Origin of the sequence: Winogradskya consettensis, assembly GCF_018332715.1 — a bacterium.
Classification (GTDB): Bacteria; Actinomycetota; Actinomycetes; order Mycobacteriales; family Micromonosporaceae; genus Actinoplanes; species Actinoplanes consettensis.
Genome location: NZ_BOQP01000035.1, coordinates 110,647 through 208,365 on the forward strand (window position 1 = coordinate 110,647; position 97,719 = coordinate 208,365).

At 69.1% G+C, this 97,719-nt stretch carries 93 protein-coding genes and 1 pseudogene (1 of these 94 only partly in view); 57 read left to right on the top strand and 37 right to left on the bottom strand.

Translation table 11 applies throughout. From position 1 onward, the window contains the following. From dapC to Aco04nite_RS30750, 4 genes are all read left to right on the top strand, one after another. On the top strand, positions 1-1,009 hold the 3' portion of the coding sequence (gene dapC, locus Aco04nite_RS30735; RefSeq protein WP_280519392.1) for a succinyldiaminopimelate transaminase. It extends 80 nt beyond the left edge of the window; only the last 1,009 of its 1,089 coding nucleotides appear in the window; its start codon lies beyond the left edge, outside the window; the stop codon is at positions 1,007-1,009. 139 nt (positions 1,010-1,148) lie between these two features. Continuing rightward, positions 1,149-1,532 carry a hypothetical protein gene (locus tag Aco04nite_RS30740; RefSeq protein ID WP_213000727.1) on the top strand — a complete coding sequence of 128 codons (384 nt, stop codon included), beginning with the start codon at positions 1,149-1,151 and terminating at the stop codon, positions 1,530-1,532. After that, positions 1,529-3,097: a hypothetical protein gene (locus Aco04nite_RS30745; RefSeq protein ID WP_213000728.1), complete on the top strand. Its 1,569-nt coding sequence runs from the start codon at positions 1,529-1,531 to the stop codon at positions 3,095-3,097. Before Aco04nite_RS30740 ends, Aco04nite_RS30745 begins: the two co-directional genes overlap by 4 nt. 5 nt (positions 3,098-3,102) lie before the next feature. Next, the gene (locus Aco04nite_RS30750) at positions 3,103-4,236 is read left to right on the top strand and encodes a S8 family peptidase (protein WP_213000729.1); all 1,134 of its coding nucleotides are present in this window, start codon (positions 3,103-3,105) and stop codon (positions 4,234-4,236) included. Positions 4,237-4,245: 9 nt separating this feature from the next. Here Aco04nite_RS30750 and Aco04nite_RS30755 read toward each other — a convergent pair whose 3' ends face one another. Continuing rightward, on the bottom strand, positions 4,246-5,028 hold the full coding sequence (locus Aco04nite_RS30755) for an SDR family NAD(P)-dependent oxidoreductase (RefSeq protein ID WP_213000730.1): 783 nt from the start codon (positions 5,026-5,028) through the stop codon (positions 4,246-4,248). Between the two features lie 94 nt (positions 5,029-5,122). Here Aco04nite_RS30755 and Aco04nite_RS30760 point away from each other — a divergent pair, with 94 nt between their 5' ends. Both Aco04nite_RS30760 and Aco04nite_RS30765 read left to right on the top strand, forming a co-directional pair. Further along, entirely contained in the window at positions 5,123-5,737 is a 615-nt protein-coding gene (locus tag Aco04nite_RS30760; RefSeq protein WP_213000731.1) for a TetR/AcrR family transcriptional regulator, read from the top strand. A 170-nt stretch (positions 5,738-5,907) separates the two neighbouring features. Further along, a complete protein-coding gene (locus Aco04nite_RS30765; protein WP_213000732.1) occupies positions 5,908-7,740 on the top strand; it encodes a LamG domain-containing protein in 1,833 nt (610 codons plus the stop codon). A 55-nt stretch (positions 7,741-7,795) separates the two neighbouring features. Here Aco04nite_RS30765 and Aco04nite_RS30770 read toward each other — a convergent pair whose 3' ends face one another. Then, the gene (locus Aco04nite_RS30770; protein ID WP_213000733.1) at positions 7,796-8,440 is read right to left on the bottom strand and encodes a hypothetical protein; all 645 of its coding nucleotides are present in this window, start codon (positions 8,438-8,440) and stop codon (positions 7,796-7,798) included. A gap of 79 nt (positions 8,441-8,519) precedes the next feature. Here Aco04nite_RS30770 and Aco04nite_RS30775 point away from each other — a divergent pair, with 79 nt between their 5' ends. Both Aco04nite_RS30775 and Aco04nite_RS30780 read left to right on the top strand, forming a co-directional pair. After that, positions 8,520-9,119, top strand: a complete 600-nt coding sequence (locus Aco04nite_RS30775; protein WP_213000734.1) for a DUF4352 domain-containing protein — start codon at positions 8,520-8,522, stop codon at positions 9,117-9,119. Next, a complete protein-coding gene (locus Aco04nite_RS30780) occupies positions 9,112-9,762 on the top strand; it encodes an SIMPL domain-containing protein (RefSeq protein WP_213000735.1) in 651 nt (216 codons plus the stop codon). The genes Aco04nite_RS30775 and Aco04nite_RS30780 overlap by 8 nt, the downstream gene beginning before the upstream one ends. On the opposite strand, the gene Aco04nite_RS30785 is transcribed toward Aco04nite_RS30780, so the two are convergent. Beyond that, the gene (locus Aco04nite_RS30785; protein WP_213000736.1) at positions 9,755-10,609 is read right to left on the bottom strand and encodes an aldo/keto reductase; all 855 of its coding nucleotides are present in this window, start codon (positions 10,607-10,609) and stop codon (positions 9,755-9,757) included. The genes Aco04nite_RS30780 and Aco04nite_RS30785 overlap by 8 nt on opposite strands. A gap of 67 nt (positions 10,610-10,676) precedes the next feature. Between Aco04nite_RS30785 and Aco04nite_RS30790 the strand changes: the two genes are divergently transcribed. Then, positions 10,677-11,966, top strand: coding sequence for a DUF4407 domain-containing protein (locus Aco04nite_RS30790; protein WP_213000737.1), 1,290 nt, complete (start codon positions 10,677-10,679; stop codon positions 11,964-11,966). Here the strand turns inward: Aco04nite_RS30790 and Aco04nite_RS30795 are convergent. The 7 genes from Aco04nite_RS30795 to Aco04nite_RS30825 all read right to left on the bottom strand — a co-directional run bounded on the left by Aco04nite_RS30795 (position 11,931) and on the right by Aco04nite_RS30825 (position 15,998). After that, positions 11,931-12,656: an RNA polymerase sigma factor SigF gene (locus tag Aco04nite_RS30795; protein ID WP_244876423.1), complete on the bottom strand. Its 726-nt coding sequence runs from the start codon at positions 12,654-12,656 to the stop codon at positions 11,931-11,933. The genes Aco04nite_RS30790 and Aco04nite_RS30795 overlap by 36 nt on opposite strands. 158 nt (positions 12,657-12,814) lie before the next feature. Continuing rightward, entirely contained in the window at positions 12,815-13,354 is a 540-nt protein-coding gene (locus tag Aco04nite_RS30800) for a hypothetical protein (RefSeq protein WP_213000738.1), read from the bottom strand. A gap of 113 nt (positions 13,355-13,467) precedes the next feature. Beyond that, positions 13,468-13,815 carry a hypothetical protein gene (locus Aco04nite_RS30805; RefSeq protein WP_213000739.1) on the bottom strand — a complete coding sequence of 116 codons (348 nt, stop codon included), beginning with the start codon at positions 13,813-13,815 and terminating at the stop codon, positions 13,468-13,470. Positions 13,816-13,851: 36 nt separating this feature from the next. Then, on the bottom strand, positions 13,852-14,214 hold the full coding sequence (locus Aco04nite_RS30810; RefSeq protein ID WP_203838448.1) for a hypothetical protein: 363 nt from the start codon (positions 14,212-14,214) through the stop codon (positions 13,852-13,854). A 149-nt stretch (positions 14,215-14,363) separates the two neighbouring features. Then, positions 14,364-14,948: a hypothetical protein gene (locus Aco04nite_RS30815; protein WP_213000740.1), complete on the bottom strand. Its 585-nt coding sequence runs from the start codon at positions 14,946-14,948 to the stop codon at positions 14,364-14,366. A 4-nt stretch (positions 14,949-14,952) separates the two neighbouring features. Then, positions 14,953-15,447: a COG1361 family protein gene (locus Aco04nite_RS30820; RefSeq protein ID WP_213000741.1), complete on the bottom strand. Its 495-nt coding sequence runs from the start codon at positions 15,445-15,447 to the stop codon at positions 14,953-14,955. Between the two features lie 50 nt (positions 15,448-15,497). Then, positions 15,498-15,998, bottom strand: coding sequence for a hypothetical protein (locus tag Aco04nite_RS30825; protein ID WP_213000742.1), 501 nt, complete (start codon positions 15,996-15,998; stop codon positions 15,498-15,500). A 909-nt stretch (positions 15,999-16,907) separates the two neighbouring features. Here Aco04nite_RS30825 and Aco04nite_RS30830 point away from each other — a divergent pair. From Aco04nite_RS30830 to Aco04nite_RS30870, 9 genes and pseudogenes are all read left to right on the top strand, one after another. Then, entirely contained in the window at positions 16,908-17,765 is an 858-nt protein-coding gene (locus Aco04nite_RS30830) for a helix-turn-helix domain-containing protein (protein ID WP_213000743.1), read from the top strand. Positions 17,766-17,782: 17 nt separating this feature from the next. Continuing rightward, entirely contained in the window at positions 17,783-17,989 is a 207-nt protein-coding gene (locus Aco04nite_RS30835) for a DUF397 domain-containing protein (RefSeq protein WP_203838453.1), read from the top strand. A gap of 659 nt (positions 17,990-18,648) precedes the next feature. Next, entirely contained in the window at positions 18,649-20,307 is a 1,659-nt protein-coding gene (locus tag Aco04nite_RS30840; protein WP_213000744.1) for a glycosyltransferase family 2 protein, read from the top strand. Continuing rightward, positions 20,304-22,487, top strand: a complete 2,184-nt coding sequence (locus Aco04nite_RS30845) for an acyltransferase family protein (RefSeq protein ID WP_213000745.1) — start codon at positions 20,304-20,306, stop codon at positions 22,485-22,487. The genes Aco04nite_RS30840 and Aco04nite_RS30845 overlap by 4 nt, the downstream gene beginning before the upstream one ends. Positions 22,488-22,524: 37 nt before the next feature. Continuing rightward, the gene (locus tag Aco04nite_RS30850) at positions 22,525-24,078 is read left to right on the top strand and encodes a glycosyltransferase family 39 protein (RefSeq protein ID WP_213000746.1); all 1,554 of its coding nucleotides are present in this window, start codon (positions 22,525-22,527) and stop codon (positions 24,076-24,078) included. After that, a complete protein-coding gene (locus Aco04nite_RS30855) occupies positions 24,075-25,187 on the top strand; it encodes a glycoside hydrolase family 26 protein (RefSeq protein WP_213000747.1) in 1,113 nt (370 codons plus the stop codon). The genes Aco04nite_RS30850 and Aco04nite_RS30855 overlap by 4 nt, the downstream gene beginning before the upstream one ends. After that, positions 25,184-26,605, top strand: a pseudogene (locus Aco04nite_RS30860) (UDP-glucose dehydrogenase family protein); the annotation flags it as partial. The gene Aco04nite_RS30855 and the pseudogene Aco04nite_RS30860, both read left to right, overlap by 4 nt. A 157-nt stretch (positions 26,606-26,762) precedes the next feature. After that, the gene (locus Aco04nite_RS30865) at positions 26,763-28,319 is read left to right on the top strand and encodes a DUF1800 domain-containing protein (protein ID WP_244876415.1); all 1,557 of its coding nucleotides are present in this window, start codon (positions 26,763-26,765) and stop codon (positions 28,317-28,319) included. A gap of 5 nt (positions 28,320-28,324) precedes the next feature. After that, positions 28,325-29,584 carry a DUF1501 domain-containing protein gene (locus Aco04nite_RS30870; RefSeq protein WP_213000749.1) on the top strand — a complete coding sequence of 420 codons (1,260 nt, stop codon included), beginning with the start codon at positions 28,325-28,327 and terminating at the stop codon, positions 29,582-29,584. A gap of 78 nt (positions 29,585-29,662) precedes the next feature. Here the strand turns inward: Aco04nite_RS30870 and Aco04nite_RS30875 are convergent, their stop codons facing one another. Beyond that, complete coding sequence (locus tag Aco04nite_RS30875; protein WP_213000750.1) at positions 29,663-30,553, bottom strand: glycoside hydrolase family 16 protein; 891 nt, start codon at positions 30,551-30,553, stop codon at positions 29,663-29,665. A 365-nt stretch (positions 30,554-30,918) separates the two neighbouring features. Between Aco04nite_RS30875 and Aco04nite_RS30880 the strand changes: the two genes are divergently transcribed. Next, positions 30,919-31,236, top strand: coding sequence for a helix-turn-helix domain-containing protein (locus tag Aco04nite_RS30880; protein ID WP_213000751.1), 318 nt, complete (start codon positions 30,919-30,921; stop codon positions 31,234-31,236). Positions 31,237-31,419: 183 nt separating this feature from the next. Here the strand turns inward: Aco04nite_RS30880 and Aco04nite_RS30885 are convergent, their stop codons facing one another. Further along, positions 31,420-31,704 carry a hypothetical protein gene (locus Aco04nite_RS30885; protein ID WP_213000752.1) on the bottom strand — a complete coding sequence of 95 codons (285 nt, stop codon included), beginning with the start codon at positions 31,702-31,704 and terminating at the stop codon, positions 31,420-31,422. Positions 31,705-31,825: 121 nt separating this feature from the next. On the opposite strand from Aco04nite_RS30885, the gene Aco04nite_RS30890 reads away from it, so the two are divergent. The 3 genes from Aco04nite_RS30890 to Aco04nite_RS30900 are packed head-to-tail and all read left to right on the top strand — an operon-like array spanning position 31,826 to position 33,588. Further along, positions 31,826-32,143: a hypothetical protein gene (locus Aco04nite_RS30890; RefSeq protein WP_213000753.1), complete on the top strand. Its 318-nt coding sequence runs from the start codon at positions 31,826-31,828 to the stop codon at positions 32,141-32,143. Between the two features lie 13 nt (positions 32,144-32,156). Further along, positions 32,157-33,242: a WXG100 family type VII secretion target gene (locus Aco04nite_RS30895; protein ID WP_213000754.1), complete on the top strand. Its 1,086-nt coding sequence runs from the start codon at positions 32,157-32,159 to the stop codon at positions 33,240-33,242. Between the two features lie 13 nt (positions 33,243-33,255). Next, positions 33,256-33,588: a hypothetical protein gene (locus Aco04nite_RS30900; RefSeq protein WP_213000755.1), complete on the top strand. Its 333-nt coding sequence runs from the start codon at positions 33,256-33,258 to the stop codon at positions 33,586-33,588. A 53-nt stretch (positions 33,589-33,641) separates the two neighbouring features. Here the strand turns inward: Aco04nite_RS30900 and Aco04nite_RS30905 are convergent, their stop codons facing one another. From Aco04nite_RS30905 to Aco04nite_RS30920, 4 genes are all read right to left on the bottom strand, one after another. Beyond that, positions 33,642-34,364, bottom strand: coding sequence for an L-type lectin-domain containing protein (locus Aco04nite_RS30905; protein ID WP_213000756.1), 723 nt, complete (start codon positions 34,362-34,364; stop codon positions 33,642-33,644). A 129-nt stretch (positions 34,365-34,493) separates the two neighbouring features. After that, entirely contained in the window at positions 34,494-35,459 is a 966-nt protein-coding gene (locus Aco04nite_RS30910; RefSeq protein ID WP_213000757.1) for an NAD-dependent epimerase/dehydratase family protein, read from the bottom strand. 9 nt (positions 35,460-35,468) lie between these two features. Then, positions 35,469-37,217, bottom strand: coding sequence for a GT4 family glycosyltransferase PelF (gene pelF, locus Aco04nite_RS30915; RefSeq protein WP_213000758.1), 1,749 nt, complete (start codon positions 37,215-37,217; stop codon positions 35,469-35,471). Positions 37,218-37,256: 39 nt separating this feature from the next. Then, positions 37,257-38,690 carry a hypothetical protein gene (locus tag Aco04nite_RS30920; RefSeq protein WP_213000759.1) on the bottom strand — a complete coding sequence of 478 codons (1,434 nt, stop codon included), beginning with the start codon at positions 38,688-38,690 and terminating at the stop codon, positions 37,257-37,259. Positions 38,691-38,888: 198 nt separating this feature from the next. Here Aco04nite_RS30920 and Aco04nite_RS30925 point away from each other — a divergent pair, with 198 nt between their 5' ends. Both Aco04nite_RS30925 and Aco04nite_RS30930 read left to right on the top strand, forming a co-directional pair. Further along, entirely contained in the window at positions 38,889-39,974 is a 1,086-nt protein-coding gene (locus Aco04nite_RS30925) for a putative glycoside hydrolase (protein ID WP_244876424.1), read from the top strand. A gap of 74 nt (positions 39,975-40,048) precedes the next feature. Beyond that, entirely contained in the window at positions 40,049-41,455 is a 1,407-nt protein-coding gene (locus Aco04nite_RS30930; protein ID WP_213000761.1) for a DUF4832 domain-containing protein, read from the top strand. On the opposite strand, the gene Aco04nite_RS30935 is transcribed toward Aco04nite_RS30930, so the two are convergent. Next, the gene (locus tag Aco04nite_RS30935; RefSeq protein WP_213000762.1) at positions 41,445-41,780 is read right to left on the bottom strand and encodes a hypothetical protein; all 336 of its coding nucleotides are present in this window, start codon (positions 41,778-41,780) and stop codon (positions 41,445-41,447) included. The two genes, Aco04nite_RS30930 and Aco04nite_RS30935, sit on opposite strands and share 11 nt — an antisense overlap. Positions 41,781-41,989: 209 nt before the next feature. On the opposite strand from Aco04nite_RS30935, the gene Aco04nite_RS30940 reads away from it, so the two are divergent. The 8 genes from Aco04nite_RS30940 (at position 41,990) to Aco04nite_RS30975 (ending at position 50,465) form a co-directional block, all read left to right on the top strand. Beyond that, a complete protein-coding gene (locus tag Aco04nite_RS30940; RefSeq protein WP_213000763.1) occupies positions 41,990-42,586 on the top strand; it encodes a glycosyltransferase family protein in 597 nt (198 codons plus the stop codon). Positions 42,587-42,590: 4 nt separating this feature from the next. Continuing rightward, the gene (locus tag Aco04nite_RS30945; RefSeq protein ID WP_213000764.1) at positions 42,591-44,090 is read left to right on the top strand and encodes a glycosyltransferase family 4 protein; all 1,500 of its coding nucleotides are present in this window, start codon (positions 42,591-42,593) and stop codon (positions 44,088-44,090) included. Beyond that, entirely contained in the window at positions 44,087-44,797 is a 711-nt protein-coding gene (locus Aco04nite_RS30950) for an SGNH/GDSL hydrolase family protein (protein WP_213000765.1), read from the top strand. The genes Aco04nite_RS30945 and Aco04nite_RS30950 overlap by 4 nt, the downstream gene beginning before the upstream one ends. Beyond that, a complete protein-coding gene (locus Aco04nite_RS30955; RefSeq protein ID WP_213000766.1) occupies positions 44,794-46,440 on the top strand; it encodes an ArnT family glycosyltransferase in 1,647 nt (548 codons plus the stop codon). The genes Aco04nite_RS30950 and Aco04nite_RS30955 overlap by 4 nt, the downstream gene beginning before the upstream one ends. Continuing rightward, positions 46,437-47,783, top strand: coding sequence for an MATE family efflux transporter (locus Aco04nite_RS30960; protein ID WP_213000767.1), 1,347 nt, complete (start codon positions 46,437-46,439; stop codon positions 47,781-47,783). Before Aco04nite_RS30955 ends, Aco04nite_RS30960 begins: the two co-directional genes overlap by 4 nt. Positions 47,784-47,873: 90 nt before the next feature. Beyond that, positions 47,874-48,491: an alpha/beta fold hydrolase gene (locus tag Aco04nite_RS30965; protein ID WP_213000768.1), complete on the top strand. Its 618-nt coding sequence runs from the start codon at positions 47,874-47,876 to the stop codon at positions 48,489-48,491. A gap of 73 nt (positions 48,492-48,564) precedes the next feature. Then, positions 48,565-49,248, top strand: coding sequence for a type IV toxin-antitoxin system AbiEi family antitoxin domain-containing protein (locus Aco04nite_RS30970; RefSeq protein WP_213000769.1), 684 nt, complete (start codon positions 48,565-48,567; stop codon positions 49,246-49,248). Further along, positions 49,245-50,465 carry a nucleotidyl transferase AbiEii/AbiGii toxin family protein gene (locus Aco04nite_RS30975; protein WP_213000770.1) on the top strand — a complete coding sequence of 407 codons (1,221 nt, stop codon included), beginning with the start codon at positions 49,245-49,247 and terminating at the stop codon, positions 50,463-50,465. The genes Aco04nite_RS30970 and Aco04nite_RS30975 overlap by 4 nt, the downstream gene beginning before the upstream one ends. Positions 50,466-50,776: 311 nt before the next feature. On the opposite strand, the gene Aco04nite_RS30980 is transcribed toward Aco04nite_RS30975, so the two are convergent. After that, positions 50,777-51,127, bottom strand: a complete 351-nt coding sequence (locus Aco04nite_RS30980; protein WP_213000771.1) for a DoxX family protein — start codon at positions 51,125-51,127, stop codon at positions 50,777-50,779. 106 nt (positions 51,128-51,233) lie between these two features. Between Aco04nite_RS30980 and Aco04nite_RS49760 the strand changes: the two genes are divergently transcribed. Further along, positions 51,234-52,343, top strand: a complete 1,110-nt coding sequence (locus Aco04nite_RS49760) for a glycosyltransferase family 4 protein (RefSeq protein ID WP_280519393.1) — start codon at positions 51,234-51,236, stop codon at positions 52,341-52,343. Here the strand turns inward: Aco04nite_RS49760 and Aco04nite_RS30990 are convergent. Continuing rightward, positions 52,319-53,449 carry a beta-galactosidase gene (locus tag Aco04nite_RS30990; protein WP_213000772.1) on the bottom strand — a complete coding sequence of 377 codons (1,131 nt, stop codon included), beginning with the start codon at positions 53,447-53,449 and terminating at the stop codon, positions 52,319-52,321. The two genes, Aco04nite_RS49760 and Aco04nite_RS30990, sit on opposite strands and share 25 nt — an antisense overlap. A gap of 327 nt (positions 53,450-53,776) precedes the next feature. On the opposite strand from Aco04nite_RS30990, the gene Aco04nite_RS30995 reads away from it, so the two are divergent. From Aco04nite_RS30995 to Aco04nite_RS31005, 3 genes are all read left to right on the top strand, one after another. Continuing rightward, positions 53,777-55,069, top strand: coding sequence for a methyl-accepting chemotaxis protein (locus Aco04nite_RS30995; RefSeq protein ID WP_213000773.1), 1,293 nt, complete (start codon positions 53,777-53,779; stop codon positions 55,067-55,069). A 60-nt stretch (positions 55,070-55,129) separates the two neighbouring features. After that, a complete protein-coding gene (locus Aco04nite_RS31000) occupies positions 55,130-56,263 on the top strand; it encodes an EAL domain-containing protein (RefSeq protein WP_244876416.1) in 1,134 nt (377 codons plus the stop codon). Positions 56,264-56,513: 250 nt separating this feature from the next. Continuing rightward, positions 56,514-57,278, top strand: a complete 765-nt coding sequence (locus Aco04nite_RS31005) for an SDR family NAD(P)-dependent oxidoreductase (RefSeq protein ID WP_213000774.1) — start codon at positions 56,514-56,516, stop codon at positions 57,276-57,278. On the opposite strand, the gene Aco04nite_RS31010 is transcribed toward Aco04nite_RS31005, so the two are convergent. Then, positions 57,268-57,963, bottom strand: coding sequence for a carbon-nitrogen hydrolase family protein (locus Aco04nite_RS31010; protein WP_213000775.1), 696 nt, complete (start codon positions 57,961-57,963; stop codon positions 57,268-57,270). The two genes, Aco04nite_RS31005 and Aco04nite_RS31010, sit on opposite strands and share 11 nt — an antisense overlap. Further along, the gene (locus tag Aco04nite_RS31015) at positions 57,957-58,697 is read right to left on the bottom strand and encodes a class I SAM-dependent methyltransferase (RefSeq protein ID WP_203839713.1); all 741 of its coding nucleotides are present in this window, start codon (positions 58,695-58,697) and stop codon (positions 57,957-57,959) included. The genes Aco04nite_RS31010 and Aco04nite_RS31015 overlap by 7 nt, the downstream gene beginning before the upstream one ends. A gap of 252 nt (positions 58,698-58,949) precedes the next feature. On the opposite strand from Aco04nite_RS31015, the gene Aco04nite_RS31020 reads away from it, so the two are divergent. Next, entirely contained in the window at positions 58,950-59,888 is a 939-nt protein-coding gene (locus Aco04nite_RS31020) for a hypothetical protein (RefSeq protein ID WP_213000776.1), read from the top strand. A gap of 202 nt (positions 59,889-60,090) precedes the next feature. On the opposite strand, the gene Aco04nite_RS31025 is transcribed toward Aco04nite_RS31020, so the two are convergent. Beyond that, positions 60,091-61,155, bottom strand: coding sequence for a threonine aldolase family protein (locus Aco04nite_RS31025; protein WP_213000777.1), 1,065 nt, complete (start codon positions 61,153-61,155; stop codon positions 60,091-60,093). Positions 61,156-61,577: 422 nt separating this feature from the next. Continuing rightward, positions 61,578-62,636, bottom strand: coding sequence for a DNA polymerase III subunit beta family protein (locus Aco04nite_RS31030; RefSeq protein ID WP_213000778.1), 1,059 nt, complete (start codon positions 62,634-62,636; stop codon positions 61,578-61,580). A gap of 58 nt (positions 62,637-62,694) precedes the next feature. Here Aco04nite_RS31030 and Aco04nite_RS31035 point away from each other — a divergent pair, with 58 nt between their 5' ends. Further along, positions 62,695-63,213 (top strand): P-loop nucleotide/nucleoside kinase family protein, encoded by a 519-nt coding sequence (locus Aco04nite_RS31035; RefSeq protein WP_213000779.1) that lies wholly within the window; start codon positions 62,695-62,697, stop codon positions 63,211-63,213. A 54-nt stretch (positions 63,214-63,267) separates the two neighbouring features. On the opposite strand, the gene Aco04nite_RS31040 is transcribed toward Aco04nite_RS31035, so the two are convergent. Next, positions 63,268-63,861: a LysE/ArgO family amino acid transporter gene (locus tag Aco04nite_RS31040; protein WP_213000780.1), complete on the bottom strand. Its 594-nt coding sequence runs from the start codon at positions 63,859-63,861 to the stop codon at positions 63,268-63,270. A 69-nt stretch (positions 63,862-63,930) separates the two neighbouring features. Here Aco04nite_RS31040 and Aco04nite_RS31045 point away from each other — a divergent pair, with 69 nt between their 5' ends. Continuing rightward, positions 63,931-64,761 (top strand): LysR family transcriptional regulator ArgP, encoded by an 831-nt coding sequence (locus Aco04nite_RS31045; RefSeq protein WP_213000781.1) that lies wholly within the window; start codon positions 63,931-63,933, stop codon positions 64,759-64,761. Here Aco04nite_RS31045 and Aco04nite_RS31050 read toward each other — a convergent pair. Together Aco04nite_RS31050 and Aco04nite_RS31055 are read right to left on the bottom strand one after the other, a co-directional pair. Then, the gene (locus tag Aco04nite_RS31050; protein WP_213000782.1) at positions 64,758-65,303 is read right to left on the bottom strand and encodes an LOG family protein; all 546 of its coding nucleotides are present in this window, start codon (positions 65,301-65,303) and stop codon (positions 64,758-64,760) included. The genes Aco04nite_RS31045 and Aco04nite_RS31050 overlap by 4 nt on opposite strands. Before the next feature lies 1 nt (position 65,304). Beyond that, positions 65,305-66,081: an LOG family protein gene (locus tag Aco04nite_RS31055; RefSeq protein WP_213000783.1), complete on the bottom strand. Its 777-nt coding sequence runs from the start codon at positions 66,079-66,081 to the stop codon at positions 65,305-65,307. Positions 66,082-66,279: 198 nt separating this feature from the next. Here Aco04nite_RS31055 and Aco04nite_RS31060 point away from each other — a divergent pair, with 198 nt between their 5' ends. Then, entirely contained in the window at positions 66,280-66,447 is a 168-nt protein-coding gene (locus Aco04nite_RS31060) for a hypothetical protein (RefSeq protein WP_213000784.1), read from the top strand. Positions 66,448-66,474: 27 nt separating this feature from the next. Here Aco04nite_RS31060 and dapE read toward each other — a convergent pair whose 3' ends face one another. After that, complete coding sequence (dapE, locus tag Aco04nite_RS31065) at positions 66,475-67,551, bottom strand: succinyl-diaminopimelate desuccinylase (RefSeq protein ID WP_213000785.1); 1,077 nt, start codon at positions 67,549-67,551, stop codon at positions 66,475-66,477. Positions 67,552-67,641: 90 nt separating this feature from the next. On the opposite strand from dapE, the gene Aco04nite_RS31070 reads away from it, so the two are divergent. From Aco04nite_RS31070 to dapD, 3 genes are read left to right on the top strand one after another with little or no spacing between them, the layout of a single operon-like run. Further along, a complete protein-coding gene (locus Aco04nite_RS31070) occupies positions 67,642-67,935 on the top strand; it encodes a hypothetical protein (protein WP_213000786.1) in 294 nt (97 codons plus the stop codon). Next, the gene (locus Aco04nite_RS31075; protein WP_213000787.1) at positions 67,932-69,215 is read left to right on the top strand and encodes a hypothetical protein; all 1,284 of its coding nucleotides are present in this window, start codon (positions 67,932-67,934) and stop codon (positions 69,213-69,215) included. The genes Aco04nite_RS31070 and Aco04nite_RS31075 overlap by 4 nt, the downstream gene beginning before the upstream one ends. A gap of 10 nt (positions 69,216-69,225) precedes the next feature. After that, positions 69,226-70,167 (top strand): 2,3,4,5-tetrahydropyridine-2,6-dicarboxylate N-succinyltransferase, encoded by a 942-nt coding sequence (dapD, locus tag Aco04nite_RS31080; protein ID WP_213000788.1) that lies wholly within the window; start codon positions 69,226-69,228, stop codon positions 70,165-70,167. On the opposite strand, the gene Aco04nite_RS31085 is transcribed toward dapD, so the two are convergent. Beyond that, positions 70,156-71,103 carry an ArsR/SmtB family transcription factor gene (locus Aco04nite_RS31085; RefSeq protein ID WP_213000789.1) on the bottom strand — a complete coding sequence of 316 codons (948 nt, stop codon included), beginning with the start codon at positions 71,101-71,103 and terminating at the stop codon, positions 70,156-70,158. The two genes, dapD and Aco04nite_RS31085, sit on opposite strands and share 12 nt — an antisense overlap. Positions 71,104-71,160: 57 nt before the next feature. Here Aco04nite_RS31085 and Aco04nite_RS31090 point away from each other — a divergent pair, with 57 nt between their 5' ends. The 4 genes from Aco04nite_RS31090 (at position 71,161) to Aco04nite_RS31105 (ending at position 80,787) form a co-directional block, all read left to right on the top strand. Beyond that, positions 71,161-72,363, top strand: coding sequence for an MFS transporter (locus Aco04nite_RS31090; protein ID WP_244876417.1), 1,203 nt, complete (start codon positions 71,161-71,163; stop codon positions 72,361-72,363). 73 nt (positions 72,364-72,436) lie between these two features. Then, the gene (locus tag Aco04nite_RS31095; RefSeq protein WP_213000790.1) at positions 72,437-73,465 is read left to right on the top strand and encodes a LacI family DNA-binding transcriptional regulator; all 1,029 of its coding nucleotides are present in this window, start codon (positions 72,437-72,439) and stop codon (positions 73,463-73,465) included. A 21-nt stretch (positions 73,466-73,486) separates the two neighbouring features. Beyond that, positions 73,487-77,332, top strand: coding sequence for an ATP-dependent helicase (locus tag Aco04nite_RS31100; RefSeq protein WP_213000791.1), 3,846 nt, complete (start codon positions 73,487-73,489; stop codon positions 77,330-77,332). Continuing rightward, positions 77,329-80,787, top strand: a complete 3,459-nt coding sequence (locus Aco04nite_RS31105; protein ID WP_213000792.1) for an ATP-dependent helicase — start codon at positions 77,329-77,331, stop codon at positions 80,785-80,787. The genes Aco04nite_RS31100 and Aco04nite_RS31105 overlap by 4 nt, the downstream gene beginning before the upstream one ends. Here the strand turns inward: Aco04nite_RS31105 and Aco04nite_RS31110 are convergent. After that, a complete protein-coding gene (locus Aco04nite_RS31110) occupies positions 80,758-81,147 on the bottom strand; it encodes a pilus assembly protein CpaE (RefSeq protein WP_244876427.1) in 390 nt (129 codons plus the stop codon). The two genes, Aco04nite_RS31105 and Aco04nite_RS31110, sit on opposite strands and share 30 nt — an antisense overlap. Positions 81,148-81,389: 242 nt before the next feature. Between Aco04nite_RS31110 and cspE the strand changes: the two genes are divergently transcribed. Further along, positions 81,390-81,593 (top strand): transcription antiterminator/RNA stability regulator CspE, encoded by a 204-nt coding sequence (gene cspE, locus Aco04nite_RS31115; protein WP_015625344.1) that lies wholly within the window; start codon positions 81,390-81,392, stop codon positions 81,591-81,593. Positions 81,594-81,666: 73 nt separating this feature from the next. On the opposite strand, the gene Aco04nite_RS31120 is transcribed toward cspE, so the two are convergent. Then, positions 81,667-82,398 (bottom strand): lysophospholipid acyltransferase family protein, encoded by a 732-nt coding sequence (locus Aco04nite_RS31120; RefSeq protein WP_213000794.1) that lies wholly within the window; start codon positions 82,396-82,398, stop codon positions 81,667-81,669. 149 nt (positions 82,399-82,547) lie between these two features. On the opposite strand from Aco04nite_RS31120, the gene Aco04nite_RS31125 reads away from it, so the two are divergent. Both Aco04nite_RS31125 and Aco04nite_RS31130 read left to right on the top strand, forming a co-directional pair. Beyond that, positions 82,548-82,709, top strand: coding sequence for a hypothetical protein (locus Aco04nite_RS31125; RefSeq protein WP_213000795.1), 162 nt, complete (start codon positions 82,548-82,550; stop codon positions 82,707-82,709). Positions 82,710-82,851: 142 nt separating this feature from the next. Beyond that, complete coding sequence (locus Aco04nite_RS31130; RefSeq protein WP_244876418.1) at positions 82,852-83,679, top strand: hypothetical protein; 828 nt, start codon at positions 82,852-82,854, stop codon at positions 83,677-83,679. A gap of 12 nt (positions 83,680-83,691) precedes the next feature. Here the strand turns inward: Aco04nite_RS31130 and Aco04nite_RS31135 are convergent, their stop codons facing one another. Genes Aco04nite_RS31135 through Aco04nite_RS31155 form a run of 5 tightly spaced genes read right to left on the bottom strand, consistent with a single transcriptional unit; the run spans position 83,692 to position 87,512 of the window. Next, positions 83,692-84,306, bottom strand: coding sequence for a hypothetical protein (locus Aco04nite_RS31135; protein WP_213000797.1), 615 nt, complete (start codon positions 84,304-84,306; stop codon positions 83,692-83,694). Further along, positions 84,303-85,229, bottom strand: coding sequence for an ABC transporter permease (locus Aco04nite_RS31140; protein WP_213000798.1), 927 nt, complete (start codon positions 85,227-85,229; stop codon positions 84,303-84,305). Before Aco04nite_RS31140 ends, Aco04nite_RS31135 begins: the two co-directional genes overlap by 4 nt. After that, complete coding sequence (locus Aco04nite_RS31145) at positions 85,219-85,998, bottom strand: ABC transporter ATP-binding protein (RefSeq protein WP_213000799.1); 780 nt, start codon at positions 85,996-85,998, stop codon at positions 85,219-85,221. The genes Aco04nite_RS31140 and Aco04nite_RS31145 overlap by 11 nt, the downstream gene beginning before the upstream one ends. A gap of 27 nt (positions 85,999-86,025) precedes the next feature. Next, positions 86,026-87,087, bottom strand: coding sequence for an ABC transporter substrate-binding protein (locus Aco04nite_RS31150; protein WP_213000800.1), 1,062 nt, complete (start codon positions 87,085-87,087; stop codon positions 86,026-86,028). 17 nt (positions 87,088-87,104) lie between these two features. After that, positions 87,105-87,512 (bottom strand): RrF2 family transcriptional regulator, encoded by a 408-nt coding sequence (locus tag Aco04nite_RS31155; protein WP_213000801.1) that lies wholly within the window; start codon positions 87,510-87,512, stop codon positions 87,105-87,107. A 135-nt stretch (positions 87,513-87,647) separates the two neighbouring features. Between Aco04nite_RS31155 and Aco04nite_RS31160 the strand changes: the two genes are divergently transcribed. The 4 genes from Aco04nite_RS31160 (at position 87,648) to nudC (ending at position 91,864) form a co-directional block, all read left to right on the top strand. Beyond that, positions 87,648-88,139: a hypothetical protein gene (locus Aco04nite_RS31160; RefSeq protein ID WP_213000802.1), complete on the top strand. Its 492-nt coding sequence runs from the start codon at positions 87,648-87,650 to the stop codon at positions 88,137-88,139. 70 nt (positions 88,140-88,209) lie between these two features. Next, the gene (locus Aco04nite_RS31165; RefSeq protein ID WP_213000803.1) at positions 88,210-89,517 is read left to right on the top strand and encodes a M16 family metallopeptidase; all 1,308 of its coding nucleotides are present in this window, start codon (positions 88,210-88,212) and stop codon (positions 89,515-89,517) included. 41 nt (positions 89,518-89,558) lie between these two features. Continuing rightward, a complete protein-coding gene (locus Aco04nite_RS31170; RefSeq protein ID WP_213000804.1) occupies positions 89,559-90,878 on the top strand; it encodes a M16 family metallopeptidase in 1,320 nt (439 codons plus the stop codon). A 14-nt stretch (positions 90,879-90,892) separates the two neighbouring features. Continuing rightward, complete coding sequence (gene nudC / locus Aco04nite_RS31175) at positions 90,893-91,864, top strand: NAD(+) diphosphatase (RefSeq protein WP_213000820.1); 972 nt, start codon at positions 90,893-90,895, stop codon at positions 91,862-91,864. 50 nt (positions 91,865-91,914) lie between these two features. Here nudC and Aco04nite_RS31180 read toward each other — a convergent pair whose 3' ends face one another. Further along, positions 91,915-92,157, bottom strand: coding sequence for a mycoredoxin (locus tag Aco04nite_RS31180; protein WP_203839748.1), 243 nt, complete (start codon positions 92,155-92,157; stop codon positions 91,915-91,917). 81 nt (positions 92,158-92,238) lie between these two features. Here Aco04nite_RS31180 and Aco04nite_RS31185 point away from each other — a divergent pair, with 81 nt between their 5' ends. From Aco04nite_RS31185 to Aco04nite_RS31195, 3 genes are all read left to right on the top strand, one after another. Next, positions 92,239-94,386 carry an ATP-dependent DNA helicase UvrD2 gene (locus Aco04nite_RS31185; protein ID WP_213000805.1) on the top strand — a complete coding sequence of 716 codons (2,148 nt, stop codon included), beginning with the start codon at positions 92,239-92,241 and terminating at the stop codon, positions 94,384-94,386. A 116-nt stretch (positions 94,387-94,502) separates the two neighbouring features. Further along, on the top strand, positions 94,503-94,829 hold the full coding sequence (locus Aco04nite_RS31190; RefSeq protein WP_244876419.1) for a hypothetical protein: 327 nt from the start codon (positions 94,503-94,505) through the stop codon (positions 94,827-94,829). Between the two features lie 142 nt (positions 94,830-94,971). Next, a complete protein-coding gene (locus Aco04nite_RS31195; protein WP_203839750.1) occupies positions 94,972-95,334 on the top strand; it encodes a WhiB family transcriptional regulator in 363 nt (120 codons plus the stop codon). Positions 95,335-96,001: 667 nt separating this feature from the next. Here Aco04nite_RS31195 and Aco04nite_RS31200 read toward each other — a convergent pair. Continuing rightward, positions 96,002-97,348 (bottom strand): ABC1 kinase family protein, encoded by a 1,347-nt coding sequence (locus Aco04nite_RS31200; RefSeq protein WP_213000822.1) that lies wholly within the window; start codon positions 97,346-97,348, stop codon positions 96,002-96,004. Positions 97,349-97,719 lie beyond the last annotated feature (371 nt).

Below are 97,719 nucleotides of genomic sequence, written 5' to 3' on the forward strand. Positions count from 1 at the left end.
CCTCGTCGACCTCTCGGTCGGCACGCCCGTCGACCCGGTGCCGGCGGCGGTCCGGGCCGCTCTCACTGCCGCTTCCGACGCGCCGGGCTATCCGCTGACCGCGGGGACCCCGGCGCTGCGTGCGGCGATAGCCGGCTGGCTGGCCCGTTCCTGTGCCATCTCGGGAACTCCCGGGGTGCTGCCCACGATCGGCTCGAAGGAACTCGTCGCCTGGCTGCCCACCCTGCTCGGCGTCGGCCCCGGTGACGTGGTCGTCATCCCCCAGGTGTGCTACCCGACGTACGAGGTCGGCGTGAAACTGGCCGGTGCCGAGGTGGTCCGCTCCGACTCGCTGACCGCGCTGGGCCCGGACCCGCGGGTGAAGCTCGTCTGGATCAACTCGCCGTCCAACCCGACCGGCAAGGTCCTGCCCGCGGCCCACCTGCGCAAGGTGGTCGACTGGGCCCGCGAGCGCAACGCCGTCGTGGTCAGCGACGAGTGTTACCTCTCCCTGGGCTGGGACGAGTCCCCGGTCTCCGTGCTCTCCGACGAGGTCTGCGGCGGCGACTACACCGGTGTCATCGCGGTGCACTCGCTCTCCAAGCGCTCCAACCTCGCCGGTTACCGGGCCGGGTTCGTGGCGGGCGACCTGGCCGTGATCAAGGAGTTGCTGGCGGTTCGCAAGCACGCCGGGATGATCGTGCCGGCGCCGGTGCAGGCCGCGATGATCGCCGCGCTCGACGACGAGGATCACGTTGTTGAGCAGCGCAAACGCTATGCGGCACGGCGTGAGTCGCTGCGTGCGGCGTTGACGGCCGCCGGCTTCACGATCGAGTTCTCGACTGCCGGGCTCTATCTGTGGTCGACCCGCGGCGAGGACTGCTGGAAGACCGTCGACTGGCTCGCCGAGCGCGGGATCCTCGCGGCGCCGGGTGCCTTCTACGGTCCGTCCGCGGCCCAGCACGTACGGATCGCGTTGACGGCCACCGATGAAAGAGTCGCCGCGGCTGTTGCCCGTCTCACTGCCTGATCAGGAGATCTACGTCCCTGACCGGCCGAACGGGGTACCCGGAAATCGCTTCCTGTCGCTACCCTGGTTGGTGCAGCTGTGACGGCGTGAGAACGGGGAGGCTGTCGTGGGCGACGGGATGAATGTCGAGACTGGTGGGTTGACCGACTTCTCGAGGGCGGTGCACGCGGATACTGATGTCTTCCTGGGGCCGGCTACCGACCGGGCTCAGGTGCAGTTCCGCGAGGGTGTCCTCTTCGGGCAGGGCAATGCCAGCGACGCTGTGAAGCTGGCCAAGGAGAACTACGCGACGGCTCTGGGCATCTCGCTGCAGAACCTCGAGCAGTACGTCAAGGCGGCCAGGCTGATGGCGAACGCCGCCGAGAAGGCAGCCGCCGCGTTCGAGGAGTCGGACGCGCGCTCGGCCGACGGTGTGAGCCTGGCGCAGCAGGCGCTGTGGGACGCCGCGGAAGAAGCCCGTCGCATCGACGAAGCAGCAGCTCAGGCGTACCGCCGCCATGGTGGACAGGCGGTGATGATGTGACTGACTGGAATTCCTACAACACGCCTCGCCTGTGGTCGATGGTCGCCAACGAGGACAACAGCGAGGCCTGGCGTCAGGTCGCGGCCTGGGGCGACATGTCCGACTCGGTCAAGGACCAGCGCGGCCTGCTCATCAACGCCCGCGAGAAGCTCATCGCGATCTGGCCCCCGGAGGAGAACGCCTCGTCCGAGGCCTTCGTGAAGAAGCTCAACAGCCTGCTCGACCGCATGGACGTCGCCAAGGCCGAGGCCATGGACACGGCCGTCGGGATGGGCAACATCCTCGACGCGCTGCGCCATGCGAAAGAGAACATCGAGCCGCTCTACGAGCAGCACTACGACAAGAGCCACGACATCGTGCCGGCCTGGTGGGACAGCGCCGAGGACGAGATCGACCAGCAGGCGCGATCCCACATGATGGTCGCTGAGGCGATCGTCCAGGAAAACGTCGGCAAGATCCGCATCCCCGAGCCCTACTCGATGGACATCCAGGCGCCCCGGGGCGGTGAGACGGAGACCGAGACGAGTAACGGCGGCGACAGCAGCAGCACCGGCACCTCGACCCGGATCGGCACTCCTACCTCGATCAAGGTGCCGCACAACCCGCCGCCGCCGACCCCCGGCGGCCCGGGTGACGACCCGTCCCAGCCGACCGACGGCACCGGCCCCGGCAGCAACCCGCCGACCAGCGGAAATCCCCCCGGCTCGAGCAACCCTCCCGGCAGCACCACGCCGATCGACAGCGGCAACGGCGGCCCCGGCGGTGGTGGAGGCGGCGGGACGGTGCCGACCACCGGGCCCGGGCTGTCCGGTGTCATCACACCGCCCGCGGCCACGAACCCGGGTGTCGCCCCGCCCGGCGGCACCCTGCCGCCCAGCACGGGCGTCATCGGCGGTGGCGGTGGCATCGGTGGTGGCGGCGTGATCACGCCGGGTGTCCTGCCCGGCGCAGGCCCGGTCACCGGTGGCACCGGCGGCAGGGGGACCCCGATCCGTGGTGGTGGCACGATCGGCGGTTCCGGCCTGACCGGCGAAGGTGTCGGCGGCGCCGGACGCGTCGGTGGGGTAGGAGCAGGTGGAGTCGGTGGCGTGGGCCGTGGCGGTGTCCGCCCCGGCGGAGCGCGTGCGATGCCCTCGGGAGCGGTCATCGGCGAGTCCGTCGGCGGCTCAGGCCGTGGTGTCGCGGGTGGTGCCCGTGGTGGTGTCGGCGGTGCCGCCGGTCGTGGCGTTGCCGGCGAACGTGCCGGTGGTGTCGGCGGCCGTGGCGGTGCCGGCGGGGTGAACGGCCGCGCTGGTGCCCGTGGTGCCGGCGGCATGACCCCCGAGCAGGTCCGCAACGCCCGCCCGGCGCGGCCGTCCTGGCTCCCGCCGGACCCGGAGGGCAAGTCGTCGTCCATGATGTCCGGTGGGCGTGGCGCAGGCCGTCGCTCCAACGGTGACAGCTCGGAGCAGCCGTTCGACCCCGACAACCCGTGGCAGGTGGCCGAGGGCGTGGATCCGGTCATCGCGCCCGGCTCCGACGGTGGTTACCACGACCCCGGCCCCAACGTGATCGGCTGGCGTTAGTGTCCGTGAAACACCTGCCGCGCCTCGCATGGCTGCGCGGCGCGGCCGCGCTCGTCACACTTCTTGCGGTGACGTTGACGGCCGCGCCCGCGCACGCCGCTGAGAGTGTGCGTGAGCAGCAGTGGTTCTGGGAGCCGATGAAGCTCGACCAGGCCCACCGGATCAGCCAGGGTTCCGGCGTTGTCGTCGGCGTGCTGGACACGGGCCTCGATCGCACCAACATCGATCTCAAAGGTGCGACGTTGCCCGGCCAGGACACGGTCTCGGACAAGGCGCCCGACAACTTCGACGAGGTGCACCACGGCACGGCCATGGCCGGCATCATCGCCGGCCGTGGCCACGGCGCCGACGGCCTGGACGGGGTGGTGGGCATCGCCCCCCAGGCCAAGGTCATGCCGCTGAACCCGATCGACGACCCGCTCTACACCGGTCAGGCCATCCGCTGGGCAACGGCTCACGGCGCCAAGATCATCAACATGTCGTTCGCGATCCGCCCCTCCGACTCCCTGCATGCGGCCATCCGCGACGCCCGCGCCGCCGGTGTGCTTCTCGTGGCGTCGGCCGGTAACGGAGCCAACGGCAACGTCGCCGAATATCCGGCCGCGTACCCCGAAGTGCTCGCCGTCGCCTCGCTCGGCCGTGACAACAAGGTCCTGGGCAACTCGACCTACGGCCCGCAGGTCGACCTGTCCGCCCCCGGCGACAAGATCCCCGGCCCGATCCCCGGCAACAAGTACGGCCTCGAAACCGGAACCAGCTCCGCGTCCGCCATCGTCTCCGGTGCGGCCGCCCTGATCTGGTCCGAATACCCGGACCTGACCGTCGACGAGGTCGAAGCCCGCCTCCTCGGCACCGTGACCGACCGTGGCGCCAAAGGTCGTGACGACCACTACGGTCTTGGCCAGCTGAACCTGATGGCAGCCCTGACCGGCGCGCAGCCCCCGGTAACCGCCGAGCCGGTCAAGCCCTCCGCCTCCGCGCAGCATTCCGCCTTCGCTGCCCCGACACCCTTGAAACCGGTCGACCGGGGCCTGCCCGGCTGGCTTTTCCTGGTCGCGGTGGCCGTCGTGCTCCTCATCATCGTCGCCCTGATCGTCTCGGTGGTCCTGCTCGCCCGCCGACGCCGTCGAACCGCTTGAGGTAAGGGCTCAGATCTGGTTCTCGCCGCCGTCGACGTGCAGGTTGGCGCCGAGCATGAAGCTGCTGTCCGCGGAGGCGAGGAAGGCCACGGCGGCGGCGACCTCGTCGGGGCGGCCCATCCGGCCGATGGCGATCCGGGCTGCCTCGCCGGCCTTGAAGGCGTCGGCGTTGTCCTCGCCGACGAGTTCGGTGATGCCGGAGGTGTCGATCGGCCCCGGTGAGATCGCGTTGACCCGGATGCCCCGGCCGGTGAGTTCGTGGGCCCAGGTCCGGGCGAAGGATCGGATGGCAGCCTTGGACGCGGAGTAGGCCCCGAAGCCGGCCGTGCCGTTCTCGGCGGCGGTGGACGCGTTCAGGATCACCGAAGCACCATCGTTGAGCAGCGGCAACGCCTTCTGCACGGTGAACAGCGTGCCCTTGACGTTGACGTCGAAGACGCGGTCGTAGTCCTCGGCGGTGATCTGCTCGACCGTCGCGAACGAGGCTGTGGCCGCGTTCGCGAACAGCACGTCCAGCCCTCGGCCGTAGGCGCGGACCGTCTCATAGAGCCGATCGAGGTCAGCCGGGTCGGTGATGTCCCCGGGCACCGCAGTGACCCCGGCGCCACTGTCCCCGGACACCGCAGTGCCCCCGGCGCCGATGATCTCCACGGCCTCGTCCAGTTCGGCCTTGCGCCGCCCGGTGATGAAGACGCGCGCGCCCTCGGCGACCAGCCGCGCCGCAGTGGCCCGGCCGATTCCCCTGGTGCCGCCACCGGTGATGACTGCGACCTTGCCCTCGAGCCTGTTCACGAATCGATCTCCCTAACAGTTTAGTTCCGGTCCGAACGGAACAGAACGCTAGCACTTCAGGTCCGTGCGGTACAGAACGGGTACGATGGTGAGCATGGAAGCCATCCGGAAGGCGCCGATCGGTCGGCCGCGCGGGTTCGACGCCGACAAGGCGCTCGAGCGGGCCATGGTCGTCTTCTGGGAGCAGGGCTACGACGGTGTCAGCCTGACCGACCTGACCGCCGCCATGGGCATCACGAAGACGAGCATGTACGCCGCCTTCGGCAACAAGGAGGACCTGTTCCGTAAGGCCCTCGTCCGCTACGCCGAAGGCCCCGCCGCCTACGTCGCCAAGGCGCTGGCGGAGCCGACCGCCCGCGAGGTGGCGACGGCCTTTCTCGCCGGCTCGGTCCAGGCCAGCACCCAGCCCGACTGCCCCGCCGGTTGCCTGGGTGTGCAGGGCGCGCTGACAGCCGGGGATTCCAGCCGGATCGCCCGCGACATCCTGGCCGACTGGCGCAACGAGGGCCAGGCCTACCTCCGCGACCGGTTCCAGCGGGCCGTCGAAGACGGTGACCTGCCCGGGGATGCGGATCCGGCGATGCTCGCGCGCTACATCATGACCGTGGCGAACGGCATCGCGGTCCAGGCGTCCGGCGGCGCGACCCGGGAAGATCTCCGGCAGGTAGCGAACGCCGCGCTGGGTAATTGGCCCCTAAATGCCACATAAGACCCTTAGTATATAAATACTCCTGAAGCGCATAGGGAAGTCGAGCTGTGCGCCCGATGGCCGTCCGCCAACGGATGAGTCGCCGCCGCACAACGTGCCGGCAAGGCCGAGCCGACCTGCTGAACGGCGGAGTGCGACGCGAACCCCGGCACCGCTTAGCGTGACATTCCATGCTGAAAATTCGGAAAGGTCGGACATCGGCATGGCGTACGGGCCTCCTGTCCGTCGTCAGTGCCGCGATGATCGGCGCTGCGGGGGTCGCCATCGCGGGGGTCGTCGACAGCGCTCCCGCCGCCGCCCCCTCGTTCGACGGCGCGGTCTACGCCGTGGCCTACCGGGGTAGCACAATCTACGTAGGAGGGGCGTTCACCAGGGCGGTCGTGGCCGGCAAGAGCGTCGCGCGAAACCGGCTCGCAGCGTTCGACGCGTCCACGGGCGCACTGCTCGACTGGAATCCCGGGGCGGATGCCGCCGTGAAGGCGCTGGCCGTCGACGGGACCGCGGTCTACGCGGCCGGCGACTTCGCCAACGCGGGTGGCATGAAGCGGGACTCGCTGGTGCAGCTGGACGCCACCACGGGCGCGGTGGGCGCCTTCAAGCACAGCCTCATCGGGGAGCCTCGGACGCTCGCCGTCGGGAACGGGCTCCTCTACGTGGGTGGCCGCATCACCGGGGTGGACAGTGCCGCGCGTGCGAACCTGGCGGCCTTCACGCTGTCGACCGGGGCACTCGCGAGCTGGGCGCCCACCACCGATGCGCCGGTCAACGCGCTGGCCGTCGCCGGGACGCGGGTCTATCTCGGCGGGAGTTTCCACAAGACGAACGGCGCGAGTACCACGCTGCGGCTGACCGCTGTCAACGCCACGGACGGCAAACTGGACAAGGGATTTGCTCCGAAGCCGGTATCGCAGGTCTTCGCGCTCGCCGTCGACGCGCAGGGCGTGTACGCGGCCCTCGGCGGCCAGGGCGGCCGGGCGATCGCCTACACGACGACCGGCGCGACCCGCTGGACCCGGGTCTTCGACGGCGACGCCCAGGCGATCACGGTGCTGGACGGCGTGACGTACGTCGGCGGGCACTTCGACAAGGCGTGCACCACCACCTCGAACGGCGCGCAGGGCACGTGCACCGACGGTTCGGTGTCGCGGATCAAGCTCGCGGCCGTCGACCCGGTGGGCAGCCTGTTGCCGTGGGCGCCGCAGGCGAACGGTGTCGCGGGTGTGTGGACGCTGGCCGCGAACCCGGCACTGGGTCAGGTCTCGACGGGCGGTGCGTTCACCACGATCGGCGGCCGGACGCAGAAGCGGTTCGCGATGTTCAAGCCGGTCGCCGTTACACCGTCCTCGCCACCGGTTCCCGCGGGTCCGGTGCCGGTGGTCTCCTACAACTTCGATTCGACCGTGCAGGACGGGGTCTTCGACGACGGTTCCGGCAACGGGCACGTGCTGCGGGCCTCGGCGAGCAAGGGCGGCTTTCTGCGTACGGCACCGCACGGCACCGGCCAGGCGATCGTCTTCCCGGACCCGTGCGACGCCATCGGCTGTCCCAGGCTCGTGTTGCAGACCCCGGGCACCGCGAAGCTGAACCCGGCGAACAAGCCGGTCCGCTTCGGTGCGTCGGTGAACTTGTCCTCGGACCACACCAGCGACGGCCAGAACGTGCTGCAGAAGGGCTATTCGTCGAGCGGTGGCCAGTACAAGCTGCAGATCGACAAGAAGCCGGGCCGCCCGAGCTGCGCGCTGACCGATGCGCAGAGCTCCCGGATCTACCTGGCGCAGAGCAAGGTCTCGGTCGCGGACGGGAAGTGGCACAGCCTGGAGTGCCGGCGTACGCAGACCGAGCTGAGCATCGTGGTCGACAACGTGGTGCAGAGGTCGATCGGCGTCCCCGCAGCCCTGTCGGTGACCAACGCCGCGCCGCTGGTGCTGGGCGGTAAGGGTCTGGCCGAGAACGCCGACCAGTTCCAGGGCGCTCTCGACGACGTCTGGGTGACCATCGGATAAGGGAACACAAAACGGGGGTGGCGCTGGGAAAGCGCCACCCCCGTCGCCCGTCGCGTCACTCCTTGAGCGGCCCGCCGGACTGGACTTCCACCAGCGCGTGCTCGCCCACCGAGGGCTCGTCCACCCACAGTGCCCGCAACTGTGTCTGCATGAAGGACGCCAGCCGCGTCCGGTATTCGCGATCGAAGACCTCGAGGCTCTCGATCTGCGCCTGCAACGCCTCGCGCTTGGTGCCGAGGCTGCCGACCACGTCGTCGTAGCGCTGCTGGGCCTGGACCTTGAGCTGGCCGGCCTGGTCGCGGGCGTCCCCGGTGATGGTCCGGGCCTGCGCTCGCGCCTCCGCCACGATCTTGTCGGCGGTGCGGCGGGCCTCCTCGGTCTTCTCGCGCGCCTCGCGGGTCGTTTTCTCGGCGGCCTTGCGGGCGTCGGCGAGCACCTTGTCGGCCTGGCTGCGTACGTTGCGGGAATGCTCCTGGGCGTCCTCGCCGATCTTCTCCGCGGTGGCCTGGGCGTCCGTGCGGATCTTGTCCGCCTGCCGGTTGGCGATGCCGATGTGTTCCTCGGCCGTGCGCTGGGCCAGGGTGAGGACCTGCAGTGCCTGGTTCGGCGGCAGGATCACCGGCTGTTCCGTCGTCGCGCTGTCCGGGGAACGGCCCTGCATGATGATCTTGAGTCGTTCCGCCGCCTGGTTCTCGCCCACGGTGACCTCCATCTGATAACGCGCCGGGATTGACGGATTCAGGTAGATAACGGTCCGGGACAGTTCAGCGGTATGGGCGATGGACAATGTCAATAATAAGTCCCTTTTGTGGCATTTCTCGATCAATAGTCGCGCAGTTGATCCCCACGTGAAGCTCTGGATCGGGTGGGGCCTGCTGATGTTGTCGCTGCTGATGGGCACCGTAATGATCGATCTGATCCGCACGGGCGCCGAACTGCTGACCACCATTCATCCGGTGCCCGCCCGGCTCAACGAGGCGGTGGACGACGGCGACCTGCGTTTTGTCGTGCGGGGTGCGCATTGCGGAATCGATCAGGTCGGCACCGCGAACCTGGGTCAGCGGGCCCGCGGCGAATTCTGTTTCGTTGAGCTCTCGATCCTGAATTCCGGGACCGCCGCGCGGCTGTTCGACGCGACCGGGCAGAAAGCGTTCGACGCCGCGGGCGCCACATTCCTGGCGGACGGGGCGGCGGGACTCTATGCCGACGACCGCAACCGGTCGTTATTGGAGACCATCGGACCGGGACGGCGCGTACGCGGAACGCTCGTCTTCGACGTCCCCGACGCCTCCCACCTCGACGCCGTCGTCCTGCACGGCTCGGCCGGCAGCCCCGGGGTGCGGATCGCGCTGGGGTGGGTAGCGTCGGGGGATGGCTGAGCAACCGATGGTCGTCGTCCGCGGCGAGGCAGTGCGCGAGGTTCCTCCCGAGATCGCGCTCTTCTCCGTCACCGTGTCCGCACGCGACAAGGATCGCGAGGTCGCAATCACCCGGCTCGCCGAACGGACCGCCGAGCTGCGGTCCGCTCTCGACGAATACCCGGACGCCATCGAGCGCCGCGAGACCGGCGGGGTGCAGATCCGGCCCGAGCTCAAGAAGGGCGGCGAGCGCGTCTCGGCGTACGTCGGGAGTGTCAGCGTCACGGTGACCGTGACCGATTTCGCCGGCCTGGGGGACATGCTGCTGCGCCTGGCGAATCAGGACCTGACGTCGATCTCCGGGCCGTGGTGGCAGCTGCGACCGGGTAGCAAGGCCGGTGCCGAGGTGCGCAGGGCCGCGATCGCCGACGCGCTCGGCCGTGCCCACGAGTACGCCGAGGCCGTCGGAGCCCAGGTCGACCGGCTCGTGGAGATCGGTGACGAGGGCACCGGCGGCGGGGGCGGCGCCATGATGCGCGCGATGGCGTTCAAGGGCGACATGGCCGAGCCTGAGCTGGAGGTCGACCCTCAGCCACAGACGGTGCACGCCTCGGTGACCGTCCGGGTGACGATCACCGAGCCGCAGTCACTGAAGATCACTTAGCGGGGACCCAGGCCATCGTCTCCGGGTGCGCGCCGGTGCGCCCCTTCTCACCGCGGTCGAGGGCGCTGATCGAGGCCACATCGCCGCCGGAGAGCTCGAAGTCGAAGATCGCGAAGTTCTCGCGTACGCGCTCAGGTGTCTTGGACTTCGGGAAGACGATGTCGCCGCGCTGGATGTGCCAGCGGAGCACCACCTGAGCCGGGGTCTTCCCGGCCCGCTCGGCGATCTCGGTGATCACCGGGTCGCCGAGCACCGCGCCCTGCGCGATCGGTGACCACGCCTCGGTCGCGATCTCGTTCTCCCGGTCGTAGGAGCGGATCTCCTCGTTCGTGAGGTACGGGTGGATCTCGACCTGGTTGACCGCCGGCCGGACCTCGGTCTCGGCGCGCAGCCGGCGCAGGTGGTGCGGCGTGAAGTTGGAGACGCCGATCGAGCGGGCCCGCCCCTGGTGGTAGAACTCCTCGAGCGCACGCCAGGTCTGCACGAAGTCGCCGCCGTAGAGCGTCGGCAGCGGCCAGTGGATCAGGAAGAGGTCCACGTAGTCGGTGTCCAGCTCCTTGAGCGTGGCGTCGAAGGCCAGCCGGGCGTCGTTGAGCAGGTGGTCGCCGTTGTTCAGCTTGCTCGTGATGAAGAAGTCCTCGCGCGGCAGCCCGGAGGCGGCGATCGCCTCGCCGACGCCCTTCTCGTTGCGGTACATCTCGGCCGTGTCGATGTGCCGGTAACCGACCTCGATCGCGGTCTCGACGGCTGCTCGGGTGTCCTCCGGCGGCACCTGGAACACCCCGAAGCCGAGCTGGGGAATGGTACGGCCGTCATTCAGCGTGATGGCGGGGATCTCTGTAGTCATGGTTCGGGTGTACCCCGATCCCGTCGTTTCCCCCGCGTCCCACGCTGTGATGGGCGAGACTCGCCTCATGCGTCGTTTGTTGCTCCGGATCGCCAACGTGAACCCGGACAGCGTGACCACGCACTCCGACCGGGTGCTCTACGGGTCCATCGGGGTCTTCATCCTGCTCTATTTCGTGTACGCCACAGCCGGCGGCGCCGCGTTCGTCGACGCCAGCGCCAACTACACCCACCCGTGGTGGCAGTGGCTGATCGGCCCGCTGGTGGCGTTCGGTGTCATCGCGTACGACCGAGCGGTCGTCGGCCGGGTCGCGATCAACTACAACCGCCTCGAGTCCGCGGACCCGGACGACCTGCTGCGCCACCCCACGCTCGGCCTCTACGCGGGCCGGGTCTGCATGGCCCTGCTCTTCGCGGTGATCATCACCGAGCCGCTGATGCTGGCCCGCTATCAGGGCGAGATCGACGCGCGGCTCAACGAGGTGCACAACCAGCAGATCAGCCAGATCGAGGAGAACGGTGCGATCGCCACGTACGACGCCCGCCTGCAGGAGTTGAAGAAGCAGTCCGAGTCCGAGGACGGCGCGGTCCAGGCCCTCAACAGGCGGGCCGCGGAGAAGCGCTCCGATGCCCGCAAGCTCTACGCGCAGGCGCTCGCCGACTCGGAGGGTGACGGCGTGTCCCGCAAGGCCGGCTGCCCGGCGGGCGGTTTCTGCGACACGCTGGTCAAGCGTTCCCGTGGGCTCGACGTCGAGGCCGCCCGGCTGGACAAGCAGGCCGCGGCGCTGCAGAAGACACAGGAAGCGGCCCGCACGGCACGCACGGCGGAGGAGACGGACCTCACCGCCAAGATCAATGAGCAACGTACGGCGAACGCGAACGCGATCCGCGCGGACGCCGGTTTCGGAGCCCGCACGAAGGCCATGTGGTACCTCGTGAGCACCGACTTCTGGGGGATCGGCGTCTTCTACGTCGGGATCGCGTTGCTGCTCGTAGCCCTGGACTGTGCCGCTGTCGGGTTGAAGGTGGTGTCGCACGGGAACGCGTACGAGCGCACCGAGGCCCGCATCGCCCGCGGTCACGAGCACGAGGCCACCATCGGTTACGAGCAGGGCCTGCGCGACGCCCGCCGATTCGTGGAGGCGACGTCGCGGGTGATGGCCGAGAGCATCGGGAAGGCCTCCCGCGATCACGACCTCAATGACATCGCCCTGGAGCGTGCCCGGACCCGGCTGTTCGAAACGGTGACGCACGCGCCCCTGCCGCCCCTGCCGCCGATTCCGCTGATCGAACGGCACCCGGCCGCCACGCGTCGCGACACGTTACGCGCAGAGGTGGGCTCGCAGCGCTTCGAGTGACCGGGTGATCAGGCGCGAGACGTGCATCTGGGAGATGCCGACCCGCTCGGCGATCTGCGTCTGGGTGAGGTTGCCGAAGAACCGCAGGACCAGGATCGTACGTTCGCGCTCGCCCAGGGCGGCCAGCGCCGGCCCGAGCGACATCCGGGCCTCGACCAGCGCGAACCCCTCGTCCTCGGCGCCCAGCATGTCGCTGAGCTCGGTGGTGTCCCCGGCGCCCACCGGTGTCGAGAGCGAGGTCGCGCGGTAGGCGCGGGCCCCTTCGAGCCCTTCGATCACGTCTTCCTCGCTGACCCCGAGGTGCTCGGCGACGTCCGCCAGCGTCGGGGAGCGGCCGAGAATGTGGGTCAGCGTGCCGGTCGCGCCGCTGATCGCCTGTCTCAGCTCCTGCAGGCGGCGCGGCACGCGTACCGACCAGGTCCGGTCCCGGAAGTGCCGTTTGATCTCCCCGATGATCGTCGGGATGGCGAACGCGCTGAACTCGGCGCCGCGCTGGGGTTCGTAGCGGTCCATGGCCTTGATCAACCCGACCACCGCGACCTGGACGAGGTCGTCGAGGGGCTCGCCGCGGCCGGCGTAGCGGCGGGCCAGGTGGCGGGTCATGGGCAGCCAGGCCTCGATGGCACGCTGCCGGGCCGCTGGGTCGGTGCGGGCGTCGTGAGCCTCGTCGAGCCGGGTCCTGTCGAGCATTTCCATCGTGCTGGGTGCCACGAATGCCTCCCCTGCCTCTGGCGATCCGGTCTTTCGACGGTAGATGTCCGTCGTCGCGAAACGCCAGGGCACGGTCACGCCATTAGTTCGTCAGGGTGACGTGTCGCAGGTCATGGTTTACCGTTCGCCGATCAATGTCAGCCGATCTCACCGCTGACCTGCACGGGAATGATGAATACCGTATTCACGCATTTCTGTCCGGCTCCGGGAGTCATTCGCACACCGTCCTGAACGGTGAAGGCCGCGACGTTGTTGTGGTCCACCTCCCAGTTCACCGAGGTGGATCTGCTGGTCAGGCCCACACCGGCGGCGCTGCAGCCGCTGTCCTGGCTCTCCTCGTCGGGCACGATGCTGCCGTTTCCCAGCCGGAGCGAGGTCAGCCGAATGGGAAAGTTGTTCTCGTTCGTGACGGTCACGATGAGGTCGCCGGTCGTACCGGGACGCAATGGCACATTGAGGCTCGACTGCGCGCGTAGCGTCATCTGAACAAATGCGCCGGTGTCGGTTATTTTCCAGTACGCCCAGACCGCACACGCGTTCACGATGACGGTGGCTGCCGAGGCGGCGATGAGAATTGTCCGCGTCCGCCCACTGGGAGAACGTCGTCGTGGCCCGGCGGGCTCGGGTTCCGCCGGTGCCACATCCACGAATTTCTCACTGATCACCGCCCGCTGCATGCGTCAAGCGTGCCGGATGTCCCCGGCAACTGAGATCGGCGATACGTACGCCATCGGCTCGCGAACGACCGTGCGCATTTACCTTTCCGGCCTAATTCCTCCGGAGTACACAATCAATCCTGATCCCTGGCCCGCCGCCGCCGCCGGCCACTGCCGCCCTGCGCGGGATCGGCGAAGATCTGTCGTCGCGCATGCCCGACGAGATGCGAGCGTCTCGACTTGACCGGCGGTTCGACCGGTGGCGTGTCCTCGGCGGGGGCGGCACCGGGGTTCTGCCGCCGTTTCCGGATCGCCATGTCGAACATGGAGTGCGACGCCCGGTCGTATCCGGTGCGGTAGGCCCGATCGCGGTCGAGGCCCTGCTTGTACCACTGGTGTATGCGGCCGGCCGCGTACCCGCTGGCGATGACGAAGGCGAGCGCGAAGACGGCCTGGATGAGGTTGTTACCGGGCACGGTCATGAGGAGCGGACCTTTCCGTGGTGCCTGGTTCCAGGCCTACTGCCGCATGAGGCGGATGTGGTCGAACTCGGCCGACCCGGCCCGCGCCGCGGCGGTGGGCGGGTCGTTGCGGTGCCGCGTGGGTGCCACCGAGCGGACGTGGTTCTCCACCTCCGGGCTGGGCGGCAGCGCCGGGTGGCCCCGCAGCGCCGGCTCGGTGCCGGTGGGCAGCGCCGGGTGGGTGCGCACGGCCAGCTGGAAGAGCGTCTGCGAGGCCTGGTCGTAACCCTCGCGGTACGCGACGTCGCGCTCGAAACCGTGCCGGTACCACTGATGCACGCGGCCCGCGACGTACGACGTGAAAATGACCATGACAACGGAGAGCGCGAGCTGAAGGGCGATGGAGCCGGACGGTGTCATGCCTCTGATCCTAAGTTTTGCCGCACGACAAATAACCCATCCGTGACGGCGGTTGTGACAAACGCACGTCGTTCGCGAATTGGCTGTTTGTTCACGGAGTTTCTACTCGACAAAAAGTTATTCAAATCCCGGTTTCGGCAATCGGGGTCTCACGTCGTGCCGGCACCGCCCGATTCCGTCGGCGTGGGTGCCGGTGGTGAAGCGCTGGGCCCGCTCGGCGGCGGGGTGGGCGCCGACGCCGTGAGAGCAGGCTCGATCGGGAGAGCCGAGGGCGGCGGTGGCGGCTGAGGCGTACTGCCGGGAGCCGTAGTCGCCGGCGTCCGCCCCGGAGGGGGCAGCGGCACCGGGACACTCGGTTCGCTCGGCGTACCGACCCAGTGCCTGCCGAAGGCCGTCGCGACCGTGTAGCTGACCGGATATCCCTTCGGCGCCCGTAGATCCATACAGGTGCGCAGCCCGGCCGCCACGGTGCAGGCGACCTCGCTACGTCCTCCGGCGTGCCGGGTCACGACGTAGCCGGAGGCGGGTTCGACCGGTGTCCAGCGGATGCGCAGCCCCGCGCGGGTCACCTCGGCGACCGGCCGCGGCACCCGGGGGAGCTGAACGGCGTGCACCCTGAAGGTCGGTGAGGTCGCCGTGACGTTCCAGCTCGCGTACGCGGCGACTCCGCTGCCCACGGTCAGGGCGGCAGCCGTGCCGGCCAGCAGGACCTGCCATCGATACAGGGCGGGCACGGCGTCAGGATTCGCTGCTCTGGCCGTCGGCACGGACCGGGATCGTGAAGGTCGCGCCCTGACAGGCGCTGTCGGAATCGTTCGTCATCCGTAGCCCGTTCGGCACGGTGAATACACCGATCGTGTTCTTCGGCACCTGCCAGGACACATTGAGCACGTCTGCACTAACGACGACACCCGTCGTCAGACACCCGTTCTTCCGGTGATCCGTATCGGCCGTGATCTCCGCGGGCCCCGGACTGATCGCGGTGATCCTGATCGGGAAGTCGTTCTGGTTGGCCACGGTGACCGTCAGGTTCGCCGTCCCGCCCGGATAGAGCGGCCTGCTGTCGTCGGAGTGCGCCTCCAGCTTGAGCGCCACCGCGGACCCGGCCACGACCACCCCGCTGCCCGCGCCCTCCAGCGACCAGTACGCCCAGGCGACGCCCGCGTTGGCGAGCACAGCGGCGGCAGCGGCGACACCGAGGATCACCTTGCCGCGACGGTCGAGCTTGCGCATGCCCATCCTTTTCGGTTTGCAGTCGGTCGGCGCTGGTGAGGAGAGAACGCTCATGAGGCCGCACTCACGGCGTCGAGGTGGACGCTGAAGGTGAACGCCGCGCCCTGGCACGCATCTGCCGGGTCCGCCACCATCCGCAGCGGGCCGTCCCATGCGATCCGCGCGCTGACCGGTCGTTCCGCGCTGCCCGCCGGCACGGTCACGGCGTCGGCGCCGGTGGGCAGGGGTGCCGCGTTCAGCACTTCCACATTGGCCGCGGCGTCACAGCCGGGTGCGGGCGAGTCCAGCCCTGTCAGTTCGATATCGGTGACTCGTACGGGAAACGCGTTGCTGTTCTCCACGGTCAGCAGCACGGTGCTCGCATTCCCGGGCGTCAGGCCGCCCCCGCCCAGCCCCGCCTCGGTGATCGTGAGCATCACCACGGTGCCGGCCCTCGCCTCGGCGTTCCCGGAGCCGGTGAGATGCCAGGCCGCCCAGGCCGCTCCACCGGCCCCGAGCACGACGAGTCCGGTGACGCCGACGGCAGCCGACCGCTTGCTGAGCATGCGCACGCGGATTTCCTCCTGAGAATGGCGAAAAGGGGACAGCTCCACATTCCCTGACCGGGCGCGGGGGCGTGATCGGATGTCCGTGCGGCAATACCACCGGATGAAGGCCCGGGTCCGCGCCCGCCGGACTACCCCGGCAGGGGGATCGCCGGAGGCATGCTGCATCGCCCATCGATGCCCGCCCGGGCCGCAGCGTGCAGGACACCGCCATCCACCAGGCAAAACATTCGTTTAGCACCTTCCTAGCGCAAAACCCAAACCAGCACTGCGGGGTTCCCGCTGCCGGGGAGGGCAGCGGGAACCCCGAGCCCGCCGATCACCACGGCGGACCCACCGCGCGCCGCACCCGGGGGCAGGAGGGAGGCGGCAGCGGCGGCGAGGTCGGTATCCCGTGAAGAGAAACGCGCCGCGGCGGCCCGCGGAGATCGGGTGTCCGTTCGGCGATTCCGCGTTTTGATCATCAAGCGGCATCCGACCGGATGAGCCCGGAAGAGTGAGCGGGCGCTCACGATCTCGGCAGCCAGCCCATGAACCGGGTCCACAGATCCGGTGGCAACGCCTCCAGGCTCGGCGAATCATGCAACGCCTGGCTGTAGCAGTGCGCCATGTAGATCGCGAATGACGTCGGGAAGCGTACGAAGTCCGCGGTGAGCTCGCGTCTCGCATACTCGCAGGGCCACTCGAGCCCGCACTCCCGGCAATTCCACTTCGGTCGAACCGGCTCGTGACCGCTCTGCACCGCTCGCCCCTTCCGATCTCTGTCATGTACCTGTCTTGCGCAAATCGATGTCGGTAGCGATACTCTCTAGAGGGTAGTCATGAGTCAACCCCCAAAAAGCAAAAGATGCAAACGCCCAGCAGGCACCTGCAAGGTGCACGCCGCGCCGGGAAGAAAGAGGGGAGTCGAACATCTTGTCGGGACGCAAACAGGCTCCGACCGCTCGCCTGCGCCGATTGGCCGCAGAGCTTCGGCAGTTGCGGGCCGCGTCCGGACTGACCCGCGAGACGATCGAGGAGAAAACTGGCGTCAACACGGCCACCCTCTACCGTCTGGAAAGCGCCAGGGCGCGTCCGCAGAAACGGACGCTCATCACTTTGCTGAACCTTTACGGCGTGGCTGACAAGACAGACCGTGCGCGGCTTCTGGAGCTGACCCGCGACGTGGGGCAGCTGGACTGGCTCCAGCCTTACGGGCCGGGGCTTTCGGTGGGCTACCAGTCGTACATCAGCTTCGAATCGGAGGCCGACCGCCTGCGGAATTTCGAATGCCTGTACGTGCCGGGCCTGCTTCAGGTCGAGGCCTACGCGAGGGCCGTCATCCACGGCGTGCTGCCGGCGCTGAGCGACGACGAGGTCGAGCAGCGGGTGCGAGTGCGGATGCAGCGCCAGAACGCGCTGCTGAGAGAGAGGAGGACCGAACTCTGGGTCGTCATGGACGAACCCGCCCTCCGGCGGGCGATCGGCACCGCTGAGGTGATGCGTGAGCAGCTGCTCTTCCTCGGCAGGGCCGGCGAGTCCCCCAACATCACCATCCAGGTCCTGCCCTACAGCGCGGGTGCGCACCCGGGGATGCAGGGCTCCTTCATGGTCATGGAGTTTCCCAACGACGACCCCGCTCTGATCTACACCGAAACCATCGGCGGCGGTCTCATTCTCGAGGCCGAGACGGATCTCATCCGCCACAGCGGCATCTACCGGCACCTGGTGGCGCAGGCGCTGAGTCCGGCCGAAACCCTCCGATTCATTCATGCGGCGGCGCAGGCCGCCTGACGAAAGGAGCAGGTCCCATGGACCTCACCCGTGCGATCTGGAAGAAGAGCACCCGCAGCGGACCCGAGGGCAATTGTGTGGAGGTGGCCACCAACCTCCTGCCCGAAGGAATCGCGGTCCGCGACTCCAAGAACCCGGCCGGCCCGGCCCTGACCTTCACCCGCGCCGAGTGGGACGCGTTCATCGCCGGTGCCAAGGACTGCGAGTTCGACCTGACCGCCTGACGAATCCCGTCGACGGATAACCGCCGGCCCGTGGCTTCGCAAACTCGCGAGACCGCGGGCCGGTCGGGTAAAAGCCAATAATCGGCCGACGTCATTGATGCCGGCCCGCCGTCCCGTGCTTTCGGCTTAATCCGTGGGAGTGAACGGCGGCGAACGCGTCGTGAAACCTGGCCGTGACGACACCGGCCCAGATATTCGCGAGTGATCTTCGCGTCCTATCGCGTTCCAGCGCCGAATAGGGTCACCAGCTGCCGCATTCATCGACCGAGAGTCGACGCCCCGCCGTTCCGGTTGTGCCGGTGTGATGATCATCACGCGAATGCATTCTGTTTCGATTTCGTTTCCAGTTCGGCTGCGCAATTGCCGTGCCGGACCGTAGATGGCTGCCCTGTCTCCGTATTTGGACCCGTGCAGGGTCTGCCGGGGCCGTCCTCGCGCGGTGTGGTTACGCGATTGCCGGCGAAATGGCACGGTGGCCCCGGCTGCTTTGCCGGGTTGCGGCCGGGGGTTGCGAAACGGTGCTTTGTTTCCACCCGATCGGTGGAACCCGCACGTGGCTAGCGGCCTGTCGCGCCTCGACGCTAGCGTTCCGCCCGATACCCGCCATATGCAATCAATTGGGTGGTTTGCCCCAGTCGTTCTTCCCGGAAGGCTCTTCGGTGGCACTTGCAGAGATTCAGCGCGGCGGCGTTGCTCGCCTCGGGCCGGGGACGTCCGGTGCCGTCGACTATGTGCCACTTCCGCCGACCGATGAGGAGAAGTACCTGTACTACGGGCGGCAGGGACGCTGGATCTTCGTCGTCTTCCTGCTCGCCTTTGTCGGCGTGATGTACGGGATGATGCGCATGGCGCTCAACTCGATGTGGACGAGCCTGCTGTACGAGCTCATCGCGCTGCAGATCGCCGCGGTCTTCATCAGCCTGATGTCGAGCACCCGTCGCCGCCGCAGCAGCCGGGTCCAGCACGACCTGAAGGTACGCGCCTACGCCCCCGCCCGGTATCCGTCCGTGGACGTGTTCCTGCCGTCCGCCGGTGAGCCGCTCTCCATCCTGGAGAACACCTACCGCCACGTCGCCCAACTCGACTGGCCCGGCCGGCTCACGGTCCACGTGCTCGACGACTCCGCCCGCGAGTCGGTGGAGGGCCTGGCCCATCACTTCGGCTTCGAGTATCGCAGCCGGCCCAACCGGGGAGAGCTGAAGAAGGCCGGCAACCTGCGGTACGGATACGAGAACTCGGACGGCGACCTCATCCACGTCTTCGACGCCGACTTCGCACCGCGCCCCGACATGACGAGGGAACTGGCGCCCTACTTCGACGACCCGGGGATCGGGATCGTGCAGTCGCCGCAGTTCTTCGACATCCAGCAGGACCACTTCAACTGGCTGCAACGCGCGGCGGGCGCGACCCAGGAGATGTTCTACCGCTGGATCCAGCCGGCCCGGGACGCGGTCGACGCCGCGATCTGCGTGGGGACGAACGCCATGTACCGCCGCACGGCGCTGGTCAAGGCCGGGGGGTTCGCGCAGATCGGGCACAGCGAGGACGTCCACACCGGAGTGAACCTGGCGAAGGTCGGCTTCCGGACCCGCTACGTCCCGGTCAACCTGGCCAAAGGGGTGTGCCCGGACAACTTCGACGGCTTCGCGAACCAGCAGTACCGCTGGTGCACCGGCAGCATGAGCCTGCTGGCCGACAACACCTTCCACCGCTCGACGCTGACCATCAGGCAGAAACTGTGCTTCTGGACCGGTTTTCTCTACTACATCACCACGGCGATCGCGGCGTTCGCCGGTCCCGTGCCGGGCATCCTGATGCTCTGGTTCTTCCCCGACCAGATCCGGCCGATGAACTACGTGCCGCTGATCGGGACCATCTTCGTGTGGTCGACCCTGATGCCCCGGGTCACCGACTACCGGTGGTCCCCGATCGTCGTACGCGTCCAGATGCTGATCGGTTTCTGCCACGCGCTGGCGCTGTTCGACTTCCTCCGCGGGCGTACGGCGGCGTGGGTGCCCACCGGCGCCGCCAAGCGCACCCCGACGGCGAAGCGGGTGCTGCGGGTCCTGCGGGTCTGGCTCATCTCGGCCCAGCTCCTCACCTGGACGGGCATCGTGCTCGGCGTCATGCGCTTCGGTCCCGAGCTCTTCTGGGCCACGGTCATGTTCGCGCTCCCCATGCTGTATTTCGTCTTCCCCCTGCTCATGGGCAATCGTTCGACACCGGAGCGGCGCCCGGCCGGTCCCGCGCTCCCCGCCGTGCTGCCGACGATCCCGGGCTCGCGTAACGCGACAACGACCGCGGCCGCACTGTCATGATCAAGCTGAAGACCTACGAGGCCCCGGTCAGCATTCCCGCACAGGCCGTCGAGGTCACCAAGGCCCCGGCACCGAAACGGCGCAGACGGCGCGGGCGGCGCCCGTCGCCGCGGCCCGTCGTGCGGGCCACCGGGTTCCGGGCCGATATCCAGGGTCTGCGGGCCGTCGCCGTCGTGCTGGTCGTCGGTTACCACGCCGGCATCGGGGCGATCGGTGGCGGCTACGTCGGCGTCGACATCTTCTTCGTGATCTCCGGGTTCCTGATCACCGGCCTGCTGTTCCGCGAGCTCGAGACCACCGGGCGCATCTCGCTGAGCCGGTTCTACTCCCGGCGGATGACCCGGCTGCTCCCCGCCTCGACCGTCGTGGTGCTGGGCACCCTCGCGGCCGCCTGGCACTGGATGCCGCCGCTGAGCCTGCGGGCGATCGCGGAGGACGCGCTGTCCTCGGCGACCTACTCGTTGAACTACCGGCTGGCCATCCAGAACACCGACTACCTGGGCGCGCTGCGGGAGCCGTCACCGTTGCAGCACTTCTGGTCGCTCGCGGTGGAGGAGCAGTTCTACCTCGTCTGGCCGCTGCTGCTGATCGTGTTCTCGCTGGCGTGGGCCCGCCGCGGCAAGCCGAGCATCGCGGCCGCCGTGACGAGCCTGGTGCTGCTCAGCGGGGTCTCGCTCGCGCTGTGCATCTGGCAGTCGACCCGGAACCTGCCCTGGGCCTATTTCGGCATCCACACCCGCGCGTGGGAACTCGGCGTCGGGGCACTCATCGCGCTGGGCGGGCACGGACTGGCCCGGCTCGGGAAGTCGTTCGCGGCGACCCTGACCTGGGCGGGCCTTGCCGGGATCGCCGTGGCCGCGCTGCTGTACACCGACAACACCGTGTTCCCGGGGTACGCGGCGCTGCTGCCGGTCGCCGCCGCCGGCCTGGTGATCGCCGGTGGCTGCGCACATCCGTCCTGGGGCGCGCAGCGGCTGCTCGGTCTCAAGCCGATGCAGGAGCTGGGCCGGCTCTCCTACAGCTGGTACCTGTGGCACTGGCCGGTCCTGATCATCGCGCCGTACGTGCTCGGTCACCAGCCGAATGTGCTGACCAGGCTGGGGCTCATGGTCGCGACCCTGGTGCCGGCGTCGATGTCGCTGGCGGCGGTGGAGAACCAGATCCGCTTCCACCGGGTCTTCCGGGTACGCCCGAGCCTCGGTCTCGCGCTCGGCTTCTCGCTGACCGCCGGCGCGGTGATCATCACGCTGGTCGCCCAGGTGATGCCGCTGCCCGTGGTCAAGGGAGTCCGGACCGCGACGGTCACCTCGACCGTGCTCGAGTCACGCACCGTTTCCGCGAACCAGCTCGTCCGGCTCGTGCGCACCAGCGCGGCCGCCACGAAACTCCCGTCCAATCTGGAGCCGTCCCTCACCGCCTCGGAGTCCGACTTCCCGAACGACGGCAACTGCATCGCCGAGTCCGAGGTCCGGTCGATCTCCTACAACATCGGCGCCGGCTGCGAGAAGCGCGGGTTCGCCGCGGGCACGACCCAGGTGGTGCTGTTCGGCGACTCGCACGCCCAGCACTGGTACGACGCGCTGAACGTCGTCGCACAGGCACGTCATTGGCGACTCGTCGTCTACACCAAGGCGGGCTGCACCCCGGCCCAGGCCGAGTTCATGAAGGGCGACAGCCGCACGCCGTACGCCGAGTGCGAGCAATGGCGTGCGGACGCGCTACGCCGGATCAGGAAGCTCCGCCCGGAAATGGTGGTGATGTCGACGATCCAGCGCTCGGACAACCCGCTGGGGGCCCCCGGGGATCCGGAGACAGCCTGGGCGAACGCGTGGCTCAGCACCGCGAAGAAGCTCAAGCGCTCCGGTGCCGTCCCGGTCATCATCCAGGACACCCCGGTGCCGAAGGACAACGTGCCCGAGTGCCTCTCCGGGCATCCCGCTCGTATCCGCCTGTGCAACCTGAAACCGGCCGACGCGTTGAGCGTCACCAGGCAACGGGCCATCCGGTCGATGGCAAAACGCAACGGTGTACGGGTCGTGGAGACCACGCCGTGGTTCTGCACCGCGACCGTCTGCCCGGCGATCATCGGGAACACCGTCGTCTATCGCGACAAGAGCCACATCACCGCCACCTATTCGACGCTGCTCGGTGGCTTGCTCGGCAAATCGCTGGCCGGCTGAGGCCGGGCCTCGCCGCCCGCGTACGTAGGAGGAAGTGATGGCAGAAATCCAAGTATTGTCGCCGCCGTTGGACGTGGACGAGCCGCGCAGCGTCGCCGCCGTTCCCATTGACAGCCTGGGCGGCGGCCGGCTGCCCCGCTGGCCGGCCGTGCTCGTCGCGGTGCCGGCAGCGCTGCTGACGCTGGTGATGACACTGCTGGGGATCGGCTCCCGGGCGATGTGGAACGACGAGTACGCGACCTGGTACGCCTCGACGCTCAGCTTCGGCGATCTCGGCCGGCTCCTGCAGCACGTCGACACCGTCGTGGCGCCGTACTACCTGTTCATGCACGGCTGGATCGCGCTGTTCGGCGACTCCGAGCTGTCCCTGCGGCTCCCGTCGGCGCTGTTCATGGCGGCGGCGGCGGCCCTGGTCGCGCTGCTGGGCCGGCGGATGTTCGACACCGGGGCCGGCGTCGTGGCCGGGCTGCTGTTCGCCGGCATCCCCTCGGTCACGCGGTACGGCCAGGAGGCCCGCCCGTACGCCTTCGCGATCACGTTCGCCGTACTGTCCACGCTGCTGATGCTGCGGGCCGTGGACCGGCCGTCCTGGCTGCGGTGGATCGGCTACGGCCTGGTCCTCGTCGGGGCCGCCATGGTGCACATCGTGACCCTGACGATCCTGCTGGCGCACGCCGTCTACATGTGGCGGGTCCTCCGCGCGAAGGACGACTTCCGTCAGCTGCGCTGGATCGTCGGCGTGGTCATCGGGATCACCGGCGGGCTGCCGCTCGCGGCGAAGGGTTCGCAGCAGTCGGGCGCCATCGCGTGGATCAGGGCGGACGGCTCGGCGGTCGCCAACATGCCGGACAAGGTGTTCGGGTCGTGGCAGGTGGCGTCGCTGATGGCCGGCGTCGCGGTGCTCGCCGCCGCGTTCCTGTGGAAACGGCACCGGAGCCTGGTCCTGCTGCTGCTGACCTGGGCGATCGCGCCGCCGGTGTTCTGCTACCTGACCTTCCCGATCCTGCACCTCTTCCTGCACCGCTATCTGCTGTTCACCCTGCCGGCCTGGGCGTTGCTGGCCGGCGCCGCCGGGTACGCCCTGGTCCGCCTCACCCGCGACGGCACCTCGATCGCCCTCTCGCTCAGCGCCCTGACCGTCGTAGCCGGCGTCTTCTACGTCGGGCTGCCCGCCCTGCAGGAAGCCCGCCGCAGTCCCGTACTGGGTGAACCCGACTTCCGTGGTGCCGCAGCAGCAGTCCTGGCCCGGACCCATCCCGGCGACGGCGTCGTCTACACGGGCACCGGGCGCAACGGCCGCCGCGCCTTCGGCTTCGAGGGGCGTGACGCGAAGCTGCCGAAGGACGTTCTGGTGCTGAAGACGTCGCAGCAGCTCGGCGGGTTCGGCGCGCAGGAGTGCACCGAACCGGTCACCTGCGTCGGCACGACCCGGCGGCTGTGGCTGGTCTCCGCCACCGAGTTCTACATGGACCCGATGATCGGCCTGCCCGAAACCACGCAGGCGTTCCTGACCTCGGCCTACACCCTCACCGAATTCAAGAACTTCGAACACGTCCGGGTCTTCGTTCTCAATCGCAAGGATCAACTGTGAAGTACGAACGCGTGACCCGCCGGGTGACCGGGCTCAAGCGGTACTCCGTCCGCATCGTCGCGGCGACCCTGGCGGTCGTGGTGGCCGGGGTCGCGGTGTTCAACGCCGTTACCGCTTTGCCGTACAAGCGTGGTCTGACGGCGGTGGCCCTGCCCTCGTCCGACGCGGTGTTCGGCGCCTACCTGGGTCCTGCAGCCAAGGGTGCGAACGGCCTGCTCGCATGGCAGCAGTTCTCGCTGACGGCGGCGCCCTACGCGCTCGACTTCTCCGCCGGTGACTCGTGGGAGAGCATCACCGGCCCGGAATGGATGCTGAAGCCGTGGCAGCGTTCGGGCCGGCGGCTCATCTATTCGCTGGCGATGTTCCCGCACCAGCCCGCGGACGCGCCGGCGGTGTCCGAGCTGCGGCTGTCGCAGTGCGCGACCGGGGCGTTCGACCTGCGCTGGGTCGAGCTGGGACGCAACCTCATGGGCCGGGGGATGTCCCGCACGATTCTGCGGCCGGGCTGGGAGTTCGACGGCTCGTGGTACCCGTGGGCGGCGCACGGACGCAAGCAGAGCTACGTCAACTGCTTCCGCCGGATCGTCACCGCGATGCGTTCGATCCCGGGCCAGAAGTTCCAGTTCCTGTGGAACCCGGCGGGCGGCGTGAACCAGTTCGCGGCCGAGGAGGCGTACCCGGGGGATGGGTATGTGAATTTTGTCGGGGTCGATGTCTATGACGTGTCGTGGGCGTCGAACACCTATCCCGTGCCGGCGGGGGCCAGCGAGGCCGATCGGCAGGCCCGGTCCGCGACGGTCTGGTCCAACAAGCTGAACGGCAGGAGCGGCCTGCGCTTCTGGGCCGACTTCGCCGCCGCGCACGGCAAGCGGCTCGTCATCCCGGAGTGGGGCCTGTCGAAGCGGCTCGACGGTCGCGGCGGCGGCGACAACCCGGAGTTCGTCGCCAACATGATCCAGTTCATCCAGGACCCGCGTAACGGGGTGGCGTTCGCCCTCTACTTCGACGCGGACTCGGCGCACGGGGACCTGCACCGCCTCTCGTCGCCGACCTCGCCCTTCCCGAAGAGCCGGGACAGGTTCCGCCGAATGATGGAGCGCGTGCTGTGACCATCCCCTATCCGCCGGGACCCGCCATGCCGGCCGTGACCGCGATCGCGCCGCCCTCCGGTGCCGCCCGCCCGCGCCTGACGTTCCTCGGCACCGGATACCTCGGCGCGACGTACGCGATCTGCTTCGCCGAGCTCGGTTACGAGGTGCTGGGACTCGACGTCGACGCGGTCAAGATCGCGACGCTGGCCGGTGGGACCGTCCCGTTCCACGAGCCGGGCCTGGACGAGTTGCTGCGCAAGAACCTCGGCTCCGGGCGGCTGCGGTTCACCACGTCGTACCAGGAGGCCGCGGACTTCGGGGACGTGCATTTCATCTGCGTCGGCACCCCGCAGCGCCACGACGGGCTCGGCGCCGACCTCGGCTACGTCGAAGCCTCGGTGACCGGGCTCGCGCCGTACCTGACCCGGAAGGCCCTGATCGTCGGCAAGTCGACCGTCCCGGTCGGCACCGCGCAGTGGGTCGAGCAGATCGTCCACCGCCATTGCGACCCCGCGCTGGGCGTGGAGGTCGCCTGGTCACCGGAGTTCCTGCAGGAGGGCTACGCGGTCGAGGACGTGCTCCGGCCCAGCCGGGTCGTCGTCGGCGTACGCAGCGACTGGGCCTCGCGGATGGTCTACTCCGCGCACAAGGGCCTCTTCGACCTCGCCGCGTCCGAGGATCGTGAGGTGCCCGTGGTCGTCACCGATCACGCCACCGCCGAGCTGGTCAAGGTCGCCGCGAACGCGTACCTCGCGACGAAGATCAGCTTCATCAACGCGATGGCCGAGGTCTGCGAGGCGGCGGACGCCGACGTCACCCAGCTCTCCCAGGCCATCGGGTACGACCCCCGCATCGGCCACCGTTTCCTGCAGGCGGGCATCGGGTTCGGCGGGGGCTGCCTGCCGAAGGACATCCGGGCGTTCCAGGCCCGCGCGCAGGAGATCGGCGCCGGCGAGGCCCTGCGTTTCCTGCACGAGGTGGACCTGATCAACCAGCGCCGCCGGTCCCGCGTGGTCAACCTGGCCGCCGAGGAGCTGGGCTGCCCCGCCGGTCCGGCCGGTCCCGACTTCGCGGGCGCGCGCATCGCGGTGCTCGGGGCCACGTTCAAGCCGGACTCCGACGACATCCGCGACGCCCCGGCACTCGCCGCAGCGGTCTCGTTGGCGCGGGCCGGCGCGGACGTGCACGTCTACGACCCCGAGGGCATGGCCAATGCGAAAACAGCCCACCCCGAGCTGTCGTACGCGGCATCGCTCGACGAAGCCGTGCAGGACGCCGTCCTCACCTGCGTCCTCACGGAATGGGCCGAGTTCCGCACCGCCGACCCGGTGCGGATCGGAGCCCTCGTGCGGGAACGCCGGGTCATCGACGGCCGGAACTGCCTCGACGGCGGGGCGTGGGCAGCGGCGGGGTGGCGTTACCGGGGCATGGGGCGTACGGCACTGGCACCCGTCCTTCCTCCCGCGGAGAGCCGTCGCCAGCTGATTCCCCGTCCCTGGGTCCCCGACTACGCAATGTGATGATTCGGGTGCACGTGGTTGCGACGGGGTTTTAGCGCCGAAGTGATCCCGGGGTGGTGCCGAACATCGAGGCGTGACGCTCTCACCCGCAACATCCCGGATCACCCGCCGCCGAGTCGTCGGTGGCACCGCCGCCGTCGGTGCCGCCCTCGTCGTACCCGCCGTGGTGTCGTCATCGGCGGCCTCGGCCGCACCGGCGACCGAGCTCGTGCCGGCCGACGCCGACCTGCACCTGCTGCGCCGTGCCACCTACGGGCTGACCGCGGCATCCGTCGCGGAGATCCGCAGGATCGGCCGGTCGGCGTGGCTGGACCGCCAGCTCGACCCGGCCTCGATCCGGGACGATCGCGGCGCGGACATCGCCGCCCGCTTCCCCCTCGCCGGGGCGTCGAACGACACCCTCAAGGCCCGGGTCAAGGCGGGAACCCTCAAGCAGTACGCCTGGGACGCGATGTACCAGACCACGTACGCCGCGACGAGCCGGGCGATCTGGAGCGAGCGCCAGCTGTTCGAGGTGATGGTCGACTTCTGGTCGAACCACCTCAACGTCACCTGCCCGTCGAGCGACGTCTGGGACAGCCGCCCGGACTACGACCGTACGGTGATCCGCGCCTACGCGTTCGGCCGGTTCGCGGACATGCTCAAGGCGAGCGCGCGGCACCCGGCGATGCTGACGTACCTGGACAACCGGTTCTCCACGAAGACGGCACCGAACGAGAACTACGGCCGTGAGCTGCTCGAACTCCACACCGTAGGCCTGGTCTACAACGAGCAGGACGTGAAGAACGCGGCCCGCCTGCTGACCGGGCTCACCGTCGACTGGAACACCGGCAACTACAAGTACGCCGCGACCACCCACGCCACCGGCCCCGTCAGCGTCCTGGGCTTCTCGCACCCCAACGCGACCGCCGCCGACGGCGAACCCGCGTCGCTCCAGTTCCTCGACTACCTCGCCCTGCACCCGGCAACAGCCCGCAGGATCGCCACCAAGCTGTGCGTACGCTTCGTCAGCGACACGCCGCCCGATCCGCTGGTCACCCGGCTCGCGAAGGTCTACCTCGACAACGGCTCGGCGATCGTGCCGGTGCTCCGCGCGCTGTTCACCTCCACGGAGTTCGCCGCTTCCCGGGGCCAGAAGTCGCGCACACCGTACGAGGACCTCGTCGCCTCCGTCCGGGCCCTCGCCCTCGCCCCCGACGCCTCGGGCACCAAGGGCATGGAAGCGCTCTACTACTACGCGAGCAACGCGGGCCAGGGCCCCATGGCCTGGGCCACCCCCGACGGCTACCCCGACGTGGAATCCGCCTGGTCCTCCCCGTCGGGCCTGCTGACCCGCTGGAACGCCCACCTGAACCTCGCCGCCGGCTACTGGCCGACCGAGCTCACCCGCCCGGCCAACCTGTTCACCGAACTCATCGGCCCGCTACCCGCAACGTACGGCGCCCTCGTCGACACCCTGGCCCAGCGCCTCTTCGGCCAGAACCTCTCCACCGCCCACCGCGCGACGGCCACCGCCTACTTCAGCAAGACCCCGGCCGACCCGCTGAAATCCACGGACAGCGCCGTCGGCTGGGCGTTCCCGTACCTCGTCGCATGCCTGCTGAACTCGCCCTACTTCGGAATCCGGTGATGACCATGACCGACGCGTCCTGCTGCACCACCACCACCACCACCACCACCAGCCGCCGCCGCTTTCTGGGCACCGCCGCCGCAGCCGGCGCGCTGATCGGCTTCGGTGCCGACCAGATCTCGACCCAGCTCGCGTACGCCGCCGGCCCGTACTCCGGCGACGTCTTCGTCCTGCTCTCCCTGCGCGGCGGCTTCGACGGACTCTCCGCGATCGTCCCCGCCTTCGACGCCGACTACTACGCCGCCCGCCCCACCATCGCCGTCCCCAGATCCCAGCTCCTCGGCGACGACCCCCGCTTCGGCCTCCACCCGGCCCTCAAGCCGTTGCTGCCCCTCTGGAACGCCGGCACGTTCGGCGCCATCCACGCAGCCGGCCAGCCGACCCCGAACCGCTCCCACTTCGCCGCGATGGAGGAACTGGAACGAGCAGCGCCCGGCACGTCCGTGCGTACGGGCTGGCTGAACCGCGTCCTCGGCGGCCTGGGCGCCACCACCCCGATGAACGGTATGGCCGTGGGCAGCTTCATGCCCGCCCGTGTCATGGCCGGCCCCAGCCCCGAGCTGGACCTGAGCTCGATAGACGGCTTCGCCTTGGCGGGCGAGGCGAAATACCAGCCGATGACCGCCACGATGACCGGCCTCTACGCAGGAGTCCCCGGCATCATGGGCGACACGGCCACCCGCCTGGCCAGCGCCCTCGGCACGATGAAAACGGCCACCGCGGCCCAGCCCGCCTCCTCGACGCAGTACCCGGCGAACCCGCTGGGCAAGGCCCTGCGCGACGTCGCCCGTCTGATCAAATCCGACGTCGGCCTGATGTCAGCCTGCGTCGACTCCGGCGACTGGGACATGCACGAGAACCTGGGCACAGCCGCCCCCGGCAAGAAGATGTACGACAACCTCACCCAGCTGGCCGCCGCCCTGGCCGCCTTCGCCGCCGATCTCGGCCCCGACGCGATGAAGCGCGTAACCCTGATCACGGTCTCCGAATTCGGCCGCCGGGTAGCCGAGAACGGCTCAGCCGGCCTCGACCACGGCTACGGCAACGCCATGCTGATGCTGGGCGGCTCCATCAACGGCGGCCAGGTCCACGGCACCTGGCCCGGCCTCGGCGACCGGTCCCTGGTCGACGGAGACCTGAAGGTCACCACCGACTACCGCGCGGTCATCGCGGAGATCCTGCAGAAGCGCTGCGGCCTCACCAACGTCGGCTCGGTCTTCCCGAACGTCACCCCGACCACCCTGGGGGTCGTCAAGTCCCGCTGATCGCCGTAGAGCACGGGCAGACAACTGGCCGCATCGATTCCGATGCGGCCAGTTGCCGTCCTGCGGTTCAGAAGGTGCCTACTTCGTGTCAGCCATGCGGTAGGCGGTTACCCAGTCGATCTTTACGTGCCCGGATATCTGGAGGATCGACGAAGTCGTAGTGGAATTCGATTCGGTTTGCAGAACCCAATGCATCGGGGTGTCCGGGATTCTGCTGGGGTCGGTCGACCGGCCGACGATCTTGTCGTCCAGCGTGAACTGCACGAGGTTCGGCGTCCACTCGATCTCGGCGGTGTGCCAGCCTTTGAACGCAGTTTTGGTGTTGAACCAGTCCTGCTCCTTGGGGCTGTCACGGAAATGCATGAAGGCCCAGATGTCCGAGTCGAGATCGCCTTCGGGAAAGTCGATCTCTCCCTCTTCCCAAACGTTGCTGTCCGGCCAGAGCAGCCAAGCGATCTTGTATCCGGGCATGGGGTCGGCCCGGAACCGTACGACGTAGCGACCGTAGGGCTGGGGTCCGCCCTCGGGCTCCGGGATCTTGGGAACGGGTGCTGAGACCAGCCGCTGTCCCTGTTCGGACCGCAGGTGGAAGTCCATCACGCCGTTCACGACGCTGACCACCTTGGACGGGAAGTTGATGCCGTTCCCGGTGGTGTCCTTCCAGCCGTCGCCGTACGCTCCCCACTTGTCGGACACCAGGTTCGGGAAGTCGCCGAGCAGCACCGTCGTCCTGAAGTCATCCGCGAACACCTGCTTCCAGCCGGGAACATCCCCGGTGGGCATCGGTTGCCCGGACGGGTCGAAAATCGAGAGAACGTTTCCCAGGGGGTCCTTCGGCTGAACGGCTGCGGCGGCCGGCTGCACACCACCGATCAGGGCCGCCCCGGCGACGAGCCCGACGGCCAAGGCCAGCCGTGCCCAATGATGAGAGCTCGAAGAATCCTCAGCTGGCGTCAATTCGTTGCCCATCTTTCACGTCCTACAGCTACCCGGCGTGTCCCTTATGGGCACGCTTCTATTTATTCGCTGGAGCAATGAGACCTGTTTGCCGGTCGGCTTTATGAGCCGAAACCGCTTCGGTCACGATAAGCCGCACACCGCGCGCTCTATTCGAGGATCCTCGGAAACCTTACGCGAGTATGCGCAACGTGATATGCAACCACTCGGCGGTTCGCCCGGCGTTAGCGTGATAGGTGCGAGAGGCCGGAGCCGGCGACGTCTGCACGCAGAAGTCGTGCGCGGCTGCGTTCTTGTTTTCCCATGGTGTGGCGATCGATGATCGACGTCTGTCGAGACAGGCAGAGCCGATTCCAGCCAGGATGAGAACGAGGCCGATGAGCGTCCCCATCATGCCGGCCGCGCCGCCGGATCCCACCGGTGCCGCGACGCCGGTCGAGTTCGCCGGACGTCTGCGTGCGCTGATGCATACGCGTAAACGATCTTTGGACAGCATCGCCAAACGGAGCCGTGACGCCGGAACACCTATCTCCCGCGCCACGGTCCACAACCTGATCACCGCCGGAGGCACCCCGCGGCAGTCGACCCTGCTCGGATTCCTGCGCGGCTGTGGTGTGCCACCACAGGAGCAGATCCGGTGGCTGATCACATTCCACAAGGTCTACCCGGACGGCCGCGTGAAGGTCCGGACCTAGGCGAATCTGAGTCGAAGATCGGTGCCGATCAGCTGGTCAGGCCTCCTCGTGAGCGGCAAAGGGCGATCGATCCCCGCCCAGGTCTTCCGCGGGCCGTAACGGTCAGGGACCTGACGCCATCTCAGGCGGTTCTCGGTGCGCCGGAGGATCGTGCTGATCACGCATGCTGGCCGGGCCAGGCTGTCAGGCGGTGCCCTGGGCGACGAGTTGCCCGTCTACGTAGGCATACACAAGTTGTGGCCTGAAGCCGGCGAAAAGCTGCTTGCGATGCTTCTCGATGTGAATGTGGTGTTGCTCCTGCAGTCCCACGACGAAGTCGTAGCTCTTCACGAGGGTGACAGAGGCGACTCGGAGCGTCTTGACGACGTTCACGCCGTCGACCTCGATCGACAGGTTCCCCCAAAACTTGTTAAACGTGAACCGCACCTGATGACGCTCATCGGAGCCCACGTCGAAGACCATCTGCATGGCCAACACCGTAGAGCAGCGCGCTGGATAACGACGGGGCAGCAGTCCCCTGCTTGATCCTCTATCCTCCAAGTCTTTACTCGCTTAGGGGGGAGGGCGGGTGTCGTTACGCCACACCTTCATGGCCGATGTACGCAGGCAGCTGGACGCGGACACGGAGAGTCCACCCGTTTGGCGGTTCAGGTTCTTCGGAGCCGGACTCTCGATGATGTTCGGTTTTGTCGGGTTGGTCTCGTTGCTGCCGATGGCGCGAGGCGTCATTTCGTGGGCCGTGGCGCCTGGAAGCCTGCTGCTCGTTGTCGGCGGGTTATACGGCTTCGTGGTGCAGCGCACGCGTGACGACGTCCGGGCATCGCGCCGGGCCGGCGTGCCGGCGGCGCTTTGCACGATCATCGGTTTGCTCGGCGTCTGTGTTGCGCTGGCGCTCACCAGCAGTTGAACGGGGGATAACCATGTCGTTCTCGGTCCAGCCGGAGGCACTGGACGGCTACGCACAGCAGGTCGGACGTGCAGGCGATGACAGCACGGCCATCACCGGCTATCTGAGCGGCTATCCGGTTGACGCCGGGTGGGATGGCGTGCTCATTGAATTGATCGGCAACACGGCGTTCGATTCGATGCAGGGTGCCATCGACACGTCGAGGAAGGTCGCGACGATCCTGGACCAAAGCCGGAGCGGCCTGACAGAGGCTGCGAAGTACTACCGCGAGACCGATACTGCCAGCGCGGCGAAGATTGATGCCTCGCTGCCAGGCCGTTGTGCGAGCAACCCGACCACGCTGGAGCAGCGGTGGGCTGACCAGGTCTGCGGGCCAGGATATGCCGACTCCCGCGACCCTTCGGGGCATTTGGCGGCGGTCGGCGACGTCGAATACAGCCACCCTTTGGCGTTGTTGGACAACCTCAGTGTGTCGAACTGGACGCTGAAGGGGTTCGACTATGTTTTCGGCTTCAACCCCTTGGATAAGGTGTCGGAGTTCTTCGTTGGAGAGTGGCAGTCCGTCGCCCAAGCGGGTAAGGCCCTCGGGCATGCCGGAGAAGCCCATGACGATCTTGCTTACAACGTGCAGGGTGGTGCGATTGCTCTGGGAGGTGCCTGGGAAGGCCTCGCGGCTGACGCCGCCTACCAGCACTTCACAGGTCTCGCGGCCGGGGTCGAGAGCCTTGTTGACCCGTTGAAGAAGATCTCCGCTGAGTTCGACACCATCGCTCAGGGCGTCTACAACACGTCCGAGGCTGTCACTGGGTGGGTCAAGGGCATGGCGGACGCTGCGATGATCGCTGGCATCGCCGTCGCAGCGGGCACGGTCACGGCAGAGACCGGGGTCGGTGCGGTCGTCGGCTATGGGCTCGCCACGATTGAGGTCTGCGAGCTGCTCGATATGTGGGCTCAGGCCACAGCCGCGATGAACAACCTGTACGCAATCGTGCAGGGTGCGCTCGGTGTCATCCAGACCCAGTTGGCATTCCTGCAGCACGCCGACCTGCCGGACCTGTCCGGTTACGGTGCCTACCAGCACCCCGTCGCAGGTAACTGAGGGGCCATCGATCATGCATGACAGCGTGTACGACCTTGCCGGTGATGACCCTCGCCTGGCCAAGGTGCTCCGTGCCAGTCTTCGCAAGCTGGCCGATGGTCCGGATGGTCCCCTCAAAGAGATGGCTGAGGGCGTACTCAACGACCAGATCGACCTGCGCCAAGCGGCCATGTCGCAGGCCTACGGTGACGAGATAGGCGCTGCCTTCAACGAGTTCGCTGGCTACTTCACCAAACTCGACCCTGAGGAACGCGACCGAATCGTCCAGGAGACTCAACATCAGCTTGACGTATTTCTAGATGGGCCGTCCGATTCTCCGGCATCACACGATCAGGTCCGCAGCTGAAACGGCCGCTGCCTGAGTGAGGGCAGCGGCCGTCTTGCGAGGGCTGACGAGCGTCAGGGTTTGAGCTTGACCACCCAGTTGCTGATCTCCTGGACCGAGACGTCCTCGCCGGTGCCTCCGGTGAAGCCGATGAAGGCCTTCTTGTTCCCGAGGGCCTCGGCCAGGTCGATCGTTTTCTGCAGGACCTTGATCTCGGTCGTGCTGCCCGCCGCCTTGAGCCTGACCTTGAGGGTCTTCGTCTCGGCGAGGTAGGTGATCCGGACCCGCAGCGTCTGGCCGAACATCATGATCGGGGATGGGGCCGACATGGGCTGGGCGGCGTCCGAGAGACCGCCGGTGACGATGGCGATGTGGTTGTTGTCCACGTCGAGCGGGTTCTTGAAGGTGTCGAGCTCGACGGCGACGCTGTGGGTCATGCCGCCGTAGCCGAGGCTGCCGCCGTGGCCGCCGTAGGATTTCGGGCCGTCGTTCTGCAGCACCAGGGCCACTCCGTCGGCGTGACCGATCTCGCCCGTCATGGTGACGGTGAAGGCGGTCTCGAAGGAGAGTTTCGGGTTGAGCCTGGATTTGTACCAGGCTGCGCCCGCCTGGCGTTTGGTGTCGCTGGTGAGTCTGATGGTTCTGCCGTCGACGGTGGCGCTGCCGAGCAGATGCAGGTTCGCTGCCTTGGTGATGCTGCCGGAGGGAGCTGCCTGGGCGGCCGCCGCCGGCATCGCGGTGGCGGCCAGGACGGCTGTGGCCGCGGCGGCTGCGCATCTCGCCAAGGTGTTTCGCATTGCTTGGGTCCCTCTCGTACGGTTTTCGGTGGTTGGAACCACCTTGACCTGTGGTGAAGGGTCACGAGAGGCGAACGGGGCTTTTGGTCGGGAGCTTCGTCGTACTCTGCGTCGATCATCCGATTTTTCTCAGGCGGCGTCGGCCGATCGTCCCAGCAGGGCCGGTGCGCGGCCGTCCGCCGAGCGCCACCAGGAGACCGTGCGGCGCAGGGATTCGGTCAGGCCCGTGCGGCGCAGGTCGGGAAAGAGGCTGCGGAGCAGGGTGTCGTCGGCGGAGGAATTGCGGATGTCGCCGGCTCGGACCGGGGCGAATTCGCGGGGCAGGGGGCGTTCGATGATGCCTTCCAGGAGATCGGCGACCTGCAGGAGGCTGGTGCGGCGGCCGAAGGCGACGTTGACCGGGCGGGGGTGGGTGACCCGGCGGGCGACCGCGTCTGCCAGCAGGCTGGCCACCGTGAAGACCGGGATGAAGTCGCGGGTCTGCTCGCCGTCGCCGTAGATCTTCAGGGGCTCGCCGGCCACCGCCGCGGCGACGAAGGCGGGGATGACCGCGGCGTAGGCGTCGCCCGGGTGCTGGCGGGGGCCGAAGACGTTGAAGAAGCGCAGGGCCAGGGTCGGCAGGCCGAAAGCTTCCTGCCAGGTCGTGGCGTACGCCTCCGTGGCCAGTTTGCTCGTGGCGTACGGCGACAACGGCTGCGGCGGCGTGGACTCGGCGTTGACCGACTCCGACTGGTTGCCGTAGACCGCTGCCGAACTGGCGACGACCACGTGGGCGCCCACGGCGCGGGCGGCTTCGAGGACGTTGAGCGTGCCGTTGACGTTCACCTCGTGCGTACGCATCGGCTCTTCGATGGATTGTGGCACCGACGCCACGGCCGCGAGGTGGACGATCGCGTCGACCCCCTCGACCGCCTTCTCGACGGCGTGGACGTCGGTGACGCTGGCTATGTGGATGGTCACCGGCAGGTCGATGATGTTTTCCAGCCGTCCGGTCGACAGGTCGTCAAGGACGGACACCTTGACGCCACGCGATACCAGTTCCGCGCAGAGGTGAGAGCCGATGAAGCCGGCGCCACCTGTGACAAGGACGTTCATGCGTGCTCCTCAGTCGCGGTAGTACTGCTGCGTCGATCGGGTCAGGGGCCGGCTCATGAGCAGGCGCGGGTGCACCTTCGCGACCCCCCGGGTCTGGCCCGGCTCGGCCGGGTCGACGGGGTCGGACGGGATGACGACCACCGGCATCGGCACCTTCTGCTTGGCCGCGGCCGCCGGGTTCTGCTGGGCCCGCGGCTGCTGGAGACGCCGGTAGAGGTGGTGGTAGAGGGCCATGGCCTCGTGCAGCTGGAAGAAGTCCTCGACCCGGCCGCGGGCGTTGCGCGCGAGGCTCTCGTACTGCTCGAAGTCGGTGATGACGGTTTCCAGCGCGTCGGCCATGCCGCCGACGATGTCGACCGGGTCGACCAGGACACCGCACGCTTCCCAGCTGCGGCCGGTGGAGTGCACGAGTTTGTCGCCGATCAGCTGGCGCATGCCGCCGACCTCGGTGCCGACGGTCGGGACGGCGGCGGTCATGGCCTCGAGCACGACCATCGGCTGGCCCTCGTTGTAGCTGGGCAGCACGAGCAGGTCGAAGTCGCCGATGACGGCGGGGACGTTGACCGTGCCGCGGAAGACGAAGTGGTCCTCCAGCCCGTACTCCTCGATCTTGCTGAGGCACTTCTCGAGATAGCCGTCCTGGGCGTGGTCGGTCGGGCCCAGGATGTCGAGGGTCCAGTTCTTGATGCCCCGCTCGACCAGGATCCGGGCCGAGTCGATGAACTCGAACAGGCCCTTGATGGGTACGACCCGGGCGATGTACGCGAACCGCCACACCCGCAGCCCCTCGGCGAGGATGCGTTCCAGAGCCTCGAGCCGCTGCCGGTACGCGTCCTCGAAGTTGCTGATCGTCATGCCGTTCGGGACGATCGAGAACACCGCGTCGTGCTTCGGGGCACCCAGCGCGCGGGCATCGGCGACCGCGTCGGGGTAGAGGTACGTGATGTGCGAGGCGCTCGGATAGCAGAACCGGCCCATCTCGATCCACCAGCACATCCACGCCCGCTGGACCGGCGTGACGTCGAAGGTGCGCCAGTCGTCGCCGGTCAGCTTGAGCGCCATGTTGCGGGCCAGCAGCGTGTTCACCGTGTCCCGGACGTACAGGTTGTGCTCGGTGAGCAGGAACCGGGCGTGGTGCCGGCGGGCCGCGGCGGCGCTGACCAGGGAGGCGTACCCCGTGGTGTGGGCGTGGTAGACGTCGGCCTTGGGGATCTCGTGGGCGAGCAGGGCGTACGAGAGGGAGAAGAACTCACGCATCAGCCAGAACGCGTCCGACAGCGGCATGTCGAGAGCGGGGAACCGCTTCGGCAGTTGCTGCTGGAATTCCTTGGCACCGAGCAGCGCCCAGATCGGGTAACGGCGGGTGCCCGGGTTCATGCCCTCGTCGAACAGCTTCCACATCGGGGCCATGTCGCCCTTGGGGATGGCCGCGAGCGCGTCGAACAGCCGCTTGGTGAGCGTGGCGCGCTCGCGACCGCTCATGTTCAGCACGTCCGGGCTGAGCTCCATGAAGCCGTCCCGGTGCTCCTGCATGCTCAGATATATCGGGTGGACCCACGCGATGTTGTCCGGCATGCCGTACAGGTCCTTGCTCGGCGAGTTCGAGTCCCACGTGATGTGGATGATGCCGAACGTGAGGCTGGAGTTGCTCGTCACGATGTCGTGGACCACGGCTGAGACGCCACCCTTGAGGTACGGGTACGTCGACTCCATGACGATCGCGACATCCACCATGGCTAGGTCAGCGGGATGGGACATCCAACATCCTCGAATCTTCCGTCGAAGCGAAGGGTGGGGTTACCAGGTGAGCGCGCGACGCCAGAACAACGTGTGTTCCGGGGTACGCCAGGCGCGGCGGAACAGCACCAGGGCCACCACCAGGGCAAAGGTGTCGCCGGCCACCAGGACGAGGTAAGCCGTCGCGTCGGGCAGCGAGCTCGCGAACGCGATCGCGCAGACCAGCAGGTGGAACGCGCCGATGGCCCGGCTGGTGCGGCGCTCGCCGACGTACTCGAGCTTGTAGCAGGCGATCGAGATGACCGTGCACAGCCAGCAGGCGGCCGTGATCCCGCCGATGAGCGCCGCGTATCTCGGCGTCGTCGACCACAGCAGGATCGCGGTCAGCCCGACCAGGATGGCGCCCACGAACGCGGAGTCCTGAATGGACCGGGCAGCGGTGCTGTACACCGCTTTCGAGTGCGAGCCCAGCCTGTTCATGGGCTCCGAGGACATCGCCGAGTGCAGGTTCTTCACGGACGCGTCGAACTCCGGCGTACGGCAGATGAAATAGAAGTTGTACGCGATGACCGCCGGCAGCGACGCGAGGAACAGCGTGACGACCGGGAAGTCACCGCCGGTGGCGTAGAAGTAGAAGACCTTGTCGCCCCACATGACGGCGCCGAGCAGCAGGCCCTGCAGGATGTCGCCGCTGACCGTGCGGTTGTTCAACCAGGTCGGCCGCACCTTCAGGTACCGCCACAGCGGGATGACCTGGGTGACCAGGCCGACGAGCGGCGGCAGCCACCACCAGGTCGGCGCGATCAGCACCGCCACGGCGTACGCGGACCAGCCGATCACCCAGTCCGACCGCGACCGGGTCACGTTGGCCAGCACCAGCGACTGGGCGAACAGCACGTCCAGCAGGAGCAGCCCGATGAACGTGAGGATCGCCTCCGGCGACCAGTGCAGCAGGAAGGCCAGCGGTACGGCAGAGATGATCACCGCCGGGATGGCCTGGACGATCGTGCCCGGGATCGCCGCGACGAAGCCGCGCCGCAGGGCCGGCAGGTTCCCGTCGTGCGAGAGGTCGCCGATGGCCCGGTAGAGCGGCATGCAGACGCCCTGCAGCAGCCAGGGCAGCACCAGCGCGACCGCGAGCAGGAACTCGGTCAGCGGGATGCCGCCGACGTCGTACCCGGCCATCCGTCCCGCGGCCGTCGGGTACACCGCGGTCAGCGTGACGACCGGCCACAGGTGCAGCAGCAGGCTGGCACCGCGTCCGCCCGCGAGACCCAGACCGGATCTGGAGAGCCGGCTGCGCCGCAGGACCAGTGCGGCCACCATGAACACGGCTATGCCGACAGCGGTGTACTGGACCGTGCTGTTGCGCACGATCGCGTCCAGCAGGGCCGGACGGGCGCTGCTCCAGGGCAGAGCGGCGGCGGCGCCGACCAGTGATAGCGCCAGCACGGCGCCGGCGACGTGACGTATCTGAATTCCCGAAGATCTCATAAAACCTCCCGTGGGGGAACGCGGCCACGCTCTATGGGAAACGATGGTCTTGGAAACCCCGGGCGAATCCCCCCGGGCGGGTGAAACAAACGGATGAAACTCCCGGCTCAATGGATGACCCGTCGTTTCCCGCTGCGCCGGGCCCGGGTTGGTCACATGATGTCCGCCCGGCAAATGAATATTGGAGAGACGTTCGTGATGCAACGGCGCTTCGGCGCGTGGATTCGCTACGGAGATCCACTGCTGCCCGGTCAGGTCGAATTCGCCATCCAGCACTACGCAACAGCCATCCTGCAGCCCTGGGAACATGAGGCCGCGGCCGCGCTGAAGCGCGCCCGGCCGGACATGACGGTGCTCGTCTACAAGTGCCTGTCGTCCACGCGTAGTTACGAGCCCGGCCCGTACTTCACGTCGGGCTGGAGTTACCCCGAGGCGATCGCGGTCGGGGAACACCTATTCGCGCACCGCGCCGACGGTTTCTCCCGAATTGAATGGAAGAACTATCCGCGGCATTGGCAGATGGCGGTGTGGGAGCCCGAATACCGCGAACGTTGGATCATGAATGTGGTCGACGAACTGCGCGGCAGTGTGTGGGACGGCGTGATGGCCGACAATGACGTGTACGACGACTATTACGCGCTGGAATTCCCGCTGGCCGGTGGCAAGGAGCTCGAGGACGTACGCGGCGCCCTCGACACCCTGGTCGTCGACGCGGGCCGGGCGCTGAACGGCATCGGCAAGATCCTGGTGCCGAACATCGCCGAGTCACGGCGCGAGCCCGGCCGCTGGCAGCGCCACGCCGCGCACGGTGGCGGGTACGAGGAGGTATGGCTGGCGTGGGAGCCGGACCAGCACCTCGACACGGCGGACGTGCTCGCGCAGATGGACTGCCTGCAGGGCCCGGGCATCTGCATCGTGCGGATCGCCACGGACGGGACGGACGACCACCCCAACGTCCTGTACGGCCTCGCCGCGTTCTGGGTCTTCGGAGCCGGACGCAACGGGACGAGCTTCACCGCCACCGGGCACGACCAGTACAGCGGGACGCCGACCATCGGTGCGCTGGACTGGGATCTGGGTGACCCGCTCACGGGCATCGAACAGCATGATCACGTCCGGTACCGCGAATTCACCTTCGGCTGGGCCGCGACCCACATCGGGCCGGTCAACGGGCCCTCGGTGACGGTGGACGTCCCCGCCGGTCTCGTCGACGAGACCGGGCATCCCGCGCCCGCTGTCATCACGCTCGCCCCGCGCCGCGGCGTGCTCCTTCGCCGCGCATAGGCCGGGCCTGAATTTACAGGTTGGCGATTCAAAACATGCCTTCGACAGTGCCGGTTTCCGCTTACGTTGATTTTATGCGCGCACACCGATTTCTGGGGACCGTAGCCGCCGTCGTGACCGCGCTGACCTGCGCGGTTGCCTTACCGGCCGCGCCGGCCCTGGCGGCGAGCGACGAGACGGTGAACAATTTTCTCGTCACCACCACCGACATCCCCAACCCCGGCCGGGGATTCTTCAAGTACACCGAGACCCATCTGACCGGCGACCCGGCGAAATACGATCCGCTCGATGCGGACAAGCTCGCGGACCAGCGGGTCCGCACTGGCGCGACGCTGATCCTGCGGTATTTCTATCTCGACGGATACCGCGCCAAGGAGACCATCTCGTCGCGCGATCTCGGGCTGATCCGCAGCGACCTGGTCGCCGCCCGGCAGGCCGGGGTGAAGATCATCGCTCGGTTCGCCTACAGCGAGTCGTCCAGCGCGGATGCCCCGCTGGCCCTGGTGCAGAGCCACATCCGGCAGCTGGCGCCGATACTGAACGAGAACAAGGCCGTCATCGCAGCACTCCAGGCGGGCTTCGTCGGCCGCTGGGGTGAGTGGTACTACTCGGACAACTTCCTGACCGACAAGTCGAAGCCCGCGACACCCAGCGCCGCGGACTGGCAGGCCAGGGGCGCTGTCCTGAATACGTTGCTCGATGCCACGAACGCAGCGATCCCGGTTCAGGTGCGGTATCCGTCCATCAAGCAGAAGCTGCTGCCCGACTCGAACACCCCGCAGGCGAAGCGGGTGGGCATCCACAACGACTGCTTCCTGGCCGGCACCGAGGATTACGGCACCTACAAGACCAGCGCTGACCGGGACTGGCTCGCGGCTCAGGGCAACTCGGTGCTGATCGGTGGGGAGACCTGTGTGGTGAACGTTCCCCGCACCCAGTGGCCGAACGCCGCGGCGGAGTTGTCGCGGTACCACTTCACGTATCTCAACGCCGACTACCACAAGGACGTCCTGAACTCCTGGGGCGCATCCGGGCTGGCGGAGGCCAACCGCCGCCTCGGCTACCGGCTCCGGCTGGTCCAGACAACCGCGCCGGCCAAGCTCCGCACCGGAGCCACCGGTACGGTCAAGATCAAGCTGATCAACGACGGGTACGCCGCCCCGATCGGCAACCGCCCGGTCCAGCTCGTGCTCAAGGGCAACGGCGGGCGGATCAAGATCGCCATCCCGGCGGACGTCACCACGTGGACGCCGGGCCGGATGATCGAACTGGTGGCGACGTTCACCGCGCCGTCCGGCGTCGCGGACTACGACCTCTACCTGAACCTGCCCGATCCGGCGAAGGTGCTGGGCGGGGAGCTTCCCCTGGTCAACGGCGATGCGATCAATTCGGCGTACGCCATCCGGGTCGCCAACGACGGCACCTGGAACGCCAAACACGGCTGGAACGACCTCAAGAGCACGATCGGCGTCACGAAGTGAAGTCCTGGTCCTGCACCTTGGCCCGCGCGAGCCGGTCCGGACCCAGCTGGTAGGTAGGCAGGTTCAGCAGGTCCGGTGGCAGATGATGCCGGCCGCTGTCGGTCAGCTCGTCCCACGTGTTCGTCTCCGCCAGGCCGTCGAGCCACCGGCGGTGGACGTCCTCGAGGTCGACGTCCGACAGCGGCACCGGCGCGCTCACCCCGGCGGGAGCGGCCAGCGGGGCGGGCGACCGGCGGCCCCGCCAGAGCACGGTCAGGATCGCCACGGCGGTGAGCCCGAAGACCGACCAGAGCGTGACCAGGATGGTGGTGAGGGTGAAGTCCACACATCGACCGTATGCGGGACAACGCGCTGTGGCACTGCGCAGCTAACCGCTACGGGGTCAGTGGCTCGGTCAGGTTTTCACAGCCGTTTCTCGCAAATTATGGCGCACACTTCCCGGCTACGCCGCCCGGTTCCGCGATAACAACCGGTCAGGTGGTTCCCTCCGGGTTTCCCGGGCCCCACCGCCCCCTCCTGCCGCAATGTTGAGGCATGCGACAGCCTCTTGTTGAGCAGAGATCCCAGCTCAGAGCGCTGACGGTCGACCTGGAACTGATCCTGGCGGTCTGCAACGGCGAGGACGCGATCCGCGAGCAGCTGGCCGCCGCGACGACGTGGCTGCTGGCGCTCGGCGTGGCCGCCGGGGTGGCGGTCGTCGACCGGGGGTCCAGCGACCGGACCATCGAGGCCGTTGACGAGTTCGCGGTCCGGACGCTGGTGCCGGTGCGGATCCTCGGCTGCTCGGCGTCCGGCTGGGGGGCCGCCGCGCTACGTGGAGTTCGTACCAGCCGGGCCCGGTTCGTGGTCTTCACCGAGACGCCGGATCTCGCCGGCCGGATCCGGGAGCTCGACCACGCGGTCCGGGTGCTCGACGGTGGTCAGCACATCGTGTGTCTCGGGCCTGCCGGCCGACGGCTCACAGTGCTCCAGCGGGCCGTCGCGGAACTGCTCTTCAGCGACGAGCTGCCCGACGACGCGGGTTTCGTGCCCCGGCTGCGTGACATTCCGCGGCACGCCGGGATCAGGATGGCCGCGCACGGCAGCAGCCGGGCCACCGCCGTGGACGCCACGCTGGTCAGGTCGCGGTAACTTCGTGAAACGTCGATATCGGGGTACGCCCGGAGAGCACGTCGTCTGGCTCAACTTCAAGGACGGGAGCCATCCGTACGGCGGCGGCGCCGAGGAGTACATGCACCAGGTGACCGCCCGGATGGTCGACGCCGGTCAGCGCGTCACCATCGTCACGTCCCGTCCGCGCGGGGCGGCTCGGCGCACCCACGTCCGAGGGGCGGCCGTGCGGCGGATGGGCAACGCGTACACCGTCTATCCGCTGGCGCTGCTGTGGTTGCTGCGGAACCGCCGGGCCATCGACGCCATTGTGGACGCCTGCAACGGCATTCCGTTCTTCTCGCCGCTGGCGGTCGGCCGGCGGGTCCCCGTCGTCGTGCTCATCCATCACGTGCACCAGGCAATGTTCCATCAGCATTTCCGGTTTCCGGTGGCGCAGATCGGGCGGTGGATCGAGCGGGTCGGTAACCGGGTCGTCTATGGCGTACGCACGATTGCGGTTGTCTCGCCGTCCTCGCGTACCGAGGTGCGCAAGGTCCTGGGTCTGATCGGTCCTGTGCATGTCGCCGCCAACGGCCAGGAACCGCTGCTCGTGCCCGGTGCCACCCGCAGCGAGGTGCCCCGGATCGTCTGTGTCGGCCGGCTTGCGCCGCACAAACGCTGGGACCTGCTGCTGCGTGCCCTGCCCCGGATCGCCGAGCTGATCCCCGACGTCGAGCTGCACCTGGTCGGTGACGGCCCGTGCCGCGCGGAGCTGACCGCACTGATCGCCGAGCTCGGCATCGGGGACCGCGTCACCCTGCACGGACGTCTCGAGAACAGCCATCGCAACCGGCTGCTCGCCGCGGGCTGGCTGACCGTCTGCACGTCGGAGGTCGAGGGCTGGGGGCTGGCGGTGACCGAGGCGATGAGCCTGGGCGTACCCGCGGTGGTACTCGCCTCTCCCGGCCTGCGCGACTGCGTACGTAACCAGCTCACCGGCTGGGTCGTCGCCCGGCCGCAGCACCTCGCCGGGCAGATCACGTCCGCGCTGATCGAGCTGGAGGACACGGCGGTCGCGGCGCTCTGGGCCCGCCGGTGCCGGGCCTGGGCCGGCCGCTTCACCTGGGACGCCACCACCGACCGGCTGATCGGGCTGCTCGCCGGGGAGGACGCCCGGCGCGCGAACCCGGACCAGCGCGAGATCTGCGACCTCTCCACGGTGGTCGACCTGCCCGTCCACCTCGCCGCCCGGATCGACTACACCCGGCTCAGCGACGTCGACCAGGTCGACTGGGACCTGCCGGACCCCGCCGACGCCGGATCCATGCGGGTACGCCTGCTGCTAGCCGGATACGACGAGTGCGACGCGACCGCGCTGCTGCAACGCGCCGGCGTCGACACCGAACCGCCGACCACCTGGATCTGGGTGGCGCGCCCAGCTGACCTGCTCGGCTGGAAACGCGTCGCGGGGCAGCGCGCCGCCGATCTGCGCACCTACTTCAAGCACCAGGCCGGGGTCGGCACGGGGATGGGGAGAGTATGAGACTGGCCGTCCTGGGCGACAGTCACGCGGCGGGGCTCGGTGTCTACGGGCGGTCGTATGCCGTACGTCTCGCCGACCGCCTCGGTGCCGACCTGCTGCCGCTGGCCCGCACCACGCAGACCGTCGACGAGATCGGCGGCGACGAGCTGCTGCGGTTGCGTGCCTTCGCGCCTACCGCGGTGATCGTCGCGTTCGGGGCCGCCGAGGGTTTCGTGCATCCGAGCCGGGTGCTGCAGCGGCTGCTCGACCGGTTCGCGCCGCGGAGCTGGCACGGGCTCGAGCCGCGGCCGTACTACTCGCGCAAGCGGGCACGCCGGTGGCGTCAGCGGGTGGTGTCCGGCGCGAAGGTGCTGGTCAAGCGGGCGCTCATCGTTATGGGTGGTGGGTTCCAGCGGTTGCCGTCGCCGGAGTTCGAGGATCATCTGCTGGCGTTGCTGGCTTCGCTCGAGCCGGGCGTACCCAAGATCCTCGTGGGGTTGTGGCGGGTCGATGATCGGGCGTTCCCTCGGTCCAACGCCCGGTTGCGCGACAACGACGAGATCCTGCGCACGATCGCCTCGGGCCGGGCCGACGTCATCCATGTGCCCACGTGGGATGCGGTGGGGGCGGGGGATTTTCTGGAGGACGGCGCTCATCTGAACGATCGGGGGCATGACCGGGTTGCGGGGCTCATCCTGCGTCAGCTCGAGCTGGTGGAGACGTCATGACGCTGGTGCTGGCGCGGCCACGCGTTGCGGCTTCCAGACGCGACAGAACGCCCATGGTCTTCGCGCTCGGGCTCGTGGTCGCTGCCGCCGCGTACCTGATCAATCTGCGGGGCGGGCTCGACTTCGACCTCGACGAGGTCATGTACACGATCGCCGGGCAGAACGTCGCCACCGCCGACTCGGTCTCGTGGACCAGCGAACCCACCGCCGTGCACCCGCCGCTGCATTTCCTGCTGCTCGGTGGGTGGTTGCTGCTCACCGGCACGGAACACAGCAGCATCACCGAGGCGCTCTACACCGCGCGGTACCTCGGGGCGCTGTTCAGCGTGCTGACCGTCGCTCTGGTCGGGCTCATGGCCAGGCGCTACACGCGTAACGCGTGGCTGGTCGGGGCGGCGATGCTGCTCGCCACGTTCGACGGGTTCCTGCTGCGCTTCGGGCGTACCGGGATGATCGAACCGACCGCGGCCTTCGCCGGGCTGCTGGTCGTCTATCTCGCGGTGCGGCTGCGGGACGCGGGCAGCCCCGCCTACATCGGTGTCGTGGGCCTCGCCTCCGGGATCGCGTTGCTGGTCAAGGAGCCGCTGCTGTTCACGGTCGGGGTGCCGCTGCTCGCCGCGGTCCTCGAACGGGACTGGGTGTTCTTCCGCCGCGCGACCGCCGCCGCCCTCGCCGGCGGACTGATCTGGGCCACGTTCCCGGTATGGGCGACACTGAACGGCGCCGCCGGCTGGTGGTGGTCCGAGCACGACACCAGCCTCAGCCGGCTCGCCGGATTCCTGCAGGTCAGCGGGCTCAACCGGACCGGTGTGTCCGCCACCGGGGTCTTCGGGGACACGTTCCGGACGTACGCCGGCGGCTATCTCATCTTCGCGACCGGTGCCGTGGGCCTGCTCGTCCTCGTGTGGCGCGGCGGCCTGTTCCACAAGCGACGGCTGAACTCCCGGGATGCCTCGCTGGTCGCGTTCGGGGCGCTCAGTTACGGGTTCCTCGCGTACTGCGTCCTGGTCGGTCAGGCGAACGAGCAGCTCTCGGTCTACTCGGTGACCGCCTCGGTCCTGCTCACCGTCCTGGCCCGGGGTCCCGCGCCCCGCCTGACGATCGTGGTCGTCGCGTTGGCAGGCATTGTGTTGTGGGTCCTGAACGTCGTCTTCGTTCATGACGACGGCACCTCGCGGATGGGCGCCTACCTGACCCGGACCATGTCCTGCGCACCGGTCAACGTCACCGGGAACGCCCTGCGCTGGGCGCCGGCGCTGCCCCGGAACCACGTCGAGTCGTTCACCGACGGCGGTTTGGCGTTGCGGTCCGGCATCCGGCTCTTCCTGCTCTCCCCGAAAGACAGCAGGATGAGGTACGGCGTGAGCTCCCCGACGCTCGACGGTTTCGTCCGCGCCTACGGGACGCTCGTCCAGTCGTACCCGAGCCGCCGCTACGAACGCATCGAACTCTGGACGCTGCCCACCGCGACCCCGGCCTTCCGCGAATGCGGCAACACCCGCCCGGCCGCCTCACCCCACGCGTCAGCACGCCTCTTCCTGACGATCGCCGGCGGCACGATGGGTGTCATCGCCCTCTCCATGTACGCATGGCACGTGACGATCCGTCGCCGGGAGTGGGCCCGCCATTGGGCCAAACGATGACCACACTGGCCGAAGCCCCACCCGTCCGCACCGGCGCGGGCTGGCTGATGCTCGCCACCACCGCCTCCGGCCTGGTCAACTACGCGTACGCCCTGCTCCTCACGCGCGGCCTGACCCCGGCCGAATACGCGGCCTTCGCCGGCGGCCAGGCCCTCCTTCTCGTCCGAGCGACCATCTCGGCGGCCGGCATCCCGTGGATCCTCGCCCGCGAGCTCGCCCAGCCCGGAACCGACCGTTTTCTGGTGACGACGTTCGCGTTCTGGGCCAACCTCGCCCTCGGCGGCATCCTGACCGTGGTCATCGGCGGTCTCGTCCTCACCTTCGCAGGGTTCCGGGAAGCCGTGGTGGTCGCCCTCGCCTCACTGGTCATGTCGGTGGGCTCGACCAGCATGGGCTTCCTGCAGGGCACCGCCCGCATGTCCCGGATGGCCGCCCTCTTCGCCCTCGAGGCCGTGACCAAGGTGGCGGTCGGCACGGCCCTCGTCTTCGTCGCGCACCTCGGTTCGGCCGGAGCACTTGCGGGTTTCGTCGCGGGCAGCCTGGTCCTGCTCACCCCGCTGCCGCTCTACCGCCACCTCGTCGGGCGCCCGGCAGTGGCCCATACCTCGTTCCTGCGCGGCGCCCTGCGCCAGACCCGCCTGCAAGGAGCCGTCGCTGTCATCGCGGCGACCGACACCGTGCTCGCCGCTGTGCTCGGCGCTCCCGCTTACCAGGCGGCATCAGCTCTGGGCCGGGTCCCGTTGTTCGCCTCCAACGCGGTGGCGACGGCGGCATTTCCGTTGCTCGGGTCGCCGTTGTCGAAGGCTGCCGCGCTCCGGTCGTACTTATTGGTGGGGCTTTTTCTGACCGGCGCGATGATCACCTTGCCGGCGGCATTACGCTCGGCGCTCTTCCCGGCGACGTTCGCCGCGATCGGTGAATGGCTGCCGTATGCCGCGATCCTCGGCCTGGCGATCGGGCTGCTCAACCTCTGCGTCAGTTTCCTGCAGGCCGGCACCGGCTCATCCGCGCCGGTGGTCATTCTCGCGGCGGCCTGTCTGGGACTGGTCGCGCTGAGCGGTGCGGCCTTCGGCGTGGCCGGGCTCGCATGGGGGTCGGCCTTGTTCATGCTGCTCGCGGTCGCAGCTCTGGCATTCCATTCGTCTGTACGCCCAGGGTGGCGTGCTCTGCTCGGTTGCCGCCGGAACCTTCGCGACCTGAGCGGCGTCCTGGCCCTGATGTGCCTCCTGGGCCTGGCGACCAACCCGGCCCTCTGGCTCGCCGTCGTTGCCATCGGCGGCCTGGCAGTGCTGGCCCTCGCCTTCCCCGAATTCGCACCGCGCCGGGGTTTCGCTCAACGCTGATTCTGCGGGACCACCCGGCTCTCACCATTGATTATCGTCATTTGGGTGGACCTTGCCTACCGCGTAGCGGGCGACCCGACAAACCCTCCCATGCTTCTCCTTCACGGCCTCGGCGAATCAACACACGATTGGGAGAACGTCCTCCCCGACCTGGCAGCTGATCATTACGTGTGGGCGGTGGACCTGCGGGGTCACGGCTCCAGCCCCCACCCGGGCACCTACTCGTTCGAACTGATGCGGGACGACGTCCTCGCCTTTCTCGACACCCACGCCATCGGCCCCTGCGTGATGATCGGCCACTCGATGGGTGGCCTCACGGCACTGCTGCTCGCCGAGCTCGACCCGAGCCGCCTCACCCACCTGATCCTGGAGGACGTGGCCGCACCCCGCCTGAACGTCCTGCACCGCGAGCCCCTGGACCCACCGGACGAGCCCACACCATTCGACTTCGCCGCGGTCAACCCACTCTTCGCCCAGCTCAGCAACCCCGACCCGGCCTGGTGGGAGCACACCCGCACCCTGCCCACTCCCACCCTGGTCATCGGCGGCGGCACCCCCAGCACCATCCCGCAGACCCTCCTCGCGGACATGGTCGCCCAAATGCCCCACGCCACCCTCACCACCATCGAAGCCGGCCACGACGTCCACGCCACCCACCCCACAGAGTTCCTGACCGCCGTCACTACTTTCCTCAAGTCATCTCTCTGAGGCTTTAGGCCTTAATCACCGTTTATAGCAAATCTTGGTGGACGTTTGTATCGCTGAGCGATACATTCGCTGTATGAATGCGCGGCGTTTTGCGGCTCTGGCCGCAGTGGCGGAGCGGCAGGGCGGGCTCATCAGCACTGCCCAGGCCGCTGGACAGGGGATCAGTCGGGCTGCCCTGGGCAGACTTGCGGAGGCCGAAGCAATCGTCGCTCTGCGCCGCGGCATCTACCTGATGCGCGGTGGCACGTCGGACCTGACTGATCTGAGAGCCGCGTGGCTTGCCAGCAATCCCGATCGCGATCCCGACGCCGAGCTGATCAGCGGGCCGGTGCTCTCGCATGCTGCCGCCGCTCAGGTGTGGGAGGCCGGTGACCTTTCGGTATGGCCGATGGACATCACCATCCCGGAGCGGCGCTGGAGTAGGCAGCCTGACATCCGCTTCCGGGTGCGAAGCCTCGACCCTGGTGATGTCACAGTGATGAACGGGCTGCCGATCACCACGCCCGCCCGCACCGTCGCGGATCTTCTGGACGACCGGATGGGCGGCCACGATCCGGCTCACGTGGGCAAGGTCGCTGCTGATCTGCTGACCGGCCGTCGTGACACTTTCCCTGGCCTCGCCCGTCACCTCGCCGGTCGCGGCAGGCGGCTCGGCCTGCGAAGCACCGCAGGGGGATCCGCGGTGCTCAACGGGCTGCTTGTTGCGGCCGGCTATGGCGAATCTTCTCAAGGAGACGAAGGGCTGGACGCTGCATGACACTGGGTCGAGCACAATTTGCCGCCGCGGCCTACGTCTCTGTGCTGACCAAAGTGCCACAAGCGCGGGTGCGCACGGTCTTTGCGCGGCTTCTCGAGTCAGGCACTTCAGGCACCGAAGGGCCGCGGGTGGCCGATTTCCTCGCTGAGCAACGGACCGTGTGCGAAGCCGAGTTTGGGCCTGACGGTGAACGCCTTGTTCTTTCTCTGGGTAGGGCGTGGGCTGCGGATCCCCCCTCGTCGCAGGGGCTGGCGGTATGGAGTGACCTGCCCGTATCGCCCGAGCATCCGTTGGCTGATATTTCCAAACCGTCGAGCGATCTCGCCAAGTCGCTGTCCGACCGAAGTCGGCGCATCGCTCGGGAAGGGAAGCTTCCGCTTGACCACGTCAGGCGGAGCGTCGCGATCGACCGGCTGATGCAGCGACTCATGAGTGATCAGGGCCGCGACTGGATTCTCAAGGGTGGTACGGCGCTCGCGAGCCGCAGAGCGGTTCTGGGATACACGGCTCGCAAAACGCTAGACCTCGACGCTGCTACACATGCAGAGGACGTCGAGGACATCATCGTGGGGCTGGACGCGGCGGTCTCGAAGGACCTCGAGGACGGGGTGGATTTCCGGCGAAAGACGGTCGAGCACGTCAAAGCGCAGGGGAAGACGGCGGTGCGGGTCAAGTACGACATGTACGTCGGCCTGCGTGTATGGGAATCCGTGAAGGTCGAGGTTGTCCAGGACACGGAGCTGACGTGCTCACCCGTGCTCGCCCCAGCGTCGCCGGCCGCTGCGGACGCGCACGGCTGGATGGTGATGCCGTATCGGACTGTGCACCCGGCGGACCACGTCGCGGACAAATGGGCCGGCATGACCGAAGTGCAGCCGAACGGTACCCCCTCGAGCCGTTTTCGCGACCTCCTCGATCTGGTGACGATCGTGAACTCCGAAGTGATCGAGGCGGACGACGTTATTCGTGCATGCGCGCAGCGGCGTTTGCGTCCGGGGATGGCGGCGGGGGTCAGCACGTTGCAACTGCCTGCCGAGACCTGGCGTGCCGGCTACCGCAAAGTTGCCAGGGAAGCAGCCAAACTGGGAGTCCCAGAGGCGATCCTCCTTCCCGAGGCAGACGAAGCCGTCGTCTTCGTCGCGTATTTTCTCAACCCGGTCCTGGCGGGGACAGCCACCGGGTCGTGGAGTCCTGAGCTTCACAGATGGCAGTCCTGAACCGCTCAGGTCGCTCTGGACGGGCCGGCGGAGCGAGGCTGATCTGCGACGATCTCGTCATGTCGATGGACTTGATGGCCTGCGCTGACCACGCCGTGGAGCATGCGCGTCGGAGGCTTTCTGGTTACGAACGGTTTGTGGGAATGCTCTGGTATGGCGCCGTTGAGGTGGATCCGACGAAGGTGGGAGGTTGTCGGCTGCTTTGCCGGTGAGGGATGGCCTGAGCCGGAGCGGGTGAAGGTTGGCTTCGACTCGGCGGAGCGGGTGGCGGCCGGGGGTGGGTACGCCTACTTCCGGTCCTAGGGGATTGGTTACCAGTGGTAGGTCAGGTTGACGACCAGGTTGGCCACGACTGTGGTGAAGAAGACCGCCCAGCCGGTGAGGTTGCGGGAGCCTACTCGGAGGTGGGCGATGAGGGCTCCGGTGAAGTAGAGGACCAGGCCGATTGCGGCGAGGGTGCCCAGTAGGGGGAGGGCGAGGCCGGCCAGGAGGCCAAGGGTGCCGGCTGCCAGGAATGCGCCGAGGATCGGGACCCAGGTGCGGGGGATTCGTTTGATGTCCGCTTGGGCTTTGGGGTAGTCGTGGCCGATCAGGTAGAAGGTGGCGGCGATGGCGGTGAAGAGGGCCGTGATGAGGGTGAGCGTGAGGTAAGCGGCGTACATGGGCGCTCCAATGTGGTTGGTTGCCACATGGACGAGGTGGGCGCGGGAAGTGTGACGGGGAGGGGAAGTGGCTGCCGGGGCGGGGCGGTGGTGCGACGATCCGAGAATGGCCGTGCGGATCGGGGTTGACGGGCGGGTGCTCAACGAGCGGTATCACGGGATCGGGCGGGTGGCTTATGAGCTTTGCCGGGGGATGGCTCGGGTGCCGGGGGTGGAGCTTGTTGTGTTCGTGGGGGACCAGCGCTCGGAGCGGTTTGATGTGGCGGCGTTGGGGGCGCTGCCCGGTGTGAGTGTGCGGCGGGTGGGGATGAAGGCAGTTGACGTCCGGCAGCTGTGGGGGTGGTGGGCTGCCGCCAGGGACGTTGACGTGATGTTTTTTCCCTATCACCTCGGGGCTTCGCCGGTGCTGGGGAAACCGGGTGTGGCGCTGGTGCACGACTGCATTTTTGAGACTGATGCTCGCTTTGCGCCGTCGCGGGCGGTCGGTTGGGCGTACCGGGTCATGACCGGGCTGGTGGTTCGGAGCTTGACCGTGGCGACGGTGAGTGCGGCTTCCGCGCAGGAGATCGAGCGGTTCTACGGGCGGCGGGTTCATCCGGGGCGGGTCATTCACAACGGGGTTGATCAGGAGTTGCGGGGCAGCGCCGAGGGGGCGCGCAGGCTGCGGGAGGAATTCGGGCTCGAGCCCGGGTACGTGCTGCACGTCGGGGCTCAGCGGCCGCACAAGAACGTCGGGTTGCTGGTGGAGGCGGTCGCCGCGGTTCCGGGGGCGAGGCTTGTGCTGGTCGGGTCCGCGGACGAGCGGTTTCCGGTGGAGAAGAGCGCCGGGGAAAGGGTGACGCGGCTTCCCTTCGTACCCGAGGAACTGCTGGGGAGTCTTTACGCGGGTGCGGCGCTCCTCGCGTACCCATCGCTGGTTGAGGGGTTTGGGTTGCCCATGCTGGAGGCCATGGTGGCCGGGACCGCCGTGCTCGCGAGTGACGTGCCGGTGTTGCGGGAAGTGGGTGGCAGTGCGGCGCTCTACGCCGCGCCCACGTGTGCCGAGGCGTGGACGGCTGCGATCTCCCGGCTGCTCGCCGATGATGATTTGCGGGCTCAGCTGGGTGCTGCCGGCGTCGTGCACGCCTCGGGGTTCACGTGGGACAGAGCCGCTGAGCGGCTCGTCGCCGCCTGCCGGGAGCTGGCGGGGAGTTATCCGGCCGCGGCCGAGAGGTAACGGGCGTTGCCGATGATGTCGGACGGGGCGAGGCGGACGATGTAGAGCGCCGCCAGGTTGTTGCGCCGGGCGATGGCCATCACGGCCGGGAGCTGGCTGGGGAGGCAGACGTGGCTGGTCTCGGCCATCGTGCGCAGGCCCTTGGCGGCGGCGAGGCCGGAGAGGTACGAGATGGTGTCGGCGTTCTCGGCCCAGGTGCCGTAGACGACGACCTTCGGGTCCTTGAGGGCCGCGATCTGGCGGGTGGCGTCGTAGCCGCGCTGGACCTCGCCGTTGATCTCCGGGCTGGACGTGCCGGCGAGGTTGGTCGCGACGGCCCTGTCGAAGTCGCCGGCGCGCATGCCGTAGGAGGGGTAGAGAACCGCGGTCGTGCCCTGGTAGCCGGCGGAGCGCAGGCTGGCGATCTGCCAGTTCTGGTACGCGGCGAGCGAGTTCAGGTACCACTTGAGGAACTTGGCCGCCTGGCCCTTGGTGCTGGACATGCCGGGCTTCCAGCCGGGGGTCGGCGTGGCCTTGCGGGCGTTGACGTCGAATGCGAAGTAGAGGTTGCGCAGCTTGCCGGTGGCCGGGTCGAGCTTGAAGGGATAGGTCAGCTCGCCCCAGTGGCCGCCGCCGGTGCGCACGACGGAGAAGTTCCGGCCGACCTTCGTGAAGACCTTCTTCAGGTAGCGCGTGGCGAGGGTGCGGTACTGCGTACCGAAGATGAGGTTGGGCTCTTTCGAGTCGGTGTACGTGTCACCGTTCTGGTCGACGTAGCGGGCGCCGGGCAGCGCGAGCAGCCAGTCGGGGGCCTCGTGGACACCCGCGTTGAAGGTGATCGTGTAGCCGAGCGACCTGAGGCGGGTGATCCGGGCGGCGATGCCGTCCAGGTACGCCTCGTCGTACTGGCCCTGGGTGGGCTCGGCCTGGAACCAGTTCATCTCGACCAGGACGTCCGCTGCCCCGCCCGCGTTGTGCAGGCCGGCCATCTCGGCGTCGGAGTAGTTGCCGATGATGCCGAGCTTCGTCGTGGTCGACACGCTGGCCTGAGCCTCGGCAGGGGTGAACGCGAAGAGGGCGATAGCGGCGGCGGCCGCTGCGGCGATCTTAGTCGAGAAGTTGTTCACGACGGTGTTGTCGGCGCGCCCCGGCAGTCGGAGCGCACTGGCAACCGAGCCCTAACGCGCGGCACCCCAACTGCAATACGCTGCCGCGATGGAGCACCACGTGATGCCCGAGGGCATGCCCCCCACGAACGGTTACAGCCACGCTGTCTCTTTCACCGGCACGATGGTCGCGATCTCCGGTCAGGTGCCGCTCGGCCCTCGGCCAGCTCCCTGGTGCAGGTGAGCGGTCTGGTGCATCTCTCCTTCCGAGTGGAGATCGAGGCGCTCGCGGCCCGGCCTTGAGGCATTTGGCCGCTTTCATGGCTTTTACCAGGGCATGATTCAGGCATGTCGCTGATCGCCAACCGGCTGCCGCGCGGTGCCCGCCTCTCGGCCGAATCCTGGCAGTCCCGGCACCGGATCGTGACGGCGCTGCTGTGGGCGCATCTCCCGGTGCTGCTCGTGCTGGGATTTGTCGGACCGATGCCGCTGTGGGAGGGCCTGGCGCTGCCCGGCGGGATCGCCGTCCTCGCCGCCGCGGCCATGTTCGTCGGCAACACCCGGGCGCAGGCATCGCTCGCCAGCGTCGGGCTCATCGCCTGCACGTTCGTCGCGATCGAGCTCTCCGGTGGGCAGATGTCACTGCACATCCACCTGTACGCGATTCTCGTCTTCATCGCGCTCTACCAGCAGTGGGAGCCCCTCTCGTGGGCCGTGCTGGTGGTCGTCGTGCACCACGGCATCCTCGGGCTGGTCGCACCCGGCCGGGTCTTCGGCATGCCCGGCATGACGCACTGGGAGGGGCTGCGCCAGGTCGTCCTGCACGCGAGCCTCGCCCTGATCGAGGTAGCCGGGATCCTCGTGCTCTGGCACTTCGCCGAGATCGCCGAGAAGGAAGCGGAGACCGCCAACCGGGCCACCGAGGAACAGCGGCTCGACCACGAGCGGGTCCAGCGCGAATCCGAGGGCCGGCTGGTCGCGGAGGAGCGGCAGAACCTCGCGGCCACGGCCGAGCGGGCAGCGCAGATCGCCGGGGACGCCGAAGCGGTCGGCGGCGAGGCCCAGGCGGCGATCGCGGCCGTGGCGGCTGTCGACGCGGAGCTCGCCACGCTGGCGACGGCGGTGCGGGACGTGGCGGCCCGCTCCGGGGAAGCGGCGAGCAATGCCTCGCGTGGCCGGGACACCGCCATGCAGGCCGTCGAGAAGGTGCAGGGGCTCGAACGCTCGGTCAGCGAGATCGCCGAGGTCAACGCGCTGATCGCCCAGCTCGCCGCGCAGACGAATCTGCTCGCGCTCAACGCCACCATCGAGGCGGCGCGGGCGGGGGAGGCCGGTCGTGGCTTCGCCGTGGTCGCCAACGAGGTGAAGGAACTGGCCCAGCAGACGGCCAGCTCCGTCGAGCGGGTCAACCAGGTCATCGAGTCGATCGTCGCCCAGACCGGGGACGTGTCGGAGACCTTCCAGTCCACCACCGCCGCGGTCACCGACATCCACACCGTGCAGACCGACATCGCCGCCTCGGTCGAGGAGCAGTCCGCCGTGCTCGGCGAGGTGACCCGTCAGCTGTCCCACGCGACCGCGGCGGCCGAGTCGGTGCTGACGGGCCTCAACCGCCTGACGAGCCGGGCTGCAGACCGCTGATTCGCCGCTCGGCTCAAGTCTGCGGAGGTGCTGCCGATCGGTGCGGGCATGGACTGGCCGATGATCGAGCGTCTGCTCGGTCTCGCGCGCGCCCATCTCGGTGCCGAGGTCGCCGTGCTCTCCGACATCAGCGACGGGCGCCAGGTGGTCCGGGCCGTCAGCGGTGATGTCGGTGCCTGGGTGGTGGGCGTGGAGCTCACCGATTCGTACTGCCTGCGGGTGGCCGAGGGGACGCTCTCCCCGGTGATCCCCGACGCCCGCCGCGAGGTGTCGACGCGTGACCTCGGATTCACCCAGCGGCACGGGATCGGCTCGTACGTCGGGGTGCCGTGGAGCACGGCGGACGGCTCGCGGGCGGGGATTCTCTGCTGTCTCAGCCGTACGCCCGACCCGCGGCTCGGCCAGGACTCCGCCCTCTTCCTGGGGATGCTCGCCGAGCTGATCGGCGACCAGGTGAACAGCCCCGTGGTGCAGCACGAGCGCGAGGACATCGGCATGCTCCGCGACGTCCTCGACGAGCGGACCCTCCGGATGGTCTTCCAGCCCGTCGTGCGGCTGAGTGACGGCGTGACGGTCGGCTACGAGTCGCTGGCCCGTTTCGACCTGACCGCGTTCCCGACGCCGGCCCACGCGTTCGCCGCCGCCGGGCGTGCCGGGCTCGGCGTCGACCTGGAACTGCTCGCGATCGAGCGGGCGTTCGAGGCGCTGCCCGACATGCCGTACGACACGACGCTGGGCATCAACCTGTCGGCCGAGGCGCTGATGTCCCCCGCGGTGCAGGCGTCGGTGCTGGCCCATGCCGGCGGCAACATCTGCGTGGAGGTCACCGAGCACACCGCGGTCACCGACTATCCCGCGCTGAACGAGGTCACCGGGCGGCTCCGCGCCGCGAACGTCCTGATCGTGGTCGACGACGCGGGCGCCGGGTTCGCCAGCCTGCAGCACATCCTCCAGCTGCGGCCGGACATCATCAAGCTCGACATCAGCCTGACCCGCGACATCGACGCTGACCCGGTGCGCTCGGCGCTGGCCCGCTCGCTGGTGTCGTTCGCGGCCGAGGTCGGGGCTCGTCTGGTCGCCGAGGGCATCGAGACCCGGGCCGAGCACGACAAGCTGCGTACGATCGGCGTCGACTTCGGCCAGGGCTACTTCCTCGCCAAGCCCGGTCCACTTCCACTACGCCCCTTTGGCTGACACCCCCACAGCGAGTACGCCGAGCAGGCCGATCAGGAGCAGGATAATGACGGCGAAGTGGGTCTTGTCGCGTCGGGTCATACGCCGGGGTTGCTTTCCGCCCCAGTCGAATCGTTGATCGGGCACCCGTCCAGTCTTCGCCACCGCACCGGTCCACGGTCATAGTCGAAAGAACCAAAAATATTTAGCCTATTTCCGTACGACCTCCGGGGCCTATTGTTCGTTGAAGCTCTTCAGTGAGGAGGCGGGTATGCGGTTGCTCGACGGCAGGACGGCGATCATCTACGGCGGCGGGGGCTCGATCGGCGGGGCCATCGCCCGGGCGTACGGGCAGCAGGGCGCGCGGGTCTTCCTCGCCGGCCGCACCCCGGTGACCCTGGAGGCGGTCGCGGCCGACATCCGCGCGGCCGGCGGCGACGCGCAGACCGCCACGGTCGACGCGCTGGACGAGGAAGCGGTCGAAGCCCACGCCGATGCGGTGGCGGCCACGGCCGGGCGCATCGATATCTCGGTCAACGTCATCGCCGACAGCGATGTTCAGGGCATCCCGATGGCCGACATGTCCCTCGACGACTACCTCAGCCCGGTGACCACGTCTGTCCGGTCGAAGTTCCTCACCGCCCGCGCGGCCGCCCGCCATATGCGCCCGCGCGGCTCGGGGGTCATCCTGACGTTCGGCGGCTCCGGCGACTGGGCGGCCGCGCGCCGCTACCGGCTCGGTGGGTTGCAGACCGCGTTCGAGGCGGTCGAGGCGATGCGGCGCCAGCTCGCGAGCGAACTCGGGGCGTACGGCATCCGCGTCATCACCCTGCAGACCGGCGGCGTCCCGGACTCCATCCCGCAGTCGTTCGAGGGCCGCGCGGCGATCGAGGCCGACCTCGTGGGTCAGACGTTGCTGGGTCGCACGGCGACGTTCGAGGACGTCGGCAACGTGGCGGTCTTCGCGGCCTCCGACTGGGCCCGCACGATCACCGGCACGGCCATCAACATCACCTGCGGCGCGGTCATCGACTGAGCGTTCCCACGGCGACGTCGTCCGGGTCGGGGCCGGCGCGGTCGATCAGCTCGCCGGTCGGGGACCAGATGCCGGAGCGGCCCGCGTTGTCCTCGTAGCCGTCGCCCGTCGGTCCCGCGAAGCTGGCGAAGGCCACCCAGACGCCGTACTGCTTCGAGATGCGCTGGGCGCGTTCCTCCTGGACCACCGCGTCGGGGGCGAGGTCGAGTACGCCGGCGACGTACGCGTCGATCCCCAGGTCTGCCGTCTGCTCCTGGTGCAGTGGGATGCCGGTGTCCTTGCACAGGGCGAGCCCCAGCCGCCAGCCATCCACCTCGATCACCGCGGGGCCCGGGCCGGGTGCGAAATGGCCCGGCTCGTGCCCGGCCAGATTCACCTTTCGGTACGCGATCCGCGCACCCTCGCCGTCGATCGCCAGCATCGCCAGGTAGCGGTCCTCAACGGGTGCACTTGCCAGCGCGAGAGTGCCTGTCTCGGCGCATGCCTCGATCAGGGGCGCCAGGCGGGGATCGGCGGGGTCCACCGCGGGGGCGTCCAGCTCGTAGCCGGTCAGCGACAGCTCCGGGAACACCACGACCCGTGCCCCGGTCTGCCGCACCGCTGCAGCGTGCTCCCGCGCGTTCGCCTCCACGTCCAGCGCCGAGCACTTCGGTTGTGCGACAGCCAATCTGAGCTCAGTCACCACCGGGATGCCTGCACCAGGAAGCGGTGGGTCATGGCGGTGAAGTGGCCGTGCGTGCGGATCAGGGCATCCATGCGGCGCAGCGTGCGGTCGTAGCGCTCGGCGGTGAAGTCGCGGATCTGCCACGGCACCGCGCGCAGCTGATAGACCACCGCGCCGACATCGCGGAACGTCATCGGGAGCCGCTCCTCGCGGACGTCGGTGACGGTCAGGCCCGCGGCCTCCAGAGCCGTGACCGCCGTGGCAGCCGTCCAGGCCCGGGGATGCGGCGGCGGCGCGCCGAGCTCGGCGTTCAGGGCGGCCAGGTCGTCGCTGCCCACCTGCTGGCTGAGCACCGTGCCGCCGCGGGTGAGCAGCCGGGCGATGTCGTCGGCGGGCAGCCGGCCGTGGCGGCTCAGCACCACGTCGAACTCCTCCTCACCGCCCGGCAACTCGGTGACCACCGAGACCCCGAACGGCGTCAGCCGGTCACGGGCAACGGCGACGTTGGGCCCCCAGCCCTCCACCGCGACGGTGTGCGGCGGCAGCGGCGCCAGCTCAGCGAGCAACTCCCCGCCGCCGGTGTCAAGATCGAGCATGCTCGTGGCCCGGCGCAGCAACGGCCGCGCCAGCCCGGGAAACGACCAGGACGGATCAGGCCCCACTGCCCGGCCATCCCGCCAGGCAAATTCCCAACCCGTCATGGGTACGCCCACCGCGTCACGAACAAGCTGGTCATACTGCGGTCCGGAACCCATGAGCCGACCGTAGCCGGGCATCCCGGACCACAGCCCTCCCGTTGCACGACGGTTACCATCCGGTGATGGTGCTGCAGCTCAACGGCCGATTTGAGACGTCGCGGCCGCTCTCCCGACCGCTTGGCGTTCGCTGACGTTCACCAACGGCGGGGTCCTGGCCTTCCCCTCTCGGCTCTGACGCTCGCCGCAGTCCCGCGAAAAGTTTTCTGAACTTCACTGCATTGTGGAGGGAGGCTCGCGCGTGTCGACGGTATGAAGAAAACCTTGCTGGTCCTGGCCACGAGCCTCACCGCCCTCGCCATCCCCGCCGCCGCAGCGGCTGCCTCGTCCTCGGCCCCCGCCCCGTCCACTTCCAGCCCGGCGTCGCCCTCCGGCCGCGTGGCTGTCCAGCCGGCATCGTCGCCCGGCCGCGTGGCTGTCCAGCCGGCATCGTCGCCCGCCGTTCGCGGGACCGTTCAGCCGGTGACGCGGGTGGCCGCGCTGGACCCCGAACCGATCAGCATGAAACTCACCGACGTGGTGCTGGCCGGCGACCCACGCCGGCCGTCGGCGGTCACGAAGGTCACGGTGACCAATGACAGCACCCAGGCGGAGCGGGCCGGCTTCACCCTCAGCCTGGTGCCCAACCTGACGCTCGGGTCGTCCACCGACTGCGCGCCGACCGGCGACACCGGCCACAAATGGACGTGCGGCGGCTGGGACCTGGCACCCGGCAAGTCGGTCACGGTCGGCGTACCGATCGTGGCCGCCCAGCCGGAAGCAGTCTTCGGCATCAAGATCTACGCCGGCACCGTCCAGGGCATCACCCCGGACGGCAGGACCGGCCTCCCGCAGGATTTCGCAGCCACCTACCCGGCCAAGACAACCCTCAAGCTCACCGTGGTACGCGACCCGCTCGACCCGCAGTCCGTCCAGGTCAAGGCCACCAACGCAGGCAGCATCCCCCTCGACGCCTACTCCCTCATCGTCCTGACCCCGACCGGCGTCAAGGTCACCAGCACAGCCTGCAAGCCCTCAGACGACGGCCAGTGGTGCGAGGTCTACCGCAACACCGGCCTCGCCCAGGGAGCCACGGACAGCTTCCAACTCCACCTCTCCGTCCCGACCGGCCCGCGCGACGTCAAGTTCTACCTCGCCCCGACCGCCCGCTACACCAACACCGACACGACCGCCCTGGTCAGCGTGGGCTGACCTCCCCTCATCCGAGAGAGACCGCCGCTGCTCGGCGCGCGTTTGCGGTGGGACGCCCACCGAGCAGCGGCTTTCGGGCCTGGGGCTTTCGGTCCCGGGCTTTCGGTCTTGGGCTTCCGGGCTTCGGGTCTGGGGTTTCGGCCGACGGCTCCCGACGTGAGGGCTCTCGACCTGGGCTACCCGGCCAGGGTCGGGGCCTGGGTCAGGTGCAGAGGCCGGCGAGGATTTCGGCGATGGCTTCTGGTTTGTGGCGGAGGGTGGCTCGGCCGACGGTGAGTTCGGTGCGGAGGGTGGCGGGGTCGCCGGTGGCTACGGCGCTGGGCCAGACCCAGAGGCCTGTTTCTTCGGCGAGGCGTCGGGAGTTGGCGCGGAAGGTTTCCGGCGAGGTGGCGAAGAGCAGGTGCATCATCGGTGACTGTGGTGGGTCGGGGACCACGCGGACCTCGGGCAGTGGCCGGAGGGCGTCGGCGATCGCCTGGGCGTGCTGCATCCGGAGGGGCATCTCCTCCAGGGTCGCGTCGAGCTGGCTGAGGGCTGAGGACGCTGCGGGCCACAGGCCGTAGAGGGTGCCGCCGAGGCGGGAGCGCCATTCGCGGATTTCGGCGATGTCCTGCTCGGAGCCGGCCACGCAGCAACCGGGAAGTGCTCCCACTCCCTTGTAGAACGAGACGTAGACCGTGTCGAACAGCGCGGCGATCTCGGCGTGGGTCCGGCCGTAGCCGGCGCTGGCCTCCCAGAGTCGTGCCCCGTCGAGGTGGGTGGCGGCGCCGCGCTCGCGGGCCCAGGTTGTTTGGGCCACCAGGTCCTCCCAGGCGGGCATCTGGCCGCCGATGTCACGCTGGGGGAGCTCGATGACGAGAGCGGCGATCGACTCGGACACCTTTTCCAGGTCGCTGAGCTCGAGGAGCCGGTCGAAGTCGCCGGTGGCCCGTCCGACCAGCTGGTGCAGGCGCTGGTAGGCCTGCAGTTCGTGCCGTTCGACGTGGCAGTAGGGGTGCCAGACCACCGTGCGGGTGTTGCGCCGGTCGGCGTGGACGCGAAGTGCTGCGGGCTGGGCCATCGTGCCGCTGGGCAGGAACACGGCGGCCGGTTTGCCGAGCAGCTCGGCGATGCGGGCCTCGAGCTGGGCGACGACGCCGCCGTCGCCGTAGACGTCCGCTTCCACCTCGGGGTCGATGGAGTCGAGCAGCTCCCGAGGGCGGCCCAGCCCATTGCCGAGAAGGGTGTCGGTGCAAGCGGCCCGCCGGGCCCGAATTTCCTCATCCACGGCGCCCAGTCTGTCTGTCCTGCCGTCATCTGTCAGTCCTCTGCCTCGTCCAGTCACCAAATCAGGCCGCCCAAATCGGGGATTCCCAGTGGGGTCGCCCAGTGGGGCCGTCCAGAGGGTTCGCCCAGAGACAGACGCCCGGAGCGGGTCGCCCGGAGAGGCCGCCCAGACGTGGCCGCCCAGACGTGGCCGCCCAGACGTGGCCGCCCAGACGTGGCCGCCCAGACGTGGCCGCCCAGACGTGGCCGCCCAGACGCTGCTCAGACGTGGCTGCTCAGACGTGGCTGCTCAGACGTGGCTGCCCAGAGGTGCCTGCTCAGAGGGGTCGCCCAAGCGAGGGCTGCCCAGGGAAAGGCCGGTCAGGGAGCGGGCGGTCAGAGAGGGGCCGGTCAGGGAGCGGCGGTCAGGGAGGGGGCGGGTGGTCAGTGGCGGACGGGCATGAGGATTGAGTAGGTCGTGGGGGTTCGGACGGCGAGGGGTTTGATGGGGCCGTCGAGCTCGAGGGTTAGTTGGCCTGGGCCGGTGGCGGCGAGGGCTTGGAGGAGGAATTCGCGGTTCACGGCGATGTGGGTGGGGGAGTCCTCGGACCAGTCGGATTCGTCGGCGGTGCGCAGGAGGGTGCCGGTGGGGTCGAGGGTGAGGATGGCTAGCTCGTAGGGGGTGCCTTGCAGGTCGCGGTGGATCGGGGTGGCTGCGTGGACCGCGGCGCGGAGGGTGGGGGCGTCGGCCTGGATGCTGCGGGCGTCGGCGGAGGGGGCGGCGGAGGTCAGGGCGCGGTGGTCGGGGAAGTCGACGTCCAGGGGGCTGGTGTCGAGGCGGCCGGACGGGGTCTGGGCGCTGATGGTGGCGGGTGTGAGGTCGAGGGTCACGATGCCGGGGCTGAGCAGGGGGCGGAGGGCGTCGATGAAGGGGAGCGGGGCGACGAGCCGGGTGGGTGGGCCGGTGATTGTGGCGGCGGATTCGGCGACGGCCAGGCGGTAGCGGTCGGTGGCGACCAGGGTGAGGGAATCGGGGCGGGTTTCGAGGAGGACGCCGTTGATCATGGGGAGGTCGGGGTCGATCGAGGCGGCGAAGCGGACGGCGTCCAGCGCGGCGGACAGGGCGTCGGCGGGGAGGCTGATGCTGGTCATGGTGATCTCCAGGGAGTTGAGGCCGGGGGCGAGCAGGTGGCGCAGGCGGGTCAGCTCGTGGCGGGCGTCGGTGAGGCCGTCCTCCAGCCGCTGCTGGTAGTCGTCCAGGAGGGCGCGGACGGCGGGTGGGTCGGGGAGGTGGGCGACCGCGCGGGCTATCTCGGCGACCGGCATGCCGACCCGGCGCAGACCCGCGATCAGGCGGGCAGCGAGGAGCTGTGACTCGCTGTAGCGGCGGTAGCCGGTTGCCGGGTCGACCTCGGCGGGCACGAGCACCCCTGCGCTGTCGTAGAACCGCAGGGCACTCACGGCCAGACCGCTTGCCCTGGCCACCTCGCCGATACCTCTCATCGCTGCCACGATGAAGAGCCTGGTGTCTCCACCAGGTGGAGAGTCAAGGGGGACGCGCGTGGCGCATGACGTGGTGCTGGTGAACGGGCTGCCCGGCTCGGGCAAGAGCACCCTCGCTCCTCGCCTCGCCGCCGCGCTCGGTGCCGCGTGCCTGGTCAAGGATCGGATCAAGGAGTCGCTGGCGGAGGCCGTGGTGACCGAGGTGCCGGGGCTGGGCGCGGTGGCCATGGAGACCGTCTGGGCGCTCGCCGCCGCGGTGCCGGGCATGGTCGTGGTCGACTCGTGGTGGTTCAAGCCGCGCGATCTGGAGCACGCACAGCGGGGCATTGCCCGCTCGGGCGCGGCGGCCACGGTGGAGCTCTGGTGCGACGTCCCGGCCGAGACCGCCCGGTCCCGCTTCATCGCCCGCAAAAGGCCATCTGTGTACGCGGATGCCGAGCGCCTCGCCACCGACTGGGCCACCTGGGCAGCGGTCGCCGAACCGCTGGCGATCGGCCCGGTGGTCCGCGTCGACACCTCCCGGCCGGTGGACATGCCGAAGCTGGTGACCGCCGTCCGGGCAGCGTTGTGGACCTGACCCGAATCCGTCAGCTTTCGAGAAGCGCGAGAAGCGCAGATTTTCCCAGACGGTTCAGAGGACGAGCCCGATGCCGAGCGCGGCCATCACGACCGCGATGACGCCGTCGAGGATCCGCCAGGCGCTCGGCTTTTCGAGTACCGGCGCCAGCCGGCGCGCGCCGATGCCGAGTGTTCCGAACCAGAGGAGGCTGGCCGTCGAGGCGCCCGCGCCGAAGAGCCAGCGGTGTGGGTGCTGCTGGGCGACCGAGCCGAGGAGCAGCACGGTGTCCAGGTAGACGTGCGGGTTCAGGTAGGTCAGGGCCAGACAGGTCAGCACGGTTGTCCGCAGGGTGGCGGGGGCGCGGCCGGTCACCACGAGGGACGAGGACGTCAGCGCTCGTTTTGCGGCGAGTACGGCGTACGAGATGAGGAAGACGGCCCCGGCCCACCGGATGACGGTGACCGTCACCGGATGCGCGGCCACCAGGGCTCCCAGGCCTGCGATCCCGGCCATGATCAGCAGGAGGTCGGAGAGTGCGCAGATCGCGACGACCGGGAGGACGTGTTCGCGGCGCAGTCCCTGGCGGAGCACGAAAGCGTTCTGGGCGCCGATGGCGACGATGAGGACAAGGGCCGCGGCGAAGCCGGCGAGCGTGGAGGCGAGCACGTGCTCGACGGTAGGAGGAAGATCTTCTGTACTCCAGCTAAAGATTCTTCAGGGACATTAGGAAGACTTATGGATGCCCAGCAGCTCGCCACGTTCGAGGCCGTGATCACCGAGGGCAGTTTCGATGCGGCCGCGCGTGCGCTGCACGTGACGCCGTCCGCGGTCAGTCAACGGATCAAGGCGCTGGAGCAGGCCGTCGGGCAGGTTCTCGTACGCCGCACCAAGCCCGCCGAACCCACCGAGGCGGGCCAGGCCCTCGTCCGGCTCTCCGGCCAGATCGCCCTGCTGGAGCGCGAGGCGCTGGACGCCGCCCGGGGCGCGCCGACGGGCGGCGGGCGGACCAGGATCTCGGTGGTGGTGAACGCGGATTCCCTGCTCACGTGGTTTCTGCCGGCGCTGGCTGCCCTGCCCGCCGAGCCGGCGCTCAGCTTCGACATCCACCAGGACGACCAGGACCACACCGCCGATCTGCTGCGCAGCGGCACGGCGATGGCCGCGGTGACCGCGCAGGACGTCGCGGTGCAGGGCTGCCGGGTCGAGCCGCTGGGCTCGATGCGTTACCGGGCGGTCGCCGCGCCCGGCGTCTTCACCGATTTCGCGACCACGCCGATGATCCTGCTCAACCGCAAGGACCGGCTCCAGCACCGCTTCATGAACGACCCGGCCGTGACGCCGCCGATCCATTACGTCCCGGCGTCGGCGGCGTTCGAGCAGGCCGTGCGGCTCGGCCTGGGCTGGGGAATGCTCCCCGAGCCGACCGTCACCGGCGACCTCGTGGAGATCGTCCCGGGCCGCCACCTCGACGTCCCGCTGTACTGGCAGTACTGGCGCATGGAATCGACGGTCCTGGCCGCCCTGACCAGCGCGGTCAAGCAGGCGGCCAGGACCGCACTCCGCTAGGCCAGAGCCGCTTCGATGTGGTCGAGGGCGGCGTCGATCGAGGTGACCACGGTGACCTGGGCCAGGGCCTGGGTGCGGACGAAGGCCGTGTCGGTGATGTCGTTGAGCCATTTCCAGAGGCCGGTGTAGAAGCCGTCCGGGTCGAGCACGACGATCGGTTTGCGATGCAGGTCGAGGGTGGCGGTGGTCCAGACCTCGAAGAGCTCGTCGAGGGTGCCGAGGCCGCCGGGCAGCGTGATGAAGGCGTCCGAGCGCTCGATCATGATGTTCTTGCGGACGCCCATGTCGGTGGTGACGACCAGCTCGTCCGAGGCGGTGTCGGCGACCTCGAGGTCGACCAGGGACTGGGGGATGATGCCGAGGGTGTGGGCTCCGCCGGCGCGGGCGCCGTCGGCCACTGCGCCCATCATGCCGACGCAGCCGCCGCCCGAGACCAGGGAGTGGCCGCGGGGGCCGAGGGCCTTGCCGACCGTGGTGGCGAGGTCGAGGTGCTCGGGGGCGAGGCGGGTCGAGGAGGCGCAGAAGACGCAGATCGCGGCCATGTCAGCGATTTCCGTTGCCGGAAAGGGCCTTGTCGGCTTCCACGATGTACTGCACCGCTTCCTCCACGTCGTCGGTCAGCATGATCAGCTCCATGTCGTCCTGGCTCACCTTGCCCTCGGCGAGCAGGCGTTGCTTGATCCAGTCGACGAGGCCGCCCCAGTATTCGGTGCCCATGAGGATGACCGGGAAGCGGGTCACCTTGTGGGTCTGCACCAGGGTGACCGCCTCGAACAATTCGTCGAGGGTGCCGAAGCCGCCGGGGAGCACGACGAACGCCTGGGCGTACTTGACGAACATGGTCTTGCGGACGAAGAAGTAGCGGAAGTCGATGCCGATGTCGACCCAGGAGTTGAGGCCCTGCTCGAAGGGGAGCTCGATGCCGAGGCCCACGGACATGCCGCCGGCCTCGGTCGCGCCGCGGTTGGCCGCCTCCATCACACCGGGGCCACCGCCGGTGATCACGGCGTAGCCGGCCTCGGCCAGGGCGGCGCCCAGAGCGGCTGCCATCTCGCACTCGGGGCTGTCGGGGCCGCTGCGTGCCGAGCCGAAGACGCTCACCGCGGGCGGCAGGTCGGCTAGGGTATCGAAGCCCTCGACGAATTCGGAGAGGATGCGCAGCGCCCGCCAGGCGTCCTTGGTCTTCCACTCGCCGCGATGGTGCGAATCAAGCAGCTTCTCATCGGCCGTGCTGGGCGGAATCGAGTCACGACGCAGCGTGACTGCGCCGCGATGACGCTCGTGAGGTGGGCGAGCGCGATCATCGGAGCTGTCCGTCATGGCATCCACGGTAGTGCTGCTCGTCTGCGCCGGTGAACTATCCGGTGGGCTTTTGCCAAGAGGATTGCGACGTCGCGGGCTTTTTGCCAGATTGAAGCAACGCAAAGTAGCTCTGCGACGTCTGTACAGTTACGAAACCCCGCACGGCATGCACGGCGTCCGGCTTCGGCCGGGCATCAGGGCGAAGGAGCCACCGTGATGACCCGGTACGAGCGAATGAAGATGCAGCGCCGCATGCAGCGGCGCATCCGCATGGTGGTCGAGGAACGGCGCATGACGCTGGCCCATCGGCCGCCCGTTGATCAGGGCTTCGAAGGCGTCGACCCCGAGGCCACGGTCGAGATCCCAAGACCCGAAAAAACCTGATTCGCACCGTACGCCCGGAGCGCGCGCCTACTCGTCAGCAGCCAGCCAACGGTGCAGGGTGGCTGCCCCGTCGCGAATCTTGCCGATCTCCACGTGCTCGTCCTGGGCGTGCGCGAGCCGGGGATCGCCCGGCCCGTAGTTCAGTGCGGGGATGCCCAGCGCCGCGAACCGCGCCACATCCGTCCAGCCGAGCTTCGCCGCGGGCTCCTCGCCGACCGCGAGCAGGAAATCCCGGGCGGCCGGGGCGTCGAGCCCGGGCAGCGCGCCGGGCGCGGAGTCGGTCACCTCCAGATCGAAGCCCTTGAAGACCTCCCGCAGGTGGGCGAGCGCCTGCTCTTCCGAGCGGTCCGGGGCGAACCGCAGGTTGACGTCGATCTCGCACTCGTCGGGGACCACGTTGCCGGCCACCCCGCCGGAGATCCGCACCGCGCTGAGCCCCTCGCGGTAGTTGCAGCCGTCGATGGTGACCCGGCGCGGCTGGTAGTCCTCCAGCCGGCGCAGCACCTCGCCCGCGGCGTGGATCGCGTTGACACCGCGCCAGGCCCGCGCCGTGTGCGCACGGCGGCCGTGGGTCCGCACGGTGGCGGTCATCGTGCCCTGGCAGCCGGCCTCGACCACGCCGTACGTCGGCTCGAGCAGCACGGCGAAGTCGGCGCGCAGCCAGTCGGGCCGGTCCTGGCCCGCCAGGTGCAGCCCGTTGAACTGCGAGTCGATCTCCTCCGACTCGTAGAACAGGTAGGTGATGTCGTAGCGCGGGTCGGGCAGCGTCGCGGCCAGGTGCAGGGCCAGCGCCACGCCGGACTTCATGTCGGCGGTGCCGCAGCCGTAGATGAGGTCGTCGACGACGGTCGACGGGAAGTTGTCGTTCAGCGGCACGGTGTCCAGGTGCCCGGCGAGCACGATCCGCTGCTCCCGGCCGAGCTGGGTGCGCGCCATGACGGTGTTGCCCTGCCGCTCGGTGCTCAGGTGCGGGGTCTTGCGCATCGCGTCCTCGACGCAGTCGGCGATGACCTTCTCGTCGCGCGAGACGGACTCGATGTCGACCAGGGTGCGGGTCAGCTCCACCGGGTCGACGAGCACGTCAGGGGTAAGCGGGTTGGCCATGGGCCGCACATTACCGCCCGAACGTGAACCGGATCGGGGTGCTCGCGGGAGCTACCGTCGAAGGCGGTTCCCGAGCGGAAGGTGACGCTGATGCACGTCGATGCCGCAGAGCTGCGAGCGGTCGCTGATCGGTTACGTGACCAGGCAGAAGATCCACTCGCGCGGGCGGCCGGCCTGATCGCGCGGGCCGGGTCCGGCGTGGTGATCGACACTCTCTTCGACGACTACGTCACGGCTGTGCCCTATCGCGAGGTCGCCGCGAGCTGGCAGGGCGAGTTGCGGGTTCTGCAGGAAGCGCTCGCGGCGCTGAGCGACGCGCTGATCAGGGCCGCTGATGACTACGACGCCGCGGACGAGCGGGCGGCTGAGGGGATGCCGCGATGAGCCACTCCGCGCTGGACCGGCTGACCTCGCTGCAGGACGAGATCCACGCGGCCGGCGGGGGCTGGGGCGCTGGGGCGCGGGCCGCGATCGAGGTGCCGGGCTTCGGGGGCGATCCGGATGGCGTACGGGGCCTCGCGCGGGTCTGGGACGAGGCGGCCGGGGCGGCGGAGGTCGCGCTGGCGACGCTGACCACGGTCGAGGGCGCGGAGGTCGCCGGGGTGTGGGCCGGTAATGCGCACAACGCGGCGGCTGAGGTCGTACGAGCGCTTGCCGATGAGGTTGCCCGGGCGGCGCAAGCATTGCGGGACGTCTCTGGGCAGCTCCGGGCGTACGGAGAGGGGATTGAAAGCGAGCAGTGGCGTGACCGGACCGGCCAGGCCGTGGTGCGCGAGAGCCCGATCGAGGGTGTTGATCTGCGGGTGGCAGCGCACATCTCGGCGCGGTCGCACGGGGAGGATCTAGCGGTGGGGCTGCACGATGCGGCGACCCAGGCCCGCGCACATCTGCTCGACGAGCCATTTCTGGCTCCCGTGGACGACATTGTCGTGGCCGATACCGGCGTGCTCACCCCCGCTATGGCGGTGCGCGCTTCCGAGGCGCTTTTCAAGGCGCCGGAGCTTGTTGTGGGCGCGGAATCGGCGGAGCTCCGGGCGTACCTGATGAAAGGTCTCGCGGCTGGTTATGGCGCCGCCGATCTCGCTGTTTTCGAGACCCGGATCGCGTCGCACGATGCGGAATGGCTCGACCGGCACCTGAGCCCGCTCGACCCCGACCGCGGCCCGGTCACTGCGCGTCGCAGCCGGACGCCGTGGAGTCAGGGGCCGTTGCCCACCTGCGTCGCGGCCTCGACCGTCACCGTCCGTGCCGAGGTCGATCCGATCTACGCGCTGAGCATCACCGACGGTGACTTCGACGAGCGGCTCCGGGCCGAGCAGTTGCGGGTGTACGACGGCGGCCGCAGCTGGATCCAGGACGCGCTCGGGCGCGACGGGATGACCGCCGGGCAGTCGGAGCAGGTCGCCAACGAGGAGATCGGCCCGCGCGCCGGCGTCACCTACGACAACGTGGCGCTGACCGGGGACGTCCTGGACGACGTCGAGCGGGCCGCTGACGACGGCTATCCGGTGCCCTTCATCACCGACGATCACCAGCTCGTGGTGACCGGCCACACCGACGACCAGCTGCAGGTCTACAACCCATGGGGCTACACCTACTGGATCAGCGAGGACGAGTTCCTCGATGGTTCTCCTGGGTCGGTCCGGCTGCCCCGAACCGGGTAGGGTTCCGGACGTGAGTAGCGAGATCTCCCCCGCCTGGGGCATCGGCCTGGCAACTGTGACCGCTGACGGCACGGTGCTCGACACCTGGTACCCAGCCGGTTACCTCGGTCTCGGGGAGGTTCCCGCCGACGCCCCCGCCCTGCCCGCCGGTCTCACCGGCCCGAAGGCGCTGGCCGGGCTGTCGACCGTCGAGGTCCGCGTCGAGATCGCGTCGCTCGCCGATCCGATCAAGGACTCCTCCGAGGCCTACCTGCGGCTGCACCTGCTCTCGCACCGCCTGGTCAAGCCGAACGCGCAGAACCTCGACGGCATCTTCGGCATGCTCGCCAACGTCGCCTGGACCTCCGCCGGCCCGTGCCCGGCCGACCGCGTCGACGAGCTGCGCCTGATCGAGCGCGCCGCCGGCCGTCACCTCGCCGTCTTCGGCGTCGACAAGTTCCCGCGGATGACCGACTACGTAGTGCCCAGCGGCGTCCGGATCGCCGACGCCGACCGGGTCCGCCTCGGCGCGCACCTCGCCGCCGGCACCACCGTCATGCACGAGGGCTTCTGCAACTTCAACGCCGGCACGCTCGGCACCTCCATGGTCGAGGGCCGCATCGTGCAGGGCGTCATCGTCGGCGCCGACTCCGACATCGGCGCGGGCTCGTCGATAATGGGGACGCTCTCCGGCGGCGGCAAGGAGAAGGTCACCATCGGCGAGCGCAGCCTGCTCGGCGCCAACGCCGGCATCGGCATCTCGCTCGGCGACGACTGCGTGGTCGAGGCGGGCTGCTACATCACCGGCGGCGCCAAGCTGACCCTCCCGGACGGCCGCGTGGTCAAGGCCCGCGAGCTCTCCGGCGTCAACGGCCTGCTCTTCTGGCGCAACTCGGTGACCGGCGCCCTCGAGGCCCGGCCGCGCAAGGGCACCGGCATCACCCTCAACTCCGACCTGCACCTAGCCCAGTAACGTCTCGCCCTTCGGGGTGGTCGCGTAGAGCACCGAGCGGCCGGTCCTGGTCCGGGTGATCAGGCCGGCTCTCTCCAGGACCTTCAGGTGTTCGCTGACGCCGGCCAGGCTCAGGTCCAGATGGACGGCGAGCTGGCTGGTGGTGGCGGGCAGCGTCCGTAGGATAGCGGCGCGTTTCGCACCGATCAGCGGTGCCAGGTCGGCCCCGGCTCCGGGCGGATCCGCGATTCCCCGCGCGCGGTAGGCGATGGTGACGGGGCGTGACGGGTCGGTGCTGATCGCCAGGTTGGCGAAGACGGACGGGACGAGCAGCAGGCCGTTGCCGGTCAGCGCGTAGGTCCCCTTGTCGCGATGCTCGATCGCGATGGCGTTCTCCACCGACCAGCTCACCCGGGGGTGCAGCCCGGCCAGGCCCTCGGTCCAGCCGTACGCCGCGATCCGACCGGCCCGCTGCACGATGTCACGCTCCAGCACCGCGCGGAACCGTGGCCACTCCGGCTCGATCAGCGTCGTCCACGCCGCTTGCAGGGCGTCGGCGAGCCGGTCGACCACGTCGTCGGCGGCGAGGATGTGGCGGGCGTACTCCGGTGGGGTGCGGTGCCCGCGCAGATTCAGCTCCAGCTCGGCCCGCGCCCGCTCCAGCGGGGTCGCCCGGACGACGGCCAGATCCTCGCCGATCTCCCGCCGCGAGCTGACCGGCGCCGGATGTAGGAAATCGGCGTTGTCGTCACGGCGGAACAGGCTGGTCAGCGCGCCGATCGCGGGCACCTCCCGGCGCAACTGCGCCAGTTTCGGCTTCATCCGCCGCACCCACGACGCCAGCACGCCCGCCTCGGCGTTGCCTGCCAGCAGGAACAGCGCCCCCTCCACCTCGAACAGCGGCGAGATCGCATACCGGCACCCGGCAAGATCAGCGGGCGAGACCTGGATCAGCATGTTTCGCTCACCACCGAAACTTTAGCCGTACGCCCGCCACGCACCGATCGTGAACCGGTGACCTATCGCGACGTGTTCGCCGTAACCCAGTTCCGCACGGTGCTCGGCAGCTTCGCCCTCCTGCTGATCAGCGAGAGCATCAAGATGCTGGCGCTGTCGGTGCTCGTCTACACGAGTACGGGCTCGACCTTGCTGGCCGCGCTCGCCTACGTGGCCGGGTTCCTGCCCCAGGTGCTCGGCGGGACCCTGCTGCTCGCGTTCGCCGACAGGTGGCGGCCGCGGCGGCTGATGGTCGGCTACGACCTGGTCCGGATGGCGCTCGCCGTAGTGCTAGCGCTCGCGGTCCTGCCGCCGGTCGGCGCGATGCTCGTCGTGTTCGTGGTGGGCAGCTTCGCGCCGGTGGCGCAGGCCGCCCGGACGGCGTTGACGGCCGACCTGCTGCACGGGGACGCGTACATATTGGGTCGATCGCTCTTCACCGTTGTGTCCGGGGCGATGCAGGTGGTCGGGGCTGCCGTGGGCGGTCTGCTGCTGACGGTGACCGGGCCGGCTTCGGCGCTCTGGCTCGCCGCCGGGGGCTGCGCGGCGTCGGCGCTGGTGGTGCGTTTCGGGCTGACCGACCACCCGGCCCGCCGTACGGGTGACCGGAGCGCGGTGCGGGAGACCTGGCAGGTCAACGGTGCTCTGCTGCGGGACCGGGGCGTTCGGCGGTTGCTGCTGGCCCAGTGGTTGCCGGGATCGCTGATGGTCGCGTCCGAGGGTGTTGTCGTGCCGTACGCGTCCTCGCTGGCCGGAATCCTGCTCGCCGCCGCGGCCGGGGGGATGTTGCTGGGTGATCTCCTGGTGGCCCGTTTCCTGTCACCCGTGCGGCTCACGCCCTGGCTGGCGCTCATTCTGGGGGCGCCTTTGCTGGTCTTCGTGCTGCGACCCGGCGTGGTGCCGGCGTCGATCGCGCTGGGCGTCGCGGCCGCCGGCTTCTCGTATCAGCTCGGACTGGCCCAGCGATTCCTCGACGCCGTGCCGGCGCAATGGCGAGGACAGAGCCTCGGACTCGTCGGCACCGGCACGATGGTCGTGCAGGGACTGGCGATCACCGGCGCGGGCGGACTCGCCGAGATCCTGTCGCCCGGCGTGGTCATCGCGGTCGCCGGAGCGGCATCCCTGCTCGCGACCTTCACTCTTTGGCGGACACTTTCAGGCCCTGCCGGACCGGTGCGATTGATGGCTACCGGCCCGACAGGGGGATCAAGTGCCCGCTGAACGCATTCAGCCGTTTCCTGGATAAGGAGTCAAGGTTTGTCGATTTCTCGACAGGTCGTGGAAGACTCGTCGCATGGCCCCGCAAAGGGCGACCCTCCTCCAGGTCGCACAGCGGGCCGGGGTGTCCCGAAGCACGGCGTCCTTCGTCCTCACCGGACGCCACCTGGACATGCGGATCTCCGAAGACGCCCGGCAACGGGTCCTCCGGGCGGCCCAGGATCTGGACTACCGGCCCAACCTGATGGCGCGCAGCCTGCGCACCAAGGTCACCAAGACGGTCGCGCTGCTCTCCGACACCCTCGCCTCCGATCAGTACGCCGGCCGCGCCATCCACGGCAGCCTCGCCGCCGCGGTCGCCCACGGTCACCTCCTGCTCATCGGCGAAACCGAAGGCGACCCGGTCGTCGAGGAACGGCTCATCTCCGGCTTCCTCGACCGCCAGGTCGACGCCTTCGTCTACGCCAGCATGTCCACCCGCCACGTCCGCGTCCCCAAGCTCCTCAAAGGCCACCCCGTGGTCCTGCTCAACTGCCTCACCCGAGCAGCCACCCCGACCCACCACGCGGTCATCCCGGACGAGCTGGCCGCCGGCTGGAGCGCGGCCCGGACCCTCGCCGAGGCGGGCCACCGGGACGGCATCTACCTCGTCGGACACCCGGCCCAGCACGTCTTCGCCGGCCGCGAACGCCTCGCCGGCCTGCGCGAAGGCCTCGCTGCCACCGGCACGAAACTCGCCGGCACCATCGGCTGCGACTGGCAGCCCGAGCAGGCCCACGACGCGATCAGTCAGGCCCTGGCCGCCGGAACCGCCCCGAAGGCCCTGGTGTGCTTCAACGACCGGATCGCGCTGGGGGCGTACCAGGCACTGCAGGAAGCAGGCCGCACCATCCCGGCCGACGTCTCGGTCCTGTCCTTCGACGACTCCGAACTGGCCGCCTGGCTCCGCCCGCAGCTGACCAGCATTGCCCTCCCCTACTACCAACTCGGCTGGAAAGCCGTCGAACTCCTCCTCACCCACCAGGTCCAGCCCCCGGCAACCCACCGCATAACGATGCCGGTCCGTCTCCGCGCCTCGGTCGGCTCGCTTGGGATTTTGTCGTAGGTGCGTGGTCTTATTGGTGCCGTGACCTCGACTCCTGGTGCTGTTCAGCGGCCTGCGTACCGGCTGGTGCGCAGGCCTGCGGCGGTTGCGGAGTCGTTGCGTGACGATCCGTTGCAGCGGTATGTGATCGGGCACACGTCGGGGCCGCTGTTGGTGGTCGGGGGGCCGGGCACGGGGAAGACGACGGTGCTGGTCGAGGCCGTTGCCGCGCGGGTGGCGTCCGGGGTGGATCCCGAGCGGATCCTGGTGCTGACGTTCGGGCGGCGCGGGGCGACGGCGCTGCGGGATCGGATCGAGGCCCGGATCGCGGGGCCGACGTTTCACGAGCCCCTGGTGCGCAGCTTCCATGCGTACGCGTTCGGGCTGCTCCGCCGTGCCGCCGCTGAGCGGGGTGAGCCCTCGCCGCGGCTGCTGACCGGCCCGGAACAGGATCTGATCATCCGCGAGCTGCTCGAAGTGGTGAGCGACGCGGAGGCCGCCGACACGATCGGGTGGCCCGACGCGTTGCGGCCGGCGCTGCCGACGCGGGCCTTCGCCCAGCAGCTCCGCGACCTGATGCAGCGTGCCGCCGAGCGGGGGATCGGCCCCGTCGACCTCGCCGAGCACGGCAGACGCCTCGGGCGCGACGACTGGCCGGCCGCCGCCCGTTTCCTGCGGGAGTACGTCTCCGTCCTGGCCCTGCGCGACGTGACCACCCGCGGCTCGACCGCCTACGACCCCGCCGAGCTGGTCCGCGCCGCTACGGGGTTGCTGGCTGACGATCCGGTCCTGCTCGACTCCGAGCGTCGGCGCATCGACTACGTCTATGTGGATGAACTGGCCGATACCGACCCGGCGCAGATCGAGCTGCTGGCGCTCGTCGCCGGGGGCGGGAAGCCACTGGTCGCATTTGGTGACCCGGATTCCTCGATCTACGGGTTCCGGGGCGCCGACCCGGAGGCTGTGGACGGCTTCGCCACCAAATTCCGGACGGCCTCCGGCGCGCTCGCCGAGACCGTCATGCTGCACACCAGCTATCGGGTCACGCCGGGGCTGCTCGCCTCTACCGGACGGGTCGCCCGGCGCATGCGCGGGCGGATGAAGCACCGCGCCCTGCATCCACCGCCCGCGCTGCCCGAGCCGGCTCTTCCACTTGCTGATGCGGTCCGGATTGAGGCGGATTCGCCTGATGCCGGACCGGTCGGGGGATCGGCCGCTGTGCGGGTGCCCGCTCAGGGGACCGGTGAGCAGGCTTCGCCGCCTGCTGGGCAACCGGTCTCGCTGCCTGCTGGGCCGCCAGTTCCGCTGCCTGTTGGGCAACCGGTCTCGCCGCCTGTTGGGCCGCCGGTTTCGCTGCCGCGAGCCGAGGTGGCTGCGGCTGTGGTGCGGACGTTTCGGTCGGCGGCGAGTGAGACGGCGTACGTTGCGCATGCGCTGCGGGAGGCTCATCTGCTGCAGGGCATTCCGTGGTCGCGGATGGCGGTCGTGCTTCGGTCGACGACGCTCCAATTGCCCTCGTTGCAGCGCGGGCTGGTGGCCGCGGGGGTGCCGACCGTCACCCATGCCGAGGATCTTCCGCTGCATCTTCAACCGGCGGTTGCTCCCTTCCTGCTTCTGCTGCGGTGCGCGTTGGAGCCCGATCTGCTCGACGAGGAGTCGTCGGTCGCGTTGCTGCACTCGCCGCTGGGTGGGGCGGACCCGCTCGCCGAGCGTCGTCTGCGGCAGGGGCTACGGGCGTTGGCGCTGGCGGCGGGGGATCGGCGGCCCTCGGGGGAGCTGCTCGTCGACGCGTTGCGGGATACGGCCGGGCTGGATGTCGTGGAGCGCAGGTGGGCGGTTCCGGCGCAGAACGTCGCTCGGCTGATCGCCGTTGCGCGGGCGGCCGCCGCTGTTCCCGGGGCCACCGCCGAGCAGGTCCTGTGGGATGTCTGGCGGGCGAGCGGGCTTTCCGACCGGTGGTACGCATTGAGTACGCGCGGGGCGCCCGTCGAACCCGGTGGCGAAGGGGGGCGGGCCCGGCAGTGGCGGGCCGAAGCTGCTGACCGGGATCTCGACGCCATGGTGGTGCTGTTCGACGCGGCGGCGCGGTTTGTTGACCGGCTGCCGGGTGCGCGTACCGAGATCTTTCTCGATCATGTGCTTGGTCAGGATCTGCCCGCGGACTCGATCGCACCCAGCGCGGACCGGGGCGAGGCCGTGCGGCTGCTCACCGCGCACGCTGCGAAGGGGCTCGAGTGGGACGTCGTGGTGCTGGCCGGGGTGCAGGAGGGAATCTGGCCCGACCTGCGGCTGCGGGGGAGTCTGCTCGGGTCGGAGCGGCTCGTTGACCTGATCGCCGGCCGGCCGGCCGCGGGTGCTGCGGCGGTCGTGGGGCAGACCTCGGCCCTGCTCGACGAGGAGCGGCGGTTGTTCTATGTGGCTGCCACCCGGGCGCGGCAGCGGCTGATCGTGACCGCCGTCGCTTCGGCGGGGGTCGGCAGCTCCGAGGGCGAGGAACAGCCGAGCCGTTTCCTGACCGAACTCGGCCTGCCCGACCGGCGCGGCGACGGCCCCCCACCGACCGACCCCCACCGCCCCGACCCCGACGACCCCGGCCCCCCCGAACCCGACGACCCGCAACCCCCGGACCCGGACGACTCCGGCCCGAGCGATGCCACCCCGAGCGATGCCACCCCGAGCGACGCCAGCCCGAGCGATGCTGGCCCGAGCGGCGCAGGCCCGAGCGATGCTGGCCCGAGCGACCCCAGCCCGAGCGACCACGGACCGAGCGACGCCGGCCCGAGCGATCCGGGCTCGAACGACGTCGGCCCGAGCGATGCCCCGGCTGCTGCCGTGCCGGACATGTCAGACATGCCGGGAAGTGGTGTGGGGGATGGCGGGGCCGACGATGAGGAGTTGGCTGTTGGCCGGCCGCCGCGGGCGTTGACGCTTTCGGCGTTGGTGGCTGAGTTGCGTACGGTTGTTGTTGCTCCGGGCAGCACGCCGGGCCGGCGGCATGCCGCTGCGGGGGAGTTGGCGAAGCTGGCTCGGGCGGGTGTTCCCGGGGCTCATCCGGACGAGTGGTGGGGTCTGCGTCCGCTCTCCGATGATCGGCCGCTGGTGGACGACGGTGATCCGGTCAAGGTGACGCCGTCGAGCATGGAGAGCGCCCTGCGGTGCAGTCTGCGGTGGCTGCTCGAACGGCACGGTGGTGCGGGGCCGGCGGGTCCGGCGCAGGGTGTCGGCAACCTGGTCCATGCCGCTGCGATGCTCGCCGAGGATGCGAACGCCGATCGGGAGCAGCTGGTGGAGTACGTGTCGGCGCGGTTCGACGCGATTGAGCTCGCTGCTCGATGGCTGGCCGGCCCCGAGCACGAGCGGGCCCAGGGGATGGTGGACAAGCTGCTGCGCTGGCTGGCGAAGAATCCGCGCCGGTTGCTCGCGATCGAGCACGAGTTCACCGTACGGCTGGATGATCCGAGTCGTCCCATCCAGCTGACCGGGCGGGTTGACCGGCTGGAGGTCGACGAGCAGGGCCGGTTGGTGGTCATCGACTTGAAGACGGGGAAGAGTACGACCGTTTCCGCGCCGGAGGTCGAGGAGCATGCGCAGCTCGCGGGCTACCAGGCGGCGGTTGATGCGGGGGCGTTCGACAGTTTCAGCGTGGGCGCGGAGAGTGGCGGGGCGGGGCTGGTGCAGCTCGGGCCGACCAAGGAAGCGCGCGAGCAGATGCAGGTGCCGCTCAGTGAGGCCGAGGATCCGCAGTGGGCGTACGCCATGGTGCGCCGGACCGCGGACACCATGGCCGCGGCGACGTTCTCGGCGGTGGCCAATGCGAAGTGCCGGGTGTGCCCGGTCCGTACGAGTTGCCCGATCAGCGGCCAGGGCCGCCAGGTAGTGGAGCCGTGACTCAACCGTCGCTTTTCGCCGATGCCGCCCCCAAGCCGCGACGCCGTGCTGATTCCGGGCCCCGCTACACCCCGGACGAGCTGGCCAAGCTGCTGCGCCTGCACCGCCCCACGCCCGAGCAGGCCGCGATCATCGCGGCGCCGATCGAGCCGGTGCTGGTGGTGGCGGGGGCAGGGTCGGGCAAGACCGAGACCATGGCGGCCCGGGTGCTCTGGCTGGTCGCGAACGGGTACGCGCACCCCGACGAGATCCTGGGTCTCACCTTCACACGTAAGGCGGCCGGCGAGCTCGCGCACCGGGTGCGTACCCGGCTCGGGCAGCTTGTCCGCCGGCTGGGCCGCGACGATCAGTTCACGGGCGAGGCGACGATCTCGACCTATCATTCGTACGCCGCCCGGGTGGTCACCGAGCACGGGCTGCGCGCCGGATACGAGCCGTCCGCCCGCCTGCTGACCGAGGCGGCCCGCTGGCAGATCGTGGATTCGATCGTGCGCTCGTACACCGGTGAGATGACCGGGCTGAACCGCGCGCCCAGCACGGTGACCGACGATGTGCTCGCGCTCTCCGGGGAGCTCGCCGAGCACCTGGTCACGCCGGACGACCTGGCCGCCTGGACCGGCCGGTTCTTCGCCGACGTGCAGTCGCTGCCGGGGCGGGTCTACAAGGACGTGTCGGACGTGCTGATGCGCCAGCGGCACCGGCTCACCCTGCTGCCCCTGGTCCGCCTCTACGACCAGCGCAAACTCGACCTGGAGGCGATGGACTTCGGGGATCAGATGGCCCGGGCGGCGCTGGTCGCCCGCGATCACCCCGAGGTCGGCGCGATCGAGCGGGGGCGCTACAAGATCGTGCTGCTCGACGAGTACCAGGACACCAGTCACGCGCAGGTGGTGCTCCTGAACGCGCTGTTCGGCGGCGGGCATCCGGTCACCGCGGTCGGTGACCCGTGCCAGTCGATCTACGGCTGGCGGGGGGCGTCGGCGGGGACGCTGGACCGGTTCCCGACGGAGTTCACCGGGCCGGGCGGGCGCGAGGCGTGGGTGCTCAACCTGACGCGTAGCTGGCGGAACAGGCCGGAGATCCTGCAGGTGGCGAACACGCTGTCCCGGCCGTTGCGCGCCGCCGGGGCCCGGGTGGCCGAGCTGATCCCGGCGCAGCGCGTGGCTGAGCACGTCGGGGGGCGCACGGTCGCTTGTGCGCTCCTGCACACGTACGCCGATGAGGCCGAATGGATCGCGGACTCCCTGCTCACCGCGTGGCGGCTGGCGGCCGGGCTGCCGGAGGCGCTGGCCGGCGACATCCCCCTGGACAAGCGGCCGACCACCGCGGTGCTGGTCCGGGTCCGCAGTCAGATCCCCGCGATCGAGGAGGCGCTGCGCTCGCGCGGGCTGCCGGTCGAGGTGGTCGGTCTGGGCGGTCTGCTCGACACGCCAGAGGTACGCGATGTGGTGTGCACGCTGCGGGTGCTCGCCGACCCGACCGACGGGGCCTCGCTGCTGCGGCTGCTGACCGGCTCGCGCTGGCGGATCGGCCCCCGGGACCTCGTGGCGCTGCATCGGCGGTCGCGGGCGATCGCCTCCGCGCGGGTCGCGAACACCACCGGTGATGCCCAGGAGGCTGAGCTGGCCGAGATCGTCGGGGACCGGCTCGACGACGCGTCACTGGTCGAGGCGATGGCGGATCTCGGGGTGGCGCAGCAGTACTCGCAGGAGGGGTATCCGCGGCTCCGGGCGTACAGCAGGGAGCTGGCTGAGCTGCGGCACCGCCTGGACCAACCGCTGCCCGACCTGATCGCCGACATCGAGCGGACCATCGGCCTGGACGTCGAGGTCGCGGTCCGGGGCTGGGGTGCGGGCGACGCCGGTCTCGCGCGCGGTCACCTGGACGCACTGGGCGACGTCGCGGCCCGGTATTCGGGGGAGACCGACGGTGGCACGCTCGCGGGTTTCCTGGCGTTCCTGGTCGCCGCCGAGGAGGAGGAGCGGGGTCTCGCCCCGGGGCAGGTCGACGTTATCGAGGGCGCGGTGCAGATCCTGACCGCGCACGCCGCGAAGGGCCTGGAGTGGGACGTCGTGAGCGTCGCGGGGCTGGCCAAGAACGTGTGGCCGGGCATGACCCGCGGCTCGGACAACTATCTCGGCGGGATGGGCGTGCTGCCGTTCCCGCTGCGCGGCGACTCCGACGGTCTGCCCGTGCTGGACCTCGGCGAGGCGGTCGACCAGAAGGATGTCGCCACGGCGGTGACGGCGTTCGGGCGGGCGTGGCGGGAGCATGACGAGCGGGAGGAGCGGCGGCTCGCGTACGTCGCGGTCACCCGGCCGCGGCGGCTGCTGCTGGCCTCGGGCTACTGGTGGGGCGACGGCGTGAAGCGCCCGCGTGGCCCGTCGGTGTTCCTGAACGAGATCCGCGCGACCTGCGACGACGGTGCCGGTGTGGTGGACCGCTGGGCCCCCGAGCCCACCGCCGACGCGGTGAATCCGAGCGCCGAGCTGGTCGCCTCCGCGGAATGGCCGTCGGACCCGCTGGGCGCCCGCCGCCCGGCGATGGCCGCCGCCGCCGACCTGATCCGCCGGATGATCGCCGCCCCCGACCCGGAGACCGCCGTGGCGTTCGTGGAGCTGGCCGAAACCGACGACGAGATCGCCGCCCGGGCAGGCCTCGCCGCCGACGTAACCGGCCTGGCCCTGCACGGCGACGAACTGCCGCCCGTGGCCTCGGCAGGAGGCTCGACCCCGGCTGAGCGCTCCGACATCGAACGCTGGCGGACCGAGGTGGCTCTCCTGCTCGCCGAGCGTGAGGAGCGCGCCCGGCACGAGGGTCCCCTCGACGTGGCTCTCCCGCCGCACCTGTCGGTGTCTCAGCTCGTTGTCCTGCGCCACGACCCTCAACATCTGGCCCGTACGCTGCGCCGGCCCCTGCCCGCACGGCCGGCGCCCTACGCCCGGCGCGGTACGGCGTTCCACTCCTGGCTGGAGCAGCGTTACGGCTCGGTCCGGCTGCTCGACCTGGATGAGCTCCCTGGTGCCGCGGACGACGACGCGGCCGGCGACGACGAGCTGGCCGCCCTTCAGCAGGCTTTCCTGGCCGGTGAGTGGGCCGAGCGCACGCCGATCGAGGTAGAGGTCCCGTTCGCGACCACGGTGGCGGGCATCGTGCTGCGAGGGCGGATGGACGCCGTCTTCACGGAGGTGGGTGGCCGTTACGACGTCATCGACTGGAAGACGGGTCGCCGCCCCACCGGACCGGCCGCTGACGCTGCAACGGTGCAGCTCGCGGCGTACAGGATGGCTTGGGCGGCTTTGGCGGACGTGCCGGTGTCGCGGGTGCGGGCCGGTTTTCACTATGTCCGCGAGGGTGTGACCGTGCGCCCGGCCGACCTGCTGGATGCGGACGGCCTGGCCGCACTGATCACCGCGGTGCCGCTCCTACAAGGCGGCGGCGAGCAGATGGAGTAGCGCCTCGGCGTAAGCGGCCGACGGCGTTTCGGACGTGAAAGTCCGTTCTTCACCCAGCAGGATGATCTCCACATCCCATCGGTCGCCGGTGCGCCGCAGGGCCTGGAACGTGCCGCCGAGCAGCCCCCGCATCTGGTCCTCGCGGGGTAGCCAGAGAGCCTCCTCCAGCTCCACGTCGTCCATCGCCCATTCCGTGGTTCCGTTGAACCCGATCACCTGGCCTTCGGGGAGTGTGTGCACCTCAATGGTCATATTGCTGAGGACGAAAACGTCCTCGTCCAGGTCCCGATCGGGGATCGCGAACCGGTCGCCCGGGGCCGGTTTCCAGAGCAGTCCGGCGTCCTTCAGAGCCTGTGCCATGTCCACGCCGATCACGGTGAAACCGCCTCTCTTCGTGCTACGCTGCCTTGCGTTGTGTCAGTTTGGTTCCCAAGTACTCAGGAGCGCCTGTGGGGAAGTCTGCCCCAGGCGCTCTTTGTCGTAACCCGGGTTTCTCCGGGACGGGCGATCAGTACGGCGACACGAGACCCGCAAATTTCGGGTCTTATTATTTCGTTTCAGTCCATAATGGGCAGAAGCGATCGACCGTCGAGGAGACGAGCATGGTTACCGGCGTTGTGAAGTGGTTCAACGCGGACAAGGGCTTCGGGTTCATCACCCCGGACGACGGCGGCGCCGACGTCTTCGCCCACTTCTCCGCAATCCAGACCTCGGGTTACCGCAGCCTGGACGAGAACCAGCGGGTCGAGTTCGAGGTGACCCAGGGCCAGAAGGGCCCGCAGGCGGCTAACATCCGCCCGCTCTGATCACAGCCAAGAGCTGACAACAGCGCCGGCCCCCTGATAAGGGGTCCGGCGCTATTGTTTTGATGCGGATCCGTCAGGCTTCGAGGGGCTCCACCGCGCCGGCCTTTCGCGGGAGCGGGGCCGTGCCGCCGAGGTGGGCGGGCAGCCACCAGGTCTCGTCCGGGCCGGAGGGGCGCTCGGGGTAATCGCGCTGGGCTTCGTCCAGCAGCGCGCTCAGCCGCTCGTGCAGCACCAGCGTTGTCGCCTCGGTGGTGGCGTCCGCGGGCACCACGATCGGCTCACCGATCTTGATGATGACCGGGACATGGCGTTTGGTCAGTTCTTTCGGGCGGCCCTTGGTCCAGAGGCGGTGCGGGCCCCAGACCACGCTCGGGATCAGGGGCACTCCTGCGGCCTGGGCCAGCCGGGCCGCGCCGGACTTGAGGGTCTTGACGGTGAACGACTCACTGATCGTCGCCTCGGGGAAGACGCCCACCACTTCGCCCTTGCGCAGGGCGTTCTCCGCCTCCAGGAAAGCGGCGCTGCCGGCGACCCGGTTGACCGGGATGTGGCGCATGCCGCGCATCAACGGGCCACTGATCTTGTGGTCGAAGACGGACTTCTTCGCCATGAAACGCACCAGCCGCTTGGAGGGCTGGGCACCGAAACCGGCGAAGATGAAGTCGAGGTAGCTGACGTGGTTGCTCGCGAGCACCGCCCCGCCGGTCGTGGGGATGTGCTGGGCACCGTCGACCTGAATCCGCATGTCCAGCAAGCGGAACAACGTCTTCGCCGTGGCGATGACGGGGGGATACACGATTTCCATTCGATTACGGTACCGGCGAACGATGAAGCTTTCCTGTGAGAGCTGCAACCGATTCGGGGACTCCGGCGTCTTTAAGAGTGACTGCGCCGAGCCGTGCCCGGGTCCAGCCTGCTGGAGACCTGGGGCGCGGCACCTCCAGGAGGCTTTGCATGAAGACCGTGTCCGCGCGCCGTGAGCTGGCAATTGTGCTCGCCCTGGCCGTGTTCGGCCTCGGCCTGGTGATGGCGGTGGCGTTCACTCCCTGGTACACGCCGGCCAACAAGGCCGCACCTACGGTGGTGGAGACGGTAACCCCTGGTAGCCAGCTCTGAGCCCGTGCCAACTTGTTGACGACGCGATGCCCGGCCGGGCGGTGAGCCGTCACGGCCCGTGGTGGTGTTCACTGGGATGATGTCCGAGGGCCCGCCGAACACTCCCGCCTGGTCACGGCCGGGGAATCAGTGGTCGTCCGGCGTGGTGACCACTCCTGGCGTACCCCCTGTGGTGCCGCCCGGGCCTCCCGCTCCGCCTGAGCCGCCCGACGACAACGGGCCGCAGCGACGCCGGCGGCAGATGTTGATCTTCGGCGGCATCGCCGGCGGCATCGTGGCGATCGGCCTGGTGATCATCCTGATCGTGGGTCTGAGCTCGGACGGCGACGCGTTCCGGAGCAAGGCTTCCGCCCCCAGCGATGTCCGCCCGCCGCTCGCCCAGATGTGCCCGGCGCCGACCACGATCCCCAGCGAGGAGCCCAGCGCCCCCGCGCAGCAGCTCCCGCCCGAGACCGGGGAGCGCACGGTCGACCAGGAGGCCGGGATCTCCTACAAGAAGTACGGCGCCCCGTGGGTCGCCTGGAACACCGTCTGGCGCGGCGGCACGCTGGAGATCCCCTACCGGGTGGGTCAGCACTTCGTCACCGAGCAGTACTCGGGCGGCAGCTACCACGCCTCGATCCTGTCAGCGGCGGTCCCGGCGGCGGACAACGACGCGGTGTCACTCAACCTGGACTGCGTGGGCCGCCAGGTCACCGCGGACGTCCGCGCCGAGTATTACCCGCAGCCCAACACGCTCGAGCCGCTGCGCGACGGCATGACCACGCTGGGCGGCCGCCCCGCCTATCTCAGCGAGTTCCGCCTGCACTTCGACTCCCCGGGGCTGAACGCCAAGGACGAGCGCTCCGCGGTCGCCGTGATCGACGTCGGCAAGACCACGGCCGCGGTCCTCTACATCTCGATCCCGGGCACCCACAAGCAGTTCGACTACGTCATCAACGACGTGCTGAAATCCGTCCGGCCGCTCTGACCAGCAGCCCAATCACCGGACCGGCCCGCAGCGGCCCACCGGCACCCCGCCGGGGGACGTCACCGTCCGGGCAGCGATCACCCCACCGGCCATCACAACCCACACCCCACCCGCGACAGCCGCCGTGATCGCCTGCCCGGAGCACTGGGTGTAGCGGGGCTGCGGCGAATTCCCGGGCAACGCCCACACCGTGGCCTGCTGCCCGCGCCGGACGGAACCACCGAAGTCGCAGAACGGCGAGATCCACCCCAGATCGCGCCCGTCGGCCACCGCCGTGATCCGGGATTCCCGGCCGCACTCGTTCTCCGCGGTGCAGTGCGTCCGGGTGTCGGTGACCACGACAGCGGTCCGCTCACCGGCATAGCGCACGTACCATCCGGCTCCGACCACGGTCGTGACGATCATCGGCAACCCCATGAAGATCGCGATCCACACAGCCGTCCGCGACAGGGTCACCTCCTGGAACCGCAGGGCGGCCACCATTACACCCGCACCCCACAGCGCCAGCTGAATGACAAACCCGGGCAGAAACGCCCAGTCGCCCCCGGCGTCCACGTCGACAACCGTGTACGCGGAGGCGACCAGCAGTACGGAGTACAACCCCGCCGTCCGAAGTCCGTCGATCATGAACCGGTCAGGCCCCAGCGTTTACGGAGGGCGTTGTCGGCGGCGTTGAAGAGGACGTCGATCAGGATGCCGATGACCAGGACGACGATGATGAAGCTGATGACCAGACTCGACTCGTTGAGGTCGCGGGCCTGCTGCATGCGTACGCCGATGGAGAGCGCGCCCGGCACGATCACCAGGAGCTCGCCGGCCATGAGGCTGCGCCAGGAGAACGCCCAGCCCTGCTTCAGGCCGGAGATGAACGACGGCAGCGAGGCGGGCAGGATCAGGTGCCGGTATTTGGCGAACCCGGTCATGCCGAGAACCTGACCGACCCGCAGCCAGGTCCGGGGCACGTAGTCGATGCCGCTGATCAGGCCGTTCGCGACGGAGGGGGCGGCGCCGATCACGACGACGAACAGGATGGCGCTCTCGCTGAGCTGGAAGAGCAGGATGGCCAGCGGGAACCACATGATCGACGGCATCGTCTGCAGGCCGGTGATCAGTGAGCCGATCGCGGCCCGGAGCGGCGTGAAGCGGGAGACCGCCGCGCCGACGATGGTGCCGATCAGCACGGCGAGGCCGAAGCCGGTCACGGCGCGGAGCATGGTCACGCGTACGCCGTCCCAGAAGTCCCCGGTTTTGATCAGGGTGCCCAGGTCCTCGAAGACCGTTGCCGGGCCGGGGAGGACGTAGACCGGCTTCCACTCGGCCCAGACGACGATCTGCCAGACCAGCACGACGATGCCGATGGCCAGCAGTTTGGGCCAGGCGCTGCGCCAGAAGCGTTTGCCCAGCGAGCCCTTCTCGCTCTTACCGCCGAGCTCGAGCGCGTCGAGGCCGGTGATCCGGTCCTTGGCGGCGTCCGGCTTCTCGACGGGGGCGGGAAGGCTACCGGTGACGCCTTCGAGGCCCGCGCGAGCCGAGGGGTACTTAATTGGCATGACGGGCGACCTCCGCGCGGAGCCGATCGGTGATCTCGGCGGCCTGTCCGGCCACCTCGGGGGAGTCGATGCGGCGTGGCCGCTCGTGGGTGACGGGGAAGTCCTCGATGACCCGGCCGGGGCGGCTGCTGAGCAGGATCACCCGGTCGCCGAGCCGGACGGCCTCGCGCACGTTGTGGGTCACGAAGACGACGGTCAGCTCCTGCTCGCGCCAGATCCGCTCGAGCTCGTCGTGCAGGATGTCGCGGGTCATGGCGTCGAGGGCGCCGAACGGCTCGTCCATCAGCAGGATGTCGGCGTTCTGGGCCAGCGCGCGGGCCAGGGCCACCCGCTGGCGCATGCCGCCGGAGAGCTCGTGCGGGCGCTTGTCGCCGAAGCCCTTGAGCCGGACGATGTCCAGCAGCTCCTCGGCGCGTTGCTTGCGTTCGGCCCGGGCAACGCCGCGCAGCCGCATGGGCAGCTCGACGTTGCCCGAGACGGACAACCACGGGAAGAGCGCCGCTTCCTGGAACATCAGCGAGACGTGCCGGCCGCCGATGTCGAGCGTGCCCGCGCTTATCTTGTCGAGCCCGGCGATCAGCGAGAGCAGCGTGCTCTTGCCACAGCCGGACGCGCCGAGCAGGCAGACGAACTCGCCCTTGCGGACGGTCAGCGACACCTTGTCGAGTGCGAGCAGGGCGTTGCTGCCGCTGCCGTACTGCTTGGAGACGCTGTCGAGGCTGACGACCGCTTGACCGGTCTGTACCGGGTCGGCTTCCACCGTGGTCATGGTCTTACTCCCAGGCTGACAGGGGGATCAGGAGGCTGCGGCGTCGCTGACCGCGGGCTGGCCGTCGGCCTTGAGCAGCTCGTTGAGCGGCCCGAGGTCGTAGATGCCCTTGAGGTCGACCGGCTTGAGCAGGCCGACGTCCTCGGCGTGCTGCGCGCTGGCGTACAGCGACGAGGCGATCGGGTCGTTCGTGAACTGCAGGTTCTTGAACGCCGAGGCGAGGATCTCGTCCTTGAGCGGCTTGCCCGAGAGTGCGGCGAGCTGCTCGTTGGCGGCCTTCTGGGCACCCGCGTTGTCGGTGGAGATGTACTTGACCGCCGCGATGTGACCCTGCAGCAGCTTCTTGACCGTCGCCGGGTACTTCTTGAGGAACTCCTGCGTGACGATCAGGTGGGTGGTGACGAACTGCCCGTTCGGCCAGAGGTCCTTCTCGTTGACCAGGATCTTGCCCTTGGACTCGAGGACCATCCGGCTCAGGTTGGGCTCGGGCACCCACGCGCCGTCGATGGCGCCCTGCGCGAACGCCTGCACGGCGGTCGCGTTGTCCTGCGGGAGCACGGAGACGTCGCCGCCGCCCTGCTGGTCGGCGTTGAGGCCGTTCGACTTCAGGTAGGCCCGCAGCGCCACGTCCTGGGTGTTGCCCAGCTGCGGCGTGGCGATCTTCTTGCCCTTGAGGTCGGCGACGCTGTTGATGCCCTGCCTCACGACCAGGCCGGCGCCGCCCGAGGTGCTGCCCGCGATGATCTTCAGCGCGGTGCCCTTGGAGGTGGCCCAGCCGTTGATGGCCGGGTTCGGGCCGATGTACGTCGCGTCGATCGCGCCGGAGAAGAGCGCCTCGATCGCGGCGGGGCCGGCGTTGAAGGTCTTCGTCTCGAGCTTGGTGCTGCCGAGTGCCTGCTGGAAGAGGCCGTTCTTCACGCCGATCAGGGCGGGGGCGTGGGTGATGTTGGGGAAGTAGCCGAGGCGGATCGCGCCGGCCTCGCCACTGGCGCTGCCCTTGTCGTCGTCGCCACCGCAGGCGGTGAGGGCGGCGGCGGAGAGAAGAGCGGTAGCGGCGACGGCTAGCGCACGGAGAGTGCGGGAGCGCATGCGTAACTCCTAGGTACTTAAGCGGCAGCGGCGATGGTGAGCTGGGCGAGCGTGCGGTGGTTGACGACGCCCTCGATGGCCTCCTCCACCGCCAGCCAGACGTCCTTGAGGCCGGTCGCGACCCCGTGGTACGTCGTGGTGGTGGTGGGCAGGCCGCGAACGGTGGTCAGCGCTCCGCCGACCGCACGGACGACATCGCCGACGGTGATGTCCTCCGCGGGGCGGGCCAGGGCGTATCCCCCGTCGACGCCGCGGTGGCTGTGCAGCAGGCCGGCGCGGCGCAGGTCGAGCAGGATGCCCTGCAGAAAGCTCAGGGGGATGTCCTGGGCGGCTGCGAGCGTCGCGGCCTTGACCAGCGTGTGGTCGTCGGCGGCGATTGCCAGCATGGCCCGGACGGCATAGTCGGTTCGTGCCGAGACGTACACGAAAATCCCCCTGCGGTCTCCTGCTAAACCCTGGTATCTCTATCAGTTGCATGGGAATAGTGGACGAGGTAGGAGGGGAGCGTCAAGTCCCAACCGCATCATGAGAACCGCCACGAGCAGGTAAGGTCACCCGCCGTGAGTACGCAGATCAAGATCGGCCTGCACGAGGTGTCCCGCGTGCGCTGGCCCCGCCAGACCCTGGTCGGCGATGGTAAACAGGTCAAAGTCGCTGTACCGCTGCCCCGGTTGCCGTGGTCCAGCGCGTCGGTCGAGGTGCCGATGGGCGAGAGCGCGGCCCGTGGCATCGAGCGGGTGACCCGGCTGCGGAAGATCTTCGGGTACGGCGTGGCGCCCGCGATCATCCTGCTCTTCGTGGTCGCGGACGCACTGCTGCTCTGGGGCAGGTTCGGCGACCTCAAGCCCCCGGGCGCACTCTTCGCGATCTTCGGAGTGGTCGGTGTGGTCCTGATCCTGACCGGGCTGGTCCCGGACGTGGTCGCGCGGGCCACGGGGACGCCGTACGTGACCCGGGGCACGCTGCGGTTCTCAAAAGCTCGTACCGAAGCCGTCGAACAGCTGGCCAAACTCAACCCGCAGCTTCAGCTGGACAGCGTCACCAAGGGCTGAAGCCTAAGTGGAGAGCCGCCGTGATGCGGCGGACAGGCCGACTGACCTCCCGGGGGGCTAGATTCTTGGGGTGGCTCGCAAAGTGAAGATTCCCGCGACGAAATACCCGGTCGAACGGTTCACCCTCGACAACGGCCTGCGCGTGGTCCTCACGCCCGATCGCAGCGCGCCCGTCGTCGGTGTGGCCGTGGTCTACGACGTCGGCATCCGCTCCGAGCCGGAAGGACGCACCGGCTTCGCTCACCTCTTTGAGCACCTGATGTTCCAGGGCTCGGAAAACCTGGAGAAGCTCGCCCACTTCCGGCACGTGCAGGGTGCGGGCGGCAGCTTCAACGGCTCGACCCACCTCGACTACACCGACTACTTCGAGGTCCTGCCCGCCGGCGCCCTCGAACGGGCGCTGTTCCTCGAGGCCGACCGCATGCGCGGCCCCCGGCTGACCGAGGAGAACCTGCGCAACCAGGTCGACGTGGTCAAGGAGGAGATCCGGGTCAACGTCCTCAACCGGCCCTACGGCGGCTTCCCCTGGTTGAAGCTCCCGCCGGTGATGTTCGAGACGTTCCCCAACGCGCACGACGGCTACGGCTCGTTCACCGATCTGGAGAGCGCCACCGTCGACGACGCGGCCGAGTTCTTCGAGAAGTACTACGCGTCGGGCAACGCGACGCTCGCGGTGGCCGGCGACTTCGACGTGGCCGTCGCGACCGAGATGATCCAGCGGCACTTCGGTGATGTGCCTGCGCGGCCCAAGCCGGTGCTGCCCGCCTTCGACGAGCCGGGTCTCACCTCCGAGCGCCGGGAGAGTTACGTCGACCGGCTCGCCCCGTTGCCCGCGATCGCGGCCGGCTGGCGGGTGCCCGACCCGATCGGGAGCTTCACCGACTACCTGCCTTTCGTCGTGCTGGCCGAGGTGCTCACCGACGGTGACGCGTCCCGCCTGGTCGAGCGGCTGGTGCAGCGCGACCGCATCGTCACCAGCATCGGCGGCTACATCGGCTTCATGGGCGACGAGTTCCAGGTCCGCAACCCCACCGCGTTCCTGTTGCAGGCGCACATGCCGCCGGGCGGCGACTCCGGCAAGGTGCTGCGCGTGGTCGACGAGGAGCTCGACCGGCTCGCCACCGGGGGCCTCGCCGCCGGCGAACTCGCCCGCACCCAGGCCCGGATGGCCACCCACCTGCTGCGGGACACCGACGCGGTCCTGGGCCGCGCCCTGCCGATGGCCGTGCTGGAGCTGCAGCGCGGGCGCCCGGAGCTGCTCAACGAGCTGCCCCGGCTGATCGGCGAGGTCACCGAGACCCAGATCGTCGCGGCCGCTGCCGCCCTGCGGCCCGATAGCCGCGCCACCGTCGAGGTCGTCCCAGGAGCAAACCAGTGAGCACCCACACCCTGCAGAGTCTCCCCGCGGCGGAAAACAAAATGACCAAGCGTCTGCCGGATCTCGTTCCGGATTCCAAGATCAAACTTCCCAAGCAGCTGGAACGTACGCTCAGCAGCGGACTCACCGTCATCGCCGTGCGCCGCCCGTCCGTGCCCCTCGTCGAGCTGCGGCTCCGCGTGCCGTTCGGGCGTGCGCCGCTGCCCCGCGCGACCCTGCTCTCGCAGACGCTGTTCACCGGCACGGCCACGATGAGCAGCATCGACATCGCCGCCGAGCTGCAGACCGTCGGCGGTGGCCTCTCTGCCGGCCTCGACCCCGACCGGCTGCTCATCACCGGGAATTCCCTCGCCGCCGGTCTCGACCGGATGCTGGAGATCCTTGCCGGGGTGCTGACCGAGCCCGCGTACCCGTCCGACGAGGTCGCGGTCGAGCGTGACCGCCTCGTCGACCACATCCAGGTCGCGCAGAGCCAGCCCGCGCATCTCGCCCGGACGGCGCTGCTCAAGCGGGTGTACGGCCGGCACCCGTACGCCGTGCAGACCCCCGAGGCGGAGCAGATCAAGGGGGTACGCCCCGCGCAGCTGCGAGCGCTGCACGCCGACCGGGTGCGGCCCGACGGCTCCGTGCTCGTACTCGTCGGCGATCTCAACCCGGAGAAGGCGATCGACGCCGCGGAGAAGGCCCTCAGCAGCTGGGCCGGCGCCGGCCGTGACGCCACCGTGCCGCCCACCCCCACGCTCGAGCCGGGCCCGCTGCTGCTGGTCGACCGGCCGGGCTCCGTGCAGTCCTCGCTGCGGATGGCGCTGCCCGCGCTGCCCCGCACCGACCCCGACTACGCGGCGCTGCAGCTGGCGAACCTGGTCTTCGGCGGCTACTTCTCGTCACGCTGGGTCGAGAACATCCGCGAGGACAAGGGCTACACGTACGGCCCGCACACCTCGATCGAGCACCTGCTCGCCGGTTCGTCGCTGGTCGTAGCCGCCGAGGTGGCGACCGAGGTGACCGGCCCGGCGATGCTGGAGACGCTCTACGAGCTCGGCAAGATCGCCAGCCTCGCACCAGGTGAGGACGAGCTCGAGCAGGCCCGCCGGTACGCCCTCGGCACCCTGCGCCTGGGCATGTCCACCCAGGCCGGGCTCGCCGGGCTGGCCAGCATCTATGCGAGCTTCGGGCTGCGTCTCGACTACCTCACCGAGCACTCGGCGGCGTTGGCGTCCGCGACCCGGGAGCAGGTCGCCGAGGTGGCGTCGCGCTTCCTGGCCCCGGCCAGGGCCGTCACGGTCGTGCTCGGCGACGCCGACAAGGTGGAGGGACCCCTGACCGCCCTCACCGCCGTGGAACGTGAGGCCGCCGAGTGAGTTCCGAACCCGACATCGGCGAGCGGCCCGGGAGTTCCGAACCCGACGTCGGCGAGCAGCCCGGGTGGGGCGGGCCACCTCTGGCGCGTACCACCCTGGATCGTGCTGCCCATCACCGCACGGACGCCGAGTGGATCGCCGAGGCCTGGAAAACGGGCCTGGTCCTGCTCATCGACATCTCGAAGGGCGGCCGCGCCCTGATCACCGGGCTGGACCAGGGGGAACCCTCCCTGGTGCTGGTCGGCGCGGACGCGGCGCCCGAGGGTGAGCGGCTCTTCCTCGGCATCGACGCGGAGGGCGTGCCGATCTTCGCCGTCGACACACCGCTCCCGGAGCATCCGGGCGCCGAGGCGCGCACCCTGCGCGATATCGGTCACCGGCTCGACTCGCGCGACGCCGGGATCCTCACCACCGCCGCCGCCCTGGGCAACTGGCACGCCTCCCACCGGTTCTCGCCGCTCAACGGTCAGCCCACCACGGTCATCGAGGCCGGCTGGTCCCGCGTCGACGAGAACGGCAAGGCCATGTGGCCGCGCACCGACCCGGCGATGATCGTGCTCGTGCACGACGGCATCGCCGGTCCGCAGGGCCGCTGCCTGCTCGGGCACAACGCCTCCTGGCCCACCGTCGACGGGGTGCGCCGCTTCTCCTGCCTCGCCGGCTACGTCGAGCCGGGCGAGTCCACCGAGGCCGCGGTGGTGCGCGAGGTGCGCGAGGAGGTCGGGATCAAACTCCGGAGCCTGCAGTACGAAGGGAGCCAGTCCTGGCCGTACCCGGGCTCCCTGATGCTCGGCTACCTCGCCGAGGCCGACCCCACCCAGCCGATCGTCGTCGACCCCGAGGAGATCGACGAGGCGCTGTGGCTGACCCGCTCGGAGATCGCCCAGATGATCTCGGGCGAGTTCGAGGTCGCCGGTGTCCGCCTCGGGTTGCCCATGCGCTCCTCGATCGCCCTCTACCTGATCGAGACCTGGCTCAACGCCTGAAAAACGACCGCCCCTCGGATCTTCCGGGGGGCGGCCGTTTTCGTCGTTGCTTACGCGGAGAGCGCGGCCAGATGTTCCTTGACCTGGATGATCGAGGGATTGGTCATCGCGGAGCCGTCGTCGAAACGCATCGTCGGAACCGTCTGGTTACCGCCGTTGACACTCATCACGAAGTCAGCGGCGGCCGGGTCCTGCTCGATGTCGACGACCTCGTACGCGATGCCTTCCCGGTCCAGCTGCGACTTGAGCCGGTGGCAGTAGCCGCACCAGGGCGTCGAGTACATGGTCAGCATCGGTCTGGGTCCCTTCGAAGAAGTCACATGGCACAGCGCCATCCGATGAAACGTCGGACCGGGGTGTCATGATTCCCGGTTGTGACAGCCGAACGTGTTCTTGCCGGGCTCGATCCCGACCAGCGCAGGGCCGTGACCGCTCCGGCGGGCCCGGTCTGCATCCTCGCCGGTGCGGGAACAGGTAAGACACGTGCCATTACCCACCGCATCGCATATCGAACTCTTTCCGGTGAAATCAGCCCGCGGCATGTGCTCGCGGTTACCTTCACCGCGCGGGCCGCCGCCGAGATGCGAGCCCGGCTGACCGCGCTCGGCGCCGGAAAAGTACAGGCCCGCACGTTCCATGCGGCCGCATTGCGCCAAGTGCGATATTTCGCGGCCCGGCTGCTCGAAGGCCGAGGCATGCCCGAGCTGGTGGAGAGCAAGGCTCGCCTGGTCACCCTCGCCGCCAACCACGCCGGGGTGCGCGCCGACCGCAACGCCGCCCGTGACCTCGCCAGCGAGATCGAATGGGCCAAGTCGTCGCTGGTCGAGCCCGGGGGGTACGTCGTGGCCGCGACCAAGGCGCTGCGCGAGCCGCCGTACGAGGTGGGCAAGGTCGCTGACGTGTTCGCCGCGTACGAGTCGCTCAAACGCCGTCAGGGTGTGATCGACTTCGAGGACATGTTGCGCGCCGCCGTCTGGGGCATCGAGGAGCACTCCGACGTCGCCGAGCAGGTCCGCTCGCAGTACAGGCACTTCGTGGTCGACGAGTACCAGGACGTCAACCCGCTCCAGCAGCGTCTGCTCGACGCCTGGCTCGGCGGCCGGGACGACGTCACCGTGGTCGGCGACGCCAGCCAGACGATCTACTCGTTCACCGGCGCGACCTCGTCGTACCTCGTCGATTTTCCGCGCCAGCGCCGCGAGGCCGTCGTCGTCCGGCTGACCCGCGACTACCGCTCCACCCCCCAGGTCGTCGGTCTCGCCAACGCCGTGATCAAGCAGGCCCGCGGCACCGAGGCCCGGCTGCGCCTCGAACTCGTCGGTCAGCGCCCACCCGGCGCCGAGCCCGATCTCAAGATCTTCCCGGATGAGCCCGCCGAAGCCCTCGCGGTCGCCAAGCGCTGCCGCGAGCTGATCGCCGCGGGCACCCCGGCCAGCGAGATCGCCATCCTCTTCCGCACCAACGCCCAGTCGCAGGGTTACGAGGAAGCGCTCGCCGAGGCCCACGTCCCCTATGTCGTCCGGGGCGCCGAACGGTTCTTCGAACGCAGCGAGGTTCGCCAGGCCATGATCGCCCTGCGCGCCGCCGTGCGCTCCACCCCCGGCGAGACCCCGCTGGTCCAGGCCGTCGTCGAGGCACTGTCAGCGACCGGCTGGGCCCGCGACAGGCCCCCGGCAGGCGGCGCCCAGCGTGAGCAGTGGGAGGCACTCGCCGCGATCGTCGCCCTTTCCGAGGAGTACGCCCGGAGCCCCGCTCTGGTTCCGATAGGCGAAGCGGGAGCCGTGCAACGCGACGTCTCGTTGTCCGAATTCAACGAGGAGCTTGCCCGCCGTGCCGAGCAGCAGCACGCCCCGACCGTCGAAGGCGTGACGCTGGCCTCCCTGCACTCCGCCAAGGGCCTCGAATGGGACGCGGTGTTCCTGGTCGGGCTCGCCGACGGCACCCTGCCCACGACGTACGCGAAGACCACCGAACAGCTCGAGGAGGAACGCCGGCTGCTCTACGTCGGGGTGACCCGGGCCCGGCAGTGGCTGTGGCTCTCCTACGGCCAGATGCGCGCGTCCGGCGGCCGCACCCGACGCCCGTGCCGCTTCCTACCGCAGCTCACCGACACCCGCCACCGCACTTTCGAGAAACCGGGCGTGGCGACAGCGAGCCGAAAAGCCGCCAGCAGGCATGCCCCCGTGGCCTCGTGCCGCATCTGCGGAGCAACGCTGACGGCCGGTGTCGACCGCAAACTGGGCCGCTGCGCCACCTGCCCGTCGGACCTCGACCAGGAGCTCTACGAGCGGCTGCAGACCTGGCGTGCGCTGGTCGCGAAGGAGCAGAAAGTCCCTGCGTACGTCGTCTTCACCGACGCCACGATCGTGGCCATCGCCGAGCGTCAGCCGGGCACTCCGCCGGAGCTGCTGGCGATCGCCGGCCTCGGCCCCCGCAAGCTCAATCAGTACGGCGCCGCGGTGTTCGCTCTTGTCGCGGGCGCCGACCCCATCGAGACGGCCGAAAAAAACTTTGAAAGTTAGTCCGTTAATTCGTTTGCCCTCCCTGCGGGGGAGCGAATAGCCTCAGTTCACACCTTGGCGAGCGACCTGCTCGCAAAGGGTTTCGGATCGAGTGCAACACGATGGAGGAGGTGGCAATGATGAGGCTCAACTACACGATCGAGCGTCCGTCGACGCTGCCTGCTGCGTTCTGCACTCCATCCGCTTCTTGGCTCCCCATGACCGCCCTCGCGCTGGAATCCGCCCTTGTGGTGGAGTCCGCCCCCGTGGCGATCCTGGCTGCTGAGCGGGCCCCGGTTTCGCAGGCGCACCAGGTCCAGGTCCAGGCCGAGCTGGCCCAGGTTCTGGTGTCCGTCGATGGAAGCTACGAGACCAGTGGGTTCACGGGCGGCAACGGCACGGATATCCCGATGAAGCGTCGGAATGGTGCCAGCGGCGTCCCGCCTCGAGGAAGGCCGGTCTGATCTACAGACCTCCGGCTCACCTCGAGGCCGCGGAACCCCTAACCGGGATCCGCGGCCTTAATTTTTTGCCGGCTCACCGGCCGGTGTAAACGAAGCACCACGATCCAGAAGATCGAGAAGAAGAGAGAGGTGACCGGGCTTTATGAGTCTGGCGCTGGCCCCCCTCGACGTGAGCGTCGAGATCGAGGCAAACCTGCCCTGTCGGAAGTTCGACCCGGACCTTTGGTTCTCGGACTCCCCGGCCCAGCTGGAACTGGCAAAGTCGCTCTGCGGGGACTGCCCGCTGCGCGTCGAATGCCTGGCCGGCGCGGTCGAGCGGAACGAGCCCTGGGGCGTCTGGGGCGGCGAAATCTTCGAGCGCGGCGCAGTCGTCGCGCGCAAGCGGCCCCGTGGCCGTCCCCGCAAGGTCGACGTCGCCCGCGACGCCGAGCTCGCCGTTGAGGTCGAAGAGCGTCTCGAGGCCGTCGGTCTCGAATCCCGCAACTCGGTCCGGCTGGCAGCCTGAAATGACCACCATCACCACCCCTTACCGAAAGACGGAAGACGCAGCGATGACCCCGAACGGAACCCCCAAGGTAAGACTCATCCAAGAAGCGCTATCACGCGCCCGAATGCGTAGGCCTCAGGAAATCCACACCCCTGAGGCCCACCGCCCCGCACGTCAGATCGCCATGGAGGCCCGCCACCGGGCCGCCAACGAGCTGGGTGGACGCCTCTGATCGTGCCCTTCCCAACCGCCCCGCCCGCAGCTCACCCTGCGAGCGGGGCGCTTCCGTTTCCGCTGCCGCTAATGTTCCCGTTCCGCTTTGGTTGCCGCTTCCGCGTGAGGCGGCTCTCTTTGAGGCGGCTTTCCGCCGAAGTCTGTCCCGGTCGGCGCTGATCCGGCTACCAGGTGGCCCGGCTGTCTAACGGTCGAGCCATCTGACAGCCGCCCCCATTGGCCAGCGCCCCCATTGGCCGGCGCCCCCATTGACAGGCGACCCGGTTGGCCGGCGCCCCCATTGACAGGCGACCCGGTTGGCCGGCGCCCCCATTGGCCGGCGCCCCCATTGGCCGGCGACCCGGTTGGTAGGCGGCCCGGTTGGCAGGCGGATCGCTTCATTGCTGTGCGAGGCCGGCGTCAGCAACACCGCGGCCCGTCTCGTCGTGCCGAGTGTCCAGCTGGCCTGAAATCAAGCGACCGGAGCGAAGCCGGGAAGCCATTTCTCGAGAATCGTCCGATACGGCGCCTTGGCCTCCAGCTGGCACAGGACCCCGATCGAGCCCAGCGTCACCCGGTGGATCAGCAGGTAGGACGGCGGAAGGTTCAGCTTGCGGCTCAGCTGGAAGCCCGGCGACCGGGGGCTGGAGAGCCGGGTGGCCTCGGCGCGGATCCAGGCACGGGTGAACCGGAACTCGTCCACAGCGACCGGCTCGATCATCGGCCGTAGGAAGTCGAGAACCGCCCGGGCGTCAAGCTCGTCATCCGGTTTGATGAAGCCCTCTTCGCGGAGCCCGTCCGCAACACCGTCGGCGTCACCGTCGAGAGCGAGCCGAACCAGTCGTCCGATCGGCTCGGGGTGCCCCTCCGGCAACCGCGCCACCGCCCCGAAGTCGATGACTCCCAGGCGGCCATCGGGAAGAATCCGGAAATTCCCGGGGTGCGGGTCGGCATGCAGCAACCCGGCCCGAGCCGGCGCCGAGAAGTGCAGCGTCGCCATGAGCCGCCCAGCCTCGTCCCGCTCCTCCTCGGTGCCATCCGTAATGACCTTGGCCAGCGGCGTTCCGTCAACCCACTCGGTTACCAGCACCCGAGGCGACGAAGCCAGCACCCGAGGCACATAGATCTCCGCATCATCCCTGAACGCGTTCGCGAACGCGGTCTGAGTCTCCGCCTCCATCGCGTAGTCAAGCTCTTCGATCACCCGCTCACGCAACTCGGTGAGCAGCGGCTTCATGTCCATGCCCGGCTGAATGACCTTGAACATCCCGGCGAGCCGCCCGAGTTGTTTGAGATCGGAGATCAGCGCCTCACCGGCCCCCGGATACTGAACCTTCACCGCCACGGTGATCGTCTTCGGCTTGGCACCCTTACGCGAAGGCGGCAACTTCCAGACTGCCTTGTGCACCTGCCCGATACTCGCGGCCGCAGCCGGACTGTCATCGAACTCAGCGAACTTGTCCCGCCAGTCCGCCCCCAACTGCTCGGCCAGCGCCTTGTGCACACTCGCCACCGGCATCGGCGGGGCAGCTTCCTGAAGCTTGGTCAGCGCCTGCCGATAGGGCCCGGCCATCTCCTCGGGCATGGCGGCCTCAAAGACCGACAGCGCCTGCCCGAACTTCATCGCCCCACCCTTGAGCTGGCCAAGGACGCTGAAAAGCTGTTCGGCGGTGCGCTGCTGGATGTCCGCGGAGATGACATCGCCGGCGATCCCCGTAACCCTCTTACCAAACCCGAGCACCGTCCGCCCGGCAAAGCCGAGAGGCAGCGCTGCAAGCTTGGCGGTCCGGGACGCCGCACGACGCGGGATATCGGTCACCAGATCATTGTGACCGACGTGACGCCAAACGACCCCCCGCCCCGATACCCCACCCACCCAGCACCCCTTCGAACCCCGAAGTGTTTTGTACGCACTTAGCGCCTGTTGAGGCTTACATCCCACGCCATCCGAGGCGAGATCGTGCCCCTCAGCCCCAAAATGCCGTCTTGAAAAAGATTGCCCCACTGCTCCACCCGACCTCAGGACCGATGCCTGGACCAGCGGCTGGACAGCTGGAGGCTGGAAGCCCGGGTCGCGAGGGACCCAGGTGGTGAGGTCCCAGGTGCGGGTGGCCATGGCTGGGCGGCGGGGGTCTGGGTAGCGATGGCCGGGCGGCGACGGCGAAGGTGGCGATGGCCAGGTTGGCATGG

What these genes read in the sequence shown, in the direction of transcription:
- Aco04nite_RS30885 (WP_213000752.1), bottom strand. Translation starts at nt 31,704, where the DNA reads ATGCAGATGGTCTTCGACGTGGGCTCCGATGAGCGTCATCAGGTGCGG.
- Aco04nite_RS31140 (WP_213000798.1), bottom strand. Translation starts at nt 85,229, where the DNA reads ATGCCAATTAAGTACCCCTCGGCTCGCGCGGGCCTCGAAGGCGTCACC.
- Aco04nite_RS31095 (WP_213000790.1), top strand. Translation starts at nt 72,437, where the DNA reads ATGGCCCCGCAAAGGGCGACCCTCCTCCAGGTCGCACAGCGGGCCGGG.
- Aco04nite_RS30910 (WP_213000757.1), bottom strand. Translation starts at nt 35,459, where the DNA reads ATGAACGTCCTTGTCACAGGTGGCGCCGGCTTCATCGGCTCTCACCTC.
- Aco04nite_RS31145 (WP_213000799.1), bottom strand. Translation starts at nt 85,998, where the DNA reads ATGACCACGGTGGAAGCCGACCCGGTACAGACCGGTCAAGCGGTCGTC.
- Aco04nite_RS31045 (WP_213000781.1), top strand. Translation starts at nt 63,931, where the DNA reads ATGGATGCCCAGCAGCTCGCCACGTTCGAGGCCGTGATCACCGAGGGC.
- Aco04nite_RS30980 (WP_213000771.1), bottom strand. Translation starts at nt 51,127, where the DNA reads ATGTACGCCGCTTACCTCACGCTCACCCTCATCACGGCCCTCTTCACC.
- Aco04nite_RS31195 (WP_203839750.1), top strand. Translation starts at nt 94,972, where the DNA reads ATGAGTCTGGCGCTGGCCCCCCTCGACGTGAGCGTCGAGATCGAGGCA.
- Aco04nite_RS30970 (WP_213000769.1), top strand. Translation starts at nt 48,565, where the DNA reads ATGAATGCGCGGCGTTTTGCGGCTCTGGCCGCAGTGGCGGAGCGGCAG.
- Aco04nite_RS30995 (WP_213000773.1), top strand. Translation starts at nt 53,777, where the DNA reads ATGTCGCTGATCGCCAACCGGCTGCCGCGCGGTGCCCGCCTCTCGGCC.
- Aco04nite_RS31020 (WP_213000776.1), top strand. Translation starts at nt 58,950, where the DNA reads ATGAAGAAAACCTTGCTGGTCCTGGCCACGAGCCTCACCGCCCTCGCC.
- Aco04nite_RS31170 (WP_213000804.1), top strand. Translation starts at nt 89,559, where the DNA reads ATGACCAAGCGTCTGCCGGATCTCGTTCCGGATTCCAAGATCAAACTT.
- Aco04nite_RS30880 (WP_213000751.1), top strand. Translation starts at nt 30,919, where the DNA reads ATGAGCGTCCCCATCATGCCGGCCGCGCCGCCGGATCCCACCGGTGCC.
- Aco04nite_RS30835 (WP_203838453.1), top strand. Translation starts at nt 17,783, where the DNA reads ATGGACCTCACCCGTGCGATCTGGAAGAAGAGCACCCGCAGCGGACCC.
- Aco04nite_RS30930 (WP_213000761.1), top strand. Translation starts at nt 40,049, where the DNA reads ATGCGCGCACACCGATTTCTGGGGACCGTAGCCGCCGTCGTGACCGCG.
- Aco04nite_RS30960 (WP_213000767.1), top strand. Translation starts at nt 46,437, where the DNA reads ATGACCACACTGGCCGAAGCCCCACCCGTCCGCACCGGCGCGGGCTGG.
- Aco04nite_RS30845 (WP_213000745.1), top strand. Translation starts at nt 20,304, where the DNA reads ATGATCAAGCTGAAGACCTACGAGGCCCCGGTCAGCATTCCCGCACAG.
- Aco04nite_RS31060 (WP_213000784.1), top strand. Translation starts at nt 66,280, where the DNA reads ATGACCCGGTACGAGCGAATGAAGATGCAGCGCCGCATGCAGCGGCGC.
- Aco04nite_RS30925 (WP_244876424.1), top strand. Translation starts at nt 38,889, where the DNA reads ATGCAACGGCGCTTCGGCGCGTGGATTCGCTACGGAGATCCACTGCTG.
- Aco04nite_RS30790 (WP_213000737.1), top strand. Translation starts at nt 10,677, where the DNA reads ATGCGTCGTTTGTTGCTCCGGATCGCCAACGTGAACCCGGACAGCGTG.
- dapE (WP_213000785.1), bottom strand. Translation starts at nt 67,551, where the DNA reads ATGGCCAACCCGCTTACCCCTGACGTGCTCGTCGACCCGGTGGAGCTG.
- Aco04nite_RS30805 (WP_213000739.1), bottom strand. Translation starts at nt 13,815, where the DNA reads ATGACCGTGCCCGGTAACAACCTCATCCAGGCCGTCTTCGCGCTCGCC.
- Aco04nite_RS31135 (WP_213000797.1), bottom strand. Translation starts at nt 84,306, where the DNA reads ATGATCGACGGACTTCGGACGGCGGGGTTGTACTCCGTACTGCTGGTC.
- Aco04nite_RS31005 (WP_213000774.1), top strand. Translation starts at nt 56,514, where the DNA reads ATGCGGTTGCTCGACGGCAGGACGGCGATCATCTACGGCGGCGGGGGC.
- Aco04nite_RS30920 (WP_213000759.1), bottom strand. Translation starts at nt 38,690, where the DNA reads ATGAGATCTTCGGGAATTCAGATACGTCACGTCGCCGGCGCCGTGCTG.
- Aco04nite_RS31180 (WP_203839748.1), bottom strand. Translation starts at nt 92,157, where the DNA reads ATGCTGACCATGTACTCGACGCCCTGGTGCGGCTACTGCCACCGGCTC.
- Aco04nite_RS30890 (WP_213000753.1), top strand. Translation starts at nt 31,826, where the DNA reads ATGGCCGATGTACGCAGGCAGCTGGACGCGGACACGGAGAGTCCACCC.
- Aco04nite_RS31120 (WP_213000794.1), bottom strand. Translation starts at nt 82,398, where the DNA reads ATGGAAATCGTGTATCCCCCCGTCATCGCCACGGCGAAGACGTTGTTC.
- Aco04nite_RS31075 (WP_213000787.1), top strand. Translation starts at nt 67,932, where the DNA reads ATGAGCCACTCCGCGCTGGACCGGCTGACCTCGCTGCAGGACGAGATC.
- Aco04nite_RS30850 (WP_213000746.1), top strand. Translation starts at nt 22,525, where the DNA reads ATGGCAGAAATCCAAGTATTGTCGCCGCCGTTGGACGTGGACGAGCCG.
- Aco04nite_RS30775 (WP_213000734.1), top strand. Translation starts at nt 8,520, where the DNA reads ATGGACAATGTCAATAATAAGTCCCTTTTGTGGCATTTCTCGATCAAT.
- Aco04nite_RS30895 (WP_213000754.1), top strand. Translation starts at nt 32,157, where the DNA reads ATGTCGTTCTCGGTCCAGCCGGAGGCACTGGACGGCTACGCACAGCAG.
- Aco04nite_RS30760 (WP_213000731.1), top strand. Translation starts at nt 5,123, where the DNA reads ATGGAAGCCATCCGGAAGGCGCCGATCGGTCGGCCGCGCGGGTTCGAC.
- Aco04nite_RS31070 (WP_213000786.1), top strand. Translation starts at nt 67,642, where the DNA reads ATGCACGTCGATGCCGCAGAGCTGCGAGCGGTCGCTGATCGGTTACGT.
- Aco04nite_RS49760 (WP_280519393.1), top strand. Translation starts at nt 51,234, where the DNA reads ATGGCCGTGCGGATCGGGGTTGACGGGCGGGTGCTCAACGAGCGGTAT.
- Aco04nite_RS30875 (WP_213000750.1), bottom strand. Translation starts at nt 30,553, where the DNA reads ATGGGCAACGAATTGACGCCAGCTGAGGATTCTTCGAGCTCTCATCAT.
- Aco04nite_RS30975 (WP_213000770.1), top strand. Translation starts at nt 49,245, where the DNA reads ATGACACTGGGTCGAGCACAATTTGCCGCCGCGGCCTACGTCTCTGTG.
- Aco04nite_RS31110 (WP_244876427.1), bottom strand. Translation starts at nt 81,147, where the DNA reads ATGGCACAGGCTCTGAAGGACGCCGGACTGCTCTGGAAACCGGCCCCG.
- Aco04nite_RS30800 (WP_213000738.1), bottom strand. Translation starts at nt 13,354, where the DNA reads ATGCAGCGGGCGGTGATCAGTGAGAAATTCGTGGATGTGGCACCGGCG.
- Aco04nite_RS30765 (WP_213000732.1), top strand. Translation starts at nt 5,908, where the DNA reads ATGCTGAAAATTCGGAAAGGTCGGACATCGGCATGGCGTACGGGCCTC.
- Aco04nite_RS30870 (WP_213000749.1), top strand. Translation starts at nt 28,325, where the DNA reads ATGACCGACGCGTCCTGCTGCACCACCACCACCACCACCACCACCAGC.
- Aco04nite_RS31030 (WP_213000778.1), bottom strand. Translation starts at nt 62,636, where the DNA reads ATGAGAGGTATCGGCGAGGTGGCCAGGGCAAGCGGTCTGGCCGTGAGT.
- Aco04nite_RS30950 (WP_213000765.1), top strand. Translation starts at nt 44,087, where the DNA reads ATGAGACTGGCCGTCCTGGGCGACAGTCACGCGGCGGGGCTCGGTGTC.
- Aco04nite_RS30905 (WP_213000756.1), bottom strand. Translation starts at nt 34,364, where the DNA reads ATGCGAAACACCTTGGCGAGATGCGCAGCCGCCGCGGCCACAGCCGTC.
- Aco04nite_RS30940 (WP_213000763.1), top strand. Translation starts at nt 41,990, where the DNA reads ATGCGACAGCCTCTTGTTGAGCAGAGATCCCAGCTCAGAGCGCTGACG.
- Aco04nite_RS31000 (WP_244876416.1), top strand. Translation starts at nt 55,130, where the DNA reads ATGATCGAGCGTCTGCTCGGTCTCGCGCGCGCCCATCTCGGTGCCGAG.
- cspE (WP_015625344.1), top strand. Translation starts at nt 81,390, where the DNA reads ATGGTTACCGGCGTTGTGAAGTGGTTCAACGCGGACAAGGGCTTCGGG.
- Aco04nite_RS31015 (WP_203839713.1), bottom strand. Translation starts at nt 58,697, where the DNA reads ATGGGTTCCGGACCGCAGTATGACCAGCTTGTTCGTGACGCGGTGGGC.
- Aco04nite_RS31150 (WP_213000800.1), bottom strand. Translation starts at nt 87,087, where the DNA reads ATGCGCTCCCGCACTCTCCGTGCGCTAGCCGTCGCCGCTACCGCTCTT.
- Aco04nite_RS30780 (WP_213000735.1), top strand. Translation starts at nt 9,112, where the DNA reads ATGGCTGAGCAACCGATGGTCGTCGTCCGCGGCGAGGCAGTGCGCGAG.
- Aco04nite_RS30795 (WP_244876423.1), bottom strand. Translation starts at nt 12,656, where the DNA reads ATGCTCGACAGGACCCGGCTCGACGAGGCTCACGACGCCCGCACCGAC.
- Aco04nite_RS31085 (WP_213000789.1), bottom strand. Translation starts at nt 71,103, where the DNA reads ATGCTGATCCAGGTCTCGCCCGCTGATCTTGCCGGGTGCCGGTATGCG.
- Aco04nite_RS31125 (WP_213000795.1), top strand. Translation starts at nt 82,548, where the DNA reads ATGAAGACCGTGTCCGCGCGCCGTGAGCTGGCAATTGTGCTCGCCCTG.
- Aco04nite_RS31055 (WP_213000783.1), bottom strand. Translation starts at nt 66,081, where the DNA reads ATGACGGACAGCTCCGATGATCGCGCTCGCCCACCTCACGAGCGTCAT.
- Aco04nite_RS30820 (WP_213000741.1), bottom strand. Translation starts at nt 15,447, where the DNA reads ATGCGCAAGCTCGACCGTCGCGGCAAGGTGATCCTCGGTGTCGCCGCT.
- Aco04nite_RS30965 (WP_213000768.1), top strand. Translation starts at nt 47,874, where the DNA reads ATGCTTCTCCTTCACGGCCTCGGCGAATCAACACACGATTGGGAGAAC.
- Aco04nite_RS30785 (WP_213000736.1), bottom strand. Translation starts at nt 10,609, where the DNA reads ATGACTACAGAGATCCCCGCCATCACGCTGAATGACGGCCGTACCATT.
- pelF (WP_213000758.1), bottom strand. Translation starts at nt 37,217, where the DNA reads ATGTCCCATCCCGCTGACCTAGCCATGGTGGATGTCGCGATCGTCATG.
- Aco04nite_RS30900 (WP_213000755.1), top strand. Translation starts at nt 33,256, where the DNA reads ATGCATGACAGCGTGTACGACCTTGCCGGTGATGACCCTCGCCTGGCC.
- Aco04nite_RS30955 (WP_213000766.1), top strand. Translation starts at nt 44,794, where the DNA reads ATGACGCTGGTGCTGGCGCGGCCACGCGTTGCGGCTTCCAGACGCGAC.
- Aco04nite_RS31050 (WP_213000782.1), bottom strand. Translation starts at nt 65,303, where the DNA reads ATGGCCGCGATCTGCGTCTTCTGCGCCTCCTCGACCCGCCTCGCCCCC.
- Aco04nite_RS30810 (WP_203838448.1), bottom strand. Translation starts at nt 14,214, where the DNA reads ATGACACCGTCCGGCTCCATCGCCCTTCAGCTCGCGCTCTCCGTTGTC.
- Aco04nite_RS31190 (WP_244876419.1), top strand. Translation starts at nt 94,503, where the DNA reads ATGATGAGGCTCAACTACACGATCGAGCGTCCGTCGACGCTGCCTGCT.